Here is an 85,603-nt window from a genome sequence, read left to right on the forward strand (position 1 = left end):
GACAAGCCAGGCCCCGAGGACACCTGCCTCGTCTCCATCACTGGCCCCGGATCCGTCGTCGAAGGCGAAGTCGCCTCCGGCTACACCGTTTCGCTCAGCCAGCCCGCCGTCACTGACGTCATCGTCAAGTTGACCTATTCCGGCACTGCCACGGACGGATCGGACTACACCGCCGTCACCTCGGTGACCATCCCCGCCGGTCAATCCTCGACGACATTCAACATCGCCACCATCGACGACGCGCTCGCCGAAGGGACCGAGACCATCACGGTCGGACTGGGCGAGATCACCGGTGGCGGCTTCGAGGCGATTGCGGGTGACCCGGCCAAGGCCACGGTCACGACAGCACTCCACGACGACACAGGCCCCAAGGGGCCCGAGGACACCTGCTTCGTCTCCCTCACCGGCCCCGGCTCGGTCGTCGAAGGTGAAGTCGCCGCTGGCTACACGGTGACGCTGTCACAGGCCTCCACGGGCAGCGTCACCGTGCAACTGGGCTATTCGGGCACGGCCGAGGCAGGCGCGGATTACACCAAGGTGGCGTCGATCACGATCCCGCCAGGGGTGACGTCCTACTCGTTCGGCATCTCGACCACCGACGACGCGCTGGCCGAAGGCACCGAGCAGTTCGCGGTCACGCTGGGTGCCATCAGCGGCGGTTCGTTCGAGGCCATCACGGCAGACCCGGCACACACGTCGGTCACGACCTGCATCCTCGACGACACCGGCCCGCTGGCCCCGAACGGCCCGGGCACTCCCGACGACGCGGACCGGGTACTGGTGTCGATCACAGGACCGGAATCGGTGGTCGAAGGCGAGACGTCCTGCGGCTATGTGGTTTCGCTGAGCCAGCCCGCCGTCACCGACGTCGTGGTGCGGCTGGTCTATACCGGCACGGCCACGGACGGCGCCGACTACGTGAAAACCAGCTCGATCACGGTCCCGGCCGGCCAGTCCTCGGCGGCCTTCACCATCGCGACGCTGGACGACGCGCTCGCCGAGGGCACGGAAACCATCACCGTGGCGCTGGGCCAGATTTCAGGCGGTGGCTTCGAGGAAATCGCCGGCAACCCGGCCAAGGCCTCGGTGACAACGCTGCTGCACGACGACGCCGGACCGCAGGCACCCGGCGGTGGCCAGCCACCCGATGCCCATGACACGGTGCTGGTGTCGCTGACCGGACCGGGTTCCGTCATCGAAGGTGAACCGGCCATCGGCTACACCGTCACGTTGTCGCAACCCGCCCAGACCGACGTGCAGATCACCCTGACCTACTCCGGCACGGCCAGTGGCGGCGCCGACTACACGCAGGTGGTGTCCGTCACGGTGGCCGCGGGCCAGGCCTCGGCCCGCTTCGACTTGCAGACCGTGGACGATCCGCTGGCCGAGGGCACGGAAAGCATCGTCGTCGCGCTGGGCGAGATCAGTGGCGGCGGCTTCGAGGCGGTGCTGGCCAATCCGCTGGCGACCTCCGTCACCACCTGCCTGGTCGATGATGTCGGCCCCGGTGGTGCCACACCCGACGCCGAAGACACGGCGCAGGTCTCGCTCACCGGCCCCGGCCAGGTGCTGGAAGGCGAAGTCGCCACCGGCTACACCGTCACGCTGTCGCAGGCCGCCGTCACCGATGTGGTGGTCAAGCTGAATTACTCCGGCACAGCCACCGACGGCTCCGACTACACCCGCATCGCCACGGTGACGATCCCCGCCGGCCAGACCAGCACCCGCTTCGACATCGCCACGCTGCCCGACGCCGCGGCCGAGGGCGCCGAAACCTACACCGTCGCGCTGGGCGCGATCTCGGGCGGCGGCTTCGAGGCGATCCGCGGCAATCCATCGGCCTACGCCGTGACCACGACGATCACCGACACCGCCCACGCACCGACACCACAGGCCGATGTCGGCACCGCCCGCGAGGACCAGCCCCTGAGCGGCAATGTCCTCACCAACGACAGCGACCCGGACGGCGACCCGCTGAGCGTGGCCGGCTACACCTGGGGCGACGTCTACCACCCGGCCGGCAGCACCGCCACCGTGCCGGGTGTGGGCACGCTGGTCGTCGAGGCCGACGGCCATTACACCTTCACGCCCGCCAAGGACTACACCGGCCCGGTGCCCGAGGTCTCCTGCGTGGTCAGCGACGGCGCGCTCACCTCGGTGTCTTCGCTGACCTTGTCGATCACGCCGGTCAACGACGCCCCGACCCTGCGCGGGGGCACGGCCACGCTGAGCGAGGAAGGCCTCGCGGGCGGACACACCGAGTCGGCCACCGAGACCCGCGCCACCCACGCCACCGGCACACTGCACTTCAGCGACGTGGACAGCCCCGCCCTCACCTTCACGCTGGAAGCACCTGCAGGTCTGTATGCCAGCGGTGGCAAGGCACTCGTGTGGACCGGTGATGGCTCGGCCGAACACCCGCTGGTCGGCACGGCGGGCGGCCAGGTGATCCTGAGCGCCACCATCGACGCACAGGGCCGCTACACGGTCGATCTGCACGGCCCGCTTGATCACCCGGTGCGCAACAGCGAGGACACGCTGACGCTGTCGCTGGGCGTGCAGGTCAGTGACGGCCAGTCGAGCAGCACGGCCACGCTCGACGTGACCGTGCGCGACGATTCACCGACCCCGTTCTGCACCGCCCGCAGCGCCGACCTGAGCGTGGTCCAGAACAACCTGCTGATCACGCTGGACGTGTCCGGCTCGATGGGCACCCGTGACGGCGTCAACGGCGAAACCCGCCTGCAAAGCGCCATCCAGTCCATCACCAAACTGATCGAGTCCTACGACAACCAGGGCGAGGTGGCCGTCCGGTTGGTCACGTTCTCCACCACCGGCTCGGAGCGCGGTGACCACTGGATGACCGCTGCCGAGGCGAAATCCGCACTGGCCTCGCTGTGCGCCGGTGGCAACACCAACTACGACGCGGCACTCGACGCCGCCCGCGGCGCCTTCACCGACGGCGGCCACCTCGACGGCGGCCACAACGTGGCGTACTTCTTCTCCGACGGCCGGCCGAATCTGCCGACCGGCAATGTCGGCATCGACGCGGGCGAGGCGCAGGTCTGGCAGAACTTCCTCAACCAGCACGACATCCAGTCCTATGCCATCGGGCTGGGCAAGGACGTGCCGGTCTCGGCGCTGGAACCGGTGTCCTGGAACGGGGTCACCGGCGCGGACGATCTGTCGCCGCTGCTGGTCACCAGCTTCACGCAACTGGATTCGGTCCTGGCGCACACCGTCGCCCCGGCAATCACGGGGGATGTGGTCGATGGCGGACTGCGCAGCGTCACCGGCGCGGACGGTGGCCACCTGAGCGACATCGTCGTCAACGGTGTCCACCACCCCTGGGATCCGGCCACGAGCGCCTCCGACACCGTGACGTTCAAGACGGCGGCCGGCGGCGAGTTCACCTTCGACATGGAGACCGGCCACTACACCTACCAGGCGCCGGCCGGCGCACGGGCGGATTACCAGGAAGTGCTGTCCTTCGCCGTCACCGACCGCGACGGCGACACCCGTGGCGGCCAGATGACCCTGAGCGTCAACGCCGATGGCAGCACGGCATTCGACGGCACGTGTGCCCCTGCACCAACACCCACGCCGGCGTCCACCTGCCTCAGTGGCGGCGTGCTGTCCTGGACGCTGGCCGACCACCACGGCGACACCAGCACGGGCAGCGGCGACCTCTGCGGCAGCACGAACCTGCACCTGAGCGACGTGCTGGGCAGTGGCGACGGTCGCCACGACACGCTGGCGAGCTGGACCGGATCGGGGTGCGCACCCTCGTCCGGCAGCACCGTGCCCGTCGGCGGCGGAGATTGCCTGGGCAGCGGGAGCAGCGGCGGTGCCACCATCGACAACCAATTCGCCCAGACGCTCATCCAGCAGACCGCCGACGCGCTGCACGGCTGCTGAGCCGCCAGCGCCAACGCCCGACTGCCTCGGTTCAGCTCCGGTAGTCGGCGTTGATGGTCACGTACTCGTGCGACAGGTCGCAGGTCCACACCGTGGCGACGGCGTCGCCGCGGTTCAGACCGACGCGCACGGTGATCTCGGCCTGCCGCATCACGCGCTGGCCGTCTTCCTCGCGGTACTCGGCGCGGCGCCCGCCCTGGTGGACGACATGGACGTCGTCCAAATGCAGGTCGATCAGCGTCTGGTCGAGGTCGCTGATGCCGGCATAGCCGACGGCGGCCAGGATGCGGCCGAGGTTCGGGTCGCTGGCGAAGAACGCCGTTTTGACCAGCGGCGAGTGGGCGATGGCGTAGGCGGCCTGCAGGCACTCGTCCTCGGTGCGGCCGCCCTCGATGCGCACCGTGATGAACTTGGTCGCGCCCTCGCCATCGCGCACGATGGCCTGCGCGAGTTGCTGAGACACCGCAACCACCGCATCGCGCAGCAGTTGGCCGTCGGCCGAGTCGAGTGCCGTGATGGTCGGGTTGCCGGCCTGGTGGGTCGCGATCAGCAGGAAGCTGTCGTTGGTGGAGGTGTCGCCGTCGATGGTGATGCGGTTGAAGCTGCGGTTGGCGGCGTCGGTCACCAGCGGTTGCAGCAGCGCCGGGTCGATCGCCGCGTCGGTGGCGACAAAACCGAGCATGGTCGCCATGTTCGGGCGGATCATGCCGGCGCCCTTGCTGATGCCGGTCACCGTGACGGTCCTGCCACCGATCACGACCTGGCGCGAGGCGGCCTTGGGCAGCGTGTCGGTGGTCATGATGCCGGCGGCGGCCTCGGCCCAGTTATCTGGCTTGGCGGCGGCCAGTGCGGCGGGCAGACCCGCCAGAATGCGCTCGCTCGGCAGCGTCTCCATGATCACGCCGGTCGAGAACGGGAGCACCTCCTCGGGCGCGATGTCCAGCAACTGGGCCAGCGCCACGCACACGGTGCGCGCACGCACGAGGCCGTCGTCGCCCGTGCCCGCGTTGGCATTGCCGGTATTGATGACGATGGCGCGCTTGGCGGGACCAGCGGCGAGGTGATCGCGGCAGATCTGCACGGGGGCGGCGCAGAAACGGTTTTTCGTGAACACGCCAGCCACGCTGGAGCCGGGCGCCAGCAGCACGACGGTCAGGTCACGCCGGTTGGCCTTGCGCACGCCGGCCATGGTGATGCCGAGCTGCACGCCGGCGACCGGGTGCAGGTCCTGGGGGTTGGGAGCGGTGAGGTTGACGGGCATGGCAGTCTGGCAATCGAAGCGGGGGGAGCGCAGACGCAGCCCACCCTGGCCTTGCAAGCTCAGACGGTGATGGCCACGCTGTCGCGCGAATCGACGATTGTAGGGAGGCTGTCGGTGGACAGGCGGGCCAGCAGGTACTGGTCGCACAACTGACCACGTGCATCGCGCTCCACCTTGCGCATCAAGCCCTCGCGCAGGAAGCCCAGGCTTTCGGTGAAAGCCAGCGCTCGGGTGTTGCGCACGTCGCACCAGACCTCGATGCGCGCCATGCCTCGGCTGTAGGCCCAGTCCATCAGCGCCAGTGTCGCGTCGCGCATGAGGCCACGGCCGCGCTGCCGGCTGCAACCGACAAAGCCGATCTGGCACCGTGGCACACCAAAATCGACGCTGTGCAGATCGACGCAGCCCACATAGGAGCCAGTGTCGTGCTCGAAGGCCAGGTACATCACGCCCTCGCCCTCGGTGTCGACCCAGTCGCGCTGGCGCTCGCAGTGTTCGAGCGCCGCGACGGCATTCCAGTGGTGGTGGCCCCAGGCGATGAAGCCCAGATCCGCCATCGAACGCTGCACGCTGGCGTGGAAAGCCGGTGCGTGGCGGGGGTGGATCTTTTCCAGACGGACACGCCGGCCCGGAATCGTTTCCGGACTGCGGCGAAAGGTATCAGGCGTCATGGGAATACTCGGCGCGGACGGACCAGGAGGTTCAGCTCAGCTTGCCGTGGCAGAGCTTGAACTTCTTGCCGCTGCCGCAAGGACAGGGATCGTTGCGGCCCGTGCGCTGCATCTGCTGCTCGGACAGCAGCGCCTGCTCGGCGGCGGCGGCTTCCTGCGACACGCTGCCATCTTCGTTCGGATGGGTGTAGGTGACGTTGGTGAGGTGCTCCGCGCGCTCCTCGATGGCTACTGCAGCCTGCGCCACTTCGTCCGGATTCTGGATGCGCACCGTCATCAGCAGACGCGTGACCTCCATTTTCACGACGTCCAGCAACTGACTGAACAGCTCGAAGGCCTCGCGCTTGTACTCCTGCTTCGGGTTCTTCTGGGCGTAGCCGCGCAGGTGGATGCCCTGGCGCAGGTAGTCGAGTGCCGAGAGGTGGTCGCGCCAGTGCGTGTCGATCGCCTGCAGCAACACCATGCGACCGAAGTTGCCGAACTGGGTGACACCAACCATCGCCACCTTGGTGTTGTAGGCGGTATCCGCTGCCGCGCACACCGCCTCGACGATGTCCTCGTCGGTGGCTTCCTGGCTGGATTCGACCTGCGCCTTGAGCGGCACGTCGAGCTGCCATTCCTCGTGCAGCGTCTTCTCCAGTGCGTCCAGATCCCACTGTTCCTCGACGCTTTCGGCGGGCACGAAGGTGCGCACCACATCGGTCATCGCACCGCGGCGCAGGTGGGTGATCTGCGCATCGATTTCGGTCTGCTCCAGCAGCTCGTTGCGCTGCTGGTAGATGACCTTGCGCTGGTCGTTGGACACGTCGTCGTATTCCAGCAGCTGCTTGCGCATGTCGAAGTTGCGGGCCTCGACCTTGCGCTGCGCGCTCTCGATGGAGCGGCTGACGATGCCGGCCTCGATCGCCTCGCCATCCGGCATCTTGAGCCTGTCCATGATCGCCTTGACGCGGTCACCCGCGAAGATCCGCATCAGCGGATCGTCCAGCGACAAATAGAAGCGCGAGGAGCCCGGATCGCCCTGGCGACCGGCGCGGCCGCGGAGCTGGTTGTCGATGCGGCGGCTCTCGTGGCGCTCGGTGGCGACGATCCGCAGGCCGCCCAGCGACTTGACCTGGTCGTGCAGGCCCTGCCACTCGCGCTTGAGTTGCTCGACGCGCACAGCCTTGTCGGCATCCGACAGGTCGGGGTCGGCTTCGACGAGCTGCACCTGCTTCTCGACATTGCCGCCCAGCACGATGTCGGTGCCGCGACCAGCCATGTTGGTGGCGATCGTCACCATCTTCGGGCTACCGGCCTGGGCAATGATGGTGGCCTCGCGGGCATGCTGCTTGGCGTTGAGCACCTGGTGCGGCAGACCCACCTTGGTCAGCATCTCGGCGACAAGCTCGGAGTTCTCGATCGAGGTCGTGCCCACGAGCACTGGCTGGCCGCGGCCGTAGCACTCCTGGATGTCCTTGACCACCGCCTCGTACTTCTCTCGGCCGGTCTTGTAGACCAGATCGAGTTCGTCCTTGCGCACCATCGGCCGGTTCGGCGGGATCACCACGGTCTCCAGACCGTAGATCTCCTGGAATTCGTAGGCTTCGGTGTCGGCCGTGCCCGTCATGCCGCCCAGCTTGGCGTACATGCGGAAGTAGTTCTGGAAGGTGATCGAGGCCAGTGTCTGGTTCTCGGCCTGGATCTTGACGCCTTCCTTGGCTTCCACGGCTTGGTGCAATCCGTCCGACCAGCGGCGACCGGTCATCAGGCGGCCGGTGAACTCATCGACGATGGTGATCTCGCCATTCTGCGAGACGTAGTGCTGGTCGCGGTGGAACAGGTGGTGCGCGCGCAGCGAGGCGTAGAGGTGGTGGACCAGCGTGATGTTGGCCGCGTCGTAGAGCGACGCACCGGCCACCAGCAACCCGGCCTCGGCCAGCAGCGACTCGGCCTTTTCGTGGCCATCTTCGGTGAGAAAGACCTGGTGGCTCTTCTCATCGGCAGTGAAGTCACCCGGCTCGATGACACCTTCACCCGTGCGCGGGTCCGCTTCGCCGATCTGCTTCTTGAGGTGCGGCACGACGGCGTTGATGCGCACGTACATGTCGGTGTGGTCGTCCGCCTGCCCCGAGATGATCAGCGGGGTGCGGGCCTCGTCGATCAGGATCGAGTCCACTTCGTCGACGATGGCGAAGTTCAGCGAACGCTGCACGCGGTCCGCCACCTCGTAGACCATGTTGTCGCGCAGGTAGTCGAAGCCGAACTCGTTGTTGGTGCCGTAGGTGATGTCGGCGGCGTAGGCGGCCTGCTTGTCCTCGCGGGACATGTTCGGCAGGTTCACACCGACCGCCATGCCGAGGTAGTTGTAGAGCCCGCCCATGGTCTCGGCGTCGCGCGCGGCGAGGTAATCGTTGACCGTCACCACGTGCACGCCCTTGCCGGCGAGTGCATTGAGGTAGACGGGCAGCGTCGCCATCAGCGTCTTGCCTTCGCCGGTGCGCATTTCGGCAATCTTGCCGTTGTGCAGGGCCATGCCACCGATGAGCTGCACATCGAAGTGGCGCATCCGCATGAAGCGCTTGCCGGCCTCGCGGACCACGGCGAAGGCTTCGGGCAGCAAGTCGTCGAGCGAGGTGCCGGCCTCTACGCGCTGGCGGAATTCAGCGGTCTTGCCGCGCAACTCGTCTTCGGAGAGCTGCTCGAATTGCACTTCCAGCGCGCTCACGCGCTCGACGACGCGCCGGTACTGCTTGAGCAGGCGGTCATTGCGGCTGCCGAAAATCTGGGTGAGGAGCTTGGGCAACATGAAGTGGACGCAGATGCAGCAAACCCGCGGCGGTTCAGCCCATGTCGCGGGTGGGGGATCGGAGGGAGATGAGGTGCGGCCGGGTGAACAGCAGCGTCGGCAGGCCAGGCCGGCACGCGGGTCAGGCGTGCCCTCGGACAACTTTTGAGTTTATCACCGCGACTTGCGGCGCCTGACCGGCGGGGTCACCGCGGCCGAGACGCGCTCGGCGGCACCGAGACTTTCACCGCGGGCGAGAAACTTTGCGGGATCCTGGGGTACGTCCTCCAGCAAGACCTCGAAGTGCAGGTGCGGTCCGGTCGAGCGGCCGGTGCTGCCGACCAGCGCGACCTGCTGGCCGCGGCGCACCAGATCGCCGGGCTTGACGAGGATCTGCGAAGTGTGGCCATAGCGGGTGACCAAGCCATCGCCGTGGTCGATCTGCAATGCCATGCCGTAGGCGCCATCACGTTCGGCCTCGATCACGCGGCCACCGGCTGCGGCGTGAATCGGAGTGCCCGTGGGCGCCGGGAAATCCAGCCCGGTGTGCAGCGCCGCGCGGCGGTTGAACGGGTCGATGCGAAATCCGAAGCCGGATCCCACAGGGCCATCCACTGGCGCGATGCTCGGCACCATGAGCAACTCCAGGCGCCGCGCCAGCAGACGGGACTCGACCAGCACGAACACGTCGCCAGAGCGGTCTGCCTGGGCATCCAGCATCGCCATCAGCTGGTCCAGTTGCTCGCCGGACCGGACCGGTGCCGGCACGAACGGGCCTCCGCGGGCACCCGTCGCCACCGGCAGCACCGGCGAGGCGCTGGAGGTCGAGGCCTTGCCGGCATCGTCCAACGCCCGTAACTCCTCGGGCTTGATGCCCGCCAACCCGGAGACGCGTTCACCCACCGCCTCCAGCTTCAGCAGCTTGGCCTGCAGCTCACCCACCTTCTGGGCCATGGCGTCGAGGTTCTCGCGGGTGTAACGCTCGCGCTGCACGGCGTCCCGGCCCAGCACCGGCCCAACGATCTGGCTCACCACCGGCCAGCCATCGCGCACAGCCTTGAGGAAGACAAAGTGGTACACGGTGCCTGACAGCAGCAGCATCGCGAGCACCAGCGCCGACAGGATCAGCCACAATTGCCCCGGCCGCACATGCATGGAGCGCGTGCGCGCCAAGCCGCCATGGGTGATCAGAATATCCATCGTCGCTTCATTCCTCTTGCGAAACCGGCTGCAGCCGCTGCAGTGCCGGACGCCGTGTCCCTGGGTCAGGTACTGGACCGCTGCGAGCCCCTGCTGCGTCTGCAGCAACGACTGGCCGCGGCCAATGCCCACATGGACGCCGTGCGCCCGCTTCTTCCGCCCGCCCTGTCGAAGCACATCCGCTCAGGCCCGACCGACCAGGAAGGCTGGACTCTGCTGGTGGCCAATCCGGCAGTCGCCGCCAAGCTGAGGCAGCTGCTGCCTAGATTGGAGGCCGCGTTACAACAAAAAGGCTGCGCGGCCCGAATCATCAGAATCCGGGTCCAAGCCTCTTCTCTGTGACATTTTGCATGCAATCACCAGGGCAGCCTTTCAAGGCCCTGAGTAAACACCGGCGATCGACTCAGGCTTTGCCCTGATTGGCGACCGCTGCGGCGGCCTTGGCAGCGGCTTCGGCATCGCCGAGGTAGTAGCTGCGGATGGGCTTGAGGTCGGCGTCGAGTTCGTAGACCAGCGGAATGCCGTTGGGGATGTTGACACCGACGATGTCGTCATCCCCGATGTTGTCGAGGTACTTCACCAGCGCACGGATCGAGTTGCCGTGGGCGGCGATGACGATGCGCTGGCCTGCCTTGATCGCTGGGGCAACCGACTCGTTCCAGAACGGCATCACGCGGGCCACCGTGTCCTTCAGGCACTCGGTCAGCGGAATCTGGTCGGGCTGGAGCTGGCTGTAACGCACATCCTGACGCTGCCCGCGGGGGTCATCCGCTTCGAGCGCAGGCGGCGGCGTGTCATAGCTGCGGCGCCAGACCAGCACCTGCGCATCGCCGTACTGCTTGGCCATGTCGCCCTTGTTCAGGCCCTGCAGCGCGCCGTAATGGCGCTCGTTCAGGCGCCAGCTGTGCACCACCGGCAGCCACGTGCGGTCCATCTGGTCCAGCGCGTGCCACAGCGTCCACACGGCGCGCTTCAGGACCGAGGTGTAGGCCACATCGAAGTCGTAGCCGGCTTCCTTGAGGAGCCGGCCGGCCTGCTTGGCCTGTTCGACACCGGTGGGGGTGAGTTCGACATCGGTCCAGCCGGTGAAGCGGTTTTCCAGATTCCAGGTCGATTCGCCGTGGCGAATCAGCACGAGCTTGTACATGGCGGTCAGCAGTTGGGTTGAAGTCGGGTTGAAAATTACCGCGAATTCTATAATCCACGCCCTGAGCAACCTTGGCCGGCGGCCCGCCGGCGCCCACACCTGTGAACTTCCTCCTCGACAATTGGATCTGGCTGCTGACGGCCGCGGCCTCGGGTGGCGCGCTGCTGTGGCCCATGCTGGGCAAGGGAGGCGGCGCGGATGCCGTCTCGCCAGCAGAAGTGGTACAGATGATCAACCGCGAGAAGGCCGTCGTGATCGACGTATGCGAGAGCGCCGAGTTCAGCGCCGGACACGTCGTCGGCGCCCGCAGCGTTCCCCTGGCCACGCTGGACGGCAGCAAGAGCCTGCCCACCAACAAGACCCTGCCAGTGGTGCTGGTCTGTGCGTCAGGTGCCCGGGCGCGCCGCGCCGCCGCTACCGTGCGGGGACTGGGCCACCAGCGTGTGCATGTGCTGCAAGGCGGCATGGCCGGGTGGCGCGAAGCCGGGCTGCCGGTCGAGAAGTCGGCCTGACACCACCGGGATCAGGACCAGCAACAGGAACCCCCATGAAGCCCGTGAAGATGTACACCACGCAGGTCTGCCCCTACTGCGTGCGCGCAAAGATGCTGCTCAAGCAGCGCGGTGTGGCAGAGATCGACGAGATCCGCATCGACCTGCACCCTGACCAGCGCGACCACATGATGGCGCTGACCGGCCGCCGCTCGGTGCCGCAGATCTTCATCGGCGACACCCATGTCGGTGGCTGCGACGAGCTGATGGCGCTCGACAGCACCGGTGGTCTGTTGCCACTGTTGCGGGATTGAGCCTGATCCCGCGCCTGTTCTGAACCACCACTGAGGGTCGCCGGCAACACCTCCCGGCGACCCGCAATGCGCATCGCAAGGTTTTTCTGGTGTGCAGGCGCACAATCTGCGGTTTTGGCTCCCGACGAATCTCACGATTTGTCCCCTTCCGGTGACCACCGCACATCCGCAGCGTGCCACGCCACGCGACATCGCTGCACTGACGCTCGGCGCCTTGGGCGTCGTCTACGGCGACATCGGCACCAGCCCGCTGTACGCCCTCAAGGAAGTCTTCCACGCCGGCCACGTCCCGACCACGCCGGACAACATCCTCGGCGTGCTGTCGTTGATCTTCTGGACGATGACGGTCATCGTGTCGCTGAAGTACGTGCTGCTCATCCTGCGCGCGGACAACAACGGCGAAGGCGGTCTGATCGCCATGCTCGCGCTGGCGACCCACGCCGTGCGCGACCGGCCACGGCTCTACCAGACGCTGATGGGCGTCGGCATGTTCGGCACCGCGATCTTCTACGGCGACGGCGTCATCACACCGGCCATCTCGGTGCTCTCCGCCGTCGAGGGGCTGGAAATCGCCTCACCGAGCCTGCACCCGTTCGTGCTGCCACTGACGCTGGTCGTGCTGACAGGGCTGTTCGCCGTGCAGCGCTTCGGCACCGGTGGCATCGGCAAGGCGTTCGGTCCTGTGACGCTGGTGTGGTTCGGCGTGCTGGTGGCGCTGGGGCTGCCCTACATCCTCGACAACCCCGGCGTGCTGGTGGCACTCAACCCGCTGTACGCGTTCAACTTCTTCGCTGCGCAGCCGATGGTCGCTTTCATCGGCCTGGGCGCCGTGGTGCTGTGCGTGACCGGCGGCGAGGCGCTCTATGCCGACATGGGCCACTTCGGCAAGCTGCCGATCCGCATCGCCTGGTACGCCTTCGTGATGCCGGCGTTGGTGATCAACTACTTCGGCCAGGGCGCCATGCTGCTGAAGAACCCCGAGGCGATCGAGAATCCCTTCTTTCTGATGGCGCCGAAATGGGCCGCGCTGCCGCTGGTCTTCCTGGCGACGGCGGCCACCGTGATCGCCTCGCAGGCGCTGATCACGGCCGCTTTCTCGGTGACACGGCAGGCCGTGCAGCTCGGCCTGCTGCCGCGCATGCGCATCGTGCACACCTCCGTGCGCGACCTGGGCCAGATCTACGTGCCCTTCGTGAACTGGGGGCTGTATGCCTTCATCGTGCTGGCGGTGGCGCTGTTCAAGTCGTCCACCAACCTGGCCTCGGCCTACGGCATCGCGGTGACGCTGGACATGACGATCACGACGATCATGACCTTCTACGTCATCCGCCACGGCTGGAAGTACCCGCTGGGCCTGTGCCTGCTGGCCACCGGGTTCTTCTTCGTCATCGACATCGCCTTCTTCGCCTCGAACATGCTCAAGCTGTTCGGCGGCGGCTGGTTCCCGCTGGTGATCGGCATCGGCATGTTCACGCTCATGCTCACCTGGAAACAGGGCCGCGCCATGATGAGCGAGCGGCTGCGCGACGAGGCGATCGATCTGCCCTCGTTCCTGGAGGCGATCTTCGTGAGCCCGCCCGTGCGTGTGGCCGGCACGGCGGTGTTCCTGTCGGCCGAACCGGGCCTGACGCCCAACGCGCTGATGCACAACCTGAAGCACAACAAGGTGCTGCACGCGCACAACCTGTTCGTCACCGTGCGCCACCATGACATCCCCTGGGTCGGCTTCGAGCAGCGCATCAGCATGGAGTCGCTTGGCCACGACTGCTGGCAGGTGACGCTGAACTTCGGCTTCAAGAACGAGCCGGACGTGCCGCAGGCGCTGCAGTTGCTCGCCGGCCGCGGCGTGCCGCTCGACGAGATGGACACCAGCTACTTCCTGTCGCGTGACATCGTGATGCCCACCATCGGCGACGGCATGTCGCTGTGGCGCGAGAAGCTGTTCGCCAACATGCACCGCAACGCGGCGGCCGCGGCGGACTTCCTCAACCTGCCGACGAACCGGGTGGTGGAGCTGGGGTCCAAGGTCGAAATCTGACCAGCAGGAGGGCCGTCAGCGTGCCGCAGACGGTGCCGCTGGCATGCGCGAGCGGGGCGACCGCGATGTCCCAGCCCGGTGGAGTGACCAGCGTGTGGGCCCAGGCCCGTTCGCCGAGCACCTTCGCGCACAGCCCCACCAGCAGCAGTGCGCCGAGCACCCGCTCGCGCCGCTGCGGCGCCTCCCGCACCAGTGCCACGGCCGCCACCGCCACCCCCGCGTGCAGCACGCCGGACAGGCCCCCATAGCGCAGCAGCTCCGGCTCCGCCAGCAGCCCCAGGTGCGTCAGCGGCCACGCCAGCGCCCAGGCCCAGGCCGCCTCGCGCGGCAGCCGCGCCACCCAGCCCAGCAGCAGCACCAGCGCGGCCCCCGCCAGATTGGCCAGCAGGTGCCGCGTGCTCAGGTGGATCCAGGCAGCGCTCCACCAGCGCCACGGTTCGCTCCAGGCCAGCGCAGGCACCCACGCCAGCGCCATCCGCGCCAGCCCGGGCCGGACCGCGATCAGCAGGCTCGGCAGCACCAGCAACAGCCCCACGCCCAGCCAGGCGTGTTGCCGGCGCAGCATCAGCCGAACACGGCGCGCCACAGCGCCAGCACGGCCTCGCGGTGCGCCTGCATGGGGCCGAGTTCGGCCATGTCCACCTGCGTGGGCGCTTCATCCAGCCGCGCCCGGTGCTGCACGCGGCGCTGCTCGCGGTACGCATCGGCCGCCGCGAACCCGACGCCGGCCGGCAGCAGACCGGCCTGCTCGGCACGCTGCAGCAGCGCGATGTTGCCGGCGTTGTCCAGCAGCGCCGGATGTGCGGCACTGTGCGCCAGCACCAGCCACTGCACGGCGAACTCCGCGTCCATCATCCCGCCGCGGCTGTGCTTCACATCGAAGCGTGTCGGCCGCACGGCATGGGCCTCGCGCACCCGCTCGCGCATGGTGGCGATCTCGCGTTTCAGCGCCTCCAGATCCCGCGGAGCCGTCAGCACGGTGCGCCGCGTGGCCTCGAAACGCTCGGCCAGCGCGGGCGAGCCAGCGCACCAGCGCGCCCGCGTGATCGCCTGGTGCTCCCAGGTCCACGCGGTGTTGCTGCCGCGACCCTGCTGGTACCGCTCGAAGGCGGTGATGGACGTCACCAGCAGCCCGGAATTGCCGTTCGGGCGCAGCGCGGTGTCGATCTCGTAGAGCGCCCCCGCCGAAGTGCGCAGCGACAGCCAGGTGATGAGCTTGCGCGCGAAGGCGGCGTAGACCTCGCCCGCACGCTCGTCCTCGTCGTCGTAGAGGAACACGATGTCGAGATCGCTGCCGTAGCCCAGCTCCTTGCCGCCGAGCTTGCCGTAGGCGATCACCGCGAACTGCGGCACGTCCCGGTGGCGCGTGCGCAGGTGGCGCCAGGCCCAGTACAGCGTGCGCTCCAGCGTGGCGTCGGCCAGCGCGGAGAGGTCGTCGGCGACCTGCTCGACGGTGATCTCGGCCTCGACGTCACGCACCAGGGTGCGGAAGGTTTCAGACTGGTGCGCGCGGCGCAGCGTGTCGAGCAGTTCGCCCTCGTCGGCCTCGCCGGAGCGGATCCAGGCCTGGTGGCGGTCCTCCAGGTCGCAGGCGTAGGCGCGGGCATCAAAGCGTTCACGCACCAGACGGGCGTCGGCCAGTTCGTCGATCACGCCCGGGTGCTGCATCAGGTAGCGCATCGGCCAGCGCGCCAGCGCCAGCAGGTGCAGCAACCGCCCCAGCACCTCGCCACGCTCCGCCAACAGCGCCAGGTAGCTGTCACGGCGCAACAGCGGCTCCAGCCAGTCGACGAACCGCAGCAGTGCCGTCTCGCCGATCTCCGGCTCGTCCTGCACCAGGCGCCGCGCGCGCACCAGCAGCCGCGCCAGCCGCGCCCGCCCCTCGTCGCGCAGCAGCGCCACCCGCGGCGAGGCCACCAGCAGCCGCAGCCGCTCGGCCAGCGGCGCGGACAGCCCCTCCGCCTGCGGCAATTGCTCCAGCGTCGGCGGCACACCGGTGCAGCGGCTGCAACTGCCCGCCCCGGTGCGCGCCGGGGCGCTGCGGCCGTCGTGCAGCAGCGCATCGAATTCGGTGGCGACCAGCTCACGGTGGGTGCACAGCGTGTCGAGCAGTGCGCAGGCATCGACCGTGCAGGCCATGCGCATCGAGCCGGCGATCCAGCGCAGGTCAGTGTCCACGGTGGGCAGCAAGTGCGTCTGCTGGTCGTCGAGGTACTGGATGCGGTGTTCGACCCGGCGCAGGAAGGTGTACGCCTCGGCCAGCTTTGCGGCTGTATCCGACGCGATCAGGCCGACGGCGGCCAGCCGCTGCAAGGCCTTGAGCGTCGGGCGGGTGCGAATCTCCGGAAATTGCCCGCCGCGCACCACCTGCAGCAACTGCACGATGAACTCGATCTCGCGGATGCCGCCGCGCGAGAGCTTGACGTCGTTGGCGCGTTCGGGCCGACCGGCGGCGCGGCGGTTGGCCTCGTCGCGCACCTTCTGGTGGAGCTGGCGCAGGCCCTCGAACACGCCGTAATCGAGGTAACGCCGGTACACGAACGGCGTGACCACGTCGCGCAAGGCCCGCGCCCGTCCGGACGTGACCGCCTCCCGCGGCGCCACCACCCGGCTCTTGAGCCAGGCGAAACGCTCCCACTCCCGGCCCTGCACCAGAAAATACTCTTCGAGCATCGCCAGGCTCACCACCGGTGGCCCGGAGTTGCCGTTGGGCCGCAGCGCCAGATCGACGCGGAAGACGAATCCGTCCTCGGTCACATCGCCGATCAGCGCCCGCAGCGAACGTGCCACCAGCGAAAAGTATTCATGCGCCGAAAGGGCACCACCGCCGCCGGGGCGGCCACTGGTCTGACCGTCTTCCTCGTAGACGTAGACGAGGTCGATGTCGGAGGACACGTTCAGCTCGCGCGCGCCGAGCTTGCCCATGCCGATGATCCAGAAGTCGATCGGCGCGCCCGCTGCCGTGTGCGGCGCGCCGTGCAAGGCGTCCTGCTCGGCCCGGGCGGCGGCCAGTGCGACTTCGAGCGTCACCTCGGCCAGCTCGCTCATCGCGCGGGTGACCACCTCGACATCGGCCTGCGCCTCGACATCCAGCACCACGAGCCGCTCCATCACCAGCTGCCGTGTCAGGCGCAGCGCCGAGGCCAGCGGCCGGCCGCGCAAAAGCCATGCGTCGAGCGTGGCCTGCATGGACTCCCGTGTCGGCGGCCCGGCGGCCAGCAGCGCCAGATCGGCTCCGCGCACACGACGCACCCGCTGCACATACCGGCTGTGGTCGGCAGTGACAGGACTCACTCCCGTCTCGGACGAGGTCTGCATGGCATTCTTTCGGGTCTGTGCTAGCTTCTCTGTGTTCAATTCGCCGGAGACTGGTTCGGCTGCATTCATGCCTTTGGTTCCCTGGTCATCCGATCTGCTGCACTGGTGCCGGCGCGCCGGCGGGGTGCTGTTGCGCGTCACATTCTGGAGCATGGCTGCCCTGGCCGCGCTGACGCTGGCCGCGTGGATGATCCTCCAATGGGGGATTTTGCCGCGCCTGGACCGCTGGAAACCTGAGCTGGAAGCATGGGCGAGCCACGCGCTGGGGCTGGACGTGACGCTCGGCACGCTGCAGGTCACGGGCGACACCTGGGCGCCGGTGGTGACGCTGCGCGACCTGCGCATGGTCGACGCCCGGGGACAGGAGGCGCTGCGCCTGGCCAAGGTCGAGGCGGTGATCACGCCCGGCTCGCTGCTGCCGCGCTCCCCCACGCACTGGCTGCCACACGTGCAGCGACTGGAATTCGACGCCCTGCACCTCGCCCTGCGCCGCGACCAGCGGGGACAGGTTTTCCTCGCTGGCCTGCCGCTGGAGCGCACCGACGCCGTCGACGAGGACGGACAGGTGGCCGACTGGCTCTTCAGCCAGTCCGACATCCGCCTGCGCGGGGCCAGCGTGTCCTGGCAGGACGAACAGCGTGGGGCCGCGTCGCTGGTGCTGACCGGCGTCGACCTGGATCTGCGCAATCCGCTGGGCCGGCATGTGTTGCGCCTGAGCGCTACGCCGCCCGAGGGCTGGGGCAGCCGCTTCTTCGCCAGCGCGGAAATGGCACGACCGCTGCGCGCGCTGCTGTCGATGTCCGGGCTGCAGCACCCGGGCGACTGGCGCCAGTGGGTGGGCGTCGTGCAGGCCGATTGGCCGCTGGTCGATGTCGGCCAGTTGCGCCGCCATGTCGATCTGCCCTTCGACCTGATGGAAGGCCGCGGTCGGCTCGCCACCCGCATCGACGTGGCGCAGGGCCGCCTGACCGGGGCCACCGCCGATCTGCAGTTGCAGGCGGTCACGCTGAGGGTGGCCAAGGGGCTGCCCCCGGTGGCGCTGCGGCGCATCGCGGGGCAGCTGGAAGTGCGCCACGACGCGCAGGGCAGCGTGGTGCGGGCGCGCCAGCTCTCCTTCCAGTCGCAGCCACCGGCCGATGCCACGGCGACCACCGCCACGCCCGACCCGAGCCTGTGGCCCGCCACCGATCTGGAGCTGACATTGCGCGGGTCACCCGGCGCATGGACCGGTGGCACCTTCAAGGCCTCGCTGGTCGACCTGGGGCTGCTGGCGCAATCGGCTGCGCATGTGCCGCTGGCCGGGCCGATGCGGCGGCTGCTGGAAGCCACCCGCCCGCGCGGTCAGGTGCGCCAGCTCGCGTACGAGTGGACTGGCGACGTGGAGCGCCCCGACCACTGGCGCGCCCGCGGCGACGCCGAGGCGCTGCACCTCGCGGCCGCACCAGTGACCGCCGCCCTCACATCGACCGCCACGCCGGGTCGCCCGGGCCTGCGCGGCGGCCACGTGCGCTTCGATGCCACCGAACTCGGCGGGCAGGCCGATCTGCGGATCACGCAGGGCGAGCTTGATTTTCCGGGCGTGTTCGAGCAGCCACGCGTCGCGCTGGAGCAGCTGCGGGCCGATGTGCGCTGGCAACTGCGCCGTGCCAGGACCGCCGCGCCGGGTACGCGACCGGCCATCGAGGTCGAGGTGCGCCGCGCAGTCTTCGCCACGGCCGATGGCGACGGCGGGTTCTCCGGCCACTGGCGCAGCGGCCCCCCTGTCGGCCCCACCTTCGGCCGCAACGGCTGGCTGCCCGGCGAGCTGGACCTGGACGCCACCGTCCACCAGATCCGTGCCGACCGCATCCACCGCTACCTGCCGCTGGGCATCGCCGCCTCGGTGCGCAGCTATGTGCGAGACGCCGTGCTGGCCGGCTCGGCGCACGACATCCGCGCGCGGGTCCGCGGCCCGGTGCTCGACTTCCCCTACACGGCGCCGGGACAAGGCGAATTTGCCATCGGCGGCCGCTTCGAGCAGGTCACGTTCGACGCCGTGCCGGGCAGCACCTGGCCGCGCTACACCGAGGGCACCGGCCAGCTGGTCATCGACGGCCAGCAACTGCGGTTGATGCAGATCCAGACCCGGCTCGGCCAGACCGGCAGCGGAGGCTTCGCGCTGGACAGCATCGAAGGCGGCATCGACAACCTCGCCCACGCCCCCGTCCTGCGCCTGCACGGCCGGGGCCAGGGTTCGACCGCCGACGCGCTGCAGTTCCTGCGCGCCAGCCCGATCGACGGCTGGCTCGGCCACGCCTTCACCCCTGCCCAGGGTGACGGGCGAACCCAGCTGGAGCTGCAGCTGGCCATCCCGCTGCAGCACGCCCGGGACACCACCGTGCAGGGCCGCGTCGATCTGACCGAGACGCGGTTGCAGATGGGCCCGGACACCCCTGCGCTGGACAGCCTGCGGGCGCGGCTGGACTTCACCGAGCACAGCTTCCAGCTCTCCCAGGGCAGCGCTCAGGCTGCGGGTGGCCCGCTCGCCTTCGAGGGGCATCTGGACGACGGCGGCGTGCTGCGCTTCGCCGGACAAGGCCGTGCGACCGCGCAGGGCCTGCGCACACTCGACACGGTCGAACCGCTGGCCCGTCTGGCGCACGCCTTCGAGGGCCAGGCGGACTACCGGCTCCAGCTCGACCTGACTCCCGGCGGCCCGACCGTGCAGGTGGACACCGACCTCGTCGGCCTCGCCAGCCGCCTGCCTGCACCACTGCGCAAGTCCGCCGCGCAGGCCGAGCCACTGCGGGTGCGCGTAGAACCACAGACGCCCGCAGCCCCGTCGACGCCCACGCCTACCCTGTTGCAGATCGACGCCGGCACGCCCGCCGCCCCCCTGCTGCACGCCCGGCTCCTGTTCGACGGCGAGCGCGCCGATCGCCTGCTGGGAGGGCGGGTGCAAGTCGGCGCATCCGATGGCCAGCCCTGGCCGGAGCGTGGACTCGGTGCCAGCATCGTGCTGCCACGGCTGTCGCTGGACGACTGGCAGGTCTGGCTGCAGCAGGCGGCGCAGGCCGGCCACCTGCCGACCTCGGGCACCGCCGCTGCGGGCGACGATCTGACCGCGGTCTTGCGCCAGGTGCGTCTGCAGATCGCGGACCTCACGCTCCAGGGCCACCGCCTGAGCCATGTCAACGCCCAGCTCCAGCCGACCGGGACGCCCACGGCCTGGAGCGGCACCATCGAGGCCGACCAGCTCGCCGGCCGGGTGACGCTGCGGCCGGCAGCACCACGGGCGCCGGCCGCCGTGCAGGCACGGCTCAGTCGCCTGGCGCTGCCGTGGCCAGCCGATCCGCTGGCCGACACCAGCACCCGACCGGCCTCTGGCACCGCCACCGCCACCGCCACCGAGCCAATGCCCGCACTGGACATCGTGGTGGATGACCTCGCCTACGGTGACCGGCACCTCGGTCGACTCGAACTGCAGGGCGGACCGAGCCCGGCGACCCGCCTGCCCGCCGCGACCGGGGAATGGCATCTGCAACAGTTGTCACTCACGCGGCCCGAAGCCCGGCTCAGCGCAGTCGGCCAGTGGGATCCCGCGGACCCGGACGACACGGCCGGCACCGGCGCCAGCCGCCTGACCTTTCGGCTGGACGTGGACGATGGCGGGCAATGGCTCGACCAGCTGGGCTGGGCGGGTACGCTGCGCGGCGGGCGCGGCCACATCGGCGGACAGCTCCGCTGGCCCGGACCGCCGATGGCGCTGACGCTGGCGCAGCTGGGCGGCACGGTGCGACTCGACCTCGACAGCGGCCAGTTGCTGCAGGCCGACCCCGGCGGGGCGGGTCGGCTGCTGGGTGTGCTCAACCTGCAGTCGCTGCCGCGCCGCCTGTCACTCGACTTCCGCGACCTCTACCAGAAGGGATTCAGCTTCGACCACATCGATGGCGATGTGCAGATCCGCCGCGGCCAGGCCAGCACGCACAACCTGCGCGTGCGCGGTGTGCAGGCCGTGGTGCTCGCCGAGGGCAGCGCCAGCCTGCCCGGCGCGACCCAGGACCTGCGCGTGTGGGTGGTGCCCGACTTCAACGCCGGGGCAGCCTCGCTGGCCTATGCCGTGATCAATCCGGCCGTGGGACTCGGCACACTGGTGACACAGTGGTTCCTGCAACGCCCGCTCGCCGAGGCCGCCACCCGCGAGTTCCACGTCACCGGGCGCTGGGACGCACCGCTGGTCACGCCCGTCGATCGCACCCGCGACGCCCACCCATTGCCCCGAAAGAACCAATCCCCATGAAAGTGGCCGCAGTTCAGATGGTCTCGACCCCCAGGGTCCACGACAACCTCGCCCGCGCCGCGGAACTCGTTGCCCAGGCTGCACAGCAGGGGGCGGAGCTGGTCGTGCTGCCCGAGTACTTCTGCCTGATGGGCCTGCAGGACCGGGACAAGCTCGCGGCGGCGGAACCGCCCGGGCAGGGACCGATCCAGGCTGCGCTGTCCGGCATGGCCCGCACGCACGGGCTGTGGCTGGTCGGAGGCACGCTGCCGATGGCGCTGGACGGCGACCCCGACCATGCCACCAACACCTCGCTGGTCCATGCGCCGGATGGTGCGCTTGCCGCCCGCTACGACAAGATCCACCTGTTCCGCTACGACGACGGGGAGCGCTGCTACGACGAAGCCGCCACGCTGCGGCCGGGCGAGGTGCCGGTGGCGTTCGATGCGGTGGCGCGGGACGGCGCGGTGCACCGCGTGGGCTTGTCGGTCTGCTACGACCTGCGGTTTCCGGAGCTGTACCGGCGCCTGATGCAGCCACCGTGCAGCGTGCTGGTCGTGCCAGCCGCCTTCACCTGGCCGACCGGGCAGGCGCATTGGGAGTTGCTGCTGCGCGCCCGGGCGGTGGAAAACCAGTGCTACGTCATCGCCAGCGCCCAGGGAGGCCGGCATGAAAACGGTCGGCGCACTTGGGGGCATTCGATGGTGATCGACCCATGGGGCACGGTGCTGGCCGTACAGGACGAAGGCGACGGCGTCGTGCTGGCCGAACTGGACCCGGCGCTGCTGGCCCGGGTCCGCCAGCAGCTGCCGGCGTTGCAGCACCGGCGGCTGTGACGCGATCAGCCCCCGATCACACCGCGTTCAGGCCCAGCCGGCTGCGGACCCAGCGGCCGCTGCCCTTGCCCTTGAGCGCCAGCCAGTCGGCCGCCATCTGTACCGGCGGGCCCATGTCGCTCAGGTCGAGCGCCCGGTAAACCATGCCCGGGCGCAGCACCGAGCGCAGGTACTCGCCCCAGCCCATCCGGCCTTCGCGGGCCAGTGTGCGGAAGGCCAGGAAGTCGGCCTTGGCGCTCAGATAGCGCACGCCAACACGCCACTCGGCCGGCGCGGTCATCTGGCGACCGCAGGCCTCGTTGTAGACCAGCCATGGCAGATTGAAGCCAGCGCGGGTCAGCAGCAGGCTGTTGCAGCTCAGCCGCGGATTGACCTCCAGCAGCATGAACTGCCCGGTGCGCACGTCGCGCTTGAAGTTCATCACCACCATGCCACGCAGCTTCAGTCGCGCGAGGATATCGGCAGCCTCGGCCTCCAGATCGGGCACCGAGACGGTCTCGACGTGGCAACCCGTGCCGACCTGGACCGGGAAGGTGCGCCATTTGCGGGTCGTCGCCACCCGCTCGACCACACCGGCGCGGCTGATCCAGGCATGCACGCTGTAGTGCAGGTCGTCGGCACCGGGCACATAGTCCTGCACCAGCACATCCAGTCCGTGCGGCGCAATGCGACAGCACACCCGCATCAACTCGTCCGGCGCGTCGATCACCAGCGCCTTGGCACGAGCGATCACGGGGTCCAGTCCCGGGCGCTTCCACGCGGTCGGATACGCCGGCTTGAGCACCACCGGGAAGTCCACCACGCGGCTGAGGGTTTCGACCTCTTCCAGCGTGCGAGGCGCATGGGTAGCTGGCACGGGCAAGCGCAACGCCTGGGCCAATGCAGCAAAGCGGCGCTTGTCCATCATGCGGTTCACCGTGTCCGGCGACGCGGAGACCCAGAGGGACGTGCCGACCAGATCGGCATGCAGCGAGACCAGCGCACGCAGATCGGTGTCGGCGGTGGGGAAGACCGGCAGCGCCTGGCCGTGCCGCATGCGCAGCTCGCGCAGCACCCGCAGGAGGTGCTCGGGGCGGCGCGTGAAGTTGCGGGCGCAGATGTATTCGATGCAGTGACGCGAATAGCCCGAAGGCGGAAACTCGTATTCACCGATGACGATCACGGGCACGCCCTCCTCGCCCAGCGAACGCACGAGATTCAGATCGGCCCCCTGGGCACCGAGGCAGGCGAGGACGACCGCGGGGCGTGGTGAAGAGGCGTGGGGGGCAGCGTGCATGGTGGGGGGGCGGGGTCCGCTCTGAAAGGCGTTGGCTGGGAGTGCAGGGAACTCAGCCTCGTTTTTAGCGGATCGGGACACCCCCCGGGCGGCAGCCACTCCCCGTCAACAGGGGGGCCCAGCGACCGCGCGCGCAATCCGCACGGTCATCTTTCTCGGGCCGCTCAGCGTCCGCCGAACATCATCCGGCGCGCCAGCAGCGACTTCAGCGGGCCCACCTGCCCCAGCACGGCCAGCCCGGCACCGCGCAAGGTGCTGAGCCCCGGCCACGGCCAGGTGAAGCTGCGCGCCAGAAAGTCGGTGGCGGCGATCATGGCCCAGCGGTCCGGCGCGCGCTGCCACTCGACCCGGCGCAGCGCCTGGTCGACATCGCCACCGCGGGCCAGTTGCAGCACCAGTTCGTGCGCGTCGCGCAGGCCCAGGTTCAAGCCCTGCCCCGCGACAGGATGCAGCGTCTGCGCAGCATTGCCGATGCGTACCGTGCGGCCCTGCACCAGCGTGCGCTCGGCGTTGAGGCCGAGCGCAAAGTGCTTGAGCGGTCGGACCGAGACCAGCCGCCCCACCCGCGCCGGCAGCAAGTGGGTCAGCACCGCCAGCCGCTGCGCCTCGGTCAAGCCGGCCACCGCGTCGTCCTTCTGTTCGACACACCACACCAGCGCCGCGCGTCGGCACACCGTGCGGCCGTCGTCGGCCAGCATCGTGCCCGGCAGCGGCAGCAGCGCCACCGGTCCTTGCGGCGTGAACCGTTCATAGGCGACCCCGGACTCGCCGCCCTCCAGCCCGATCGTGCCGACCCAGGCGGTCTGTCCGTAATCGTGGGCGACGGCCTTGCGCGCCTGCTCGGCGAACACCCCCCCCTCGGCAATCACCGCCAGATGGTGCGGTTCGACCAGCGCCCCAGCCGCACCGGCATCGTCGCCAACGTCGATCTCGACCCCGTCCGACACCGTGCGCACCCCGCTCACCGCACTGCCCCAGCGCACGGACAGGCGCTGCGGCTCACGCGCACAGGCAGCCAGCCACGCCGCCCGCATCGGCGCAGCCAGCGCGCCATAGGGAATCACCGCGCCGAGCTGGGGCACGCCCTCGTCCACGGCGCGGATCAACAGCTCCGGCGCCGGCGCACGGCCCAGCAGGTCGAGCAGACCGGGCTGCTGCTGCGAGACGTGCACAGCCTGGATCGGTTCGGCCCGCTCGGCCATCGCGGCCCACACGCCCAGCCGCTGCAGTTCCAGCACGCTGCCCTGCGACAAGGCCAGCGTGCGTGGATCGCCACTGACATCGTGGGCAACGGGAAGTCGGTCATAGACACAGATCCGCGCGGCAGGCAGGCGACGCGCAGCGGACAGCGCCAACGCCAGCCCGACCGGGCCAGCCCCGACCACGGCCAGTTGCAGCGCTGGAGGAACCGGAAGGACAGCGGACATTTCGACTCCTGGACGGTCAGGAAGGTGACCGCAGGCGCATTTTCTCCGCAATCCAGTGCACGGTCAGGTGCAGCGCGGGGCCGAGGTCACGCAGGCTCAGCACCTGGAAGACGATCGGCCGCTTCAGCAGCGAACGCAGGTAGCCGCACCAGGTCCACACGCCCTCGCGCACATAGCCACGGATGGCGCGGAAGTCGTTCTTGCCACTGATGTACCAAAGCCCGGTGTGGCGCGGCAGCGGGGCCTCCTGCGCTAGGCCGCAGACGTCGCGGTAGGCCATCCAAGGCAGGTTGACGCCGGCGCGCGTCGTGAGGATCGTCCACTGACTCACCCGGGCGTTGATCTCCAGCAGCTTGAACTCGCCGCTGACGCTGTGGCGCTTGAAGTTGAGGTTGGCGATGCCGCGGTAATCGAGCCGCTGCAGGATGTCGATGACCATCGCCTCCAGCGCTGGTTCGTGCAAGCTCTCGACGTAGCAGCCGCTGCCGACATGGGGGGGCTGGATGCGCCATTTGCGACCACAAAAAGTCGCGCGGGCCACACCCTGCTGGTCGATGAAAGCATGCACGTCGTAGTGGGCGCTGTCATCGCCCGGTACGTATTCCTGCAGGATCAGCGCGAGGCCCCAGGGCGCCACCGTGCGACAGACGCGCAGCAGTTCCTCGCGCGACTGGAGCACGATGGCCTTGGCCGTGCGGATCTCTCGCGGCAATTCCGGGTGCTTCCAGGCAGTCGGCAGGGAAGGTTTGACGATGGCGGGAAACGACAGCATATCGGCAATGCACTCGACCTCGTCCAGCGTCGTCGGCGTGAAGGTACGCGGCACGGGCAGATCGAAGCGGATAGCCAGTTCGCTGAACGCCCGCTTGTCCATCAGCGCGGTCACCAGCGCCGGCTCTGCCATCGTCCAGCGCACGTGCGGACGGGCAGTCTCGCGGATCCGGTTCAGCACATCCAGATCCGGATCGGCGGAGGGGAATATGGGCAGCGGTCCGCCGTGGCGGCGGGCCAGGTCGGCCAGGGTGTCCAGCAAGGCCTGCGGCTGTCCGTCAAAATCCGGCAACTGCAAGAACTCGATGCAGTGGCGCGAATAACGTGAGGGCGGATCAGCGTACTCACCGAGCACAATCACCGGAACGCCCTGCTCGCCCAGCGAGCGCACGATATTGAGATCCCCCTCGGGGGCACCCGCACAGGCCAGGACAACGGCGGGAAGGCGCCCCGGCGCCAGTGAGTTGTTGTTATGCATGCAATAAGGCAGAGACAGTGGACCGGTGCGGTCGCCACCTGGTACCGGACTGGCTCTGGCAGAGGATTCAGGCTTTGACTTCCGTGATTATTGCGTCAATTTCCGAATTCGGACGCCGGGCCTGCCGGGATTCTCGCAGCCGCTGCGTCACCGTCAGCGCACAAGAAGCCAGCCTGCTCGATGGCATCAGCAACAGCCCGAGTGCACGTCGGTCGGGCCAGAGCCGGTTGATGAAGGAGTCGGCCGAGGCGCCGCTGTCAAAGGACTGCAGGTCCGGACAATGGAGGCGGACATGGCGGATGAACTCGACCTCGTTGAGCATGCCCGGGCCGAGCTTGCGCAGTTCCGGATCCCAGCCGACCTTGAAGGCGAACCCCATGTTGCCGGACACGAAGTTGCAGGTGGAGGCCACCGCCCGGCCGTCGATCCGCAGCTCGGTGAACAGCGCCCGGTGGTGGTCACCGTCAAATCGCGCCACCATGTCGCGGAAGAAGGCTTCGCCGGCCGGCGTCGAGCGCATCGAGGTACCAGACTCGCCCTTCCAGCCCAGGTGCTCCAGGCGCAGGAAATCTTCGATCGACTCGGCCGGGATGCCTTCGCGCAGGCAGTGCCAGCTGACCCGGCCCATTTCTTCCAGACGGCGCATGCAGCGGTTGATCTCGTTGAGCTTCTTGCCAAGGGTGTCGCGCAGCAGAGCCTCGCCGCAGTTGGCGAGTGTCAGCATCGACCGCTCTTGCGGTCCGAGCAGTTGCACCGGCTGGCTGCGCTGGCTGGACAGCGCCGTGATCGCCTCGGCGAGCGGGCCGCTGGTGTGCACCTTGGGCAGCTCCAGTCCTTTCCAGAAACAGCTCCGCCTCGACAGGAAGGCCTGGATCGCCTCCACGATCGGCAGGACCGCCTCCGCATCGATCAGCAACCCGCCAAGGTAGGTGTGTTCCGACTGGTACGCCGTCAGGTGCGGCCACGGAAAAGCGCGCGTCCCCAGGCTGTACCGGAACACCCCCACACCCGCCAGTTCCTTCAACCCACCCGCATCCCGCTCGATCCACATCAGCACCGCCGAGGCCCCAGCGTCCAGGTGCGCCAGTGCCGGTAGCACGAAATGCGGCGACATGAACGCATTCGGCTCGGCCGATCGGGCTTCGAGCCTGGCCCAGGCCTGTCGGTCCATGTCGGTCAAATCGGCCAACTGACGCAATCTGACTTCCCATTGTGGAACTGCCACGTTCAACCCTCCCCATTGCGACGTCGATCCACGAATCCAGCTCTTGTGTTCACCAGTGTGAACCAGCAGCCCCAGCGTCGTTTTGATCGACGCCGGGTTTTACAGCAATCGTGACCAAAAACGTTGCAGACGGAAACCCCGCAGCAACCAAATGTGACAACCAAACAAGGGGGATGACTATCAATTGTTTTAAATTGAGAGCGGATCGACGTCCAATGCCCACCGAAGCACACGTGTGGCGGATTCCGAAGACAGCGCCTGCAGGCCCGGCAGCCAGTGCGCCAACAGCCGATGCAACGCGACACGCCCGGACGCCTCGACGAGCATCTGCGCCCGCTCCACATCGGCGACCCGGTGAATCGGTGCAGGCACTGGCGGGTAGACCAGCACCTCCTGCGCACCCGGTAACCGCTGGGCCTGCAGCGCGGCCGCATCGAGAAACGCCAGCGCGGCTTCGGGGGTGCGCGCGTCGGCCCGCAGCAGCGCCTGGAAGGAAAACGGCGGCATGCCGGCGGATTCGCGCTCAGCGAGCTGCGACGCGGCGAACGCCTCGTAGTCGTGCTGGCGCAAGGCCGCATAGAGCGCGTGCGCAGGGTGCCAGGTCTGGATCCACACCTCGCTGCGCCCGGCCAGTTCGGCGTCCCGGCCAGCCCGGCCACCCGCCTGCATCAGCAGCGAGAACAGCCGCTCCGGCGCCCGGAAGTCGCTGGAAAACAGCGCCGCATCCGCCTGCACCGCCGCCACCAGCGTCATGCGTCGGAAATCGTGGCCCTTGGCGACCATCTGCGTGCCGACCAGCACATCCACTTCACCCGCATGGACGCTGGCAAGCTGGCTCTCCAGGCTGCCCTTGGTGCGGGTGCTGTCGGCGTCGATGCGGCCGATGCGAGCGCCCGGCAGCAAGTCGGCGAGCTGCTCCTCCAGCCGCTCGGTGCCACGGCCCATGGGCTGGATGTCGGGGTCGCCGCAGTCGGGGCAGGCGCGGGGCACCCGCTCGGTGATGCCGCAGTGGTGGCAGCGCAGGGTGCGGTCGAGCTTGTGGAAGACGCGCCAGGCGCTGCAATGCGGACAGGCGCTTTTCCAGCCGCAGTTGGTGCAGTGCAGGACGGGTGCGTAGCCTCGGCGGTTGAGCAGCACCAGGCTCTGCTCGCCGCGGTCGAGCCGCTCGCGCAGCGCGTCCAGCAGCGGCGGGGCCAGCGGGTGCTGGCGCAGCGCCTGTTTGCCGAACTGGGCGGCGATGCGGCTCAGGTCCACCAGCCGCACCGCCGGCAAGCGGCCGCCGCCGATGCGGCTCGGCATCACCAGCCGCCGGTAACGCCCGCCGCCAGCCTCGACCGGACCGGCGTTGTACCAGCTCTCCAGCGACGGCGTGGCCGAGCCGAGCAGCACTGGCACCCGCTCATGCCGCCCGCGCCAGACCGCCAAGTCGCGGGCGGAGTACCGGGCGCCCTCCTGCTGCTTGTAGGACGGGTCGTGCTCCTCATCAATCACGATCAGCCCCAGTCGGGGCATCGACGCGAACACCGCCATGCGCGTGCCGAGCACCAGGTCAGCGTGGCCGAGGTGCGCCGACAGCCAGTGCTGCAGGCGCTGCGCCGGGGTCAGGCCGCTGTGCAGCGAGACGAGGCAACGGTCGGGGAAACGCTCGGCGAAGCGGGCTTCGAGTTGCGGCGTCAGATTGATCTCGGGCACCAGCACCAGCGCCTGCCGCCCCGCGGCGAGCACACGCTCGGCTTCGCGCAGGTAGACCTCGGTCTTGCCGCTGCCGGTCGCGCCGAAGAGCAGGCTGGGCTGCGGCGATCCGTCGGCCAGGGTGTCGAGCACGGTCTGCTGCTCGGGCGACAGCGCAGGGCGTTCGGGCACGGGCGGCACCACAACGGCCTTCGCTGCGGCCGCTCGGGCCTTGTCCAGGCGCTTGAGCCGGCGGGTCAACTGCACGGCGTCCAGATCCCGCAGATCCGGCGGCAAGGCGCTCAGGCCCACCTCGCCCGGGCTGCGCTGGTAGTAGGACGCCGCGAAACCCACCAGCCGCAGCCAGCCGGCGGTGAACGGGGGCAGAGCGGTCAGCGCCTGCACCACGCTGCGCAGGACCGGCACCTCGTCGCCTTCCACACCCTCCGGCACCTCAGCCGCCCCCCAGACGATGCCGCAGACCTCCCGCTTGCCCAGCGGCACCCGCACCAGCGTGCCCGCCGGCCACGGCTCGGGCGCGAGGTAGTCGAGCACCGCGTCCAGCCGGCTGTGCCGTGGCAGATCGACCAGCACACGCAGCCGGTACTCCACAGGCAGCGCGGGTGATGCGGGCGGTGCAGGGATGTCCACCGAAGCTGTGGATAACGTTGTGGACAAGCTGGTTAGCGTGCCGTCAAGTACTTGTCACGCAAGGTATTTTCCTAGATTGCCTCAAATTAAGGCAGCCGGAACCGAAGAGGCCGCAGCACGCATCTCCCGCGAGTGGCGATGCACCGCTTCGACCAGCGCCGTGACCGACTCGGGCGGCGTGTACTGGCTGATGCCGTGGCCGAGGTTGAAGATGTGGCCGGGGTGGGCGCCGAAGCGGTCGAGCACACGGCAGGCCTGGGCGTCGATCTGCGCGGGGCTGGCGAAGAGCACGTTCGGGTCCAGGTTGCCCTGCAGCGCGACCTTGTGGCCAACGCGCTCGCGGGCCTTGCCGAGGTCCATCGTCCAGTCGAGGCCGATGCCGTCGGTGTCGAGGTCGGCGATCTCGTCGAGCCAGATGCCACCGCCCTTGGTGAAGACGATGCGCGGGATCTGGGCGCCGTCGTGTTCGCGCTTGAGCTGGGCCAGCACGCGGCGGGTGTAAGCGAGGCTGAATTCCTGGAATGCGCCATCGGCCAGCACGCCGCCCCAGCTATCGAAAATCATCACGGCCTGTGCGCCGGCTTCGATCTGGGCGTTCAGGTAGGCGGCCACCGAGTCGGCGTTGATGGCCAGGATGCGGTGCATCAGGTCCGGGCGGCTGTACATCAGCGACTTGACGCGCCGATAGTCGTCGCTGCCGCCGCCTTCGACCATGTAGCAGGCCAGCGTCCACGGGCTGCCCGAGAAGCCGATCAGCGGCACGCGGCCGTTCAAGGCTTTGCGGATCGAGGTCACGGCGTCGAACACGTAGCGCAGCTTGTCCATGTCCGGCACGGCGAGTTCGGCGACCGCCGCCTCGTCGCGCACGACCTTGGCGAACTTCGGCCCCTCGCCCAGCGCGAAGCTCAGGCCCAGGCCCATCGCGTCCGGCACGGTGAGGATGTCCGAGAACAGGATCGCGGCGTCGAGCGGATAGCGTTCGAGCGGCTGCAGCGTGACCTCGGTGGCGTAGTCCACATTGGTCGCCAACCCCATGAAGCTGCCGGCCGTCGCGCGCGTGGCGCGGTATTCCGGCAGGTAGCGTCCGGCCTGGCGCATCAGCCAGACGGGGGTGTGCTCGGTGGGCTGGCGGCGCAGGGCGCGCAGGAAGGTGTCGTTTTGGAGGGGGGCGAACATGACGGGATTGTAGGAGCCGCCCGAGGCAGCCTCCTGACGGCACCCATCCCTCCGAACTGTTCACCCCCTGCCCCGCTGAGGTAAGCTCCCAGAGTGTGCAATGCCGTGAAATACGACACACTCTGCTGCCACTGCACGGCCACCACACACGCATCATCACCACCCCATCAAAGTCTTGGAGGCTCACTCATCATGGTGTTGGAACAACTGGGTACTTGGATGCGCCGCCTCGCGGGCGTGCTGGTCATCGCGGCACTGACCGGCTGCGGCTACAACGACTTCCAGCGGCTGGACGAGGACGTGAAGGGAAGCTGGTCCGAGGTGCTCAACCAGTACCAGCGCCGCGCCGACCTCGTGCCCAATCTCGTGGCCACCGTCAAGGGCGAGGCCAATTTCGAGCAGGAAACCCTCACCAAGGTAATCGAAGCCCGCGCCAAGGCCACCAGCATCCAGGCCACGCCGGAGCTGATCAACAACCCCGAAGCATTCAAGAAGTTCCAGGCCGCCCAAGGTGAACTCAGCGGTGCCCTGAGCCGGTTGCTGGTCGTGACCGAGAACTACCCCAACCTGAAGGCCAACCAGGGTTTCCAGGATCTGCGCGTGCAGCTCGAAGGCACGGAGAACCGCATCACCGTGGCGCGCAACCGCTACATCAAGACGGTGCAGGACTACAACGTGCTCACCCGCAGCTTCCCGACCAACCTGACGGCGATGGTCTTCCATTACGAGGTCAAGCCGAATCTGGCCGTGGCCAACGAGGCACAGATCAGCCAGCCGCCGGCCGTGAGCTTCGACAAGCCCACGGCCAAGTAACCCGAACGAACCCGCACCGCGCACCCGCACCATGACCGTCCTCCTGCGAGGTTTGCTGACGCTGGGACTCTGGCTGCTGGTCGCCTTCGGCAGCGCGGCCCAGGACATCCTGCCTGTGCCGCCGCTGAACGGCCGGGTGATCGACCAGACCGGCACGCTGCAGCCTGACCAGCGCCAGGCCCTGACGACCCAGTTGGAGACACTGGAACGCGAGGCGGGGTCGCAGGTGGTCGTGCTGCTCGTGCGCAGCACGCAGCCCGAGGACATCGCCGCCTACGCCCAGCGCGTGGGCGATCAATGGAAGATCGGACGCCGCGCGGTGGGCGACGGGCTCCTGATCGTCGTGGCCACGCAGGACCGCAAGGTCCGCATCGAGGTGGCCAAGACACTCGAAGGCGCGATCCCCGACCTGATGGCCAAGCGCGTCATCAACGAGCAGATCACGCCGGCCTTCCGGCAAGGCGACTACGCGGGAGGCTTGTCTGCCGCGGTGCGCGTTCTGGGGGGGTTGATCAAGGGCGAAGGGTTGCCGGCGCCGTCGGCCACTGACACGGGCAGCGGTACGGGTGAGGACGGCCCGGATCCGATGATGTGGATCCTCCTGACGGTCGTGATGCTGCCAGCGTTTGCCAAGGCGATCGTCGGCATGTTCGGCCGCAAGCTCGGGCCGCTGCTGACCGGCGGCGGGGCGGGTGGTGTCGCCTGGCTGCTGACAGCCAGTGCGGCAGCGGCCGGCGTGGCGGCGGTGGTGGGGTTGTTCGTGGCGCTGGTGGTGGGGGTGCTGGGGTTTCTCTCGCCGCGTGTTACCCGGGGCCGGTCCTTCCCCACGCCCGGTGGATGGGGGGGCGGTGGTGGCGGCTGGGGAGGCGGCGGCTCATCGAGCGGCGGCGGATTCTCCTCGGGGGGTGGGGGTGATTTTGGTGGCGGCGGTGCGTCGGGAAGCTGGTGAACATGGACAACACGGTGCCTGCTGCTGAACGTTTTCACCGCTCGTGGCGCCAGTGGTGGCGACACCTCTGGTCGGATCGGGGCGACATCACCGATGTCCTCGGTGCCGAGGCGATCACCCGGCTCGAAGCCCGGATCACCACCAGCGAGCAGCACCACAGCGGCGAGATCCGGCTGTGCGTGGAAGCGGCGCTGCCTTGGCGCTACCTGCGCGATGGCGCGAGTCCGCGGGCGCGGGCGTTGTCGGTGTTCAGCAAGCTGCGCGTGTGGGACACGGAACACAACAACGGCGTGCTGGTCTACCTGCTGCTGGCCGACCGCGCCATCGAGATCGTGGCCGATCGCGCCCTGCACCGCCACATCGACCCGGACCAGTGGCAGGCACTGGTCGAGGCCATGCAACCCCTGCTGCGCCAGGGGCAGCACGAACAGGCACTGCGCAACACGATCACCGCGCTGGACGAGGCGCTGCGCCACTGGTTCCCCCTGAGCGGTGAGCAGCGCAATCCGAACGAATTGCCCGACCGCGCCGACCTGCGCTGAACCGCCCAGAGACACCCAGAAACGCCACGCCCGCCGCAGGTTTGCACCTGGGCGGGCGTGGTCTTGCTGGATTTCCCACCACCTTGCGGCCAGCGGGAAGATCTTGCGTGCTTGCTTACTTGCGGCGGAACTTCTGGATCGCGGCGATCTGGGCGGCCATGGTGGCGAACTCGCCTTGGGCACGGGCCAGATCGATGTCGCTCTTGGCGTTCTTCATCGCTTCCTCGGCCTGACGCTTGGCTTCGACCGCTTTGGCCTCGTCCAGGTCATGACCACGGATGGCGGTGTCGGCCAGCACGGTCACGCGGTCGGGCTGCACTTCGAGAATGCCGCCGGCCACGAACACGAACTCGTCTTCACCGTGGTCCGCGCGCTGGATGCGCACGGCACCCGGCTTGATGCGGGTGATCAACGGGGTGTGCCGGGGGAGGATGCCCAGCTCGCCGTTTTCGCCCGGCAGCGCGACGAACTTGGCTTCGCCCGAGAAGATCGAGCGTTCTGCCGAAACGACGTCAACGTGGATCGTTGCCATGTGCTTCCTTCTTGGGGGGTTGAAGAGGATTCAGCAAACCAGGGATGGCACACCGCACGGCGCGCCATCCACCGGGGTTCACTGCATCTTCTTCGCCTTTTCGAAGGCTTCGTCGATGGTGCCAACCATGTAGAACGCCTGCTCGGGCAGGTGATCGCACTCGCCAGCCACGATCATCTTGAAACCACGGATGGTTTCCTTCAGCGGCACGTACTTGCCCGGCGAGCCGGTGAACACTTCGGCGACGTGGAAGGGCTGCGACAGGAAACGCTGGATCTTCCGAGCGCGGGACACGGCCAGCTTGTCTTCCGGTGCCAGCTCGTCCATGCCCAGGATGGCGATGATGTCGCGCAGTTCCTTGTAGCGCTGCAGCACCTGCTGCACCGAACGGGTCGTGTTGTAGTGCTCTTCACCGACGACGTTCGGGTCCACCTGGCGGCTGTTCGAATCCAGCGGATCCACGGCCGGGTAGATACCGAGCGAAGCGATGTCACGCGACAGCACGACCGTTGCGTCCAGGTGGGCGAAGGTGGTGGCAGGCGACGGGTCGGTCAGGTCATCCGCAGGGACGTAGACGGCCTGGATCGAGGTGATCGAACCCACCTTGGTCGAGGTGATCCGCTCTTGCAGGCGGCCCATTTCCTCGGCCAGCGTCGGCTGGTAACCCACGGCAGACGGCATCCGGCCCAGCAGCGCGGACACTTCGGTACCGGCCAGCGTGTAGCGGTAGATGTTGTCCACGAAGAACAGCACGTCCTTGCCTTCGTCGCGGAACGACTCGGCGATCGTCAGACCGGTCAGGGCCACGCGCAGACGGTTGCCCGGCGGCTCGTTCATCTGGCCGTAGACCATGGCGACCTTGGACTTGCCCAGATCCTCCAGGTTCACGACGCCCGAATCGGCCATTTCATGGTAGAAGTCGTTCCCTTCGCGGGTCCGCTCGCCCACACCAGCGAACACCGACAGACCCGAGTGGGCCTTGGCGATGTTGTTGATGAGTTCCATCATGTTCACGGTCTTGCCCACGCCGGCGCCACCGAACAGACCCACCTTGCCGCCCTTGGCGAACGGGCAGATCAGGTCGATCACCTTGATGCCGGTTTCGAGCAGGTCTTGCGAAGGCGACAGTTCGTCATAGGCCGGGGCCTTGCGGTGGATCGACGCCGTGTGCTCGGCATTGACCGGGCCGCGTTCGTCGATCGGGCTGCCCAGCACGTCCATGATCCGACCCAGGGTGGCCGGGCCGACCGGCACCATGATCGGACCACGCGTGTTGCGCACTTCCAGACCGCGGCGCAGGCCGTCGGACGAGCCCAGCGCGATGGTACGCACCACGCCGTCGCCGAGCTGCTGCTGCACTTCGAGGGTCAGTGCGCTGCCGTCCAGCTTCAGTGCGTCATAGATCTTCGGCATCTGGTTGCGGGGGAATTCCACGTCCACCACGGCGCCGATGCACTGAACGATCTTGCCTACTGCGCCAGTAGTGGCTTGAATGTTCGCCATTTTTCGTTCCTTCAATCTTGGTTCGTTGCGTCTCGTCGTCGCGTGGCTGGGTCAACCCACCGCCGCCGCACCGCTGACAATCTCGGAGAGTTCCTTGGTGATCGCGGCCTGACGGGTCTTGTTGTAGACCAGCTTCAGGTCGTTGATCAGCGTGCCGGCGTTGTCGGTCGCGGCCTTCATGGCCACCATGCGCGCCGATTGCTCGGACGCCATGTTCTCGGCCACGGCCTGGAACACCAGGGCCTCGGCGTAGCGCACCATCAGGTCGTCGATGACCGACTGGGCATCCGGCTCGTAGAGGTAATCCCAGCCATGGGCCTGCTTCTCGCTCGCCGACTGCTCCAGACGCTCTGCGGCCAGCGGCAGCAACTGCTCGATCTGCGGCTCCTGCTTCATCGTGTTGAGGAAGCGGGTGTAGCAGAGGTAGACAGCGTCCAGCTTGCCTTCGGCGTACTGGTCGAGCAGCACCTTGACCGGACCGATCAGCTTGTCGAGGTGGGGCGTGTCACCCAGATGGGTGACATGCGACACGACCTTGACACCGACGCGGTTCAGGAAGGTGAACCCCTTGTTGCCGATCGCGACCGCATGCACCTTCGTGCCGACTGCCTCGAACTCGCGCAACCGCGTGGTCACCGCACGCAGCACGTTGGTGTTCATCCCGCCGCACAACCCCTTGTCGGTCGACACGACGATGACGCCCACCGCACCTGTGCCGCTGTTCTTGACGACGAACGGATGGTGGTACTCAGGCGTCGCCCGCGACAGGTTGGCCGTGATGTTGCGGATCTTGTCAGCGTACGGACGAGCCGCGCGCATGCGTTCTTGCGCCTTGCGCATCTTGGACGCGGCCACCATTTCCATGGCCTTGGTGATCTTGCGGGTGTTTTCCACCGACTTGATCTTGCCGCGTATTTCCTTGCCTGCCGCCATGACGATGCTCCCGGCTTAGGCGAAGGACTTCTTGAACGCAGCGATCGCGCCTTGCAGCTCGGTTTCCGCGTCCTTGTCCATCGCCTTGTTGTCTTCGAGCTTCTTCAGCAGCGCGCCGTGGCTGGTCTTCAGGTACTGGTGCAGGCCGCTTTCGAAGGCAAGAATCCTCTTGACTGCGATGTCGTCCATGAAGCCCTTGTTGACCGAGTACAGCGTGGCAGCCATGAGGCTGATCGGCTGGGGCGAGTACTGCGCCTGCTTGAGCAGTTCGGTGACGCGGGCGCCACGGTCGAGCTGCTTGCGGGTGGACTCGTCCAGGTCCGAAGCGAACTGCGCGAACGCGGCCAGCTCACGGTACTGCGCCAGGTCGGTACGGATACCGCCGGACAGGCCCTTGATCAGCTTGGTCTGTGCCGCCGAACCCACGCGCGACACCGAGATACCGGCGTTGATGGCGGGACGGATGCCGGCGTTGAACAGGCTGGTTTCCAGGAAGATCTGACCGTCGGTGATCGAGATCACGTTGGTCGGAACGAACGCGGACACGTCACCGGCCTGGGTTTCGATCACGGGCAGTGCCGTCAGCGAACCCGTCTTGCCCTTGACTTCACCCTTGGTGAACGCTTCGACGTAGTCGGCGTTCACGCGGGCTGCGCGTTCGAGCAGGCGGCTGTGGAGATAGAACACGTCGCCAGGGAATGCTTCGCGGCCCGGAGGACGGCGCAGCAGCAGCGAGACCTGGCGGTACGCAACAGCCTGCTTGGACAGGTCGTCGTACACGATCAGGGCGTCTTGGCCACGGTCGCGGAAGTACTCACCCATCGTGCAGCCGGTGTAGGCCGAGACGTACTGCATGGCAGCCGATTCGGACGCCGACGCAGCGACGACGATGGTGTAGTCCATCGCGCCAGCGGCTTCCAGCGAGCGCACCACGTTCTTGATCGACGAAGCCTTCTGGCCGATCGCGACGTAGATGCAGGCCATGTTCTGGCCCTTCTGGTTGATGATCGCGTCGATCGCCACGGCCGTCTTGCCGGTCTGGCGGTCACCGATGATCAGCTCGCGCTGGCCACGGCCGATCGGCACCATGGAGTCGATGGACTTCAGGCCGGTCTGCACCGGCTGGTCCACGGACTTCCGGGCGATCACGCCAGGGGCGACCTTCTCGATCACGTCCGTGAGCTTGGCGTTGATCGGGCCCTTGCCGTCGATCGGCTGACCGAGGGCGTTGACCACGCGGCCGAGCAGTTCCGGGCCGACGGGCACTTCCAGGATGCGGCCGGTGCACTTGACCGTGTCGCCCTCGGAGATGCCTTCGTATTCGCCTAGGATCACGGCGCCGACGGAGTCGCGCTCCAGGTTCAGCGCCAGACCGAAGACGTTGCCCGGAAATTCGAGCATTTCGCCCTGCATGGCATCGCTCAGGCCGTGGACGCGGACGATGCCGTCCGTCACCGAGACCACGGTACCTTGATTGCGAATGTCGGCGGCGGCGCCAAGACCCTCGATGCGGCTCTTGATCAGTTCAGAGATTTCTGCGGGATTCAATTGCATAGCTTGCTCCCAGTCTGGTCAGAACGCCGTTCCGGCGGAACGGCGGCGGACACAGGGATGAATTCGATTCAAGCGCTCAGCGCCACCTTCATGCGTTCCAGTCGGGCCTTGACGGAGGTGTCGAGCACCTCGTCGCCCACCACCACGCGAATGCCACCGATCAGCTCCGGCTCCAGCACGACGCTGGCCGAAAGCTTGCGCCCGAAGCGTTTCTCCAGACTCGACACGACGTCCGCCAGTTGCGCTGGCTCGATCGGGTAGGGGCTGTAGACCACGGCATCGGCGACGCCAGAAGAGGCGTTGACCAGCGCGTGGAACTGCTCGGCGATCGCCGGCAGTGCCACGAGACGACCATTGGCCACCAGCATGCGCAGAAAATTCTGCACACCGGTTTCCAGCGGAAGCTGCGCAGCGGCAGTGACCAGATCGACCACCTGGTCGTCCAACGCCTTGGGGCTGTCGGCGAACTGGCGCACTTGCTGGTTCTGGGCCACCTGGGACAGCGCCTCGATCTGCTGACGCCAGGCCGCCACGTCGCCTTTGCAGGCCACTTGGTAGAGCGCCTCGGCGTAGGGGCGTGCGATGGTAGTGAGTTCGGCCATGGTTACAGCTCCGTCTTCAGGCGGGTCAGCAGCTCGGCGTGGACACCGGCGTTGATTTCGCGCTTGAGGATCTGCTCTGCACCCTTGACAGCCAGAACGGCGACCTGGTCACGCAGGACTTCGCGGGCATGGATGGCCTGCTGGTCCGCTTCGGCCTTGGCGGCGGCGACGATCTTGGCACCCTCCTCCTCGGCACGGCGCTTGGCTTCATCGACGATGGCCTGGCCACGCTTTTCGGCGTCGGACAGCAGCTTGGCGGTCTCGTTGCGCGATTGGGCTAGCTGTTCCTCGACGCGCTTGTTAGCGCCTGCCAGTTCCAGCTTGGCCTTGTCGGCCGCAGCCAGACCGGTCGCGACCATCTTGGCCCGATCGTCCAGCGCTTTCGTGATCGGCGGCCACACGAATTTCATCGTGAACCACCACAGGATCACGAAGACCACGATCTGCGCCAACAGTGTTGCGTTCAGATTCACGGCTTCGACCTTTCTCGTTTATGGGAGTGACGTATGACGAGAAAGACCGATTACTTCAGAACGAACGGGTTCGCGAAGGCGAACAGCATCGCGATACCAACGCCGATCAGGAAGGCAGCGTCGATCAGACCGGCCAGCAGGAACATCTTGGTCTGCAGTTCGTTCATCAGTTCCGGCTGGCGAGCCGATGCTTCGATGTACTTGCCACCCATCAGGCCGATGCCGACGCAAGCGCCGACAGCACCCAGACCGATGATGATGCCGCAGGCCAGAGCGACGAGACCGAGGACGTTTTCCATGATTGCTCCTAAGAGAGGTTGTTGACGGACGGAAAGGAAAGAAAACAGGGGAGCGACCACCGGACCAGTCGGTCCGGCAATGCAGGTTTCAAGACGGGGGGACGATCAGTGCTTGTCGTGCGCCTGACCGAGATAGACCAGGGTCAGCATCATGAAAATGAACGCCTGCAGCGTGATGATCAGAATGTGGAAGATGGCCCAGGCAGAGCCTGCGATCACCTGACCAACCCACAGCGCCACACCACCGAAGGAGCCGAAGCCCACCGAGCCCATCAGTGCGATCAGCATGAACACCAGCTCACCGGCGAACATGTTGCCGAACAGTCGCATGCCGTGCGAAACCGTTTTCGCGACAAACTCGATCATCTGCATCAGGAAATTGATCGGAGCCAGCACGACAGCCATCACGCCGTGGGCATGGAACGGCGCCGAGAACAACTCACCGACCCAGCCACTGAGGCCCTTGATCTTGATGTTGTAGTACAGACAGGCCAGCAGCACGGTGATCGACATGCCGAGCGTGGTGGACAGGTCGGCGGTCGGAACGCTGCGCATGTAGGCGTGCTCCGGATCATGTCCAGCGCCACCGTAGATGAGTTTCCAGATGCCGGGAATGAAATCCAGCGGCAGCAGGTCCATCGCGTTCATCAGGAAGATCCAGACAAATGCGGTCAGCGCGAGCGGCGCGACTGCCTTGCGGGACGCTTCGTTGTGCACGATGCCCTTGGCCTGCGTATCGACCAGCTCGATCAGGAATTCGACTGCCGCCTGCATGCGCCCCGGTACGCCGGAGGTCACACTGCGGGCCACGCGCCACAGGACAAAGCAGCCCAGCACCCCCAGCACGATGGACCAGAACAGCGAATCCACCTTGAACACCGGATTACTCAACGAGAAATCGGCGATACCGGTCTGGCTCCGGCTGGTCAGGTGCGTGAGGTGGTGGGAGATGTACTCACCCGCGGTCGGTGCATGTTCTGCAACGTGTTCTTCAGCAGCCATCGTATTTTCTCGAACGGTTGTCTTGTGTCTTACGACCGAGTGGTGTTCACCCGACCCTGCCATAGCAGGGCCAGCCAATTCATCTTCATGCACACGACCATCGTGACCAGCATCGCCAGCCAACTCAGATCCGGCACGATTCTTGTCGCGGACGCCATCATGGCCAGTGCGACACCAATTTTCAATAACTCCCAGAACATGAAATTGAACGCAGTTACATTCGCATTCACATTCGACAGCCGCGCCATTCCTATGGCCATCATGACCGCCTGAGCAAGCACAGTGGCTGCGCCATACATGGCAGACCAGAACAGCCTCATGTCACCGAAGACCAACCGGAGTCCCAGCGCGATCAGCAGCCCCACTGCAGCCTGCGAGGCAATCAGCCACCACACGGAAATCTGCGGCAGTTCGGCGCGAAGGGCTTGCGCTTCTTCACGCGTCAGGCGCTTGAAATCATCCTGGCCATCCTCATCTGCATGGTCATCGCGACCAGCCAGCAATCTGTTGGGACGAGATGCAGGCTTATCCACGTTTTTCATGAGCAGTTGCGGCAAAACCATTCAATTGTACGTGGAAACCCCCACTGATCGCTAGTCCCTCCTGCCGATCAGCACTTCGGCGCGCCAGCGCACCTGAAACGTGCGCTGCATACAACACCGACTCCAAACCGTGCATTGTTCCATCGATCAAAGCGTGTGACTGCCCGGGACGTGATTATGCGCACGTCTCGATGACGCCCCGCTTGCACCCGTCACGTGCTGGCGACATGCGCTGGCAAGCCCGGCACATCGACGGACAGCGCCAGCACACACCCGGCCAGCGGCTGCAGCGCGAGTTCTTCGGGCGGACGCTTCTCGCGCGCAGTCGTGATGTAGAGCGTCTTCAGATCGGGGCCGCCAAAACACGGCATCGTCGGACAGCGCACCGGCAGACGCACCTCGCGCAGCACCTGCCCTTGTGGCGACAGACGCAGCACACGCTGCCCCTCGAACATCGCCACCCAGTAGCAGCCCTCGCTGTCCACCGCCGCACCATCCGGTCGGCCGCCGTAGGCGTCGAGCGACTGGTCCGGTACGCGCTTGGGGAACTCCGCGAAGGTGCGGCGCCCGGACAGCCCGCCAGCGGGATCAAAGTCGAAGGCATAGACCGCGTGCGCCTTGGTGTCGGACCAGTACATCGTCCGCCCATCGGCGCTCCAGGCCAAACCGTTGGACACCGTAATGCCTTCAGCGCGGCGACTCAGCGTGGTGCCATCCCAGCAGTACAGCGCAGCCAGCGGTGGATCGCGCGGCTCGTAGATCGTGCCGATCCAGAAGCGCCCCTGCGGATCGCACTTGCCATCGTTGAAACGCTCGGTGACCGGATCGTAGGGTGGTGCAGCCAGACGTGCCCGCTCGCCGGTCGCTGGATCGAAGCGCCACAGTCCGTCGCGCATCGCCAGACGCAGCGTGCCGTCGAGGGCCGGGGCCACGCTGGCCGGCTCCACAGGGAAGTCCCAGTGCTGCGTCTGCCCGCTGGCTGGATCGAGCCGGTGCAGGCGCCGCCCGGGGATGTCGCACCAGTAGAGCACCTGCTCACGCGGGTGCCACATCGGCGATTCGCCAAGGAGGCAAGGGGGACTGACGGCGCGAATCAGATCGGCATCCATGGCGGCTCGCTGGGTGGGAAGTTCGAATCGGGGCGCGATGCTAACGCGGTACCCGCCTGTAACCCGAGTCAGTAGCGGCTGTGCAGACTGTCGAGATCAACGCACAGGTAATGCGCCCCTGGCAGCGGGTTGAAATAGAACGGCGGCACCTCGACGAAGCCAAGCGAGGTGTACAGCTCCCGCGCCGCCTCCATGTCGTCCAGCGTGTCCAGCAGCATCGACGAATAGCGTGCCTGGCGGGCATCGTCGATGAGTGCCTGCGCCACCTGCCGGCCCAGCCCGAAGCGGCGGAAGGTGCGCCGCACATAGAGGCGCTTCATCTCGCAGGCGTTCGGGTAGTCCACGTCGGTGATGCGGCGGTAGGCGCCGCAGCCTGCCACCACCCCGTCCACCAGCGCCAGCAGCAGGCAGCCGTTCGGCCCGGCGTATTCGCCTGGCAGGCTGCGCAGCTCCGGTTCGAAGCCCTGGAAGGACAAATCCACCGCCAGACTGGCAGCGTACTCGCGGAAAATGTCGCGCGTGGCCTTGATCAGCGCCGGGGTGTCCGGCACGATCAGGCGGATCTCGGGGACATGCATGGAGCGCAGTCTAGCCGCCCTGCACCTGCACCCACAATGCCGCGGCAACACCCAGTGACAAGGCGGCCAGCGCCAGCACCCAGCGCCCGACATGGTCAGCCGATGCCGGCACGGCCGCAGCCACCGCAGGCGGCAGCTGCTTGTCACCCACCAGCATCGGCGTGACCAGATCGTTGCGGTGGACCACACGGTACACGGCGATCGCACACAAGTGCAGCACCACCAGCCCCAGCAGCAGCCATTGCCCCCAGGACTTGTGCCAGGAGGTCGCCGCCAGCGAGGTGGCCGATTCGACAAAGCGGATCAGCGGCCCGGTGCTGGCGATCTCGTCGTCGGCCACCAACCCGGTCGCCACCTGCACCGCCAGCAGCCCCAGCAGCGCGAACACCGACAGCGCGCCGGTGGGGCTGTGGCCGACATCGAGCCGATCCTGCGGGTGTGCTTGCCCGCGCACATAACGCAGCAGCGTCGTGGGCGCATAGAGGAAGCTGGTGAAGCGCGACCAGTGCCCGCCGATCACGCCCCAGACCAGCCGGAACACCAGCAGCGCGAGCACCGCCAGCCCGAACCGGAAGTGCCACGGCATCGCGTTGCCGCCCACCTTGGCACTCACCACCGCGCCCGCCACACACAGCACCAGCGCCCAGTGGAACAGCCGGGTCGGCCAGTCCCATACCCGCACCAGATGCAGCCCGTCAGAGGTGTCATTTCTCGTCAATGCCATCGCGTTACCTTGCGCTGAAATCAGTCACATCCGCAAGGCTACACTGGCCTGGCGACCATGTGGTTGCGACATCCCACCCGGAGTTCCGCCGATGAAACGTCTCTGCATCGCCCTGTGTGCCGCCGCCGGCCTGTTCGCCGCCCTGCCCGCCAGCGCCCAGTTCCAGAAACCCGAAGACGCCATCAAGTACCGCAAGGCCGCGTTCACGGTGATGGCCAACCACTTCGGCCGCGTCGGCGCAATGGCCAGCGGCAAGGCGCCCTTCGACGCCAAGGTTGCTGCCGAAAATGCCGAGCTGCTGACCCACCTGTCCGCACTCCCTGCCGCCGGTTTCATCGCCGGAACCGACAAGGGCGAGACCCGCGCCAAGCCGGAGATCTGGTCCGAAGCCGACAAGTTCAAGGGCGGCATGACCAAGATGCAGGACGAGATGGCCAAGCTCAACACCGCTGCCAAGACCGGCGATCTGGCGCAACTGAAGACCGCATTCGGCAGCGCCGCGCAGACCTGCAAGGCCTGCCACGACAACTACCGCAAGGAATGACGCCCTGCGGAACGCTGGTGGCGGCAGTTCACAGCCGCAGCGTTCCCGCGATGCAGCGCGTCACGTCCCCGGCGATCCACACGCCGGCCCACTCGCCCGCAGCGATGTGCTCGACATGCACCCGGCCATCGCGTCCCAGCGCGTGGCCCTGCCCGGCGACGTAGCGCGCCGGCAGCACCCCCGAGCCGATCAGCCACTGCGCCAGACCGGCGTTCAGGCTGCCAGTCACCGGATCTTCAGGCACACCCAGGTCCGGCACGAACGCCCGCACCTCCACATCAACGGCGCCACCGGCCGGCCACGCGCCGATCACACCGACATTCAGTCCGCGCATCGCCACGAAGTCCGGCACCAGCGCGCGCACCGCCGCCGCGTCGCGCAGGCGCACACCCAGCCAGCCAGGACCGTTGTCGATCCACTCAACCCCCAGCACCGCGTCCGCGCAGATCCGCAGCGCACGCATCACCTGCGCCATCACCACCGGTTCGGCCGGGCCGCTGCGCCGCAAGGGTGGCGCAGAAAAGGCCAGCCGGCTCGGCGCCCCGTCGATCTGCCGCACCTGCACCAGCCCGACCCCGCACTCCTGCACCACGACACCCGCCTCGCGCGGCACACCGCCCGCATCCAGCCACGCCTGGCAACTGCCCAGCGTCGGATGCCCCGCGAAGGGCAGCTCGCCACCAGGCGTGAAGATCCGCACCCGGTAGTCGGCGGCCGGATCGGTCGGCGGCAGCAGGAAGGTCGTTTCGGACAGGTTGGTCCAGCGGGCGTAGGCGGCCATCTGCGCGTCGCTCAAGCCCTCGGCATCAATGACGACCGCCAGCGGATTGCCCTTCAGTGGCTCCGCGGTGAAAACATCGAGCACCACGGTGCGGCGGTCGAGGGGTGTGTTCACGGCGTCGGCTCCGGCTGGTCCTCGGTCAGGTGGCGCTTCAGCACGGTGCCCAGGATGGCCACGGCGGTGTGGATCTGGTCCGGCGTCAACGTCACGAACGACAGGCGCACCGTGCGCGGATCGGGTGCGTGGGCATAGAACGCCGCGCCCGGCACGAAGGCCACCCCTTGCTCCACCGCCTTCGGCAGCAGCGCCACGGCGTCGCAGCCCTCCGGCAGCCGCACCCAGCAGAACATGCCGCCCGTCGGCGCCGTCCACTCGCTGCCTTCGGGCAGATGGCGGGTCAGGGCCTCGCGCATCGCGTCGCGCTGGGTGCGGTAGCGGTCACGGATGGTGGGGACGTGCTGGTCGAGGAAGCCGTCACGGATCACCTCGTAGACCACGCGCTGGTTGAAACCCGGCGTGTGCAGATCGGCCGCCTGCTTGGCCTGCAGCAGCTTGGGGAACAGCTCCCGCGGCGCCACCACATAGCCCAGACGCAGCCCCGGCGCCAGCACCTTCGAGAACGACCCCAGGTAGATCACGCCCTCGGGCCAGCGCGCGGCCAGCGTCTTCGGCGGCGGGGTGTCGTACCAGAGATCGCCGTAGGGGTTGTCCTCGACCAGCGGCACGCGGGCCTGCTTCGCTGCGGCGATCAGCGCTTCGCGCCGCGCCTCGGGCATGACGCGGCCGCTCGGGTTCTGGAAGTTGGGCAGCACATACATGAAGCGCGTGCCCGGGGCGTCGTGCGGGAGGGCGGCCACCGCCTCAGGCAGCGGACCATCCGCGTCGCTGGGGATGCTGGCGAAGATCGGCTCCATCGGCGCGAACGCCTGCAACGCGCCCAGGTAGGTCGGCGCTTCGACCGCGACCGGCGCACCCGCATCGACCAGCACCTTGGCGACAAGGTCCAGCCCCTGCTGCGAGCCAGTGGTGATGAGCACCTGCTCGGCGTCCACGGTCATGCCCTGGCCGCGCAGGTGCCTGGCCACCCACTCGCGCAGCGGCGTGAAACCCTCGCTGGCGGCGTACTGCAGCGCCTCGCGTGGCGTCTCGCGCAGCACCTTGTCGCAGGCCACACGCATGGCCTCGACCGGGAAGGAGTCCGGCGACGGCAGGCCACCCGCCATCGACAGGATGCCCGGCCGGTCGGTGACCTTGAGGATCTCGCGCAGGATGGACGGGTTCATCCGCGCCGCGCGGCGGGCGGGATTCCAGAGGGGGAGTTCGAAAGTCATGCGCGTGGTTCCTTGTGGACTGCCATTCTCTTACCGATGAACACCACCGCCACCACGGCAGCGGCGAACACCAGCGTCATCGCCTGCAACGGCTCGCCCAGCACCGGCACCGCCAGCAGCAGCGAGAGGAAGGGCTGGACCATCTGCACCTGGCTGACCCGCACCATGCCGCCCAGCGCCAGCCCGCGGTACCAGGCGAAGAAACCCAGCCACATCGAGAACACCATGACATAGGCGAAGCCGCCCCAGGCCGCGGCGGCGATGTCGCCCGGCGCGGCGGGTTGTGTCCACCACGCCACCGGCCCGGTCAGTGGCAGGCTGATCACCAGCACCCACGAGATCACGTGCTCGGCCCGCCAGCGCGCCGACAACTGCGCCCCGGCAACATAGCCGATCGCCGCACTCAGCATCGCGCCCAGCAGCAGGCCGTCTGCCGCGACCAGGTGTCCACCGCCCTGCACCGCCGCAAACCCCAGCACCAGCGCACAGCCCAGCACCGCACACGCCCAGAACCCGTTCGACGGGCGTTGGCGCAGATGCCAGGCCGCCACCGCCGCCGTGAACAAGGGCAGCACGCCGGTGATCACGGCCGCGTGCATCGCCGGCACCTCGCGCAACGCCAATGCGATGAACAGCGGAAAGCCGACCACCGTACCGAGCGCCGACACGACGAGCGGCAGCGCATCGCGCCGTGTCGGCCAGGATGCGCCTGTCAGCCACAGGTAGACCACGCTCAGCAGCGCCGCCCCGGCCGCTCGGCCCGCGGTGACAAACAGCGGCGGCAGTTGCGGCGCATCGGTCGGTCCGACCGCCAGCCGCGTCATCGGCAGCGTCAACGCAAAGATCACCACGCCCAGCAGGCCGAAGAGCAGGCCTCGGTTCTCGGCGGTCGTCGTCATGCTTGCCCCATCCACACGGCGGTCAGCACCAGCACCGTCGCCATGCCCCGGTTGAACCACGCCAGCCGCGCCCCTTGCGCCAGCCAGCCCCGCAGCAGCGCGCCCACCAGCGCATAGGTGAAATTGCTCGTGAACGCAAACGCCACCATCGTCGGCAGCACCACCAGCAACCGCTCGCCCACCGGCCCTGGCACTACCCAGCCCGCGGCCACCGACAGCGCGAACATCCAGCCCTTGATGTTGACGAACTGCAGCGCCACGCCTTGCCAGAAGCCGACCTGCAAGCGCGCCGTGTCCATTTGCCCGAGTTGCGTCGTGCGCATGAGCTTCCACGCCAGCCAGAGCAGGTAGCCCAGGCCCACGACCTTGATGCCGAGCCGCAGCACAGGTTGCGCTGCGATCGCCGCGCCCAGCCCGACGCTGCACAGCAGCAGCATCAGCGCCCAGCCCACCGGCACCGCCAGACAGAAACGCAGCGTCCGGCGCAGTCCGAGGTTGGCGGCCAGGGCGGTGGACAGCGTCGTGTTGGGGCCGGGGGTGAACGACATGGCCGTGCCAAGCGCGAGCAGGGCGAGGTAGTCGGAGGAGGTGATCGCAGGCATGGGCACCAGTCTAGGGCGCTTGAACAGCACAGCACCAGTACACTTTTGTCCGATACTGTTCACTACTGTATTGGCCAAGAGAACGACACATGCCCCAGCTCAGCCGCCGCAGCGACCAGACCCTCGCCGAACAACTCGCCGCCCACTTCGCCCAGCAGATCCGCCACCGCCTGCTCGCGCCCGGCGCCCGGCTGCCCTCGGTGCGCGACTGCGCGCAGCGGCACGCGGTCAGCCCGCACACCGTTGTGGCCGCCTATGACCAGTTGCTGGCGCAGGGGCTGGTCGAGGCGCGCCGGCAACGCGGTTTTTTCGTGCGCGAACTGCGGCGCGATCTGCCGACGGCCACCCGCGCCGCACAAACGCCCACGCCGCGCACGGTGCCCTTCGACGCCAGCGCGCTCATCCGCGGGATGCTGGGCCGCAACAGCCAGCGCCCCGGCCCCGGTCTGGGCACGCTGCCGCCGAGCTGGCTTGACCTGCCGATGCTGCACAGCGCACTGCGCAAGGTGCTGACGGAAGACCGCGGACGCGGGGATGCCGCAGCGTCACTGCAGTACGGCGAACCGGCCGGCGATCCGCGCCTGCGCGCCGCGCTGTCCGACCGGATCGCCGACTTCGGCGTGCGCGCCACGCCGTCGCAGATCATCACGGCGGTCGGTGCGACGCAGGCGCTGGATCTGGTCTCGCGCACGCTGCTGACCGCGGGCGACGCGGTGCTGGTGGACGAGCCAGGCTGGTCGGTCGAATACGCCCGGCTGACGCACCTCGGGATGCGCCTGCTGCCGGTGCCACGGGGACCGGACGGGCCGGATCTGGCGGTGATGGACGCGCTGGCCCGGGAGCACCGCCCGCGGCTGTATGTGACGGTGTCGGTGCTGCACAACCCGACTGGCGGCATGCTCAGCCTGTCCACGGCGCACCGCCTGCTGCAGCTCGCGCAGGACCACGACCTGCAGATCCTGGAGGACGACACCTATGCCCACCTCGCCCCGGCCCACGCGCCGCGCCTGTCCGCGCTCGACGGCTTGCGCCGTACCTTCTACGTCAGCGGGTTCTCGAAGATCCTGGCGCCGGGCTGGCGGGTGGGCTACGTCGCGGCGCCCGAAGCGCAGGTCGAGCGGTTGATCGACGTGAAGCTGCTGTCGAGCCTGACCACGCCGGCGCTGCTGGAGCAGGCGGTGGCGGTCTGTCTGGAGCAGGGGCAGCTGCGCCGCCATGCCGAGCGGGTCTGTACCCGGCTGGACGCGGCGCGCAACCGCAGCGTGCAACTGGCGCTCGGGGCGGGTTGCACGTTTGTCTGTCCGCCGCAGGGGCTGTTCGGCTGGGTCGAGACGGGGGTGGACACCGAGCAGCTCGCCCAGCGGCTGCTGGACGAGGACTGGCTGATGGCACCCGGCAGCCTCTTCCACGCCCGCCGACAGCCGTGCACGCAGATGCGGATCAACTTCGCGACGGCGCAGGATGCGGGATTCTGGCGGACGTTCGCTGCAGCGCGGGGCGCGCTGCAGCCGTGAGGTCAGGCGGGTTCGACCAGCGCCGTCGTCATCTTCTTCATGGCGGCGACTTCGATCTGGCGGATGCGCTCGGCGCTGACGCCGTATTCGGCGGCCAGGTCGTGCAGCGTCAGGCCGCCGGAGCCATCGTCGTTGACCTTGAGCCAGCGCTCCTCGACGATGCGGCGGCTGCGGGCGTCGAGCACATCGAGCGCGCGCAGCAGGCCGGGACCGGCAAGGTCGTCGCGGCGGCGGGCCTCGATTGCCTGGGTCGGCTCGTGGCGGTTGTCGGCCAGGTAGGCGATCGGCGCGTAGGCGTAGTCGTCCTCGTCGTCACCGCTCGGATCGAGTGCCACGTCGCCACCGGCGAAGCGGGTTTCCATCTCGATGACCTCTTCGCGCTTGACATTGAGCTGCGCGGCCACCTTGTCGATCTCGGCCGAGGACAGGCCGGCACGGTGCGTATCGCCCTCGGCAGCTTCGCCCTTGAACTGGCGCTTCATCGAGCGCAGATTGAAGAACAGCTTGCGCTGCGCCTTGGTCGTCGCGACCTTGACCATGCGCCAGTTCTTGAGGATGTATTCGTGGATCTCGGCCTTGATCCAGTGCAGCGCGTAGCTGACCAGCCGCACGCCCTGCTCGGGATCGAAGCGCTTGACGGCCTTCATCAGACCGATGTTGCCTTCCTGGATCAGGTCGCCGTGCGGCAGGCCGTAACCGAGGTACTGGCGGGCCACCGACACGACCAGCCGCAGGTGCGACAGCACCAGCCGGCCGGCAGCGTCCAGATCTTGCTTGTCACGCAGCTTGCGCGCCAGACCGGACTCTTCCTCGGCGGTCAGCATGGGCAGCCGATTGACGGCGCTGATGTACGCATCAAGGTTGCCCAGCGAAGGCACCAGGGCCCACGGGTCGCGCAAGGAAAGAGCAGTGGAAGATGACTGTGACAGTGGCATGGTGGACATAGACTGTGCTTGCGTCCTAGAGTTCCCACCAAGTTTAGCACTCGGCCTCAGCGAGTGCTAAAGCCAAAAAAGCACGCAAAGGCCAGACTTGTGACAACAATCAATCGAAAGCGAGCGGAGACGATGGGCTGGTGGAGGGGTGTAGGACTGCTCGCGCGTGCGGACCGGGCATTGCTGCTGCGGGACCGCCGATTCGCGGCGGCGGTGGTGGGGGCGCTGTTCATTCCCGCGCTGTATGCGCTGATCTATCTGTCCAGCATGTGGGATCCAAGTGCGCGCACCAGTGCCTTGCGGGCTGGACTGGTCAATGCCGACACCGGCGTGACCTTCCGCGGCGAGACCACCCGCATGGGCGAGGATGTCAGCCAGACGCTGTTGCGCCAGGGCCTGTTCCAGTGGGAGCGCTTCGACGACACCGAGATAGCCAAGCGGGCGGTGCGGCGGGGCGAACTGAGCTTCGCGGTCCTGATTCCGCCGGATTTCAGCGAACAGGCGGTGCCTGGCCGCGAGGCGGGTGCGGCCAAGCTGGTGATCTACACCTCCGAAGGCAACAGCTACAGCGCGGCCGGATTTGCCAAGCGCTTCGCGCCGGAACTGGCGCACCGCGTCAACGAGGCGCTCAACGAGCAGCGCTGGGACATGGTGCTGACCTCGGCGCAAGGCTCCAAGCTGAATCTGGCCACGCTGCGCGAGCGGGTCGGGCACCTGCACGACGGCAGCCGGCTGCTGGCCGACGGCGCCCGCCAGGCCCGGCAAGGCGAGGTCGATCTGACCCAGGGCCTGGGCAAGGCGGGCGACGCAGCAGGCCAGGTACAACGCGGCGCCACGCAACTCGCTGACGCCAGCACCCAGTTCGCTGGCGGCTGGCGCCAGTTGTCCTCCAGCCTGCGCGCACTGGACACACACCGGCCCACCGCCACCGACGCCGAGCCCCTGAAAACCGGCATGCAGCGTCTGGTGCAAGGCCAGACCGAGTTGAGCAAGGGGCTGGACCAGCTGCACCAGGGCACCCGGCAGCTGCAGACCGGTGCGCAGGCACTGCAGCGCAGCGCGTCGCCGATTCCGCTGGTGGGGGATGGTCTGGCCGAGGGCGCCCAGGCGCTGGACCATGGCGCCGAGCTGCTCGGGCTCGGGCTGGTGCAGGCGCGCGACAACAACCAGCGGCTGATCGGCGGCGCCCAGCAGCTCCAGACCGGTATCCAGAGCCTGACCGGTGGTCTCACCCAGTTCAGCGGTTCGCTGCACCAGATCACCGCCGCGCTGCCCGACGACAGCCGCATCGACGCCCTGCCCCACGGCGCGCAGCAGCTCGGATCGGGCGCACTGGCCCTGAGCGACGGTCTGCGCAAGCTGCAAGGCGGTCACACCCAGCTCGCCAGCGGGCTGGCGCGGCTGGACACCGGCAGCGCGCAGTTGCGCGACGGGCTGGCCTTGCTGGCCAACGCACTGCCCGGCGATGTGCCGATGCCAGAGGGCAGCGCACGCGGGCTGGCCGACTCGGTCGAGCCGGAACTGGAGATCGTTGCCCCGGTCGGCAACGACGGGTCCGGATTTGCGCCGAACTTCGTGCCGATGTCCCTCTGGGTAGGTGCGGTGACTGCAGCACTGCTGTTCAGCCTGCGCCGTCTGCCCGATGACGCCGCTGGACTGCGGCGCTCGGCACAGGTCGCGGGCAAGCTGGTCTGGCCGTCGGCGGTGGTGCTCGGTCAGTCGGCGGTGATGGTGGCGATGATGATCGGCGTGCTGGACATCCGGGTCCATGACCTCGCCCCCTTCGTCGTCACGGTCGCTGCGGCGTCACTCACCTTCCTGCTGATCCTGTTCGCACTGATCCGCTGGTTCGGCGAGCTGGGCAAGGTGCTGGGCATCATCCTGCTGATCGTGCAGCTGTCCTCCGCCGGGGCGACGCTGCCGATCGAGCTGGCCACGCCCTTCTTCCAGACGCTGCATCCCTACCTGCCCTTCACCTGGGTCGTGCGGGCTTTCCGCGCCAGCATGTTCGGTGCCTATGACGGCCAGTGGCTCGCGCACTGGGCGGTGGTGGCCGGGTGTGGCGGCGCGGCGCTGCTGGGAGCCACACTGGCGGGGCGCTGGAAAATCACCCCAGCCGCGGACTACCACCCCGGGATCGAACTCGACTGACCGCCCGGCCTGCGGCTCAGGCCACCGTGCCGGCCAGCGCGCGCAACTCGTCCACGTCGCGCACCTGCACCTGGTAGCCGCGCACCGACAGCACGCCGCGCGACTCGAAGCTGCGCATCAGCCGCGACAGCGTCTCCGGCGACATGGCGAGCTGCTGGGCGATGTCGCGCTTGCGCTCCTGCAGGCGCAGCTCGGCCTGACCGCTGCGTTGTGGCAGGCGCTGCAACAGCCACTGTGCCAACCGGGCCGGCGCGTCGTTGTGCAGCAGGTTGCGCGAGGCCATCGTCATCTGCTGCACCTGCTGCGCCAGCGTCTCGCAGAACTGCTGGGCCAGCGTCGGGTGGGCCGGCATCTGGTCGCGCAGCGCGTCGAGCGGGAGATCGGCCACGACCACATCGGACAAGGCCTGTACCTCCATCGCGTAGGGCTGACCGAGCCATGCGGCGCTGACATCCAGCCACGCCGGCCCGCTGAGGCTGCGTTCGGTGCGCAAACCGCCGTCCGCCGCACGCGAGCCCAGCACCACGTCGCCCGACAGCAGCAGCACCAGCGACTGCGCCGGGCCGCTGCGGTCGAGCACGGCCGCTCCCGCCTCCACCGCGCGGCGATGGGCCAGGCGCATCAGCAACTCCACATCGGCCAGCGCCAGCGTGGACGCCGACAGCACCCGCAGCCAGGGCGCCGGGTCGGCCGCAGCAGGCGTGGCGCCAGTCAGACGGCGGCGGGGCCGGGGCCAAGGCCCCGCGAGGGGGGAAAACATCTCCATGGGCAGCAATCAGTGCAGGTCGAACAGCAAGCGGGAAGAAATCTCCCTGCACTGTCGCCCATGTTGCCCACCTGACTGTTGAGGCAGGTCAAACCCGGCCGGCTCAATCGAGCCCGAGTTCCTGGATCTTGCGGGTGATCGTGTTGCGGCCGATGCCCAGCTTGTGGGCGGCTTCGATGCGCCGGCCCTTGGTGATGGACAGCGCGGTCTGGATCAGCCGGCCCTCGAAAAGCCGGGTCAGATCGTCCCAGACCTGCGTGTGGCCCTGCTCCAGCAGCGCCCGGGCCTCGCGTTCGAGGTCATCGAGCCAGGTATCGATCGACGTCAGTGCCTCGCGCACAGGCACCGATGCAGGTGCGGGCGCAAGCCCTGGCTGTCCAGCCAGCGGCAAATGTTGCGGCGAAGCAGTGGGCACCAGCGCGTGCGCAGCCAATGCGTGGACATGCGCCTGGATCTCGGGCGGAAGATCCTTGGGGTCGATGGTCTGCGCAGGCGCCATCACCGTCAGCCAGTGGCAGAGGTTCTCCAGTTGCCGGACGTTGCCGGGGAAGTCGAACAGCGCGATCTGCTGCAGCGCCAGATCGGAAATGCGCTTGGACTCGACGCCCAGCTCCTTGGCGCTGCGCTGCATGAAGTGGCGGGCCAGCGCGGGAATGTCCTCGCGCCGCTCGCGCAGCGCCGGCAGGCGCAGGCGGATGACGTTGAGTCGGTGAAAGAGGTCTTCGCGGAACGCACCGTCGCGCACCCGCTCTTCCAGGTGCTGGTGGGTCGCGGCGATCACGCGCACGTTCGACTTCAGCGGCTGGTGCCCGCCGACGCGGTAGAACTGGCCGTCCGACAACACGCGCAGCAGCCGCGTCTGCAGATCGAACGGCATGTCACCGATCTCATCGAGGAAGAGCGTGCCGCCTTCGGCCTGCTCGAAACGGCCGCGGCGCGTGGCCTGTGCCCCTGTGAAGGCACCGCGTTCGTGGCCGAAGAGTTCGCTCTCCAGCAGATCCTTCGGGATCGCCGCGGTGTTGATCGCCACGAACGGACCGCCCGCGCGCAGGCTGTGCTTGTGCAGCGCGCGCGCCACCAGCTCCTTGCCCGAGCCGGACTCGCCCGTGATCAGCACGGTGACGTTGCTCTGGCTGAGCCGGCCGATGGCGCGGAACACGTCCTGCATCGCCGGCGCCTGCCCGAGCATCTCGGGCACCTCGGCGGTGGCCTCGTCCACGCTCTCCTCGCGCAGGCTCTCGTCCACCGCGCGGCGGATCAGCGCCACCGCCTTGGGCAGATCGAAGGGCTTGGGCAGGTACTCGAAGGCGCCACTCTGGAAGGCCGAGACGGCGCTGTCCAGGTCGGAATACGCCGTCATGATGATCACCGGCAGGCCCGGATACTTGGCCTTGACCTTGACCAGCAAGTCGATGCCCGTGCCGCCCGGCATGCGGATATCGCTCACCAGCACCTGCGGAGCGTCGTCCTCCAGCGCAGTCAGCACATCGCGGGCATTCGTGAAGCTGCGCACCGGCAGCTCTTCACGGGCGAGCGCCTTCTCCAGCACGAAGCGGATGGATTGGTCGTCGTCAACGATCCAGATGGGTTTCATGGGCGGTGTTGGGCGGTGTGCGCTCAGGGCAGAGGAATCTGTATCTTGAACAGCGTGCACCCAGGTTCGCTTTCGCATTCGATCAGGCCGTGGTGCTGCTGGATGAAGTCCTGTGCCAGCGTCAGTCCGAGGCCCGAACCCCCGTCCCGGCCGGAGACCAGCGGGAAGAAGATGCGATCACGGATCTCGGGCGGCACGCCGGGTCCGTTGTCTTCAATATGCAATTCCAGTGCCAGCCGGTAGCGCTGGCGCCCGATCGTCACCTGCCGCGCCGCGCGGGTGCGCAGCACGATGCGGGCATCGCCCTCGTCCAGCCGCCGCGTGGCCAGCGCCTGCGCTGCGTTGTGGGTGATGTTGAGCACGGCCTGGATCAGCTGCTCACCGTCGCCGCGGAACTCGGGCAGCGAGATGTCGTAGTCGCGCTGCACCGTCAGCCCCTTGGGGAACTCGGCCAGGATGAGCGCCCGCACCCGCTCCAGCACTTCGTGGATGTTGACGTCCGTGACCATGTGCGGGCGGCGGTGCGGCGCCAGCAGCCGGTCCACCAGCGCCTGCAGCCGGTCGGCCTCGTGGATGATGACCTGGGTGTACTCGCGCAGTGCCTTGCTCTCCAGGTCCATCTCCAGCAACTGCGCCGCGCCGCGGATGCCCCCCAGCGGGTTCTTGATCTCGTGGGCGAGGTTGCGAATCAGCTCCTTGGTGACGCGGGCCTGGTCGAGCGTGCGGGCCTCGCGGTCCTGGCGGGTCTGCTGCTCGATCTCGACCAGCTCCAGCAGCACCTGCTCGCCGTGGTCGATCTGGGTGACGATGGCGTGGACCGGCAGCGGCTCCCCCGAGGTCGCACTGGGCGGGCGGCGCAGCAGGGCTTCCAGCCGCGCCGTGGCGAATTCGTTGGCCACCACCGCATCGAAGGTGACCTTGAGCGTGGCCGGATCGACAAACCAGTCGAACACCCGCCCGCGCTGCAAGACCCGCCGGGGCAGGCCCAGCACGCTCTCGAACGCGGCATTCACATAGGTGCAGCGGCCATCACGGCGCAGCACGGCCACCATCGTGGCCAGGTGGTCGAACGCGTCGAAGGCGTGGGCATGGGTACGCAGCAGGTTCACGGGGTGGGCAGCTTGGTGAGTTCGCGCTTGAGGGCGGCAATGTCGGCTTCCTTGCGGGCGATGGCGGATTTCATCTCGGCCACGCGCTCCTGGTACCGGGCGTAGTTGCGCTCGTCGCCACGGCGCTCGGGTTCACCGTTGTTGTAGTCCTTGCGGAGGGCGGCAAGGCGCTCCTCCTCCTTGGCCAGCTCAGCGTCCAGGATGCGCCGGGCGTCGCTGTCGCGGGCGCGTTGCTGTGCGGGATCGATGCGCATCTCGCCGCTGGCGCGCACCGCCGGCGCCGCACCACTGGCCGGCCGAACAGCACCGCCCTCCCCGCCACCGCCCGCTGGTGCACGCCGCACGGACGACTGCACCACCGAGACCGGCGCGCCGTCGAGCATCTTGCAGCCCAGATCAGCCGCCTCCTTGGCGCTGTACTGGTCGGTGTAGAGGTTGCCGGGGCAGCGGTAGACCGGCCGCTCCTGGGCGCCGACCGCAGTCGCGCCGACCGCGAGGGCCAGCGCCACCACCGTGCGCAGCGTGCGTTGAAGGGAAGTCATGCTCATCGCGGCAGTATCGCCCATGAAAAAGGCGGCCCGCGGGCCGCCTCTGCATCACACCAGACCCGATCGGGGATCAGGTCACGGCGACATCACAGCGTGTAGTACATGTCGAACTCGATCGGATGGGTCGTCATGCGCATGCGCTGGACTTCCTGCATCTTCAGGTCGATGTACGCGTCGATGTACGAGTCGGTGAACACGCCACCCTTGGTCAGGAACGCACGGCCCTTGTCCAGATACTCCAGCGCCTGTTCCAGCGACGAGCACACGGTCGGGATCAGCGCGTCTTCTTCCGGCGGCAGGTGGTACAGATCCTTCGTGGCAGCTTCGCCCGGGTGGATCTTGTTCTCGACGCCGTCCAGGCCGGCCATCAGCAGCGCGGCGAAGCCCAGGTACGGGTTCATCAGCGGATCCGGGAAACGCGCTTCGACGCGGCGGCCCTTCGGATTGGCGACGTACGGAATGCGGATCGAGGCCGAGCGGTTCTTGGCCGAGTAGGCCAGCTTCACCGGGGCTTCGTAGCCCGGGACCAGGCGCTTGTAGCTGTTGGTGCCGGGGTTGGTGATCGCGTTCAGCGCACGGGCGTGCTTGATGATGCCGCCGATGTAGTACAGCGCGAAGTCGCTCAGGCCCGCATAGCCGTCACCGGCGAACAGGTTGACGCCATCCTTCCACACCGACTGGTGGACGTGCATGCCCGACCCGTTGTCGCCGACGATCGGCTTCGGCATGAACGTGGCGGTCTTGCCGTAGGCGCCCGCGACGTTGTGGATGATGTACTTCTGGAGCTGGACCCAGTCGGCGCGCTGGATCAGCGTGCTGAAACGGGTGCCGATTTCCATCTGGCCGGCGTTCGCCACTTCGTGGTGGTGCACTTCGACCGGGATGCCCATCGATTCGAGGATCAGGCACATCTCCGAGCGCATGTCCTGGCCAGAATCGACCGGCGGCACGGGGAAGTAACCACCCTTGACGGTCGGGCGGAAGCCCTTGTTGCCGTGCTCGTAGTCCTTGCCGGTGTTCCAGGCCGCTTCTTCCGACTCGATCGAGCAGAAGGAGCCGGACATGTCCGCACCCCAGCGCACGCTGTCGAACACGAAGAACTCGGGTTCCGGACCGAAGAAGGCGGTGTCGCCCAGGCCGGTCGACTTCATGTACGCCTCGGCACGCTTGGCCAGCGAACGCGGGTCGCGCTCGTAGGGCTTGCCGTCGGCCGGATCAATGACGTCACACGTCATGATCATCGTCGTCTCTTCGAAGAAGGGATCGATGTTGGCCGTGTTGGCGTCGGGCATGAGCTGCATGTCCGAGGCTTCGATGCCCTTCCAGCCTGCGATGGACGAACCGTCGAAGGCGTGACCCGACGTGAACTTGTCTTCATCGAAGTGGGAAACGGGCACTGTGACGTGCTGTTCCTTGCCACGGGTGTCGGTGAAACGGAAGTCAACGAACTTGACTTCGTTTTCCTTCACCATCTTCATCACGTCGGCGACGGTCTTGGCCATCAGGAGGCTCCTAGCGAGTAGCGAGATCAGAAAGGGGGGTGTTTGTAGGGTTCCCAGCCGGGCTGAGAACCGCCGAGCAATGTAGCAGAATCCATGCCCACGCCCATGGCGAGATGGACGCTTTGCACGTTGTGGCCGGCTCGGGCACCGCCATGCAGCGCCGACCATCAAGGCACAAAGTTGGTGCTTTTAACGCACCATTTCGGGGCCTGTTTCGATATGGGGCGCCTGCAAGCCGGCACGCAGGGCGGCGTAGGCGCGCAGCAGGTGCTCGCCCGGCGGGCCCTTGACGCCAAGTTCGATGTGCCGACCATGCACCGGATGGTCCACGCTGGGCAGACTGAAGACCTTGATGCCCTCGAAGCGCGCCTCGATGTCGATCATCAGCGGCGTGAGGCTGGCCTCCATCGAACCGTAGACGATGATGGAGCGTTCCTCCTGCACCCCGGCGCCGTGCAGGTGCGCGTAGCGGGTGTCAAGCAGCGCCTCGATCATCGGGTGCGCCATCACCGGGAAGCCGGGCACGAAATGCACCTCGCCGACCGAGAAGCCGGGGATCTTGTTGTACGGGTTGGGGATGATCTGCGCGCCGACCGGGAAGACGCCCATGTTCGTGCGGTGGATGGTGTCGGGGTGGGTCGGGTCGTCGCTCCAGCCTTTCTCGATCGCCATCTGGCGCACACGCTCCATGATGAGTTCGCAGGCTTCGGGATGCAGTTCGAGCGGCACGCCCAGCGCCGCCGCCGCGCATTGGCGCGTGTGGTCGTCGGGTGTCGCGCCGATGCCGCCGCAGGAGAACACCACGTCACCGCTGGCAAATGCGCCACGCAGCGTGTCGGTGATGCGGCGCGGGTCGTCGCCGACGTAGGTGCTCCAGGCCAGCGACAGGCCGCGGGCCGACAGCAGTTCGATGACCTTGGCGAGGTGCTTGTCCTGGCGTTTGCCCGAGAGGATCTCGTCGCCGATGATGATGAGGCCGAAGTTCATGGGAGGGCGATGGGGGTGGGTGAAGAATCGGGCAACGCCGGGGGAGGCACCGCCACAGGCGGCAGCACGTCCGGCGTGGGTTCGCGGCGCATCGCGTCAAGCGCAGCCAGGCTGTAATGCGTGAACCACAGCGACGCCAGCACGAACACCAGCGTGTAGAGCCAGACGAACACCGGGATCAGCAGCGGCATCATCGGCAGCGCCAGCGCGCCCATGGCCCAGATCAGCGACGGCGCCGCGCCCAGGTAGCCCGAGACGATGCCGATGAGCAGCAACGGCCCGCGGTGGCGGCGCATCACGGCCAGCCGCTCGTCGTGCGTGGCGTGGTCGGCCAGCGCGTCATAGACCATCACGCGGTAGGTCAGCCAACCCCAGATCAGCGGCGGAACCAGCAGCGCCAGCGGCGGAATCACCCACAGCGGCAGACTGACCACCATCACGGCCAGCGCCACCACGGTCGAGCCGAGCGACCACCACAGCGCCTGCCACCAGCGGCCGCCGTGGTGGCGCTCCAGCGTCACGAAACGCCGACGTGCCACCAGGGTGACCACGGTCGAGCCCATGAAGGTGGACACCAGCAGCAGCGACGCCACGATCATCACCGGCACCGCCAGCACCACCACGATCAGCGGCCCGATCACGCTGCGGAAGGCGCCACCGGTGAACTGGTCGATCCACGCGGTGACGGGCGCCAGCAGCGGCGTGTCGAGCACGAATCGCCGTGCACCTTCGACCGCCGGATCCCAGAAAAACCACGCCAGCCCGAATGCAAACCCGCCCAGCAGCAGCACGGGCAGCAGCGACAGGAGGATCACGCGCGGCAGAAGGCAATACGTCAGCGCGCGCCAGAAGGCATCAAGGACTTTGGACATGGGCGCCAGCATAGCGACTCGGCCAACGCCGTGTGCAGCGTGGCGGCTTACCTGGCCTGCGTGAACACCGCGTCCTCGAAGATCACTTCACCATCCACCAGCGTCAGCAGACTGGTCGTGGCCGGCAACTGGCGCACCGGAACGGTCAACACGTCCTGCGACAGCACCGCCAGATCGGCCGCCAGCCCCACCGCGATGCGCCCCTTGCGCCGCTCCTGCCCTTCGGCGTAGGCGGCGCCGGCGGTGTAGGCCGTCAGCGCCTGTTCGCGTGACAAGGCCTCGCCGGGCCTGGCCGGGTACAGGCTGGCCAGCATCAGGTTCAGGAACGGGTTCTGTTCCGTCGGCCCCCCGTCCGATCCGAGCGCGAGTGGAATGCCCGCCACCAGCAAGCTCTTCAGCAGCAAGGTCTGGTTGGTGATCACCAGAGCGCCCGGCATCGGCGGGGGCGGCAGGTGGGTCGGGTTCTGGACCACGACGACGCCCAGCCGTGCGGCCTGCGCCAGGGTTTCAGGGCGCAGACCATCACCATGCTCGAAACGCACGCGCTTGGCCTGCCACGCGGACGCCGGCGCAAGCTGCTCCATCGTCCGGAGCAAGCGGTCGGTTTCCGCATCACCGACCACGTGCAGCGCGAGCTGGGTCGGCCGCTCCAGCGCGAGTCGCAGCAGCGTGGTGATCTGGTCCTGGGTGTAATTCGACCGCCCGAACCAGCCGGGCCGACCGGGATGGGCTTCCCGCTGAAAGGAGTTCTGTTCCAGCGGCGTGCCGTCGAGCATCCACTTCGGCCCCTCGATGCGGATTCTGGGTGGTATCTGCCGGGGGGCCGCATCGATGACCGACCAGGCATCCGGGATGCGCTGCACCGGCATCGCCCACGAATAGACCGTCCATTTCTGCCCGGTGTTGGCCAGGGCGAGTCCGTCGAGCGTGGCCTGCAGGGACTTGTCGTTGTTCATGAGATGGACCGAGGTGACCCCCCAGCGGGCATAACGCTGGGCAGCGTCGCCGAAGGCCTTGGCCAGCACGGGCGGTGGCGCCTGCATCGAACTCGCCCGCTGCGCCTCCTCGTAGACGCTGCCGTCCAGTCGGCCGCTGCCATCCCGGCCCCACCAGCCGCCCAGGGGATCGGTCACCGCTTCGGTGATCCCCAGTCGGCGCAGGGCCTCGCTGTTGACGAGGGTGAGGTGGCCAAAGAATCCGCGCAGCGTGACCGGTGTGTTCGGCGCCACGCCATCCAGTGCGAGGCGCCAGTTGCGGCGGTCGCGTGCCGCCAGCGGACCGATGAAGGCGCTGATCCAATCGGTGCGCGCCTTCGCCGCCTGCTCCACCACGGCCAGCACCTGCTCGCCGGACGGCCCCGGGAACGGCAGGTTCGGCATCGCCAGCGGTGGCGTGGGCAAGGGCGGCCCGAGATGCACATGGGCCTCGATCAGGCCCGGTGTCACCAGGCGCCCACCGGTGTCGATGATGCGGGTGCCCGGCCCGGCCAGGACGCGCACCTGTTCGTCGCTGCCCACCGCGAGAATGCGTCCCGCTTCGATGGCGACCGCCTGGGCATAGGGCTGGGCCGGGTCCGCCGTGAACACCTTGGCGTTGACCAGCAGCAGATCCGGTGCGGCGGCGGCCGCCATGCCCGCCAGGCCGAGCCAACCCGCCACACCGATCCGCAGCCAGGGTGTATGTTCCGATGTCAGGGTGAAGGCGTGGGCCATGGCGCATCCTTGGGGTGGGTGGAAGCCCCATTCGGCGCCGGGTGCAGCCGGTTGGTCCTGGCAAGGCGGTGAAGGTTGGCTGAACTTGCGCTGAAAGCGCGCTGAAGGTGCCGAAATGCGCAACTTGGGAGAGGCTTGCGTGGCGCCGATGCCTGTGGATCGCTATCGATTCGGCGTCTTCGATGTCGATTGTTCGCGTGCCTGCCTGCACCGCGCCGGCACGGAAATCGCCCTGCGTCCCAAGAGCTTCGCCCTGCTGCACTACCTGGTCACCCACCCGGAGCGCCTTGTCACCAAGGACGAGCTGCTGGCAGCGGTCTGGCCCGGTGTGGTGGTCACCGAAGATTCACTGACCCGCTGCATCAGCGAAATCCGTGCAGCACTGGGCGACGGCGATCAGCAGATGATCCGCACGATCACCCGGCGCGGCTACCTGTTCGCCCTGTCCGTGCAGGCGTCCGATCCGAAAGCGTCCACAGCGCCACCGCCGGACGGTGAACACCACAACCCGGTGGCGGTGGCGACGGCGGGCCGCAAGGGCTTGCCGGTTCAAGGACTCGTGCGGTCCGTTGCAGCCCTTCTGTTGGCGCTTGTGCTGGTGCTGTCCGCCATCTTCTGGGTCGATCGCGGTCGGAGCCTGGCCGCACCGCGGCTGTCGCTGGTGGTGCTGCCCTTCGCCCACCTCGGTCCCGATCCGACCCGGGAGTACCTGGCCGATGCCATCACCAACGACCTGACGACCGCGCTCGCGCACATTCGCGGCGCCCTGGTGATCGCGCCGGGCAGTGCATTCACCCTGAAGGGTGCCGAGGCCGATCCCCGACAGGTCGGTACCCAATTCGGGGTGCGCTATGCCTTGCAAGGCAGCGTGCTGGACAGCGGCGAACAACTGCGCATCAGCGCCAGGCTCGTGGACACGCAGACCTCGACCGTCCTCTGGTCCGACCAGTTCGACACCCCTCGAACCGGTCTCCTGCACACCCAGGACCGCATCGTCACGCGCCTGGCCGGCGCGCTGAACGCAGAGCTGGTCCAGGCCGACGGACGACGCCCGAAGCCGGCGCACACCGACTTCGACGCCGAGGATCTGGCCCTGCAATGCGAGGCGGCATGGTTTCGCCTCGGTGCGCAAGCCGATGCGCGACGAAGAAGCGGTGCTGTGGCTGCGCCGCGCGGTGGCGGCGGCCCCTGAAAACCCGCCCGCACACGCGGGGCTGGCATCGATCCTGGCCCTGACCGGGCGTGATGCAGAGGCACGGACCATGCTGGCACGCTACCTGGCCTTGAACAACACGCACACCCGAACCATTGCGCAATGGAACCACATGCCGGATGACAACGCCGCGTTCAGGCAGTTCGATGCCCGTTTCAAGAGCGGCCTGCGCCGGGCGGGCATGCCCGAGCGTTAAAGCGCGCGTCAGGCCCGCCCGACCAGCCTCAGCAACCCCAGCCACTGCTGCGTCCAGAACCCGCGCCCGTAGTCCCGCCCGCCCTCCTCGGGCAACTGGTCGCGGATGCCGGTGGCGAGGTCACCGCCCTGGAAGCGCGCCGTGCCGAACAGGACATCCCACACCGGCAGCAGCACCGCAAAGTTGTGTCCACCCAGCGTGCCCTTGCCGCCAGACTCGTGGCCGAGCCCCAGGCTGTGGTGCAGACGGTGGAAGCGCGGGCTGACCAGCAGCCGCTCGCCGAGCCAGCCGAAGCCCAGCCGCGCATTGACATGCGACAGGCTCTCGACCAGTTGCGACAGCGCCACCACCGCCACGAACTGCCCCGGCGCGACGCCGATCGCGTGGCCGAGCTGCACCAGCACCAGATCGACGAGCACCGAATCGAGCAGGTGGTTGCGGTTGTCGGTCCACATCGTCATCTGGCGCTGGCTGTGGTGCACGGCGTGCAGCGCCCACCACCAATCGAACTGGTGCTGGGCGCGGTGGATCAGGTAGTTGGCACAATCGAACACCACGAGGTAGACCACGAACGCCGCCAGTGCCGTGTCGCTCACCCCCGGCCACAGTGGCGCGATCAGCGTGTCGAGCTGCCAGCCGGTGACCCCCTGCACCACCAGCCAGCCGCGCAGTCCATCCCACAGCGGATCGACCGCGAAGAACATCGCCACCCGGAACAAGCCGAGTCGGTGCAGCAGCGTGTAGAGCACATCCACGCGCACCGCCGCCCGGTCCGTCAGCGGCTCGACGGGCCGCCAGCGCTGCAGCGGCCCGATCACCACCAGCATCACCCCGATCTGCAGCAGGCCGACCAGCAGCCAGCCAGTGGCATCGTAGGCGTCCTCCAGGATCGAGCCGCCGCCGAGCGCGAACACCACCGGCTGCACCGCGGCCTCGAACAGCCACTGCTGCAAGGTCCCGAACAGCTCGACAAGCGCATCGATCATGGTGTGATCGACCCTTTGCGTACTGCCTCGCGATAGGCCAGGTGCTCGGCCAAGGTCGCAAAGCAGTGGCCACGCTGCTTCAGGCCAATGAGCAACGGCTCCAGCACGGCAGGCGCCCACGGATCCTGGCGCGACCAGATGCCCAGGTGCGCCAGCAGGATGTCACCGGGACGGATGTCGCGCAGCGCCTTCTGCAGCAAAGCGGCGTTGGGGAATTTTTCGCTCGACAGTTCATCGCCGAGAAACCCCGCCGGACTCCACGGCACATGCTGCCAGCCGCACTGCCCGGCCGCCGCCAGCAGCGCGGGCGACGTCTTGCCGCCCGGCGCACGGAACAGCGGGGCCATGCGCTGGCCAGTCATCTCGGTGAAGCGGGTGGCGGAGCGCTGCAATTCGGTGCAGTAGGCCGCGGCCTCCATGCGGACTGTGCGGTCGGCCTGCGGGCCGAAGGTCGGGCGGATGTCGAAGCTGCCGTCAGACCGGTCGGCACGCCAGTAGACATGGTCGAAGGTGTGCGAGCCGAACAGGTGCCCTTCCGCCGCCCGCGCCTTCCACCACGGCGCCCACTGCGCGTCGAGGCTGCGGCCGTCGTTCAGCGTCTTCTCGTTGGCGAGGAAAAAGGTGGCCTTGACCTGCTGGCGCGCCAGCACCTCGGCCACCAGCGGCGCCACGCCCATGTGGCCGGTGTCGAAGGTCAGGAACAGCGGCCGGTCGCAGGAGGCCGACTGCGCGCTGCCGGTCGCCAGCACCAGCGCCAGCGCGGCCGCCGCCAGTCCAGGCGTGATCGGTCGTTTCATCAGGTCTTCACAGCCGGCCGGCGTGCTCCAGCGTCCAGACACCGTGCGGCGACTTGCCGACATTGATCTGGCGCACCACCTTCTTCTGCTCCGTGTCGATCACGGTCAGCTTGCCGGCCCAGCGCGAAGCCACGTAGATGAACTTGCGGTCGGGCGAGAGGTCCATGCAGTCCGGACCGCTCGGCGCCGGGTAGTTGTCCACCACGGCGAGGGTCTGGATGTCGATGCGGCTGATGGTGTTGGCCACGCGGTTGCTCACCAGCACATGCCGCTGGTCGCCCCAGGCGCGGAAGGCGTGGGCGCCGGCACCGGTCGGGATGCGCTTGACCAGCTTCGGCGGCGTGACGCTGACGTCGTAGGCCTCGACGAAGGCATCCCCAGTCAGGCCGACCAGCAAGGTCTTGTCGTCCGCGCTCAGGAACACGTCGGCCGGCGTCTTGCCGGACGGCACGGTCCAGCGCGTCGTCTGGCTGGCCAGGTCGATCGCCGTGATCTGGTCGTCGTCCTGGATGCTGGCGTAGACCACGGTGGACTTCGTGTCGATGATGACGTGGCTGGGCGTCTTGCCGGTGGGCAGACGCTTGGTCAGGGCCAGCTCGAAGCCGCCTGCGGCCGGGCGCGTGACGCGGTAGAGGTCGATGTGGTTGAGCCGGTTCGCCGCGGTGACGAACCACTTCATGTCGGGCGAGAAGCGCAGCTGGTACGGATCGACGATGTCGGTCATCGTGCGCTGGATCTGGCCGGTGCGCGGATCGACCAGCGTGATCGTGTTGCCGACCGCATTGGCCACCAGCAGCGACTTCTCGTCCGGCGAGAGGTAGAGGTGGTGCGGCTCCTTGCCGGTGGGCAGGCGGCGCAGTTCGGTCATGCTGACCGGGTCGATCACGCTGATGGTCGCGTCCAGCGAGTTGAGCACGAAGATCGGCGGGCGGGCCACGACCGGTGCAGACGCAGCCGCCACAACCGGTTTGGCCGGCGCGGAGGCGGCCCCCTGTGCGCGAACATCACAGGCCAGCGCCAGCAGCGCGGCAGCGGAGGAAGAGAGACAACGGCGGCGCGAGATCATGCAGCGGGGAGATCCAGGAAACGGTGCGGCAGTGTACTGGCGGCACCAGAAGCACAAGACCTTCCCGGCCCCCCTGCTTGATCGCGGTCACATCGGGGGGGACTTAGGTCGCGATTCAGGCGACGCCGTTCGCCTTGAACCACGCCAGGCAGCGTGCCCAACCGTCCTGCGCCGCAGCTTGGCGGTAGCTGGGGCGGTAGTCGGCGTGGAAGGCGTGCGGCGCGTCCGGATAGACGACGAACTCGGAACGCTTCGCCGCCGCGCTGCCAGCGGCGAGCGCGGTCTTCATCTTCTCGACCGTGTCCAGCGGAATGCCGCTGTCCTGCCCGCCGTAGAGTCCCAGCACTGCGCCATGGAGTTCACCGGCCAGCTCGACCGGATGGCGCGGCATCAGCGCCGTCGCATTGCCGACCAGGCGGCCGTACCACGCCACGCCGGCCTTGACCTTGGGGTTGTGCGCGGCGTAGAGCCAGGTGATGCGCCCGCCCCAGCAGAAACCGGTGACGGCCAGCCGTGCGGTGTCACCGCCATGGGCCGCGGCCCAGGCGACAGCCGCGTCGAGGTCACCCAGCACCTGCGCATCCGGCACCTTGCCGATGACCTCGCTCATCAGCTTGGCCATCTCGCCATAGCTGCCCGCATCGCCCTGGCGCACGAACAGCTCTGGCGCAATGGCCAGATAGCCCTGCCGCGCCAACCGCCTGGCGACATCGGCGACGTGCTCGTGGACGCCGAAGATCTCGCTGAGCACCAGCACCACCGGCAGGTTCTTGCCCCCCGCCGGTGCGGCCCGGTAGGCGGGCATCTTGAATCCGCCCACGTCGATGGTGACCTCCCCCACCACCAGGCCATCCGACGGCGTGTTGATGACGTTCTGCGCCACGACCGGCAACACCGCCGCCGCGAACCCGCTGCCGATGGCAGTCTGCACGAAGCTGCGCCGGGTGAAGTCCTGGCTGGGGGTGAGGCTGTCGAATTCGGCGCGGTTCACGGGGTCGGTCATGGGAGTCTCCGTTGCTGGGCAAGCGCGCATTCTAGGAACGCAGGCGCCTTCAGCCAGGCGCCAGGGCAAGCCCTCGGCCGAGGCATGGACAATAGGGCCATGCCAGCCCAGACCGACTCTGCCGTGCCCCCCACTTCCACTGCCGGACCGTCCTGGCGTGGCGTGCTCGCGTCGATCGACATCGGTTCGAACAGCTTCCGGCTCGAAATCGGCCAGATCACCCACGGCCGCTACCGCCGCATCGACTACCTCAAGGACACCGTGCGCCTGGGCGCCGGCCTCGATGCCGACGGCGTGCTGAGCGAGGAAGCTGCGCTGCGCGGGCTGGCCTGTCTGGCGCGTTTTCGCAGCCGGCTGGCCGGCATTCCGTCGAGACAGCTGCGCGCCGTGGCCACCCAGACACTGCGGGAAGCCACCAACCGCAACGCCTTCCTGGCGCGGGCCGGCGAAGCGCTGGGGCATCCGGTCGAGGTGATCTCCGGCCGCGAGGAAGCCCGGTTGATCTACAAGGGGGTGGCGCGGCTGCAGCCCTCGGACCGGCAGCGCCTGGTCGTGGACATCGGCGGGCGCTCGACCGAGATGATCATCGGCGTCGGCACCACGCCGCTGCAGGCCGAGTCCTTCCACATCGGCAGCGTCAGCCTGTCGATGCAGTACTTCCCCGACGGCCAGTTCACCGCAGAACGCTTCGAGGCGGCCCAGATCGCCGCAGGGGCCGAGCTGGAGGAGGCGCTGGCGCAGTTCTCCCGGCAACACTGGGTCGAGGCGCTGGGATCGTCGGGCACGGCCGGCGCAGTGTCGCAGTTGCTGGCCGCCAGCGGCATCACCGACGGCGCGATCACGCCCGAGGGCTTGCGCTGGTGCATCCAGGCGTGCATCGCCGCAGGACACCAGGACGCGCTGAAGTTGCCGGGCCTCAAGCCGGAGCGCCGCGCCGTGCTCGGTGGCGGGCTGGCCATTCTCAGCACACTGGCGGCGCAGTTCGGCATCGGGGCGCTGCAGCCGGCACGGGGAGCGCTGCGCCAGGGCGTGATCTTCGACCTCGAAGAGCGCCTCGCCGCCGACCGCGATCCCGCCCACCACGATCTGCGCGATGACACCGTGGTCGATCTGCAGCAGCGGTTCCGCGTCGATGTCGCCCAGGCGCACCGGGTGCAGGGCGTCGCCGGCCCGCTCTACCGGCAGGTACAGCCCCGCGCCACGCTCGACCACCAGCGCGAACTCGGCTGGGCCACCGCGCTGCACGAGATCGGCATGATGGTCTCGCACCACGACCACCACCGCCACAGCGCCTATCTGGTCGGCCATGTGGACGCCCCCGGCTTCTCGCAGAACCAGCAGCGCCGTCTGGCCGACCTGGTCCTCGGCCACCGCGGCGGGCTGCGCAAGATCGAGGCGGCGCTGGCTGACCCTGCGCTGGCCGCGCAGGTGATGGCGCTTCGGCTGGCGGTGCTGTTGTGCCATGCCCGCAGCGCGCCGGAGCAGCCGCTGCCGGCACTGTCCGCCGAAGGGCGCCAGCTCCGCCTGAGCTTCACCGCCGGCTGGGCAGCGCAACACCCCCGCACGCTGCATCTGCTGCAAGGCGAGGTCGAGGCCTGGTCCAAGGTCGGCCTGCTGCGGCTGCAGACCGTGCAAACCGGCTGAGACTTCCGGCGCAGCGCCGCCACGATTGTCACGAACCGGTCACGCAGCAGGCCTAGCATCGCAGGATGCCCGAACCCACATCGACCGCGCCTGATCCGATCCCGCTGCTCAGCCGCGAACGCGCGATCCTGGAATTCAACCGGCGTGTGCTGGCGCAGGCCCGCCGCGCGGACGTGCCGCTGCTGGAGCGGCTGCGCTACATCTGCATCGTCTCGTCGAACATGGACGAGTTCTTCGAAGTGCGCTTCACGGACGTGATCGACGCCGCCCGCCTGTCCGACAGCCGCGCCGGTCATGTCGATCTGGCCGCGGTGGCGGCTGACGCCCACGCGCTGATCGACGAGCAGTACCGCATCTTCAACGACGAGGTCATGCCCGCACTCGCTGCCGAGCAGATCGTCATCGTCAACCACGCCGACCGCAACACCGCCCAGCGGCAGTGGGTGTCACAGTTCTTCCACCGCGAAGTGCAGCCGCTGCTGGTGCCGGTCGGGCTGGACCCGGCGCATCCCTTCCCGCAGGTCGCCAACAAGTCGCTGAACTTCATTGCGCAACTCGCCGGCATCGACGCCTTCGGGCGCGAGAACACCATCGCCATCGTCAAGGTACCGCGGGTGCTGCCGCGGGTGATCCGCCTGCCGGAGCGGCTGGCGGGCGGCCAGCAGGTCTTCGTGCTGCTGACCAGCGTGATCCGGGCGCACCTGGGCGAGCTGTTTCCCGAGCGCGAGGTGCTGGCGTTCTCGCAGTTCCGCGTGACGCGCGACTCGGACATGGACGTCGACGAGGACGATGTCACCAACCTGCGCCAGGCCCTGCGCAGCGAGCTGACGACCCGCCACTACGGCCGCGCCGTGCGCATCGAGGTCGTCAACACCTGTCCGGCGCGCCTGTCGGATTTCCTGCTCACGCAGTTCGATCTGCCCGCCGCAGCGCTCTACCGTGTCAACGGGCCGGTGAATCTGGTGCGCATGAACACGCTCATCGACCGCGCCGAGGCGCCCGCGCTGCGCTTCGTGCCACACGAGCCGTCCTGGCCCGTCGATCAGCTCCCACTCGGCCGCCGCGTCATGGACTGCATGGCGGAGCGCGACATCCTGACCCACCAGCCCTTCGAGTCCTTCGATCCGGTGGTGCAGTTCCTGCGCGAAGCGGTCGAGGATCCGCAGGTGCTCGCCATCAAGCAGACCATCTACCGCACCGGCAGCGAGTCAGCGCTGATGGGCCTGCTGATCGAGGCAGCACAGCGCGGCAAGGAGGTGCTGGCGGTGGTCGAGCTGAAGGCGCGCTTCGACGAGGAGGCCAACATCGACTGGGCCGACCGGCTCGAAGCGGTGGGCGTGCAGGTGGTGTACGGGATCGTCGGGCTGAAGACCCACGCCAAACTGCTGCTGGTCACGCGCAAGGAGGGCCGCCGTCTGGTGCGCTATGGCCACCTGTCCACGGGCAACTACAACTCGAAGACCGCGCGGCTCTACACCGACATCGGCTTCCTCACGACCGACCCCGAGATCACCGCCGACGCCGACGCCGTGTTCCTGCATCTGGCCAGCCTGAACACGCTGCGCCCGACCCGGCGCCTGCTGGTGGCGCCGTTCACGCTGCAATCGACGATGGTGGCGCTGATCGGGCGGGTCGCCGCAGCGGCCCGGGCCGGGCAACCTGCGCGCATCGTCTGCAAGTTCAATGCACTCACTGACCCGGTGCTGATCCGCGCGCTGATCGCCGCCGGCCAGGCCGGAGCGGACATCGACCTGATTGTCCGCGGCGCGTGTGCCCTGCCGCCAGGTGTGCCGGGGCAAACCGACCACATCCGCGTGCGCTCGGTGGTCGGGCGGTTCCTGGAGCACACCCGGGTGCTGTATTTCCGCTGGGGCACCGAAGAATCGGACGAGGCGCTGTACTTCAGCAGCGCCGACTGGATGACACGCAACATGCTGCGCCGCATCGAGGTTGCCTGGCCGATCCGGAACGCCACGCTGCGCCAGCGTGTCATCGACGAATGCCTGGTGCCCTATTTGCGCGACGAGCGGGATGCCTGGACGCTGGACAGTTCGGGCCGCTACCAGCGTGTCGGCGAGACCGGGGTGAGCGCCCAGCAGGCGCTGGCGCAACGCTACCAGCGCTGAAAATCTGCACGCAGCGGTGGGCCCGGGATGACTAGAATCAGGCCCGCCAAGGAGCCCTGATGGACACCCAGACCACCGCCGACAAGGAAATCGACACCCGCGGACTCAACTGCCCGCTGCCCATCCTGAAAGCCAAGAAGGCGCTGGCCGATCTGACCAGTGGACAGGTGCTCCGGGTGCTGGCGACCGACCCGGGTTCACTGCGTGATTTCCAGGCCTTCGCGCGCCAGACCGGCCATGCCCTGCTCGGGCAGGAGACGCTGCCCGGCAACGAGTTCGTGCACCTGCTGCGCAGGCGCTGAACCCAGACCCGGAACTCAGAGTTCCAGACTCTTCAGGTACTGGCGGAACGACTCGCCGAGTTCCGGGTGCTTCAGGGCCAGCTCGACGTTGGCCTCCAGGAACCCTTCCTTGCTGCCGCAGTCGTAGCGGCGGCCTTCGTAGCGGTAGGCGAACACCTTCTCGCGGCGCAGCAGCGCGGCGATGCCGTCGGTGAGCTGGATCTCGCCACCCACGCCGCGCGGCTGCGCAGCGATCTCGTGGAACACGCCCGGCGTCAGGATGTAGCGCCCGGCGACACCCCAACGTGACGGAGCGGTCTCCGGCGACGGCTTCTCGACGATCTTGCTCACGTCCATCACGCGGTCGTTGACCAGCGTGCCGGCAACGATGCCGTAGCGCTTGGTGTGCTCGACCGGCACTTCCTGCACGGCCAGGATCGACGCACGCCACTCCTTGTACTGCTCGACCATCTGCGCCAGCACCGGTGGCTCGCCCATCATCAGGTCATCGGCGAGCAGCACGGCGAACGGCTCGTTGCCGATCAGGCGCTGGCCGCACAGCACCGCGTGCCCCAGGCCCAGCGCCTGCGCCTGGCGCACATAGATGCACTCCATGTCCTTCGGCTTGACGCTGCGCACGACCTCCAGCAGCTCGGTCTTGTTGGCGTTTTCCAGCGCCACTTCCAGCTCGAAGGTCATGTCGAAGTGGTCCTCGATCGGGCGCTTGTGGCGGCCGGTCACGAAGATCATCTCGCGCACACCCGCCGCGTAGGCTTCCTCGACGGCGTACTGGATCAGCGGCTTGTCGACCACCGGCATCATTTCCTTGGGCTGTGCCTTGGTGGCAGGCAGGAAACGCGTGCCCAGACCGGCAACGGGGAAGATGGCTTTCTTGATTTGCATGTGCGGAGAGTCCCTGGATAACATCAAAACTGCTTCAATTCTGGCATGGGAACATGACGAAACAGCGCGTGATCAGGGGGGCCCAAGACACCACCCCCGTGATTAACATCAGTGCCTGTTCATCTCTCACGAATCTCTCACGAAATCATGGATCTGCTCGTTGCCGAACCCCTGGAAGCCGAGGTACTGCAATGGCTGCAGACGCGCCATGATTGCTTCTACGCCCCCCGCCTGACCGAGGACCGCAAGCGCTTCGCCGAGGCACTGGCGCAGGCACGCGCCGTGATGCTGCCTGCGCAGATTCCAGTCAACGCCCGGGTGCTGGCGCGGGCGCCGTCGCTGCGCGCGATCGGCCGCATCGTCGGCGGACAGGAACACATCGATCTGGACGCCTGCGCGCGCGCCGGCGTCGAGGTGCTGCGCAGTCCGGAAGCGACCGCACCGGCCGAGGCCGAGTTCATGCTGGGTGCGCTGCTGACCCTGCTGCGCCCGAACCCGCTGGCGCCGCACCGCATCGTCGGCCGGGAACTGGCGCACTGCACCGTCGGTCTGGTCGGCATGGGGCCGGGTGCCCGCCGGCTTGGCACCCTGCTGCAGTCCCTGGGCACACAGGTGCGCGGCTACGACCCGGCCCTGCACGCCACCGGCGCACAGTGGCAACGCTGGGGCGTGCAGCCGGTCGGCCTGCGCGAGCTGTTCGAGCAGTCGGACGCGGTGTGCCTGCACCTGCCGATCTACAGCCGCTACGTCGGTCTGCTGGGAGACCGGGTGCTGCCGTGGTGCAAGCCGGGGCAGGTGCTGGTGAGCATGTCGCCGATCGAGCTGTTCGACGAGGCCGTGCTGGCGGACCTGCTCAACAGTGGTCGGATGGCCGCGGCCTGGCTGGACAGCGTAGGACCGGGGACGCTGGAGCCAGGGCAGCCACTCCACGGCGCCGCGGGCCTGCAGACCACACCCCGCCTGGCCTCCTACACCCGCGAGGCACGCCTGCGCAGCGCCTGGGGCGTGGCGCGGCAGGTGCACGACGTGCTGCGCCGCACACCAGCCACCGTGCGGGACGGGGCACGGCACGCCGCCATGCACCCGCCCCTGCTGCGCGAACGGATCAGCCCAGCCGGGACAGTTGCGTCTGCAGCTTCGCCAGCGTCTCGCTGAACAACACGATCCGCGCCCGCTCCTGCTCGACCACCGCCGCCGGGGCGCGGGCCACGAAGCTCTCGTTGGACAGCTTGGCGGTCGCCTTGGCGATCTCGCCCGTCAGGCGAGCGACTTCCTTGCCCAGGCGCTCGCGCTCGGCGGCCACGTCGATCTCGACCTTCAGCGCCAGCCGCGCCGCGCCCTGCACCGCCACCGGCGCCATCTCGGTGGCCGCCGCAAATGCCGCCTCGTCGGCGATCACCTGCACCTCGCCCAGCTTGGCCAGCGCCCGGATCACCGGGGCGGCCGACACGAGGAAGTCCGCATCGCCGAAGGTCAGCAGCGGCACCCGCTCGGCCGGCGACAGCCCCATCTCGCTGCGCAGCGCCCGCACGACGCCCACCAGATCCTTCAGCCGCGCCACCCAAGCGTCGGCCACCGGATCGACCTTCTCCAGTTGCGCGGCCGGGTAGGCGACCGTCGCCACCGTGTCGGCCGAATCCGCCGCCTTGCGCCCGGCCACCACAGCGACGGTGTTCCACAGCTCGGCGGTAATGAAGGGCGCCACCGGATGCAGCAGGCGCAGCGTCGTTTCCAGCACGCGGATCAGCGTGCGGCGCGTGCCGCGGGCGGCTGCGTCGTCACCGGCGTCCTTGGCGACCTGGAGCTGGACCTTGGCGATTTCGAGGTACCAGTCGCAGTACTCGTCCCAGACGAACTGGTAGATCGCGTTGGCGACGTTGTCGAGGCGGTAGTCCTTGAAGCCCTGCGCGACGGCGTGCTCGACGCGCTGCAGCTCGCCCGTGATCCAGCGATCCGCCGGGCTGAAGCGCAGGTAGCCGTGGGCCTTGCCGCCCTCCGCGCAGTCCGCCTTGGTGTGCTCCAGCAGGCCGCAGTCCTGGCCCTCGGTGTTCATCAGCACGAAGCGGGTCGCGTTCCACAGCTTGTTGCAGAAATTACGGTAACCCTCGCAGCGCTTGGAGTCGAAGTTGACGCTTCGGCCCAACGTCGCCATCGCCGCGAAGGTGAAGCGCAGCGCGTCGGCGCCATACGCGGGGATGCCGTCCGGGAATTCCTTCTCGGTGGCCTTGCGGACCTTGGGCGCGGTTTCCGGCTTGCGCAGGCCGGTGGTGCGCTTGTCGAGCAGCGGCGCGAGTTCGATGCCGTCGATCAGGTCCACCGGGTCGAGCACGTTGCCCTCGGACTTGGACATCTTCTTGCCCTGCGCGTCGAGCACGAGGCCGTGGATGTAGACGTGCTTGAAGGGCACCTTGCCGGTGAAGTGCTTGGTCATCATGATCATCCGGGCGACCCAGAAGAAAATGATGTCGTAGCCGGTGACGAGCACGGACGACGGCAGGAAGAGATCCTGCTCGATGGTCTTCTCGGGCCAGCCCAGCGTCGAGAACGGCACCAGCGCCGACGAGTACCACGTATCCAGCACGTCCTCGTCGCGGGTCAGCGCCCCCGAATAACCGGCAGCCGTCGCCTTGGCACGCGCTTCATCCTCGCTGCGGGCGACGAAGAGTTCGCCGCTCTCGCCGTACCACGCCGGGATCTGGTGGCCCCACCAGAGCTGGCGCGAGATGCACCAGTCCTGGATGTTCTTCATCCACTGGTTGTAGGTGTTGACCCACTGCTCGGGCACGAACTTCACGTCGCCCGAGTCCACCGCCTCGATGGCTTCCTCGGCGATGGACTTGCCGTTCGCGCCCGCCTTGGTCATCGCGACGAACCACTGGTCGGTCAGCATCGGCTCGATCACCTGCCCCGTGCGGGCGCAGCGCGGCACCATCAGCTTGTGCTTCTTCACCTCGACCAGCAGGCCCTCGGCCTCGAAACGGGCCACGAGCTGCTTGCGGGCGACGAAGCGGTCCACGCCGACGTACTCGGCCGGGATGTCGGTGGCCTCATGGGCGCTGACCTTGGCCTCCAGATCGAAGATGGTCAGCATCGGCAGCTTGTGGCGCAGGCCGACCTGGTAGTCGTTCTGGTCGTGCGCGGGCGTGACCTTGACGACGCCGGTGCCGAAGGACTTGTCCACGTAGTCATCGGCGATCACCGGCACGAGGCGGCCCGTGACCGGCAGGCGCACTTGCTTGCCGATGAGGTGGGTGTAGCGCTCGTCTTCCGGGTGGACCATCACGGCGGTGTCGCCGAGCATGGTTTCCGGGCGCGTCGTGGCCACGACCAGCGACTCGTCCGAGCCTTCCACCGGGTAGCGGATGTGCCACAGCGAGCCGTCTTCCTCCTCGCTCTCGACCTCCAGATCGGACACCGCCGACTTCAGGATCGGATCCCAGCTCACCAGCCGCTTGCCCCGGTAGATCAACCCCTCGTCATAGAGCTTCACGAAGGTCTCGGTCACGACCTTGGACAGCTTCTCGTCCATCGTGAAGTACTCGTGGCCCCACGACACCGAATCGCCCATGCGGCGCATCTGCTGCGTGATGGTGGCGCCGGACTGCTGCTTCCACTCCCAGACCTTGGCGACGAAGTTCTTGCGGCCGAGGTCGTGGCGGCTGACGCCCTGGCCCTGCAACTGGCGCTCGACGACGATCTGTGTCGCGATGCCGGCGTGGTCGGTGCCGGGCACCCACAGCGTGTTGTCGCCCGACATGCGGTGGTAGCGCGTCAGCGAGTCCATGATGGTCTGGTTGAACGCGTGGCCCATGTGCAGCGTGCCGGTCACGTTCGGCGGCGGCAGCTGGACACAGAAACTGGGCTTTGCCGGATCCAGCGTCGGGGCATAGACACCGCTGGCCTCCCACTGCGGCGCCCACCGGGCTTCGATCGGGGCGGGCTCAAAGGACTTGGAGAGGGCGTTCAGGGCGTCGGTCATGGCTGTTGTGGGGGTCTCGCGGACAAGGGCGTCATTCTATGAACTGTGCATGAACCCACCCAAGGCAAAATCCGGCCGGCAGAACAACCCCGAAAACGGAGCACTCCCCACATGACCCCGACCAGCACTTCCATCCACACCGTCGGCATCGTCGGCGCCGGCACCATGGGCAACGGCATCGCGCAGGTCTGCGCGCAGTCCGGCATCCGCGTCGTGATGGTCGACATCAGCGACGCCGCGGTCAGCAAGGGCCTGGCGACCATCGCCGGCAGCTTCGACCGCCTGATCAAGAAGGACAAGCTCAGCCCCGAACAGAAGGCCGCCGCCCTCGCCCGCATCACCGTCTCGACCGACTACGCCGCGCTGAATGCCGCCCAGTTCGTCATCGAAGCCGCCACCGAGAACGAGGCGCTGAAGATCAAGATCCTCGGCCAGCTCGACGCGATGCTGGCGCCGGAGGTGATCGTCGCCACCAACACCAGCTCGATCTCGATCACGCAACTGGCGGCGACGACGAAGCGCCCGGACCGCCTCATCGGCATGCACTTCTTCAACCCGGTGCCGCTGATGGCGCTGGTCGAGATCATCCGCGGCCTGCAAACCTCGGACGCCACGCACGCCGCGGTCAAGGACTTGTCGGAGCGCCTGGGCAAGACGCCGATCACGGTGAAGAACGCGCCCGGCTTCGTCGTCAACCGCATCCTGGTGCCGATGATCAACGAGGCGTTCTTCGTGCTGGCGGAAGGCTTGGCCACGGCCGAGGACATCGACGCCGGCATGAAGCTCGGCTGCAACCAGCCGATCGGTCCGCTGGCGCTGGCGGACATGGTCGGGCTGGATGTGTGCCTGGCGGTGATGGAGGTCTACCTGACCCAGTTCGGCGACTCGAAGTACCGCCCCTGCCCGCTGCTGAAGGAATACGTGGCCGCCGGTTATCTCGGCCGCAAGAGCGGGCGTGGTGTCTACGCCTACTGATCGGGCCCGGTGACGCCGTCCACCGCCGTCGCCTTGTTGAACCCCAGCGCCGGTGGGGGGCGTGCGGCCGAGTTGCGCCGCCCGGTCGCGGCCTGGCTGTCGCGCCACGCGCCAGGGGTGTCGCTGCTGATGCCGGACTCCATCGCGGAGGCCAAGGCCATGCTCACCATCCTCGCCCCGCGCACCCGGGTGGTGCTGATCGGCGGGGACGGCACGGTGAGTGCCATGCTGCCAGCGCTGCTCAAGGGCGGGCTGAAGGTCGGACTGGTGCCGGCTGGGCGGCACAACCTGCTGGCACGCACGCTGGGCCTGGACGCACTGAGCTGGTCGCAGGCGCTGGTGTTCGCGCTGCGTTCGCCGACCGGCCCGGTGGACATCGGGCTGCTGGAGACCGAGCACACCACGGTCCACTTCATCTCGCAAGTCCGCGTCGACCGCCCGGGCTGGCTCGGCCGCTACGGTGCCGCCGGCTGGTCGGTCTGGGTGGACGGGCAGAAGATGCCCACCGGCACGGCGCGGCGCGTGCTGCTGTGCAACAGCCTGCCGGAATGGAGCACGCCGGAGCGGCTGCCGATCGAGTTGAACGACGGCTGGTTCGACACCGTGGTCGTCGGCGGCGCGGGCCGCTGGGCGCGCTGGCTGCGGCCGCTGCGACCGCTCGGGCTGCCCTCGGCCGCCGCGCCGGTACCGCACTGCCAGGGCCGCACGCTGCTGGTGGAGAGCGAGCAGCCACTGCGCCTGCGCGTCGATGGTGAACTGCTGACCGCCAGCCGGCGCACGCAGGTCGATCTGCTGCCGCGCGCGCTCGATCTGGCCGGCTCGCACGTGGCGATCCTCGATCCGCACCGGTTCGTCGACACCACCTGGTAGGCACTGGTCTGGATTGCAGCACCCGCACGGGCCGCCGACAATCGCCAGATGATCCGTGCCGACGCCCTCTCCCCTGCCCGACTGCCCACGCCCGATCGCCTGCGCGGGCTGCTCGCCACGCTGGAGTCCGGTCTGCTGGAGCGCGCCACCGAGGTGCGGCTGGCGCTGCTGGGCGCGCTGGCCGGCGAGCACATCCTGTTGATCGGCCCGCCCGGCACCGCCAAGAGCGAACTCGCCCGGCGCCTGCACCGCGTGTTCGAAGGCGCACCGTATTTCGAGCGCCTGCTGACCCGTTTTTCCACCCCGGAAGAGCTGTTCGGCCCGCTCTCGCTCAAGGCGCTGGAGGACGACCGCTACGAGCGCCTGACCGCCGGTTTCCTGCCCACGGCCGGCATCGCCTTTCTGGACGAGGTATTCAAGGCGAACTCGGCCATCCTGAACGCGCTGCTGACGCTGCTCAACGAGCGCGAATTCGACAACGGCGTCGGTCGCACCCGCACGCCGCTGATCAGCGTGATCGCCGCCAGCAACGAGGTGCCGGCCGACGAGGCACTGCAAGCCTTTCATGACCGCTTCCTGGTGCGCCTGCCGATCGCGCCCGTCGGCGACGCCAGCTTCGAGGCCCTGCTGCGGCTCACGACGCCCGAAGACGACCCCGTACGCACCGAAGCGCTGACCGTCGCAGAACGTGCGGACATCACCCGCGCCAGCGGGCGTGTGCGGCTGAGCGTCGAGGCGGTCGAGGCGCTGCGGGCGCTGCGCCGCTGGCTGGGCGAGCAGCAGACCACGCTGTCCGACCGGCGCTGGCGCCTGTGGGTGGGGCTGATGCGCACCGCCGTGGCCACCGAAGGCCGCACGCAGATCGACGCGCTCGACCTGTGGCTCGCACCCTACGTCGCCAGCCCGACGCCCGAGCTGGTGCCCAAGCTGACCCAGTGGTTCGACACCGAGATTGCCCGCGCCGTGCCGCAGGACGCACCGTGGCTCACCCGCGCCGTCGAAGCCTTCGAGCACCAATGGGAGATCGAGCGCAGCGCCGAAGCCGAGGCCGACGACGGCACCGCTGGCAAGCTGGCTCTGGCCCGCGCCATCAGCGGCAGCCAGGACGATGGCGGCATGGCCCGGCTGATGACCGAGTCGCTCGAAGCGCACACACGCCGCCGCTACAGCCCGGTCCACATCGCTGCCCGGCTGGCGCAGATCGACGCGATCACCGGCCCGGCGGCGGCGCACTGGACCCGTGTCCACCAGGATGCCACCGCGCTGGCCGACCGGCTGCATGACCGCTTCTGGATACCGGCACCGGTGGTCGAGCGCCTGCTCGGTGCCCACACCCACACGCTGGCCATGCTGGACGGCCTGCTGGCTCGGCTGGAAGCCACCCGCGCCGGCTTCGCCACGCTGCCGGTCGAGACCTCCACGGCCGATGACGTGCTGGCACCCGCGCCCGAGCCTGTGGCCTTCTGAGTGCACCGGCCATGACGTCGGCGGACCCGCCGTTCCACCACCTCGCCCCGCTGCCACGCACGCTCTGGCTGCCGGCGCTGATTGCCAGCGTGGGCCACGCCGAGGCCCGGTTGCTCGACACGCGCCGCTGGGAACAGGCGCTGCTGGCGGGGGACCTGCCGCCGGCCGATGCCGATTTCGGCGATGCGCAGGCCGCCACACCACTGCGGGCCGTGGTCGGTGAACTCGGCCTGCCGGGCCTGAGCCGCAGCGCACCGGCGCTGGCCGAGCAGGTGCTGCGCACGCTGCTGTGGCACCTCGACCGCATCGCCGACCACCAGCCCCGCCTCGACCGCGCCGCCGCCATCGCGCAGGTGGTGGACGATTTCCGCAGCGCCTGGCAGATCGAGACGCAGGGCTGGGAAGAACACTTCGTGCTGCTGCAAGGCCTGGGGGATCTGAGCGCCCTGCGCTGGGACGCCCTGCGCGGCCATCTCCACTCGCGCCCCTGGGCCGAGGCCCGGCGCGCCGCCGCGTGGCTGGAGCAGCTGCCGCAGCTCGCCGAGCTGATCCGCCAGCTCGGCCGCGCCGAACGCCACGACGCCAGCCCGCCCGCGCCGGCCATCGCGCCCGAACCCGACAGGCGCCCGGTGCACGGCCTGCGGGCGGTCGAGACGCGCCTGCCGGACATGCCGGGCGAGCTGACCGGGATCCACCTCTCCGGCCGTATCGAGCGGATGCTCGCCAGCGAGGCGGTGATGCTGCGCCACCCGGTGCTCAAGCGGCTGTGGCGTGCGCGCCATGCCGAAGCACGGCTGCTGAGCTGGGAGTCGCAGGCCGTGCTGACCGACTGGCGCCACGACCCCGCCGCACCACCCCGCACCAGCGCCACGCCGCCGCAGCCCGAACCCCGCGCCCGCGGGCCGTTCATCCTGTGCCTGGACACGTCTGGCTCGATGCGCGGAGCGCCCGAGAACATCGCCAAGGCGGTCGTCATCGCCGCGCTGCGCGCCGCACACGCAGAGCGGCGCGGCTGCGTGCTGATCGCGTTCGGCGGGCCGGACGAGGTGATCGAGCGTGATCTGGACCTGAGTCCCACCGGCCTGCAGGCGCTGATGGACCTGATGGGCCAGAGCTTCGACGGCGGCACCGACGTGCAGACGCCGATCGAACACGCCATCGAGCGGGTCCACCAGGCGCGCTGGCAGCAGGCCGACCTGCTCATCGTCAGCGACGGCGAATTCGGCTGCGTGCCGCAGACGCTGGCGCGGCTGGACGACGCGCGCGAACGCTTCGGGCTGCGGGTGCAGGGCGTGCTGGTCGGCGACCGGGAGACCATGGGCCTGCTCGACGTCTGCGACCACCTGCACTGGGTGCGCGACTGGCGCCGCTACACCGAATCCGCCAAGGGCAGCGAGGGCCGCGGCTACTCGCCGGTGCACAGCAAGAGCCTGACCGCGCTGTATTTCCCCAATGCCCTGTCGCCCCGTGCAGCCAAGCACCGCGATATACCCTGACAGGTATATAGAATGGTGGCATGAACACTGCCACTGCCACTGCTACAGCCACCCGCCTGCAGATCGAGTCCTTCTTCGACGAGGCCTCGTCCACCTTCAGCCACCTGGTGCTCGACCGGGCGACCGGCCAGTGCGCGCTGGTGGACAGCGTGCTCGACTACGACCCCAAGTCCGGCCGCACCCGCACGACCGGCGCCGAGCGGCTGGTCGCCCGCGTGCACGAACTCGGCGCGCAGGTGCAGTGGCTGCTGGAGACCCATGTCCACGCCGATCACCTCTCCGCCGCCCCCTGGCTGAAGGCGCAGCTGGGCGGCCGGATCGCCATCGGCGCGCAGATCACCACCGTGCAGAAGACCTTCGGCACACTATTCAACGCCGAGCCCAGCTTCGCCCGGGATGGCAGCCAGTTCGACCACCTCCTGCGCGACGGCGAACCCTTTGCCATCGGCAGTCTGCGGGCCACCGCCTTGCACACGCCCGGCCACACGCCGGCGTGCATGACCTACCTGGTGGAGGACGGCGAGGAACACGCCGCCTTCGTTGGAGACACGCTGTTCATGCCCGACTACGGCACCGCGCGCTGCGACTTCCCCGGCGGCGATGCGGCCACGCTGTTCCGCTCGATCCGCCGCGTGCTGGCGCTGCCCGATGACACCAGGCTCTACCTGTGCCATGACTACCGCCCCGGCGGCCGCCCGCTGGCGCATGTCAGCACCGTCGCCGAGCAGCGCGCCGCCAATGTCCACGTCCACGACGGCATCGCCGAAGCCGACTTCGTCGCCATGCGCCGGGCGCGGGATGCGACGCTGGACATGCCCGTCCTGATCCTGCCGTCGGTGCAGGTCAACATGCGCGCCGGCCACCTGCCGCCGCCCGAGGACAACGGCGTGTCCTACCTGAAGATTCCGCTGAACATGCTCTGAGCGCACCCGGGGAAGGACGCCGTCACACGGGGTGGCACGGCGTCTGCTAGGCTTGGAGGCAGACCATTTCCCTTGCCAGAGCCCCCCCATGCAGCACCTCACCGACGCCGGCCAGCAGGCCATCCAGCAGATCGCCGCCCGCCACGGCTTCAGCCCGGACGCCGTCACGCACATGCTGTGGGCGGTCTGGAGCGGCAACGGCAGCATGGCGCAGTTCAGCCACGGGGAGTTCGGTGGCTCGGGCCAGTGGATGCGCGGCGGCATGACCATGGTCGGCGACATGTTCAACCACCAGTTGAAGGGCCGCGTCGACAGCCTGTGCAGCGAACTGAGCCAGTTGCTGGCCAGCCGCAGCGACCTGGTCCCGCCCGCGCCGGTGGCAGTGACCTGGTGGCCCGCCTGGATGGGCAGCCCCAACGCCACCGGCGCGCAGAACAACACCCGCTATGCCTATTTCGCCAACAGCCGCAGGCTGGCGGTGGACACGGGCGGCGACGTCTGGGTCTACGACACGCTCGACCACCAGATCGGCGGCTTCTCGCAGCAGCAGGGCTCGGGCGGTGGCATGACCTTCTCCAGCCAGTACGGCACGGTGAACCTGGGCAGCCTGCCGGTGGTGATGCGCCATGGACAGGAGGTGCAGGCACCGCCCGTCGCCGCACCCGTCCCGACCACCGCCGCGCCGGCACCGGCCGGCGACGCAGAGGCCATCTTCGCGGCCATCGAACGCCTGGGCGAACTGCAGACCAAGGGCCTGCTGACCGAGCAGGAATTCGCCGCCAAAAAGGCCGAGTTGCTCGGGCGACTCTGACCCCATCAGAAATGGTCCGGCGCCGGCAGGACAGATCCTCGACAAAACTGGAACAGTCCCGCGCGCGCGTGGACAATGCTGCATGCCACGCACCGTCATCAACACCCAAAGCTTCACCGACGCCGACGCTGCGCTCGCGCACGCCAAGGCGATCTACGACTCGGGCATCGCCCACCTGCGGCAATCGCTGAAGGAGTTTGTCGGTGGCACGGAGTTCGGCGAACACGTCCGCGCCTGCTACCCGTTCGTGCGGGTGCGGGTCGACACCGTGGAGCGGGCCGATTCGCGGCTGTCCTACGGCTTTGTCGCCGGACCGGGCGTCTACGAGACGACGCTGACGCGGCCGGACCTGTTCCGCCACTACCTGCGCGAGCAGTTCAAGCTGCTGCTGAAGAACCACGGCGTCGCGCTGGAAGTGGGTCTCTCCAGCCAGCCGATCCCCGTGCATTTCAGCTTCGCCGAACACGACCACATCGAAGGCACGATGCTGCCGGAGCGCCGCTCGCGCTTGCGTGACCTGTTCGACCTGCCAGACCTCGCCGCGATGGACGACGGCATCGCCAACGGCACCTTCGAGCCGCACGCCGGTCCGGACGGACTGGTGCGCCACCCGCTGTCGCTGTTCACCGCGCCGCGCATCGACTACTCGCTGCACCGCCTGCGCCACTACACCGGCACCGCGCCCGAGCACTTCCAGAACTACGTGCTCTTCACGAACTACCAGTTCTACATCGACGAGTTCGTGCGCCTGGGTCATGAGCTGATGGCCGACGAGAACGGCGAGTACACCGCCTTCGTCGAACCGGGCAACGTGCTGACCCGCCACACCGGTCTGCCCGCCGAGCCGGGCGACGAGCTGGGTGCCCCGCCGCCACGCCTGCCGCAGATGCCGGCCTACCACCTCAAGCGCCACGGCCACAGCGGCATCACGATGGTCAACATCGGCGTCGGCCCGAGCAACGCCAAGACCATCACCGACCACATCGCCGTGCTGCGACCGCACGCCTGGCTGATGCTCGGCCACTGCGCCGGCCTGCGCAACACGCAGCAGCTCGGCGACTACGTGCTCGCCCACGGCTATGTGCGCGAGGACCACGTGCTCGACGAGGAGCTGCCGCTGTGGGTGCCGATCCCGCCACTGGCCGAGATCCAGGTGGCGCTGGAGCAGGCGGTGGCCGAGGTGACGCAGCTCTCCGGCTACGAGCTGAAGAAGATCATGCGCACCGGCACGGTGGCGTCCACCGACAACCGCAACTGGGAGCTGCTGCCGCACCCGGGTCCGGAGCGCCGCTTCAGCCAGAGCCGTGCCGTGGCATTGGACATGGAAAGCGCCACCATCGCCGCGAATGGTTTCCGGTTCCGGGTTCCGTACGGTACCCTGCTGTGCGTTTCCGACAAGCCGCTCCACGGCGAAATCAAGCTCCCCGGCATGGCCAACCACTTCTACCGCGAGCGGGTCGATCAGCACCTGCGCATCGGTATCCGCGCCATCGAGATCCTGCGCCACCAGGGGCTGGACCACCTGCACAGCCGCAAGCTGCGCAGCTTCGCCGAGGTGGCGTTCCAGTAAATGGAGCTGGATGTCCGCACATTGATGGTGGTCTTCACGGTGAACACGTTCGCCGTGGCGCTGGCTTTGCCTGCCATCATGGGCTGGCGCGTGGGTCCGGCTGCGCGCCAGGCCGTGTTGTCCATGCTGCTGCAGGCGGGGGGCTGGTTCTTCCTGGTGCTGTCCACCTTCTGGCGCGGCCAGTGGCAGGACCAGGTCTGCTCGGTACTCGCCATGGCCGGCATGTCCACCAGCCTCGTCCTGCTGTGGCAGTCGATGGGCCTGTGGACCGGGTGGCCACAGCGCCATTGGCCCATGTGGCTGCTGACGGTGCTGATGACCCTCGGCTACGGCCTCGGCTTCGACCACTACCCCTGGCGTGTCGGGCTGGCCAACGGGGTACTGGGCCTGCAAATGCTGGTGATCGTGCGCTCCGTCAGCCGACACAGCCCCGAGACCAGCTGGCGCTGGCGTGCGCTGATCGGCCTGTGCATGGGCGCAACCGCCACCGTGACCTTCTCGCGCGGCATCCTCGGTGCCTTCTTCACCGCGTCCTATCCCTTCCTGACCGCGCCACACCCGGTCAACAAGGTCGCCGCACTCGTGAGCAACCTGTCGCTGGTGCTGACCACCGTCGCCATCCTGCTGGCCTACCGCGAGGAAGCCGAGCGCCAGTTGCAGGCACAGGCCATCACGGACGGCCTGACCGACCTGCTCAACCGCCGCGCCTGGACAGAACGTGCCGAGATACTGCTGGCCGATGCACAACGCTACGGCTATCCGCTGGTGGCCGTGATGCTGGACATCGACCACTTCAAGCGCATCAACGACGAGCGCGGCCATGCCAAGGGTGACCAGGCGCTGCAGTTGTTTGCCCGGCTGCTGCGCGAGGAACTGCGCACTGGCGATCTGGCCGGGCGCTACGGCGGCGAAGAGTTCTGTGTGCTGCTCACCCACACCCGCGAGGGCCAGGCGCTGTCGCTCGATCAGCGGCTGCGCCACTGCCTTCGGCTGCAGTCGGCCCAGGAGCTGGACTTCCCGCTCGAATACAGCGCCGGTCTCGCCGCCATGGGCCAACAGGACCAGACGCTCGACAGCCTGCTGCGCCGCGCCGACGAGGCGCTCTACGAGGCCAAGCACGCCGGCCGCGGGCAGGTCGTGCTGGCACCACGCGAAACCACCAAAGCCCCCGCCTGATACGGCACGGCCATGCACCTTTCCCATCTCTTCGGCACAGACTTTCCCCTACTCCAGGCGCCCATGGCCGGCGTGCAGGGCAGCGCGCTGGCGGTGGCCGTGTCGAACGCGGGCGGGCTGGGTGCCTTGCCCTGCGCAATGCTCGGGCCAGAGCTGCTGCAGCAGGAACTTGCCGCCATCCGGGCGCAGACCGACCGGCCATTCAACGTCAACTTCTTCTGCCACACGCCACCCGAGCCGGATGCCGCAGGCGAGGCCGCCTGGCGCACCACGCTGGCGCCGGCCTATACCGAGTTCGGCATCGACCCCAGCACGATCCAGACCGGTCCGGGACGGCGGCCGTTCGACGCGGAGAGCGCCGACCTCCTGGCCGCCTTCGCGCCGCCCGTGGTGAGCTTCCATTTCGGGCTGCCGTCGCCGTCGCTGCTGGCGCGGGTGCGTGGCTGGGGCGCCCGGGTGCTGTCGTCGGCGACCACGGTCGAGGAAGCGCGCTGGCTGGAGGCGCAGGGTGTCGATGCCATCATCGCGCAGGGACTGGAGGCCGGCGGGCACCGCGGCCACTTCCTCTCGGACGACCTGACGCGCCAGATGGGCACCTTCGCGCTGCTGCCGCAGATCGTCGCAGCGGTGAACATCCCGGTCATCGCGGCGGGTGGCATCGCGGATGCGGCGGGCGTGGCCGCGGCGATGGCGCTGGGCGCAGCGGGCGTCCAGGTCGGCACGGCCTATCTGCTCTGTCCGGAAGCGACGACCAGCGCCATCCACCGCGCCGCGCTGCAAGGCGACTCGGCTCACCACACCGCTTTGACGAACCTGTTCACCGGCCGCCCCGCGCGCGGCATCTTCAACCGGCTGATGCGCGAACTCGGCCCGCTGTCCGATGCGCCGCCCGCATTCCCGTTGGCCACGGCCGCGATCGCCCCGCTGCGTGCGCGTGCCGAGGCCGCCGGCCGCAGCGACTTTTCGCCGCTCTGGTCGGGCCAGAATCGCAGCGGCTGCGCCGCGGTCGGCGCGGCCGAGCTGACCCGCCGTCTCGCCGCCGCTTTCCGCTGAGGACCGCATGCCCGACCGCCAGGTGCATCTGCTGAACCATCCGCTGATCCAGCACAAGCTCACGCTGATGCGCCAGAAGGACCGATCCACCAGCAGCTTCCGCCGGCTGCTGGGCGAGATCGGCCTGCTGATGGCCTACGAGGTCACGCGCGACATGCCCACGCAGATGGTC

73 protein-coding genes are annotated in these 85,603 nt (G+C 68.2%); 29 read left to right on the plus strand and 44 right to left on the minus strand.

Going from position 1 to position 85,603, the window contains the following annotated elements:
* A partial coding sequence (locus RMP06_RS09385; protein ID WP_310461514.1) for an immunoglobulin-like domain-containing protein occupies nucleotides 1–3,918 on the plus strand: 3,918 nt, incomplete at its 5' end.
* 31 nt (nucleotides 3,919–3,949) lie between these two features.
* On the opposite strand, the gene argJ is transcribed toward RMP06_RS09385, so the two are convergent.
* From argJ to RMP06_RS09405, 4 genes are all read right to left on the minus strand, one after another.
* Nucleotides 3,950–5,179: a bifunctional glutamate N-acetyltransferase/amino-acid acetyltransferase ArgJ gene (argJ, locus tag RMP06_RS09390; protein WP_310461515.1), complete on the minus strand. Its 1,230-nt coding sequence runs from the start codon at nucleotides 5,177–5,179 to the stop codon at nucleotides 3,950–3,952.
* Between the two features lie 59 nt (nucleotides 5,180–5,238).
* The gene (locus RMP06_RS09395) at nucleotides 5,239–5,850 is read right to left on the minus strand and encodes a GNAT family N-acetyltransferase (RefSeq protein WP_310461516.1); all 612 of its coding nucleotides are present in this window, start codon (nucleotides 5,848–5,850) and stop codon (nucleotides 5,239–5,241) included.
* A 31-nt stretch (nucleotides 5,851–5,881) separates the two neighbouring features.
* Nucleotides 5,882–8,638, minus strand: a complete 2,757-nt coding sequence (gene secA / locus RMP06_RS09400; protein WP_310461517.1) for a preprotein translocase subunit SecA — start codon at nucleotides 8,636–8,638, stop codon at nucleotides 5,882–5,884.
* Nucleotides 8,639–8,791: 153 nt separating this feature from the next.
* Complete coding sequence (locus RMP06_RS09405; RefSeq protein ID WP_310461518.1) at nucleotides 8,792–9,817, minus strand: peptidoglycan DD-metalloendopeptidase family protein; 1,026 nt, start codon at nucleotides 9,815–9,817, stop codon at nucleotides 8,792–8,794.
* On the opposite strand from RMP06_RS09405, the gene RMP06_RS09410 reads away from it, so the two are divergent.
* Complete coding sequence (locus RMP06_RS09410; RefSeq protein WP_310461519.1) at nucleotides 9,797–10,159, plus strand: DciA family protein; 363 nt, start codon at nucleotides 9,797–9,799, stop codon at nucleotides 10,157–10,159. The two genes, RMP06_RS09405 and RMP06_RS09410, sit on opposite strands and share 21 nt — an antisense overlap.
* Before the next feature lie 61 nt (nucleotides 10,160–10,220).
* Here the strand turns inward: RMP06_RS09410 and gpmA are convergent, their stop codons facing one another.
* Nucleotides 10,221–10,964, minus strand: coding sequence for a 2,3-diphosphoglycerate-dependent phosphoglycerate mutase (gpmA, locus tag RMP06_RS09415; protein WP_310461520.1), 744 nt, complete (start codon nucleotides 10,962–10,964; stop codon nucleotides 10,221–10,223).
* 101 nt (nucleotides 10,965–11,065) lie between these two features.
* Between gpmA and RMP06_RS09420 the strand changes: the two genes are divergently transcribed.
* From RMP06_RS09420 to RMP06_RS09430, 3 genes are all read left to right on the plus strand, one after another.
* Complete coding sequence (locus RMP06_RS09420) at nucleotides 11,066–11,476, plus strand: rhodanese-like domain-containing protein (RefSeq protein ID WP_310461521.1); 411 nt, start codon at nucleotides 11,066–11,068, stop codon at nucleotides 11,474–11,476.
* 35 nt (nucleotides 11,477–11,511) lie between these two features.
* Nucleotides 11,512–11,769, plus strand: a complete 258-nt coding sequence (gene grxC / locus RMP06_RS09425) for a glutaredoxin 3 (RefSeq protein WP_310461522.1) — start codon at nucleotides 11,512–11,514, stop codon at nucleotides 11,767–11,769.
* 151 nt (nucleotides 11,770–11,920) lie between these two features.
* Nucleotides 11,921–13,807, plus strand: coding sequence for a potassium transporter Kup (locus RMP06_RS09430; RefSeq protein WP_310461523.1), 1,887 nt, complete (start codon nucleotides 11,921–11,923; stop codon nucleotides 13,805–13,807).
* Here the strand turns inward: RMP06_RS09430 and rrtA are convergent.
* Both rrtA and glnE read right to left on the minus strand, forming a co-directional pair.
* Nucleotides 13,755–14,372 carry a rhombosortase gene (gene rrtA, locus RMP06_RS09435; RefSeq protein WP_310461524.1) on the minus strand — a complete coding sequence of 206 codons (618 nt, stop codon included), beginning with the start codon at nucleotides 14,370–14,372 and terminating at the stop codon, nucleotides 13,755–13,757. The two genes, RMP06_RS09430 and rrtA, sit on opposite strands and share 53 nt — an antisense overlap.
* Entirely contained in the window at nucleotides 14,372–17,194 is a 2,823-nt protein-coding gene (glnE, locus tag RMP06_RS09440; RefSeq protein WP_409050140.1) for a bifunctional [glutamate--ammonia ligase]-adenylyl-L-tyrosine phosphorylase/[glutamate--ammonia-ligase] adenylyltransferase, read from the minus strand. Before glnE ends, rrtA begins: the two co-directional genes overlap by 1 nt.
* Here glnE and RMP06_RS09445 point away from each other — a divergent pair.
* Both RMP06_RS09445 and RMP06_RS09450 read left to right on the plus strand, forming a co-directional pair.
* Nucleotides 17,193–21,404 (plus strand): YhdP family protein, encoded by a 4,212-nt coding sequence (locus tag RMP06_RS09445; RefSeq protein WP_310461526.1) that lies wholly within the window; start codon nucleotides 17,193–17,195, stop codon nucleotides 21,402–21,404. The two genes, glnE and RMP06_RS09445, sit on opposite strands and share 2 nt — an antisense overlap.
* Entirely contained in the window at nucleotides 21,401–22,219 is an 819-nt protein-coding gene (locus RMP06_RS09450) for a carbon-nitrogen hydrolase family protein (protein WP_310461527.1), read from the plus strand. Before RMP06_RS09445 ends, RMP06_RS09450 begins: the two co-directional genes overlap by 4 nt.
* A 16-nt stretch (nucleotides 22,220–22,235) precedes the next feature.
* Here the strand turns inward: RMP06_RS09450 and RMP06_RS09455 are convergent, their stop codons facing one another.
* The 6 genes from RMP06_RS09455 to hemE all read right to left on the minus strand — a co-directional run bounded on the left by RMP06_RS09455 (nucleotide 22,236) and on the right by hemE (nucleotide 30,894).
* Nucleotides 22,236–23,495, minus strand: coding sequence for a carboxylate--amine ligase (locus RMP06_RS09455; RefSeq protein ID WP_310461528.1), 1,260 nt, complete (start codon nucleotides 23,493–23,495; stop codon nucleotides 22,236–22,238).
* A gap of 164 nt (nucleotides 23,496–23,659) precedes the next feature.
* A complete protein-coding gene (locus RMP06_RS09460) occupies nucleotides 23,660–24,922 on the minus strand; it encodes an FAD-dependent monooxygenase (RefSeq protein WP_310461529.1) in 1,263 nt (420 codons plus the stop codon).
* A gap of 16 nt (nucleotides 24,923–24,938) precedes the next feature.
* On the minus strand, nucleotides 24,939–26,171 hold the full coding sequence (locus tag RMP06_RS09465) for a carboxylate--amine ligase (protein WP_310461530.1): 1,233 nt from the start codon (nucleotides 26,169–26,171) through the stop codon (nucleotides 24,939–24,941).
* A gap of 67 nt (nucleotides 26,172–26,238) precedes the next feature.
* Nucleotides 26,239–27,342 carry a GNAT family N-acetyltransferase gene (locus tag RMP06_RS09470; RefSeq protein WP_310461531.1) on the minus strand — a complete coding sequence of 368 codons (1,104 nt, stop codon included), beginning with the start codon at nucleotides 27,340–27,342 and terminating at the stop codon, nucleotides 26,239–26,241.
* Nucleotides 27,343–27,585: 243 nt separating this feature from the next.
* The gene (locus RMP06_RS09475) at nucleotides 27,586–29,718 is read right to left on the minus strand and encodes a primosomal protein N' (RefSeq protein WP_409050141.1); all 2,133 of its coding nucleotides are present in this window, start codon (nucleotides 29,716–29,718) and stop codon (nucleotides 27,586–27,588) included.
* 81 nt (nucleotides 29,719–29,799) lie between these two features.
* Entirely contained in the window at nucleotides 29,800–30,894 is a 1,095-nt protein-coding gene (gene hemE / locus RMP06_RS09480) for a uroporphyrinogen decarboxylase (protein WP_310461532.1), read from the minus strand.
* A gap of 192 nt (nucleotides 30,895–31,086) precedes the next feature.
* Between hemE and RMP06_RS09485 the strand changes: the two genes are divergently transcribed.
* Genes RMP06_RS09485 through RMP06_RS09495 form a run of 3 tightly spaced genes read left to right on the plus strand, consistent with a single transcriptional unit; the run spans nucleotide 31,087 to nucleotide 33,198 of the window.
* Complete coding sequence (locus RMP06_RS09485) at nucleotides 31,087–31,707, plus strand: LemA family protein (RefSeq protein ID WP_310461533.1); 621 nt, start codon at nucleotides 31,087–31,089, stop codon at nucleotides 31,705–31,707.
* Between the two features lie 31 nt (nucleotides 31,708–31,738).
* Nucleotides 31,739–32,656 carry a TPM domain-containing protein gene (locus RMP06_RS09490; protein WP_310461534.1) on the plus strand — a complete coding sequence of 306 codons (918 nt, stop codon included), beginning with the start codon at nucleotides 31,739–31,741 and terminating at the stop codon, nucleotides 32,654–32,656.
* Nucleotides 32,657–32,658: 2 nt separating this feature from the next.
* A complete protein-coding gene (locus RMP06_RS09495) occupies nucleotides 32,659–33,198 on the plus strand; it encodes a TPM domain-containing protein (protein WP_310461535.1) in 540 nt (179 codons plus the stop codon).
* 115 nt (nucleotides 33,199–33,313) lie between these two features.
* On the opposite strand, the gene RMP06_RS09500 is transcribed toward RMP06_RS09495, so the two are convergent.
* The 12 genes from RMP06_RS09500 to RMP06_RS09555 form a co-directional block, all read right to left on the minus strand.
* Entirely contained in the window at nucleotides 33,314–33,730 is a 417-nt protein-coding gene (locus RMP06_RS09500) for a F0F1 ATP synthase subunit epsilon (protein WP_310461536.1), read from the minus strand.
* Between the two features lie 78 nt (nucleotides 33,731–33,808).
* On the minus strand, nucleotides 33,809–35,233 hold the full coding sequence (gene atpD, locus RMP06_RS09505; protein WP_293994826.1) for a F0F1 ATP synthase subunit beta: 1,425 nt from the start codon (nucleotides 35,231–35,233) through the stop codon (nucleotides 33,809–33,811).
* 51 nt (nucleotides 35,234–35,284) lie between these two features.
* Nucleotides 35,285–36,166, minus strand: a complete 882-nt coding sequence (atpG, locus tag RMP06_RS09510; RefSeq protein WP_310461537.1) for a F0F1 ATP synthase subunit gamma — start codon at nucleotides 36,164–36,166, stop codon at nucleotides 35,285–35,287.
* A 15-nt stretch (nucleotides 36,167–36,181) separates the two neighbouring features.
* A complete protein-coding gene (gene atpA, locus RMP06_RS09515) occupies nucleotides 36,182–37,720 on the minus strand; it encodes a F0F1 ATP synthase subunit alpha (protein ID WP_310461538.1) in 1,539 nt (512 codons plus the stop codon).
* A gap of 68 nt (nucleotides 37,721–37,788) precedes the next feature.
* The gene (locus RMP06_RS09520; protein WP_310461539.1) at nucleotides 37,789–38,322 is read right to left on the minus strand and encodes a F0F1 ATP synthase subunit delta; all 534 of its coding nucleotides are present in this window, start codon (nucleotides 38,320–38,322) and stop codon (nucleotides 37,789–37,791) included.
* Between the two features lie 2 nt (nucleotides 38,323–38,324).
* Complete coding sequence (locus tag RMP06_RS09525; RefSeq protein ID WP_310461540.1) at nucleotides 38,325–38,795, minus strand: F0F1 ATP synthase subunit B; 471 nt, start codon at nucleotides 38,793–38,795, stop codon at nucleotides 38,325–38,327.
* 50 nt (nucleotides 38,796–38,845) lie between these two features.
* The gene (gene atpE, locus RMP06_RS09530; protein ID WP_310461541.1) at nucleotides 38,846–39,094 is read right to left on the minus strand and encodes a F0F1 ATP synthase subunit C; all 249 of its coding nucleotides are present in this window, start codon (nucleotides 39,092–39,094) and stop codon (nucleotides 38,846–38,848) included.
* 105 nt (nucleotides 39,095–39,199) lie between these two features.
* Complete coding sequence (gene atpB, locus RMP06_RS09535; protein ID WP_310461581.1) at nucleotides 39,200–40,096, minus strand: F0F1 ATP synthase subunit A; 897 nt, start codon at nucleotides 40,094–40,096, stop codon at nucleotides 39,200–39,202.
* Between the two features lie 29 nt (nucleotides 40,097–40,125).
* Nucleotides 40,126–40,653, minus strand: a complete 528-nt coding sequence (locus tag RMP06_RS09540; RefSeq protein WP_310461542.1) for an ATP synthase subunit I — start codon at nucleotides 40,651–40,653, stop codon at nucleotides 40,126–40,128.
* Nucleotides 40,654–40,850: 197 nt separating this feature from the next.
* Nucleotides 40,851–41,747, minus strand: a complete 897-nt coding sequence (locus RMP06_RS09545) for an SMP-30/gluconolactonase/LRE family protein (protein WP_310461543.1) — start codon at nucleotides 41,745–41,747, stop codon at nucleotides 40,851–40,853.
* 68 nt (nucleotides 41,748–41,815) lie between these two features.
* Nucleotides 41,816–42,325, minus strand: a complete 510-nt coding sequence (locus tag RMP06_RS09550) for a GNAT family N-acetyltransferase (RefSeq protein WP_310461544.1) — start codon at nucleotides 42,323–42,325, stop codon at nucleotides 41,816–41,818.
* 10 nt (nucleotides 42,326–42,335) lie between these two features.
* Nucleotides 42,336–43,049, minus strand: coding sequence for a cytochrome b/b6 domain-containing protein (locus tag RMP06_RS09555; RefSeq protein WP_310461545.1), 714 nt, complete (start codon nucleotides 43,047–43,049; stop codon nucleotides 42,336–42,338).
* Between the two features lie 91 nt (nucleotides 43,050–43,140).
* Here RMP06_RS09555 and RMP06_RS09560 point away from each other — a divergent pair, with 91 nt between their 5' ends.
* Nucleotides 43,141–43,593 carry a c-type cytochrome gene (locus RMP06_RS09560; protein ID WP_310461546.1) on the plus strand — a complete coding sequence of 151 codons (453 nt, stop codon included), beginning with the start codon at nucleotides 43,141–43,143 and terminating at the stop codon, nucleotides 43,591–43,593.
* Between the two features lie 28 nt (nucleotides 43,594–43,621).
* On the opposite strand, the gene RMP06_RS09565 is transcribed toward RMP06_RS09560, so the two are convergent.
* From RMP06_RS09565 to RMP06_RS09580, 4 genes are read right to left on the minus strand one after another with little or no spacing between them, the layout of a single operon-like run.
* Nucleotides 43,622–44,488: a PhzF family phenazine biosynthesis protein gene (locus RMP06_RS09565; RefSeq protein WP_310461547.1), complete on the minus strand. Its 867-nt coding sequence runs from the start codon at nucleotides 44,486–44,488 to the stop codon at nucleotides 43,622–43,624.
* On the minus strand, nucleotides 44,485–45,705 hold the full coding sequence (locus RMP06_RS09570) for an aminotransferase-like domain-containing protein (protein WP_310461548.1): 1,221 nt from the start codon (nucleotides 45,703–45,705) through the stop codon (nucleotides 44,485–44,487). The genes RMP06_RS09565 and RMP06_RS09570 overlap by 4 nt, the downstream gene beginning before the upstream one ends.
* Nucleotides 45,702–46,604, minus strand: a complete 903-nt coding sequence (locus tag RMP06_RS09575) for a DMT family transporter (protein ID WP_310461549.1) — start codon at nucleotides 46,602–46,604, stop codon at nucleotides 45,702–45,704. The genes RMP06_RS09570 and RMP06_RS09575 overlap by 4 nt, the downstream gene beginning before the upstream one ends.
* Nucleotides 46,601–47,206, minus strand: coding sequence for a LysE family translocator (locus RMP06_RS09580; RefSeq protein ID WP_310461550.1), 606 nt, complete (start codon nucleotides 47,204–47,206; stop codon nucleotides 46,601–46,603). Before RMP06_RS09580 ends, RMP06_RS09575 begins: the two co-directional genes overlap by 4 nt.
* An 89-nt stretch (nucleotides 47,207–47,295) precedes the next feature.
* Here RMP06_RS09580 and RMP06_RS09585 point away from each other — a divergent pair, with 89 nt between their 5' ends.
* Entirely contained in the window at nucleotides 47,296–48,720 is a 1,425-nt protein-coding gene (locus tag RMP06_RS09585) for an aminotransferase-like domain-containing protein (protein WP_310461551.1), read from the plus strand.
* Between the two features lie 2 nt (nucleotides 48,721–48,722).
* Here the strand turns inward: RMP06_RS09585 and rpoH are convergent, their stop codons facing one another.
* The gene (rpoH, locus tag RMP06_RS09590; protein WP_310461552.1) at nucleotides 48,723–49,664 is read right to left on the minus strand and encodes an RNA polymerase sigma factor RpoH; all 942 of its coding nucleotides are present in this window, start codon (nucleotides 49,662–49,664) and stop codon (nucleotides 48,723–48,725) included.
* Nucleotides 49,665–49,835: 171 nt separating this feature from the next.
* On the opposite strand from rpoH, the gene RMP06_RS09595 reads away from it, so the two are divergent.
* Nucleotides 49,836–51,806 carry a YhgE/Pip domain-containing protein gene (locus tag RMP06_RS09595; RefSeq protein ID WP_310461553.1) on the plus strand — a complete coding sequence of 657 codons (1,971 nt, stop codon included), beginning with the start codon at nucleotides 49,836–49,838 and terminating at the stop codon, nucleotides 51,804–51,806.
* Nucleotides 51,807–51,822: 16 nt separating this feature from the next.
* Here the strand turns inward: RMP06_RS09595 and RMP06_RS09600 are convergent, their stop codons facing one another.
* The 8 genes from RMP06_RS09600 to RMP06_RS09635 form a co-directional block, all read right to left on the minus strand.
* Nucleotides 51,823–52,566 (minus strand): Crp/Fnr family transcriptional regulator, encoded by a 744-nt coding sequence (locus tag RMP06_RS09600; RefSeq protein ID WP_310461554.1) that lies wholly within the window; start codon nucleotides 52,564–52,566, stop codon nucleotides 51,823–51,825.
* Nucleotides 52,567–52,675: 109 nt separating this feature from the next.
* A complete protein-coding gene (gene ntrC, locus RMP06_RS09605; protein WP_310461555.1) occupies nucleotides 52,676–54,166 on the minus strand; it encodes a nitrogen regulation protein NR(I) in 1,491 nt (496 codons plus the stop codon).
* A 23-nt stretch (nucleotides 54,167–54,189) separates the two neighbouring features.
* A complete protein-coding gene (gene glnL / locus RMP06_RS09610; protein ID WP_310461556.1) occupies nucleotides 54,190–55,275 on the minus strand; it encodes a nitrogen regulation protein NR(II) in 1,086 nt (361 codons plus the stop codon).
* The gene (locus RMP06_RS09615; RefSeq protein WP_310461557.1) at nucleotides 55,272–55,823 is read right to left on the minus strand and encodes a hypothetical protein; all 552 of its coding nucleotides are present in this window, start codon (nucleotides 55,821–55,823) and stop codon (nucleotides 55,272–55,274) included. The genes glnL and RMP06_RS09615 overlap by 4 nt, the downstream gene beginning before the upstream one ends.
* 86 nt (nucleotides 55,824–55,909) lie before the next feature.
* The gene (glnA, locus tag RMP06_RS09620) at nucleotides 55,910–57,325 is read right to left on the minus strand and encodes a type I glutamate--ammonia ligase (protein WP_293994874.1); all 1,416 of its coding nucleotides are present in this window, start codon (nucleotides 57,323–57,325) and stop codon (nucleotides 55,910–55,912) included.
* Between the two features lie 189 nt (nucleotides 57,326–57,514).
* A complete protein-coding gene (locus RMP06_RS09625; RefSeq protein ID WP_310461558.1) occupies nucleotides 57,515–58,312 on the minus strand; it encodes a competence/damage-inducible protein A in 798 nt (265 codons plus the stop codon).
* The gene (locus RMP06_RS09630) at nucleotides 58,309–59,184 is read right to left on the minus strand and encodes an EI24 domain-containing protein (protein WP_310461559.1); all 876 of its coding nucleotides are present in this window, start codon (nucleotides 59,182–59,184) and stop codon (nucleotides 58,309–58,311) included. The genes RMP06_RS09625 and RMP06_RS09630 overlap by 4 nt, the downstream gene beginning before the upstream one ends.
* A gap of 47 nt (nucleotides 59,185–59,231) precedes the next feature.
* On the minus strand, nucleotides 59,232–60,896 hold the full coding sequence (locus tag RMP06_RS09635; protein ID WP_310461560.1) for an amidohydrolase: 1,665 nt from the start codon (nucleotides 60,894–60,896) through the stop codon (nucleotides 59,232–59,234).
* 148 nt (nucleotides 60,897–61,044) lie between these two features.
* Here RMP06_RS09635 and RMP06_RS09640 point away from each other — a divergent pair, with 148 nt between their 5' ends.
* Together RMP06_RS09640 and RMP06_RS09645 are read left to right on the plus strand one after the other, a co-directional pair.
* Nucleotides 61,045–62,088, plus strand: coding sequence for a winged helix-turn-helix domain-containing protein (locus RMP06_RS09640; protein ID WP_310461582.1), 1,044 nt, complete (start codon nucleotides 61,045–61,047; stop codon nucleotides 62,086–62,088).
* A complete protein-coding gene (locus RMP06_RS09645; RefSeq protein ID WP_310461561.1) occupies nucleotides 62,033–62,305 on the plus strand; it encodes a tetratricopeptide repeat protein in 273 nt (90 codons plus the stop codon). The genes RMP06_RS09640 and RMP06_RS09645 overlap by 56 nt, the downstream gene beginning before the upstream one ends.
* Nucleotides 62,306–62,313: 8 nt before the next feature.
* On the opposite strand, the gene RMP06_RS09650 is transcribed toward RMP06_RS09645, so the two are convergent.
* The 4 genes from RMP06_RS09650 to RMP06_RS09665 all read right to left on the minus strand — a co-directional run bounded on the left by RMP06_RS09650 (nucleotide 62,314) and on the right by RMP06_RS09665 (nucleotide 66,157).
* The gene (locus RMP06_RS09650; protein ID WP_409050143.1) at nucleotides 62,314–63,288 is read right to left on the minus strand and encodes a sterol desaturase family protein; all 975 of its coding nucleotides are present in this window, start codon (nucleotides 63,286–63,288) and stop codon (nucleotides 62,314–62,316) included.
* On the minus strand, nucleotides 63,288–64,088 hold the full coding sequence (locus RMP06_RS09655) for a polysaccharide deacetylase family protein (protein WP_310461563.1): 801 nt from the start codon (nucleotides 64,086–64,088) through the stop codon (nucleotides 63,288–63,290). The genes RMP06_RS09650 and RMP06_RS09655 overlap by 1 nt, the downstream gene beginning before the upstream one ends.
* Nucleotides 64,089–64,095: 7 nt before the next feature.
* A complete protein-coding gene (locus tag RMP06_RS09660; RefSeq protein WP_310461564.1) occupies nucleotides 64,096–65,154 on the minus strand; it encodes a YncE family protein in 1,059 nt (352 codons plus the stop codon).
* A 115-nt stretch (nucleotides 65,155–65,269) separates the two neighbouring features.
* Entirely contained in the window at nucleotides 65,270–66,157 is an 888-nt protein-coding gene (locus tag RMP06_RS09665; RefSeq protein ID WP_310461565.1) for a dienelactone hydrolase family protein, read from the minus strand.
* Nucleotides 66,158–66,256: 99 nt separating this feature from the next.
* Here RMP06_RS09665 and RMP06_RS09670 point away from each other — a divergent pair, with 99 nt between their 5' ends.
* The 3 genes from RMP06_RS09670 to RMP06_RS09680 all read left to right on the plus strand — a co-directional run bounded on the left by RMP06_RS09670 (nucleotide 66,257) and on the right by RMP06_RS09680 (nucleotide 70,229).
* Nucleotides 66,257–67,801, plus strand: coding sequence for a Ppx/GppA phosphatase family protein (locus tag RMP06_RS09670; protein WP_310461566.1), 1,545 nt, complete (start codon nucleotides 66,257–66,259; stop codon nucleotides 67,799–67,801).
* Nucleotides 67,802–67,866: 65 nt separating this feature from the next.
* On the plus strand, nucleotides 67,867–69,927 hold the full coding sequence (gene ppk1, locus RMP06_RS09675; protein ID WP_310461567.1) for a polyphosphate kinase 1: 2,061 nt from the start codon (nucleotides 67,867–67,869) through the stop codon (nucleotides 69,925–69,927).
* 59 nt (nucleotides 69,928–69,986) lie between these two features.
* A complete protein-coding gene (locus tag RMP06_RS09680) occupies nucleotides 69,987–70,229 on the plus strand; it encodes a sulfurtransferase TusA family protein (RefSeq protein ID WP_179632952.1) in 243 nt (80 codons plus the stop codon).
* A 15-nt stretch (nucleotides 70,230–70,244) separates the two neighbouring features.
* Here RMP06_RS09680 and galU read toward each other — a convergent pair whose 3' ends face one another.
* Nucleotides 70,245–71,111 carry a UTP--glucose-1-phosphate uridylyltransferase GalU gene (galU, locus tag RMP06_RS09685; RefSeq protein WP_310461568.1) on the minus strand — a complete coding sequence of 289 codons (867 nt, stop codon included), beginning with the start codon at nucleotides 71,109–71,111 and terminating at the stop codon, nucleotides 70,245–70,247.
* A 147-nt stretch (nucleotides 71,112–71,258) separates the two neighbouring features.
* On the opposite strand from galU, the gene RMP06_RS09690 reads away from it, so the two are divergent.
* Complete coding sequence (locus tag RMP06_RS09690; protein WP_310461569.1) at nucleotides 71,259–72,266, plus strand: NAD(P)-dependent oxidoreductase; 1,008 nt, start codon at nucleotides 71,259–71,261, stop codon at nucleotides 72,264–72,266.
* Here RMP06_RS09690 and RMP06_RS09695 read toward each other — a convergent pair.
* Nucleotides 72,217–75,090, minus strand: a complete 2,874-nt coding sequence (locus RMP06_RS09695) for a valine--tRNA ligase (RefSeq protein ID WP_310461570.1) — start codon at nucleotides 75,088–75,090, stop codon at nucleotides 72,217–72,219. The genes RMP06_RS09690 and RMP06_RS09695 overlap by 50 nt on opposite strands.
* 111 nt (nucleotides 75,091–75,201) lie before the next feature.
* Here RMP06_RS09695 and RMP06_RS09700 point away from each other — a divergent pair, with 111 nt between their 5' ends.
* From RMP06_RS09700 to RMP06_RS09745, 10 genes are all read left to right on the plus strand, one after another.
* On the plus strand, nucleotides 75,202–76,065 hold the full coding sequence (locus tag RMP06_RS09700; protein ID WP_310461571.1) for a 3-hydroxybutyryl-CoA dehydrogenase: 864 nt from the start codon (nucleotides 75,202–75,204) through the stop codon (nucleotides 76,063–76,065).
* A 9-nt stretch (nucleotides 76,066–76,074) separates the two neighbouring features.
* On the plus strand, nucleotides 76,075–76,935 hold the full coding sequence (locus RMP06_RS09705) for a diacylglycerol/lipid kinase family protein (RefSeq protein WP_310461572.1): 861 nt from the start codon (nucleotides 76,075–76,077) through the stop codon (nucleotides 76,933–76,935).
* A gap of 48 nt (nucleotides 76,936–76,983) precedes the next feature.
* On the plus strand, nucleotides 76,984–78,402 hold the full coding sequence (locus RMP06_RS09710; RefSeq protein ID WP_310461573.1) for an AAA family ATPase: 1,419 nt from the start codon (nucleotides 76,984–76,986) through the stop codon (nucleotides 78,400–78,402).
* 11 nt (nucleotides 78,403–78,413) lie between these two features.
* On the plus strand, nucleotides 78,414–79,898 hold the full coding sequence (locus RMP06_RS09715) for a VWA domain-containing protein (RefSeq protein WP_310461574.1): 1,485 nt from the start codon (nucleotides 78,414–78,416) through the stop codon (nucleotides 79,896–79,898).
* Between the two features lie 20 nt (nucleotides 79,899–79,918).
* Nucleotides 79,919–80,821 carry an MBL fold metallo-hydrolase gene (locus tag RMP06_RS09720; RefSeq protein ID WP_310461575.1) on the plus strand — a complete coding sequence of 301 codons (903 nt, stop codon included), beginning with the start codon at nucleotides 79,919–79,921 and terminating at the stop codon, nucleotides 80,819–80,821.
* Between the two features lie 88 nt (nucleotides 80,822–80,909).
* Nucleotides 80,910–81,632, plus strand: coding sequence for an SHOCT domain-containing protein (locus RMP06_RS09725; RefSeq protein WP_310461576.1), 723 nt, complete (start codon nucleotides 80,910–80,912; stop codon nucleotides 81,630–81,632).
* Between the two features lie 82 nt (nucleotides 81,633–81,714).
* Nucleotides 81,715–83,202 carry an AMP nucleosidase gene (locus RMP06_RS09730; RefSeq protein WP_310461577.1) on the plus strand — a complete coding sequence of 496 codons (1,488 nt, stop codon included), beginning with the start codon at nucleotides 81,715–81,717 and terminating at the stop codon, nucleotides 83,200–83,202.
* Complete coding sequence (locus RMP06_RS09735) at nucleotides 83,203–84,378, plus strand: GGDEF domain-containing protein (protein WP_310461578.1); 1,176 nt, start codon at nucleotides 83,203–83,205, stop codon at nucleotides 84,376–84,378.
* Nucleotides 84,379–84,390: 12 nt separating this feature from the next.
* Nucleotides 84,391–85,431: an NAD(P)H-dependent flavin oxidoreductase gene (locus RMP06_RS09740; protein WP_310461579.1), complete on the plus strand. Its 1,041-nt coding sequence runs from the start codon at nucleotides 84,391–84,393 to the stop codon at nucleotides 85,429–85,431.
* A 7-nt stretch (nucleotides 85,432–85,438) separates the two neighbouring features.
* Nucleotides 85,439–85,603, plus strand: a 165-nt coding sequence (locus RMP06_RS09745) for a uracil phosphoribosyltransferase (protein WP_310461583.1), incomplete at its 3' end; no start/stop codon positions are given.

The organism is Sphaerotilus sp., from assembly GCF_031429695.1.
Lineage (GTDB): Bacteria > Pseudomonadota > Gammaproteobacteria > Burkholderiales > Burkholderiaceae_C > Sphaerotilus.

Excerpts from the sequence above, each read along its gene's own strand:
- RMP06_RS09495 (WP_310461535.1), top strand. The coding sequence starts at position 32,659 with ATGGACAACACGGTGCCTGCTGCTGAACGTTTTCACCGCTCGTGGCGC.
- RMP06_RS09735 (WP_310461578.1), top strand. The coding sequence starts at position 83,203 with ATGGAGCTGGATGTCCGCACATTGATGGTGGTCTTCACGGTGAACACG.
- RMP06_RS09570 (WP_310461548.1), bottom strand. The coding sequence starts at position 45,705 with ATGACTTTCGAACTCCCCCTCTGGAATCCCGCCCGCCGCGCGGCGCGG.
- ntrC (WP_310461555.1), bottom strand. The coding sequence starts at position 54,166 with ATGAAACCCATCTGGATCGTTGACGACGACCAATCCATCCGCTTCGTG.
- RMP06_RS09725 (WP_310461576.1), top strand. The coding sequence starts at position 80,910 with ATGCAGCACCTCACCGACGCCGGCCAGCAGGCCATCCAGCAGATCGCC.
- RMP06_RS09645 (WP_310461561.1), top strand. The coding sequence starts at position 62,033 with ATGCGCGACGAAGAAGCGGTGCTGTGGCTGCGCCGCGCGGTGGCGGCG.
- gpmA (WP_310461520.1), bottom strand. The coding sequence starts at position 10,964 with ATGTACAAGCTCGTGCTGATTCGCCACGGCGAATCGACCTGGAATCTG.
- RMP06_RS09490 (WP_310461534.1), top strand. The coding sequence starts at position 31,739 with ATGACCGTCCTCCTGCGAGGTTTGCTGACGCTGGGACTCTGGCTGCTG.
- RMP06_RS09575 (WP_310461549.1), bottom strand. The coding sequence starts at position 46,604 with ATGACGACGACCGCCGAGAACCGAGGCCTGCTCTTCGGCCTGCTGGGC.
- atpD (WP_293994826.1), bottom strand. The coding sequence starts at position 35,233 with ATGGCGAACATTCAAGCCACTACTGGCGCAGTAGGCAAGATCGTTCAG.
- RMP06_RS09660 (WP_310461564.1), bottom strand. The coding sequence starts at position 65,154 with ATGATCTCGCGCCGCCGTTGTCTCTCTTCCTCCGCTGCCGCGCTGCTG.
- rpoH (WP_310461552.1), bottom strand. The coding sequence starts at position 49,664 with ATGTCCACCATGCCACTGTCACAGTCATCTTCCACTGCTCTTTCCTTG.
- RMP06_RS09720 (WP_310461575.1), top strand. The coding sequence starts at position 79,919 with ATGAACACTGCCACTGCCACTGCTACAGCCACCCGCCTGCAGATCGAG.
- atpB (WP_310461581.1), bottom strand. The coding sequence starts at position 40,096 with ATGGCTGCTGAAGAACACGTTGCAGAACATGCACCGACCGCGGGTGAG.
- RMP06_RS09555 (WP_310461545.1), bottom strand. The coding sequence starts at position 43,049 with ATGGCATTGACGAGAAATGACACCTCTGACGGGCTGCATCTGGTGCGG.
- atpE (WP_310461541.1), bottom strand. The coding sequence starts at position 39,094 with ATGGAAAACGTCCTCGGTCTCGTCGCTCTGGCCTGCGGCATCATCATC.
- atpG (WP_310461537.1), bottom strand. The coding sequence starts at position 36,166 with ATGGCGGCAGGCAAGGAAATACGCGGCAAGATCAAGTCGGTGGAAAAC.
- RMP06_RS09640 (WP_310461582.1), top strand. The coding sequence starts at position 61,045 with ATGCCTGTGGATCGCTATCGATTCGGCGTCTTCGATGTCGATTGTTCG.
- RMP06_RS09465 (WP_310461530.1), bottom strand. The coding sequence starts at position 26,171 with ATGCATAACAACAACTCACTGGCGCCGGGGCGCCTTCCCGCCGTTGTC.
- RMP06_RS09625 (WP_310461558.1), bottom strand. The coding sequence starts at position 58,312 with ATGAACTTCGGCCTCATCATCATCGGCGACGAGATCCTCTCGGGCAAA.
- RMP06_RS09635 (WP_310461560.1), bottom strand. The coding sequence starts at position 60,896 with ATGGCCCACGCCTTCACCCTGACATCGGAACATACACCCTGGCTGCGG.
- glnE (WP_409050140.1), bottom strand. The coding sequence starts at position 17,194 with ATGAATGCAGCCGAACCAGTCTCCGGCGAATTGAACACAGAGAAGCTA.
- hemE (WP_310461532.1), bottom strand. The coding sequence starts at position 30,894 with ATGTTCGCCCCCCTCCAAAACGACACCTTCCTGCGCGCCCTGCGCCGC.
- RMP06_RS09455 (WP_310461528.1), bottom strand. The coding sequence starts at position 23,495 with ATGCACGCTGCCCCCCACGCCTCTTCACCACGCCCCGCGGTCGTCCTC.
- atpA (WP_310461538.1), bottom strand. The coding sequence starts at position 37,720 with ATGCAATTGAATCCCGCAGAAATCTCTGAACTGATCAAGAGCCGCATC.
- RMP06_RS09485 (WP_310461533.1), top strand. The coding sequence starts at position 31,087 with ATGGTGTTGGAACAACTGGGTACTTGGATGCGCCGCCTCGCGGGCGTG.
- RMP06_RS09710 (WP_310461573.1), top strand. The coding sequence starts at position 76,984 with ATGATCCGTGCCGACGCCCTCTCCCCTGCCCGACTGCCCACGCCCGAT.
- RMP06_RS09695 (WP_310461570.1), bottom strand. The coding sequence starts at position 75,090 with ATGACCGACGCCCTGAACGCCCTCTCCAAGTCCTTTGAGCCCGCCCCG.
- RMP06_RS09700 (WP_310461571.1), top strand. The coding sequence starts at position 75,202 with ATGACCCCGACCAGCACTTCCATCCACACCGTCGGCATCGTCGGCGCC.
- RMP06_RS09585 (WP_310461551.1), top strand. The coding sequence starts at position 47,296 with ATGCCCCAGCTCAGCCGCCGCAGCGACCAGACCCTCGCCGAACAACTC.
- RMP06_RS09470 (WP_310461531.1), bottom strand. The coding sequence starts at position 27,342 with ATGGACCGACAGGCCTGGGCCAGGCTCGAAGCCCGATCGGCCGAGCCG.
- RMP06_RS09520 (WP_310461539.1), bottom strand. The coding sequence starts at position 38,322 with ATGGCCGAACTCACTACCATCGCACGCCCCTACGCCGAGGCGCTCTAC.
- RMP06_RS09460 (WP_310461529.1), bottom strand. The coding sequence starts at position 24,922 with ATGTCCGCTGTCCTTCCGGTTCCTCCAGCGCTGCAACTGGCCGTGGTC.
- RMP06_RS09665 (WP_310461565.1), bottom strand. The coding sequence starts at position 66,157 with ATGACCGACCCCGTGAACCGCGCCGAATTCGACAGCCTCACCCCCAGC.
- RMP06_RS09395 (WP_310461516.1), bottom strand. The coding sequence starts at position 5,850 with ATGACGCCTGATACCTTTCGCCGCAGTCCGGAAACGATTCCGGGCCGG.
- secA (WP_310461517.1), bottom strand. The coding sequence starts at position 8,638 with ATGTTGCCCAAGCTCCTCACCCAGATTTTCGGCAGCCGCAATGACCGC.
- RMP06_RS09655 (WP_310461563.1), bottom strand. The coding sequence starts at position 64,088 with ATGAAACGACCGATCACGCCTGGACTGGCGGCGGCCGCGCTGGCGCTG.
- RMP06_RS09600 (WP_310461554.1), bottom strand. The coding sequence starts at position 52,566 with ATGTTTTCCCCCCTCGCGGGGCCTTGGCCCCGGCCCCGCCGCCGTCTG.
- RMP06_RS09405 (WP_310461518.1), bottom strand. The coding sequence starts at position 9,817 with ATGGATATTCTGATCACCCATGGCGGCTTGGCGCGCACGCGCTCCATG.
- RMP06_RS09730 (WP_310461577.1), top strand. The coding sequence starts at position 81,715 with ATGCCACGCACCGTCATCAACACCCAAAGCTTCACCGACGCCGACGCT.
- grxC (WP_310461522.1), top strand. The coding sequence starts at position 11,512 with ATGAAGCCCGTGAAGATGTACACCACGCAGGTCTGCCCCTACTGCGTG.
- RMP06_RS09615 (WP_310461557.1), bottom strand. The coding sequence starts at position 55,823 with ATGAGCATGACTTCCCTTCAACGCACGCTGCGCACGGTGGTGGCGCTG.
- RMP06_RS09560 (WP_310461546.1), top strand. The coding sequence starts at position 43,141 with ATGAAACGTCTCTGCATCGCCCTGTGTGCCGCCGCCGGCCTGTTCGCC.
- RMP06_RS09410 (WP_310461519.1), top strand. The coding sequence starts at position 9,797 with ATGGGTGATCAGAATATCCATCGTCGCTTCATTCCTCTTGCGAAACCG.
- RMP06_RS09545 (WP_310461543.1), bottom strand. The coding sequence starts at position 41,747 with ATGGATGCCGATCTGATTCGCGCCGTCAGTCCCCCTTGCCTCCTTGGC.
- RMP06_RS09630 (WP_310461559.1), bottom strand. The coding sequence starts at position 59,184 with ATGTCCAAAGTCCTTGATGCCTTCTGGCGCGCGCTGACGTATTGCCTT.
- RMP06_RS09680 (WP_179632952.1), top strand. The coding sequence starts at position 69,987 with ATGGACACCCAGACCACCGCCGACAAGGAAATCGACACCCGCGGACTC.
- RMP06_RS09500 (WP_310461536.1), bottom strand. The coding sequence starts at position 33,730 with ATGGCAACGATCCACGTTGACGTCGTTTCGGCAGAACGCTCGATCTTC.
- RMP06_RS09690 (WP_310461569.1), top strand. The coding sequence starts at position 71,259 with ATGGATCTGCTCGTTGCCGAACCCCTGGAAGCCGAGGTACTGCAATGG.
- RMP06_RS09715 (WP_310461574.1), top strand. The coding sequence starts at position 78,414 with ATGACGTCGGCGGACCCGCCGTTCCACCACCTCGCCCCGCTGCCACGC.
- glnA (WP_293994874.1), bottom strand. The coding sequence starts at position 57,325 with ATGGCCAAGACCGTCGCCGACGTGATGAAGATGGTGAAGGAAAACGAA.
- RMP06_RS09550 (WP_310461544.1), bottom strand. The coding sequence starts at position 42,325 with ATGCATGTCCCCGAGATCCGCCTGATCGTGCCGGACACCCCGGCGCTG.
- rrtA (WP_310461524.1), bottom strand. The coding sequence starts at position 14,372 with ATGCTGCGCCGGCAACACGCCTGGCTGGGCGTGGGGCTGTTGCTGGTG.
- RMP06_RS09670 (WP_310461566.1), top strand. The coding sequence starts at position 66,257 with ATGCCAGCCCAGACCGACTCTGCCGTGCCCCCCACTTCCACTGCCGGA.
- RMP06_RS09580 (WP_310461550.1), bottom strand. The coding sequence starts at position 47,206 with ATGCCTGCGATCACCTCCTCCGACTACCTCGCCCTGCTCGCGCTTGGC.
- RMP06_RS09450 (WP_310461527.1), top strand. The coding sequence starts at position 21,401 with ATGAAAGTGGCCGCAGTTCAGATGGTCTCGACCCCCAGGGTCCACGAC.
- RMP06_RS09740 (WP_310461579.1), top strand. The coding sequence starts at position 84,391 with ATGCACCTTTCCCATCTCTTCGGCACAGACTTTCCCCTACTCCAGGCG.
- galU (WP_310461568.1), bottom strand. The coding sequence starts at position 71,111 with ATGCAAATCAAGAAAGCCATCTTCCCCGTTGCCGGTCTGGGCACGCGT.
- argJ (WP_310461515.1), bottom strand. The coding sequence starts at position 5,179 with ATGCCCGTCAACCTCACCGCTCCCAACCCCCAGGACCTGCACCCGGTC.
- RMP06_RS09445 (WP_310461526.1), top strand. The coding sequence starts at position 17,193 with ATGCCTTTGGTTCCCTGGTCATCCGATCTGCTGCACTGGTGCCGGCGC.
- ppk1 (WP_310461567.1), top strand. The coding sequence starts at position 67,867 with ATGCCCGAACCCACATCGACCGCGCCTGATCCGATCCCGCTGCTCAGC.